Raw genomic sequence first — 115343 nt, 5'->3', positions numbered from 1 at the left:
GCAAATGACATTGAAATTCAAGAAATAGAAGATGTAATGAAAGTTGAATTACCAAATGTACATAAAGATTTATTGAAATATACAAATGGTTTTTCTATAGGTGGAGGATTAATAATTTATGGTACTGATGATATTATAGAACGAAATGAGACTTGGGAAGTAACAGAATATGCAAATGGTTATGTTGCTATTGGTGATGATGGTAGTGGCAATGTTTTTTTTATGTCGCAAGGTGCAGATGTACGAGAAGTAAGGGCTGTTGATTCTGGTGATATGAATCCAAATCATGCCACTGTAGTTACATTAGATTTTATTGATTGGGTAAATACGGGGTGTTTGAATCAAAAAATACAGAAAATAAAAGAAGAAATCCCTGATACGTGTAATATAGTGTTAATAGAAATTCCTAATGGAGGATTAAAAGATTTAGTAAAGATAAAAAGTGTACTAGCACTTGATATTTCAACAGGGGAACTATTAAAAGGATCGAAAAACCTTCCTTTTACATTAGTAAAAGGAGCTCCATATGGTAAAGCAAAAAAATTAATTGAAAAATTAGGATCTATTGGTTTAGCACTAAATACAATACCAATGGATAAAAATAATTAATGTTAAATATAATTTGAAATTCATTTTTAATTGCCTGATATTAATTTAATGATTTATTAAAAACGAACTAACATTTTAAAGGTTAGTTTGTTTTTTATTTTTTTACAAGAATTAAATAAGGAATGTGAATCCAAACAGTGTTACATGGAATAGGAAGAGATTTATTAGAAGGTAATTTACGATTAAATGAACCCAAGAAATAACTATATAAATGGTAATAATAAAGGAGAATATATATGAAGATTTGGCAATTAAAAAGCTCGACTGATGATTATGAAACCTTTCAATTATTGAACTATGAAGAGGATAAAAAATATTTTAAAACTAGTTTTAATTCTATGGTGAGTTTGTCAGATTCATGGATGTCTAAGTTTATTGAGGTAACAGATGAAGGAAAGTCAAGTGATTCTCCTATGTTTTGGGGAAAGTCTGGTGTACAAATAATTAGCGAAAAAGCCAAGGATGTTTTAGAACCTATAGTAGGAGATAATATTGAATTTTTACCATTAATTCATAAACAAACACACAAAAAATACTATGCTATGCATGTTTTAAAGGTGTTGGAAGCACTTGATACTAATAAAACAATCTTTGATAAGTTAAGTTCAGGTTTAATAATAGGATGTAAAAAATTTGTATTTATTTCTTATGTTGTTCAGGACGAACCAGTTTTTAAATTGAATATAAATGGGAAGGTGCATCCTAACTATCTTTTAGTATCAGATCAATTTAAAAATGCAATTTTAGAGAGTGAATTAAAAGGTTTTGAATTTACTGAAGTGTGGGATTCAGAAGAGCTTTCGTAAAGGAATTCTAACGTTATTAATGACCCAGATAAGTTTACGATAAAAATTCAAGTCCCCTTGTTATACGAAGTAGGGGACTATTGATCTTGCATTAACGAGCAGTAAGATTCCCACTTCAAAATTCGGCTAAAGCAAAGAAGTTAGGTAGGAAATCAACTGCTCGTAAAAGCCTGATTGGGGAAGATTAATAATTCGTGGAGGTGAACAAAACTTCCGATGAGAAATAATTATTATTCATGCACAAGCATCGAAGCATCATCATTAATCAATGTCCCTACATGTTCTCCTAAACATATTTTCTTCATTACTCCAGGCTCATCAAAGTTAAATACATGTGCCGGCAAATTGTAGTCCCGAGCAAGTAATAAAGCCGCTTGATCCATTACTTGTATGTTTTGCCTAACAACATCGTTATAGTTCAGTTTTTTATACATTTTCGCTGATTTATCATATTTTGGATCACTGGTAAAGACACCATCTACCCCTTGTTTTGCGACTAAAATGGCGTCACTATTCATTTCAATTGCTCTCTGTACACTTGGGTAATCTGTTGTAACGAATGGTTGCCCGTTACCACCACCGAATATGACAACATAACCGTTATCTAAATGATGTACTGCTCTGAGGCGAATATAAGGTTCGGCTACTGCATTAAATGGGATGGATGTCATAACGCGTACTTCTTTCTTTGTTTTACTTGTTAAAACGCCGCGTAGCATTAAGCTGTTAATTATTGTACCTAAAGTACCAATATTATCAGCTTCTACACGGTCAATTCCCCATTCCTCAGCTAGATGGCCTCTAAAAATGTTACCGCCGCCAATGACGATGGAGACCTCGATACCTAAATCAACAATCGATAAAATTTCATTTGCAATATGTTCTAATCGTTTGGAGTTAAAGCTATTTCCCGATTGATCGGCAAGTGCTCCGCCGCTTAATTTAATTAAGACACGTTTATATGGCTTCATAACAATTCCCCCTATATAGATTGCAATAAAAAAGGAACAAAGGCGAATGCCTTTGTTCCTTCGTAAGAAAATGAAATAGAAAAGAAATAGATATGATGAACTTCTTCACGTGATTTTTCATAACATCCACTCCTTTTCATCTCCATTTATTTTGAATACGTATATCTTTTAGATTATACGAAATAATCTGATGTTTTATCAAGGTTATTTTATTTCTTTTTTATAAAAAGTGTCAATGAATATTATAAGAAAAAAATTTGAATTTTTTGTGACAAACTTGTAGGTTTTTGTATGATTTTGTAGGTTCGCCTATATGATGTGTGAGTAAGCTTTTATAAATACTAAATGAAAGCGTTCGCATAAAGGGGATGAACATAAATGAAAAAATTCGGATTGGCAACACAAATTTTTGTCGCACTTGTTTTAGGGATTGTAGTAGGGGCAATCTTTTATGGCAATAAAACGGCGATTTCTTATATCACACCAGTTGGGGATATATTTATTCACTTAATTAAGATGATTGTAGTACCTATTGTTATTTCAGCATTAATTGTTGCGGTAGCTGGTGTAGGAGATATGAAAAAGCTTGGGAAACTGGGCGGTAAGACAATTCTTTATTTCGAGATCATTACGACGATTGCTATTTTAATGGGATTACTTGCAGCGAATATATTCCAACCAGGTACTGGCGTTGATATGAATAATTTACAGCAAAGTGATATTTCTTCTTATAAACAAACAGCAGATGCTACAGAGAAGAAAGGTTTTGCTGAAACGATTGTTCATATTGTACCGAAAAATATATTTGAGTCTATTACACAAGGTGACTTATTACCGATTATATTCTTCTCAGTACTATTCGGTTTAGGAGTTGCGGCAATTGGAGAAAAAGGAAAGCCTGTTTTTAACTTTTTTGAAGGTGTACTCGAAGCGATGTTTTGGGTTACAAATCAAGTTATGAAATTTGCACCATTTGGTGTATTCGCATTAATTGCGGTTACGGTTGCAAAATTTGGTGTGTCCACACTACTTCCTTTAGGAAAACTAGTGCTAGCTGTATACGTAACTGTTATACTATTCGTTGTGATTGTATTAGGTATTAATGCACGAATGGTAGGAGTAAACATTTTTACATTAATGAAAATTTTAAAAGAAGAACTTATTCTTTCATTTACGACAGCAAGTTCAGAAGCTGTTTTACCTAATATAATGAGAAAGATGGAAGAGTTCGGTTGTCCAAAGGCAGTTGCCTCTTTCGTAATTCCGACAGGTTATACATTTAACTTGACTGGGTCAGCTATTTATCAAGCGTTAGCGGCATTGTTTGTTGCACAAATGTACGGTATACACATGTCACTGACAGAGCAAATAACGTTATTATTCGTTCTCATGTTAACATCCAAAGGTATGGCGGGAGTTCCGGGGGCATCATTTGTTGTTGTATTAGCAACGTTAGGATCAATGGGCTTACCGCTAGAAGGCATCGCATTAATTGCGGGAATTGATCGTATTTTAGATATGATTCGCTCAGCTGTCAATGTATTAGGAAATGCATTAGCTGCCATTGTTATGTCGAAGTGGGAAGGCGAATTCGATGATGAGAAAGCAAAACAATATGTAGAAACAGTCAAACAAACAAAAGCAGCATAAGAAATCGTTAAGGAGTGAAAAGTCATGGCAACATTAACTGAAGTTAAAAATGGAGTACGAATTGAAAAAGATTTTTTAGGTGAAAAAGAAGTGCCAAATTATGCGTACTACGGTGTACAAACAATGCGTGCAGTAGAGAATTTCCCAATTACAGGATACAAAGTCCATGAAGGTTTAATTAAAGCGTTAGCAATTGTAAAAAAAGCGGCAGCACTTGCTAATGCAGATGTAGGAAGATTGGAATTGAAAAAGGGTGGTGCTATCGCAGAAGCATCACAAGAAATCCTTGAGGGGAAATGGCATAATCATTTCATCGTTGATCCAATTCAAGGCGGTGCAGGAACTTCAATGAATATGAACGCAAATGAAGTCATTGCCAATCGTGCCCTTGAATTATTAGGAATGGAAAAGGGAGACTATGATTATATTAGTCCGAACAGTCATGTAAATATGGCGCAATCAACAAACGATGCATTCCCAACAGCGATTCATATTGCAACATTAAATGCATTAGAAGGCTTATTACAAACGATGGGTTATATGCATGATGTATTTGAATTAAAAGCAGAACAGTTCGATCATGTTATTAAAATGGGTCGTACACATTTACAAGATGCTGTGCCAATTCGTCTTGGACAAGAATTTAAAGCATATTCTCGCGTACTTGAACGTGATATGAAACGTATCAAGCAATCACGCCAACATCTATATGAAGTAAATATGGGAGCAACTGCAGTTGGTACAGGCTTAAATGCGGATCCAGAATATATTGAAGCAGTTGTAAAACATTTAGCTACAATTAGCGAACTACCACTTGTTGGTGCAGAAGATTTAGTAGATGCAACTCAAAATACGGATGCGTACACTGAAGTATCTGCAGCACTTAAAGTATGTATGATGAACATGTCTAAAATTGCGAACGACCTTCGTCTAATGGCATCAGGTCCACGCGTTGGATTAGCGGAAATTATGCTACCAGCTCGTCAACCAGGTTCATCTATTATGCCAGGGAAAGTAAACCCTGTTATGCCAGAAGTAATTAATCAAATTGCGTTCCAAGTAATTGGTAACGACCATACAATTTGCCTTGCTTCAGAAGCAGGACAATTAGAATTAAATGTTATGGAACCAGTACTTGTTTTCAACTTACTTCAATCTATTAGCATTATGAATAACGGTTTCCGTGCCTTTACAGATAATTGCTTAAAAGGAATTGAAGCGAATGAAGATCGCTTAAAAGAGTACGTTGAGAAGAGTGTAGGAATTATTACAGCCGTGAACCCTCATATCGGTTATGAAGCAGCAGCTCGCGTTGCGAAAGAAGCAATTGCGACAGGGCAATCCGTTCGAGAACTATGTGTAAAAAATGGTGTATTGTCACAAGCAGAATTAGAGTTAATTCTAGATCCATTCGAAATGACACACCCAGGGATTGCAGGAGCAACTCTTTTAAAGAAAAATTAAAAGAAGAGGGGACAATCCCCTCTTTTTTGTTTACAATATAGAAATGTTATATATGAATAGAGGTAGGGATGTTATGAGTAAGTTTACAGTGGCTTCTAATGGTTCGTTAGAAACGACATTAAGAGGAGTAGAAGTATTATCAACACCACTTTTAAATAAAGGGGTAGCTTTCACGCAAGAAGAAAGAGAAGAATTAGGTTTAAAAGGGTTATTACCGCCAGCAGTTTTAACGCTAGATGAACAAGCTCGTAGAGCGTATGAGCAATTTTGTTCTCAGCCGGATGATTTATTAAAGAATGTATACTTAACAGCGTTACATGATCGAAATGAAGTATTATTTTATCGTATTTTAACAGAGCATTTACGTGAAATGTTACCAATCGTATATACACCTACTGTTGGTGTAGCAATTCAAAGATATAGCCATGAATATCGTAAACCACGCGGTGTTTATTTATCAGTTAACGATCCTTCGGGTATTGAAGAAGCGTTCTCAAATATCGGTGCAACAGCTGAAAATATTGACTTAGTCGTTGTAACAGATGGAGAAGGCATATTAGGAATTGGTGACTGGGGTGTTGGTGGTATTAACATTGCGATTGGAAAGCTAGCTGTTTATACGGCCGCAGTTGGAATCGATCCTAGTCGCGTGTTACCTGTAATTTTAGATGTAGGTACAAACCGTGAGGATCTATTAAACAATCCGTTTTATATTGGAAATCGCCATCCACGTGTAACTGGTGAAGATTACGATGAATTTATTGATACATTTGTACAAGCTGTAGGCAATAAGTTCCCGAAAGCACTTTTACATTGGGAGGACTTCAGTTCTCGTAATGCACGAAAAATTTTAGATAAATATCGTCATGATGTATGTACGTTTAATGATGACATTCAAGGTACAGGTGCAGTTTCACTTGCTGCAGTATTATCGGCAGTGAAAGCTTCTGGTGTACCTTTAAATGAACACCGAGTAGTTGTGTTTGGTGCGGGTACAGCTGGAATCGGTATCGCAGATCAAGTGAGAGATGCGCTGGTTCGCGTAGGATTATCAGAGCAAGAAGCACATGAGCGTTTCTGGTGTATTGACCGTAACGGGTTAATTACAGATGATATGGAAGATCTTCTTGATTTCCAAGTTCCATATGCAAGAAAAGAAGCTGAAGTGAAGGATTGGAAACAAAGTGATGCTATCGGACTTGCTGAAGTTGTGAAACATGTAAAACCGACAATTTTAATCGGTACATCAACTGTTGCTGGTGCATTCAAAGAAGAGATTATTAAAGAAATGGCTTCTCATGTAGAAAGACCAATTATTTTACCAATGTCGAATCCAACGCCACTTGCTGAAGCGAAACCAGTAGATTTAATCGAGTGGACAGAAGGAAGAGCGTTAGTTGCAACAGGAAGTCCGTTTGATCCAGTTACATACAATGGTGTAACGTATGTTATCGGGCAATCAAATAACGCACTTATTTTCCCAGGGCTAGGTCTTGGTACAATTGTTGTGCGTGCAAGCGTAATGACAGACGGTATGTTTGCAGCAGCAGCAGAAGCGGTTGCAAGTATGGTAGATACAAGTCAGCCGGGTGCACCTATCTTACCAGAAGTTGAAGAGTTACGTAATATCTCGGAAATGGTTGCAATTGAAGTAGCGAAAGTTGCAGTTGCAGAAGGTGTTGCTAGAGAGAACTTAAGTGATAACGATATCAAAATTGCAGTGAAAGAATCAATATGGAAGCCTGAGTATCGTCAAATAAAAGCGGTAGAAAAGGTTAGAATATAGAAAAAAAGCCCGTTTATTATAATAAGCGGGCTTTCCGTTTACATTTTTGAAAAAATACATAGGAAGTGGCATCTTTGAATTGGAATCAATTATGGAAGAAAGATATATCTCTTTTAATTATTTTAATGATTGTTGTCCCAATTGCTGGAGAGCTAAATTTTCATCCTTTCAACGATACGTTTCGTGTTAGCTTCGGGACACCGCTTTTCTTCTTTTTATTATTATTTTTAAGAAGAGTACCAGCGGCGGTTGCAGGTATTCTTGTTGGTATATCTGTAGTCTTATTCCGTGTATGTCTTGACTGGGTGTTGCAAGGGTCTTTTTATATGACAGAATCATTTTATTTGCGCTATCCTGTGTTCTTTTATTATTTTATTTATGGAAGTCTTTTTTCGCTTTGTAGGGTGAATAAGTTCCATCAGAAGCCAATTATAATTGGCTACCTTGGGATTACAATTGAAATTATTGCAAGTATGTCAGAACTTGCAATTTATCATATGGTAGTACTTGGTACAACGATAACAATTTCTGAAGTGAATAAGCTAATCATTATTGCTATTTTCCGTAGTTTCTTTGCGCTTGGTTTTTTAAATATGATGAATTTGTATGAAACGAAATTAAAAGAATCACAAGTTCGAAAAGAAAATGAAAATATGTTGATGCATCTTTCTAACTTATATGTGGAATCTGTTCATTTGAAAAAAACGTTACAAAATGCGGAGTTAATTACACAAGAAGCGTATCAATTATATCGGAATTTACAAGCGAACGATGATTCAAGTAGTAAAACAGCATTGAAAATAGCGGGAGAAGTGCACGAAATAAAAAAGGATAATCAAAGGATTTTTGCGGGATTATCTAAACTGTTATTAGATAAAAATGTAGCTGAGTATGTAGAAGGACATGAGCTTGCGGAAATGATTGTGAGAATAAATGAGAAGTACGCTGAAATGTTGGAAAAAGAAATACGTTTTTCTAAACATATTGAAGGTGAGCATGCAGAATATCATGTGTATACGGTCTTATCAATTTTTAATAATTTAGTTGCAAATGCGGTTGAAGCAATTGAGGGTAGTGGTGCTATCATTATTAAGTTATATAAACTTGATAAACGTATATTTTTTGAAGTAATTGACGATGGGCCTGGTATTGCGCAAAAATATAAAAAACTAGTATTTAAGCCAGGATTTACTTCAAAGTATGATCAAACGGGAACACCATCAACAGGAATTGGACTTTCTTACATAAACGAAATGGTAACAGAGCTCGGAGGAGAAGTAAGATTGGAAGACCTGGAAACTGGTGAAGGGTGTAAGTTTGTCGTTTGTTTACCGGAGTGTAGTTTAAAGCAGGAAGGGGAATAAAGTTGTTTTATTATATCGTAGATGATGATGAAGTTTTCCGATCCATGCTTTCACAAATCATTGAAGATGGCGATCTTGGGGAAGTAATTGGAGAATCGGAAGACGGAGCTTTTATTGAAGCAGATCAACTAAATTTTAAAAAAGTAGATATTTTATTTATTGATTTATTAATGCCCATGCGAGATGGGATTGAAACAGTTCGCCATATTGCATCCTCTTTTTCAGGGAAAATCATTATGATCTCTCAAGTGGAATCGAAACAGCTTATTGGTGAGGCGTATACACTTGGTGTTGAATATTATATTACAAAACCATTGAATAAAATTGAGGTTATATCTGTTGTACGTAAAGTAATGGAACGTATTCGTTTAGAGCGCTCTATACATGATATTCAAAAATCATTGAATAACGTTTTTAAGTGGGAACAGCCGCAAGTTCGAAATGAGCCAATGCAAGAAGGAAAAAGAATAGCAGATTCAGGACGCTATTTATTATCAGAACTCGGTATTGCGGGAGAGAATGGAAGTAAAGATTTACTTAGTATGCTGGAATATTTATATGGACAAGAAAAAGCACAAACATTTGAATTTGGATTTCCTGCGTTAAAAGATATTTTTCACCATATAACTATAAGGAAATTAGAGAATTTAGCTTCAGATACACATATAGATAAGGAGAGAAAAGCATCTGAACAAAGAGTACGTAGAGCGATTTATCAATCGTTAAATCACTTAGCTTCCCTTGGATTAACAGACTTTTCAAATCCGAAATTTGAAAGCTATGCTCCAAAGTTTTTTGATTTCACTGTAGTTAGAAAACGAATGACAGAAATGACGAAGGATGAAGTGGCAGCTTCTGGGCATATACGTATTAATACGAAGAAATTTATTCAAGTGTTGTATTTTGAGGCGAAACGGTTGATGGAGATAGAGTGAAAAAATACGATATAGGGTATGATTAGTAACAAACCAAATCTTACATAGATTTGGTTTGTTTTATGTCGAAAAGTATTTTTGGAATAAATGAACAATTTGTGAAAAATGCTATTGAATTTGATAATAGGAATAGATTAATATATTTATGAGTTTCCAATAAAATGAAAAGAAAGGAGTTAATAACGGAAACGTTTGTATTTGAAGAAAAGGAAAGGGGATAAGTAGTTGGGAGGAAAATATAAGCAGTTTAAAAGCGTGTTAACAATTTGTATAGTTGCTATTTTATGTTTACAGTTACCAGGTTTTTATGTAAAAGCAAATGGGGAAGAAACAATTAAAGAAGACAGAAAATTTGAAATCAAAAGCATACAAGAGGCTGGTAAGAGTAATAATCCGGACATTTCAGTATCTACATTAGATGATAATGTGAAAGCAGAACAGCTAGCGAAAAAACTCGTTGGCGATGGTGTGGAAATTCGAAATGTGAAATATAAAGGTGCAAATCAAGCAGCTGGAACAGTTCAAGCGAAGCAAAATATTTTTGGGATTGAAGAGGGAGTTATATTAAGTACAGGTAATGTGAAAGGAATTATAGGACCTAATAAGTATAAAAGTTATACACAGATTAATAATCAGCCCGGTGATAGTGATTTAGAGAAAATACTAGGGAATGGAATGAAGACATTTGATGCGAGTGTTTTAGAGTTTGAATTTAAGCCGTTGAAAGAAATAATGAACGTACAGTATGTGCTTGCTTCAGATGAGTATGAGGAATTTTCGAATTATAGTGATGCGCTAGGGGTGTTTATTAACGAGAGAAATATAGCTCTTGCAGATAGCTGGGCCCCAGTGTCAACTTCAACCATTAATAATTGGGTTAATAGAGATCATAACTATATTTCAAATACAAATGGTGCTAGAAATACGGAAATGGATGGAATGACTAAAGTATTAGATGCTAGGTCAAACGTAAAAGCTAACGATTGGAATAAGCTGAAATTAGTAATTGCGGATGGAAAAGATAATGGTGTAGATTCGAATGTGCTTATTAAGCCGTTTGCATTTGAAGATATACCCTCCCCAGTAGAGTATGATGATGTTGCTATGCAGAGGAGAGATGTAGTAGATATAAGTGCAGATAAATCAAAATTTATAGTGGGATTTGTAAGACATGGTAAAGGTAATAAGGAATTGAGTATAGACTGGAAAGTAACTCTTCCTAAAAATGCTACAAGTTCAGCAGAAGTGAAAAATCAAGGGAAGGTAGTTTTTGGGAAAGATGAGTTTGAGAAAACGATAGAAATAGAAGTAAATAAACAAGATCGTGATTTGCAATTTTCTTTTTCGGGAAAGAGAAATGACACAGCAAGTTGGCAACGTACAGTTGGTATATTTATGGATAGAATAATAATGACTCCTGAACGAGTTAAATTGAAATTTGGAGAAGAACAAGTTTATAAAGTTATAGCTAAATATAGAGATGAAACAGAAGAAGATATTACTGATAAAATTAAATTAGAAGCTAATAAACACGAAATTGTAGAAGTTAATTCGGGGAATAAAATAATAGGAAGACAAGCTGGTGTAACAAGTGTAACTGCACAGTATGGAAATATGTTTGGTTGGAGTACTGTAGAGGTTGAAAAAACATTAAAAGATATTGAATTAGAAAGAGATAATTATGTATTAGTGGATAAGGCTAAAGGGCAAATTTTAGTAAGGGGTGTATATGAAGGGGGATTAAAGGAAGAGATAAGAGGGGGATTAAATGTCACTAGTTCAAATGAAAAAGTGGTACGAATACTAGATTTGAGAACGTTTGAAGCAGTTGGTGAAGGCGAGGCAGTTCTTACAGTAGAGTATGGTGGATTTAAGAAAAATATTAATGTAACGGTGAAAAAATCGAATCGTAAATTGACGCAAATGCATTTCTATCCGGCCTACGAAAATCGTAGCCGAGTTATGACAGAAGGAAGTAAAACACAATTAACTCTTTTGGCGCGATATGATGATGGGTATGTAGAAGAGGTTACTAGGGTTGCTGAAATGGTGTCTGCAAATCCAGAAGTTGCTGGAATTGAATTTGAAAATGAAGAGATGTATTTAATTGGAAAAGGAGTGGGAGAAACAGTTATAAAAGTATCGTATAAAGATTTTAAATTTGAAGAGAAAATAAAAGTAGAAAAAAGAGTAGAAGAATTATTAATAAATAAAAATCAAATTAATTTAAAGGAAGGCGTTAAAGAGAAGATTGTTGTAAAAGCAAAATATAATGATGGTGAAAAGGATGTCACAGATCAAACAAACTTTTGGATAAATGATGGAGATATAGCTAGAATTGAGAACAATGGAGAGATTAGAGGACTCAAACAAGGGCAAGCCACCCTTGTAGCAAATTATAAAAATCATGAGGTGCGTGTTCCTATATATATTGAAAATGGCCTGAAAGATATTGAATTTGAGGAGTCAAATATAACGTTGCGTATTAACGGTATGAAAAAGATACAAGTAATAAGCGTTTATGAGGAGAATTATCGTTTCGTTAGTAATAAAGAAGCAACATTTTCTAGCAACAACGACAACGTGAAAGTCGATAAGTTTGGAAATATTGTAGCGCAAAAAGAAGGAGAATCTATTATTACAGTATCTGTAAGAGATATAAAAAAGGAAGTGAAAGTAAAAGTAGAGAATCCGCTCGTTGCATTACAAGTTGGTACGAAGAAAATTGCATTAAAAACGAAAGAAGTATATGAACTAAAAGTTACAGGTTTATATGAAGATGGTTCGCTGAAAGATGTTACGAAAAGTGTGAATTTTAAATCTTCTAATTCATCTGTTGTAGAAGTAGACGCTTCTGGGAAGTTGATAGCTCAAGATAAAAAAGGAACTGCAACTGTTACGATAACGAAAGATAAACAAAGTTTGAATATTCCTGTTGAAGTAACAGAGAAAGAGACTGGTTTATTACTAGAAGTACAAGATGGAAATGGACGCGGAATGGATAGTGTTAATGTTGTGTTAGAAGATTCGAAAGAAAATAAACAAAAGTTAATAACAGGTAGTAATGGTACTTTATCGTTAAAACCACAAGAAGGTGCTTATAAAGTATACGTTTATAAGAAAGGATATAAACCTGTTTCTGTAGACGTAGTTGTAAAGAATGATGAGCGGACGAAGCAGAAAGTCATACTAGAACCTTCACAGTTATTTGATGGGAAGATGAACGTAACACAAATGTCAAAAGAGGAAATAGAGAAGGCAGGTATTGATGTCAATCATCCGGATAATCGCCATGTGTATAAGTTTGAACTGCATTTGAAAATAGATAATGAGGATAAAAAAGTTGATTACATCATTAATAATGTAGGGAAGATTATACAAGGTAATTTAAATGTGTCGATTGGTAGTGGTGCAAGTGAGGTTAATGTGTACCCAGTTGTTATTCAAAATGAGCGTTTCCAAGAAAAAGAAGCTCCTCCTGCAGTTGGATATATGGTAGTTCCAGGAAAAGTAAGTTGGTTGAAAGAGTTCTTTAAAGTGGAAGTGATGATTCAAAGTTTTGCGGATGAGCCATTTGAATTAACAAATACAAATATATCGCTAAAGTTACCAGAAGGATTAAGTTTAGCTCCGATTTCCGAAAAACAAAGTGAAACAATCCATTTAGGAGCGATAGGTGGAAATGAGGTTAAGAAAGCTGAGTGGTATATTCGTGGAGATAAAAAAGGTGAATATCATTTAGGTGCTAATTTCTCATCTACATTATACCCGTTTGATGAGCCACTTTCTGCCGAGTTTAAAACAGCTAAGCCAATTGAAGTGTACGGGGAAGATGGAGTGAAGATGCATATTAAAGTAGATAAAAAAGCATATAAAGGTCTTCCATATGTAGTCAAGGTAGGAATTGAAAATAAATCGCCAAACGTTATTTATGATTTACATGTAGAGTTAAATGAAGCGGACAAGAAAAACTTTGTTTATACACCAGGAACAGAGTTGAAGCGAGTTGTTAATTCTATTCAATCAGGGGAAACGGTATGGCTTGATTATTTATTGTTACCTAAAATCTCAGGAGATTTAAATATGGGAAAATCATTCATTAAAAAGGTTGGAGACGGTATAAACATAGAAACTGTTCTTTCAACAATTGATGAATAATTCGATGCGGTTATCTTTATTTTATTTTGAATGCAAAAGGGGAATACGGGATGAAAAATTGGCTTAAAAAAGTAGCGCAATTGAGTATACTGTTTGTACTATTTATAACAGTGATATTTGATGGTGCAATAGCGTACGCTGCTAACGAGGTAAATAAAAAAACAAATCAGTTTAATAGTGCAGCTGAGAATACAAATGAGCTTGTATTCAAGGATGTACCACCTTCTTATTGGGCATATAAAGATATAAAGAGATTAAAAGAGTTAAAGATTGTATCTGGTAAGGGAGACGGGCTATTTGGTCCAGAAGATCGCTTAACGAGAGAACAATTTTTATCGATGGTCGTGCTACAGCAAGGCTATAAAATTGTAAAAGATCAAGAGACATTTAAAGATGTACCAAGAAGTAAATGGTCAAATCAATACATTGAAACAGCAATAAAAGAAGAGATTATTGATAAGAAAGAGTACGGAGATAACTTTAAGCCAGAGCAAGAAATCTCAAGGGAAGAAATGGCGATTGTGATCGCAAAGGTTTTAAAATTAAAAGAAGTAGATGAAGAAATAAAATTTGGAGATAAAGGTGAATTTACGAAAAATCCTAAATTGATAGCTGCATTAGTAAATGCAAAAATCATTTCAGGATATCCAGACGGAACGTTCAAACCGAAACAAACATTAACAAGATCGGAGTCGGCAGCAGTCATCGTTAAATTACTCGATTATGGATATGTATTTGATGATGTACCACCTTCCTACTGGGCGTATAAAGATATAAAAAGATTAAAAGAGTTGAAGATTGTATCTGGTAAAGGGAACGGGATTTTTGGTCCAGAAGATCGTTTAACGAGAGAACAGTTTTTAGCAATGATTGTGCTACAACAAGGCTATAAGGTTGTAAAAGACCAAGAGACGTTTAAAGATGTACCGAAAAGTAAGTGGTCAAATCAGTACGTCGAAACAGCGATAAAAGAAGGGATTATTGTAAAGAAAGAATATGGAGATAGCTTCAAACCAGAGCAAGAAATCCCAAGGGAAGAAATGGCGATTGTTATCGCGAAAGTGTTGAAGTTAAAAGAAGTAGATGAGGAAATAAAATTTGGAGATAAAGGTGAATTTACGAAAAATCCTAAATTGATAGCTGCATTAGTAAATGCAAGAATCATTTCGGGATATCCAGATGGAACGTTTAAACCGAAACAAACATTAACGAGGGCGGAATCGACAGCAGTCGTTAGTAAAGTTATTGATTTCAAGAAAGATGAGCCGACTACTGGGGATGGAGATACTGGTGGTGGTACGGGTAATGGAGGAGACAGTGAAAAAGCAAGTATCGTATACAAAAAGAACGTATATGAAGTGAAAGAACAATATAAAAACGACATAGTACAAACTCAAACAGATACTTTCACGTTCAAAAAGGAAGCAGCAAAATTAAAAGAGTTGAAAAATGATAACATTTTAATTTTGCCACCAATCCCAAATAATCCACTTGGGGTTGTTATTAAAATCATCTCTATAACGGATGGGAGTAATGGGGAGAAGGTTGTAAAAGCGGTGCAACCAGAGGCTAAAGAAGTAATTGAAAAAATAGATGTGAAGGAAAAAGTGTCAGTTACAAGAGACAATGCAGAGATTGTTTATTTAGCAGAAGGTGTAACATTGAAAAATAATCAATCTAAATTTTTAAATTCTATTGAGCGAAAAATCAATGAGGAGCAGAGAAGCAAGCAACCTTTATTGATTGCACCATATCAATTGCTGAAATCGCCAAGTGGTGAATATGATGTAGATAAAAAAGAATTTGCAATGGGATTTGATGTAAGTATTAAAGGTGAGGATCTTCAAGCTGAAGATGCTGAAGATGTGAAGAAAGAAGAAGGAAATAAAGGTGATTTGACTTTCGCTATAAAAGGTGAAATGAAAGTTAAAAATGTAGATTTTGATGTGGAATATAAAAACGCAACTAATTTAGATGATTTGAAATTTATTATTAAAAGTGACATTGAGCGGAATTTAAAGTTATCCGTAGATTATTCTAAATGTCTCGGTAATAAAAAGGCATGTGGAAACGAAAGTTTAGAAGATAAGTCTATTGATGAATGGAGAGAGATTATTAAAAAAAGAGGTATTTCTCTTAAGACATTCAAAAAATCTATGTTCGTTTTTCACGTGCAAAATCCGACTACTCCATATTTAGGATTGATGGTTGAAGGTTCGATAGTAGTAAAAGCAGACCTGTCATTAGGTGTAGAGATAGATGTTACACAGGTTGACTCATACCGAGCGGGTATTGAAAATGGTGGGATTGTAGATGAACATAAGAAGCTGGGACCTAACGTAAGCTATACTGGTGAAGCGAAGTTTAATGGGAAAGCTGGAGTCGAAGTAGAAGGTGGTTTGACACTTGCTAATTTAGTATTAATAGGGGCGAATTTTGAAGCTGGACTGAAATTAGATGCTGAGGCGAGGGCGTTTGCCGGAATAAAAGAAGTTGATTCAAATATATGGAAGGCTGATGGAGAGATTTGTGCAAGAGGTTCTCTTGATTACTATGTGCAAGCAGGCTTAAAGGCAAGTTTAATTCATTTTGATAGTATTTCTATTGAAAAGACATTATTAAATTTAGATGGGAATATAGGTAAATTAAAAAGTTGTGAAAAAGTAGATTTACAATCAGCACAAGATTATTTATTACTAGAAGAAGGAGAAGAGACAAATTTAAAATTAGTAAAAAGAGTTCTTGATGAAGAAGAGTTAAAAATGAAGGTAGCGGATTTATCTAAAAAGGAAGAAATACGAGTATCAAGTAAAAATACTGGTGTAGTAGAAGCAAAAAGAAAAGATGCAAATAATTTTTCAGTTCAGGTGAAACAAAACGTAAAAGAGGACCAAAAAGTAAATCTGTTATTTGAGTTAGTAGAGGGTGAAAAAGTACTGGCTGAAATAGAAGTTCCAGTTTATATCGTGAAGCCAACAAAGTTACAAGTAGATCCTGAAAAAACATTTGTAATGAAAAAGCAAAAAGAACAATTGCAAGTACGTTTGGCAATACCTGTGCCGGTAGAAGTAATGAAACAATACGAAACATTAGGATTACCGATTGAACCGTATCGCTATAAAAAAGTAACTCAACCGAACCTACTTACTTTCAAAAGTTCAAAAGATTTCGTTACCGTGAATGAACTTGGAGAAGTGACAGTAAAGGATGATGCAAAAATAGGAGATACGACTGATATTAATATCGCCTATAAAGGATTAACAGGTAAGGTGAGTGCTCAAGTTTCGGGAAGTGAAGAAGATAAGCAAGCACTATCAGGTTTATCTTTACCAAGTGCTCAGCAATTAATATTGGATGCGGAGCAGCACGCAAATAATATTTTACAAGCGGCAGTAAAATCGCCGGAAGAAGAAAAGTTTGAAGACTTACAAAAACAAATGAAAAAGTTTTATGAGCCGAAATTTACAGGGAAGCAGTTTGAAAAAGCTTATAAGTATAATAGACAGTGGATATTAAATCCGTATTATTTATATCCTGTAACGAATGTTTATAATACAGAGGCAATGAAAACATTCTCAAGAGTAAGTGAAACACCAACAACGTTAAGTGTGAAAGTAAGTGTACCAGTTCAAGGTGAGCAAGGCGAATCATTTACGTATACGTATGATTTAGTGAAAAAAGATGGATCTTGGTATTTAGATGACATCAATTAATTAAAAGACAAGCCCCTTTCGTGATATAGAGAAAGGGGCTTGTTTTTGTTTTTTGTATGTACGACTTTACTTACCGGAGTATACATGTACAATATTTATAGAGTGAAATGAGTGACGTGAGGGGTTGAACCATTGAGTTTCCATATAAATAAATCGATTATTAAAGAAGTATGCGGAGAGACCTCATATAAAAGAGGAGAAGCGTATTATAAAGCAAATAAAGTAATCGTGAATCATTATGATGAAAATAAAGAAATTTGCGAGGCGACGGTAAAAGGGAACGAAGATTTTCATGTTACAGTAGAAAAAGCTAAAAAAGGTGATGTGGTTGCGAAATGTAGTTGTCCGTCATTAGCGTCTTTTCAAACGTACTGCCAACATGTTGCCGCTGTACTTATACAAATAAATTATAATCAACAAACGGGTGGAATATTGCCCATTAATAGCGGAAGCGAACAATTAACAAGCGGGATGTTTCAATTGTTTGCAGAACAACCACTGAGGCCAAAAAGTAAACAACACCGTTTTGATACACGTGAAATACTTGATATTGAGTTTAATTGTACACCAGTAGTTACGAAAAATGGTGGGGCACTTCTTGGGGTTCAGTTGAAGATCGCCAAAACGTATTTCGTAAATCATATTAGAGAATTTCTTTCTAAAGTGGAGAAAAGAGAGGCTTTTAATTGTTCCAATGAATTTACATACACACCAGATGTACATAGCTTCAAGCAAGAAACGGATGCGATTATTCAGCAACTTATTAAAATGTATCATAACGAAAAAATGTATGAGGATACACTAGAAGTACACGCAAAACAAGATGATAGCATGATTTTAATACCGCCAGCTTCGTGGATGGATATGCTTTCTTTACTTTCTAAAACTGAGTGTGTGAGACTTAATCAAGATGGACAATCTTTTCACGGTTTACAAATTTCAAAAGGACTACTGCCTTTACATTTTGAGTTTAATAAAGGGAGTAACGGTGGGTTTACACTTTATATTGACGGCTTACAACAAGTAGAAGTAATGGATACGTATAGTTATGCTCTATTTGGAGGGAAACTGCATCAGTTGAATGCTGAGGATTGTAAGCGGCTTATCGAATTACAAAAAATGATGAATCGTTCTAGTAGTAACCAGTTGTATATTCCAGCAGATAAGATGGAACACTTTGTAGCAAAAGTTGTACCAGGATTAATGAAGCTTGGTACTGTGCGAATTGATGAAGTAATATCAAATCGTGTTGAAACGCCTTCGCTAAAAGCAAAATTATATTTAGATCGAGTGAAAAATCGTTTGTTAGCAGGTCTCGAATTTCATTATGGAAACGTCGTGATTAATCCGTTAGAAGAGGATGGGCAGCCATCTGTTTTTAATCGTGATGAGAAAAAGGAAAAAGAGATTTTAGACATTATGAGTGAAAGTGCCTTTGCAAAGACAGAAGGCGGTTATTTTATGCATAATGAAGAAGCTGAGTATAACTTTTTATATTACGTTGTTCCAACGTTAAAAGGTTTAGTTGATATTTATGCGACGACAGCAATCAAATTACGAATTCATAAAGGAGATACAGCTCCTCTTATAAGAGTTAGAAGGAAAGAGAGAATTGATTGGTTATCATTCCGCTTTGATATAAAGGGTATTCCGGAGGCAGAAATTAAAGGGGTATTAGTCGCTCTTGAGGAGAAACGAAAATATTATCGTTTAGCAAGTGGTGCTCTACTATCACTTGAGAGTAAAGAGTTTAATGATATTAATCAGTTTATAAAAGAATCTAGTATTCGAAAAGAATTTGTAAAGGGCGAAGAAATAGATGTCCCTCTTATTCGTAGTGTGAAATGGATGAATTCACTGCAAGAAGGAAACGTATTAAGTTTAGATGAGTCTGTTCAAGAATTGGTAGAGAACATTCAAAACCCTAAAAAGCTGAAGTTTGCGGTGCCAAGTGGCTTAGATGCGATAATGAGAGAGTATCAAACATACGGATTCCAGTGGATGAAAACACTTGCCTATTATCGTTTTGGTGGCATTTTAGCTGATGATATGGGACTTGGGAAAACGTTGCAAAGTATTGCTTTTATAGACTCTGTTTTGCCGGAAATTCGAGAGAAGAAACTGCCTATATTAGTTGTTTCTCCGTCTTCCCTTGTTTACAACTGGCTTAGCGAGTTAAAAAAATTCGCTCCACATATTAGAGCAGTTATTGCCGATGGAAATCAAGCAGAGCGCCGAAAAATTTTAAAAGATGTAACGAAATTTGATGTTGTCATTACGTCATATCCTTTACTACGAAGAGATATAAGATTATATGCAAGGCCATTTCATACGTTATTTCTTGATGAAGCACAAGCGTTTAAGAATCATACGACGCAAACTGCGAAGGCAGTAAAAACGATTCAAGCAGAGTACCGTTTTGGATTAACGGGAACACCTGTAGAGAATTCATTAGAAGAGCTATGGTCTATCTTCCACGTTGTCTTCCCAGAATTATTACCGGGAAGAAAAGAGTTCGGTGATTTAAGACGTGAAGATATTGCGAAGCGCGTAAAGCCTTTCGTGTTAAGAAGGTTAAAGGGTGATGTATTACACGAACTCCCAGAAAAAATAGAGCACTTACAATCATCAGAACTTTTACCGGACCAAAAAAGGCTCTATGCCGCTTATTTAGCAAAGTTAAGAGAAGAAACGTTAAAACATTTGGATAAAGATACGTTACGTAAAAATAAAATTCGGGTTTTAGCTGGTTTAACGAGACTACGGCAAATTTGTTGTCATCCAGCTTTGTTTGTTGATGACTATAAAGGTAGTTCAGCTAAATTTGATCAGCTGCTAGAAATTTTGGAGGAATGCAGAAGTACAGGGAAGAGAATTCTTATATTTTCTCAATTTACGAAGATGCTTTCAATAATCGGGCGAGAATTAAACCGTCAAGCAGTTCCATACTTTTATTTAGATGGGAGTACACCAGCGCAAGAACGTGTAGAGCTATGCAATCGTTTTAACGAAGGAGAAGGGGATTTATTTCTTATCTCGTTAAAAGCTGGTGGTACCGGTTTGAATTTAACAGGTGCAGATACGGTAATATTGTATGATTTATGGTGGAATCCAGCTGTTGAACAACAAGCAGCGGATAGAGCGTATCGAATGGGACAAAAAAATACAGTGCAAGTGATTAAGTTAGTAGCACATGGAACAATTGAAGAAAAAATGCACGAGTTACAAGAGAGTAAGAAAAATTTAATTGCTGAAATTATTGAGCCGGGGGAAGAAAAACTGTCTTCAATAACGGAGGAAGAAATTCGAGATATCCTTATGATTTAATATGGAAAAAAGCTATGCTTTCAAATTTATGAGAGCATAGCTTTTTTGTTGTAATAATTATATTTTGTTTTGAACAAAGTAAAGAAATAAAGCGAAATTTATTTTACTTCTTTGTACCTTTACTTTTGTATGGTTTTGCAGCTTTCTTTTTCGCACTTGATTGCCAACGGTTCCATCCTTTACTTCCTGTACCTTGTCCTACACCTTTTTTCGGTTTTGCTTTCGTTTTACTCATATGATCACTCCGTTATATAAAAAATCTTATTTGATAATAGCCAATGTTTTAGAAAAATACTATCGATAAATGACTATGCTTGCTTTAAATAAAAACAAACTGCTTGAATGCTATAGTATATCATGAAATTGCGAGTAAACTGAAAGGAATTATAAAGAAAATGAAAATAATAAGAAATACTGCGGATTCTATATTTCGAACAATCACACTAGTTGTTGTATATATGTTAGTTTCAATTAGTGAAATGTTTTTTGGATTGAAGAGACAAAGGAAATAAAAATGTTATATTAAGAACAATCGGTAAAGGCATAAAATAAAGAATTGAAAAATATTTTAAAACTTTTTGTTGACTTTATCGATTTTTTGTATAGAATAATCATTAATAAAATGTTTCAGAGATGTGACAATAAAACGACTATGAAAGGACGAGTAGTAGTAGGATGTAGTTTAAGCGAGTCAGGGACGGTGTGAGCCTGATACGAAGCCTATTATGAAGAACCTCCTGGAGTCGCTAACCGAAATCCTTTATAGGAAAGTAGACTTAGCCGGGAACTTCGCCGTTACAAGAAGAACAGTATCGAGATTTTTTAATCTCCGTACTGTATAAGTGAGCAACCTCTGTTGCTAATTTGGGTGGTACCGCGGAACCAAAGTCTTTCGTCCCAGTTTTTTGGGGAAGAAGGGCTTTTTTTGTTGGCTTCTTTCCACAACATCCAAACATTTTAGGAGGAAACCACCATGTATCAATCATTAATGACAGTAAGAGAGACTCAAATCGCAATTAAGGAAGTTAAAACATTTTTCGAGGATCAATTAGCAAAACGCCTTGAACTATTCCGCGTATCTGCACCATTATTCGTAACGAAAAAATCAGGATTAAACGATCACTTAAACGGTGTAGAACGTCCAATTGAGTTTGATATGTTACATTCAGGAGAAGAATTAGAAATTGTGCATTCACTAGCGAAGTGGAAAAGATTCGCATTACATGAATACGGATATGAAGCTGGTGAAGGTTTATATACAAACATGAACGCGATTCGTCGTGATGAAGAACTTGATGCAACACATTCCATTTATGTTGACCAATGGGATTGGGAAAAAATCGTTCAAAAAGAATGGCGTACTGTCGATTACTTACAAAAAACAGTACAAACAATTTATGGAATATTCAAAGAATTAGAAGATCACTTATTTGAAAAATATCCGTTCCTTGGAAAGTATTTACCAGAAGAAATTGTTTTCATTACTTCTCAAGAACTGGAAGATAAATATCCAGAATTAACACCGAAAGATCGTGAACATGCAATTGCGAAAGAACACGGTGCAGTCTTTATTATTGGAATTGGTGATGCACTCCGTTCAGGTGAAAAGCACGATGGACGCGCATCCGATTATGATGATTGGAAATTAAACGGTGACATTTTATTCTGGCACCCAGTACTACAAGCTTCATTCGAATTATCATCAATGGGAATTCGTGTTGATAGTAAAGCACTTGATGAGCAATTAACGAAAACTGGTGAAGACTTCAAACGTGAGTATGATTTCCATAAAGGTATTTTAGAAGACGTACTACCATTAACAATTGGTGGTGGTATCGGCCAATCAAGAATGTGTATGTACTTCTTACGTAAAGCACATATCGGTGAAGTTCAATCTTCTGTATGGCCTGACGATTTACGTGAAGCTTGCAAAAAAGAAAACATTCATTTGTTTTAATATAAGTGAGAGGGAGAGTAGCTGTGGAATAAGAGCTACTCTCCCTTTTTTACTTTGACGTGAAAAAAGTTATTTTGAATGAATATAGATCGTTTTTTCAAGGGAAAGAGCGAAAGAGTATATGTAATAAGAAATAAGAAGAGTCATTTATATTTCCTAGGAAAGGGTATAAAGAATAATTTAATTGTTTTATAATGATCTTCGGATATCGATAACAAGATAAAAAGCTGTCTGCATAGATTTTTAAAATTCTATGTGGACAGCTTTCTATTTATATAGGAAGGAAATAGATTAATATAATTTGTTGTAAGTTTTACTGGCGGAAATTAAATCATTTGCACTAAAGGCTCAATTTTCGCCATAAATGATTGATGGAGTGCTTCAACGCCATCTACTAAGTGAATACGGTCAATGACAACTGATACTTTAATTTCAGATGTACTTACCATTTTAATATGAATACCGCCTTCTTTTAAAGTAGTGAACATATTCGCAGCAACTCCCGGGTTAGATACCATACCAGATCCTACAATTGATACTTTCGCTAAATGATTTTCATGTTCTACAGATTCATAGTGAAGTGCCTCTTGATTTTGTTCTAACACTTCTAATGTTTCTCTTAAATCATTAGAATGAATCGAGAAGGAGAGGTGAACAGTTCCTTCATTTGTAATACTTTGAATAATAATATCTACATTAATATGTGCCGCTGCTAATGTAGAGAAAACTGTTGAAAGTGCACCTTGTTCTAATCCTTTAATTGTGACGCGTGTAATATTATCCTCAAATGCGATACCTTTAACGATTGATTGTTGTTCCATGTTACATTCTCCCCTTACAATTGTTCCGTTTTCTTGTTCCATGCTTGATCTTACTTCTAAAACGACATTATGATTTTTAGCAAATTCAACAGCGCGTGGGTGTAATACGCCAGCACCGAGATTTGCAAGCTCTAACATTTCGTCATAAGAAATTTCATCTAATTTATAAGCATCTTGTACAACTCGTGGATCAGTCGTATATACGCCTGACACATCCGTATAAATATCACATTTTTTTGCTTTTAGTGCCGCAGCTAATGCGACAGCAGTCGTATCGGAGCCACCGCGGCCAAGTGTGGTAATTTCATGTTCTTCACTTACTCCTTGGAAACCAGCTACTATAACAATCGTGCCATCAGCAAGATAGGATTGAATACGACCAGTATTAATGTCAGTAATCCGTGCACTACTATGTACAGATTCTGTCGTAATACCAGCCTGCCATCCTGTTAATGAAATTGCGTTATAACCTTTTGTTTGTAGTGCCATTGTTAATAATGAAATGGTTACTTGTTCTCCTGTAGATAGGAGCATATCCATTTCACGTTTACTTGGATTTTCAGTAATAGCGTTAGCAAGTGCTACAAGTTTATCCGTACTTTTTCCCATTGCTGAAACGACAGAGACAATACTATATCCTCGTTCATATTCTTCAATAATTAAATTTGCTACATGTTGAATGCGTTCGACGCTTCCGACAGAAGTACCGCCAAATTTTTGTACAATCGTTTCCATTACGAATTCCTTCTTTCGTCCATTTTTAAGAATAGGTTAGGACATATACAAATCCCAATATTCCTGTAGTTACCAGAGAGAAAAACAAAAAACACCATCTCAAATAAGTGAGGATGGTGCTGTTACAGGAAAAGGGAAACAGAAAACGGAGCTAATAAAAAAAACCGCCAAAAAAGGAATATCATAAAAATGATATCTCTTTTTTGTAGATAGCTCTTCATACGTACACGTCTGTACATATGACAGTTCTGTTTCTATTCGAAAACAGCCCCAATTGATAAATGCAGAGAAATTTATCAATTTCGGCAACACTTCCTTTCCTCTAAGATCATAGACATCTCTGTGTCTCCTTTAGAATACTTATAAGCGTTGCAACCTCTATCTCACGTTTTAGGCGAGAGTGTATGATTTATGAAGTTGTTGGTAACATTTGTTTTATAATAATTTAAATTTTTCAGGGAATCAAGTGTTTTTTGTATTTTTTTGAAATTCTATCTTTTTATTAAATTAGTTTGTGAAAAACGTAGCAAAATAAATTCGTTGCATGTACATTAAAAATATAGCGCATGGGAGGTGGAAGGATGGGCAAGAAAAAGCCTATTTATGTAGCAACAGAAATGAACACAAAAATGAAGAAATTATGGGAATATACGCAAGAGCCGGACCTGCATACAAAGTGGGATGCCCGTTTTACGGAAATCTCGTATTTGGAGAAAAAAGAGGGGGAGCCGCAGAAGTTTTTATATAAAACGAAGATTGGTTTCGGGCTTGAAATAGCCGGAGAAGGGGAATCGATAGGTGAAATAAGAAAAGAAACTGGAGAGCGCATTTCCTCTTTGAAATTTTGGACAGACAATAAGCTATCACTTATACAAATAGGACGAGGCTATTGGAAGTATACCCCGAATGGAGAACATATTCATTTTGAAACGCAATATGATTATGATACAAGGTTTGGTCGTATAGGGAATGTGATAGATTCATATATTTTTCGTCCGCTATTAGGTTGGGCAACTGCATGGAGTTTTGATGCTTTAAAATTATGGTTAGAAAAGGGACTTCATCCTAAGTTGCTAATTAGAAGAACGATGACGTATTGGCTCGTTTGCTGTTTAGTTGCTTTCGTATGGTTATATCAAGGGATTGTACCGAAATTGATTTTTACTCATTCAGAAGAAGTAAAGATGCTTTCTGCGCTAATCGGATCGAATGATAGTAGTATTTTTATACTTAAAATAGTTGGATTTTTAGAAATAATATGGGGTGTTATGTGGCTATTGCCATTTCAAAAACGAAAGTTGTTTATATTGCATATTGTTATGTTAATAGGCTTAACTATAGTGGCAGGAGTTACGAATATCACAAGTTTTACAGAGCCGTTTAATCCGATTACATTAAATTTTCTTCTAATAGGGTTATCGATTGTCGGTTATATGAATAGCACTAATTTGCCGAGTGCAAAAAATTGTAAGAGGACGAGAAAGGGATAAGTATATGGTTAATATTTATGAAAGATTATTAGGGGATTCTTATAAAAGGCTTCATCCAAAATTGCAGGAACGATATGCGATAACAAAGGGAAATAGCTTTATTGGGGAAGGGGAAATGGATGAAATTTATGGAGGATCTTTTTTCGTTAAATTAATATTAAAAATTACATCGAAGTTCCGTATGTTTTTCTCTGAGCGAGGGCAAAAAGTTCCGTTTGTGATACATAATACCGCTGAGCGAGATGGACAGGGGAAAGAATTTGTACGGTGGAATCGTACTTTTTATTTTCATAATAAGAAAAGATATTTTAACGCTGTTATGAAGTTGGATGAAGAGAATAATGAAATTGTAGATTATTTTGGCGAACCGCATATACTCGTTTCTACGTTAAATTTTTATATTGATGAAAAAGGCGGGATGCATATTTCTTCAAAGAAACAATGGTTTTTTATGTTTGGAAGAAAAATACCGTTACCTAGATTTTTATACGGAGAGGCAAAAATTGTAGAAAGTTATGATGAAACACTACAATGTTTTCGAATTCATGTACAAGTACGAAATCCGTTAATTGGTTCGTTATTTTCATATAAGGGAACATTTGTGGAAAGGGAATAAACGATATGAAAAATATACTATTTGGGCTTGTTTGTTATATTATATTTCTAATATACGAGTGGTCGAATATAAATCCTGTTGAAGCAATTATATTGTTATCTATCTTATTATTTATACCGATGTCATTTTGTATTATTGACAAAGAAACAAGAAATGGAACGTATTTATTATTTTATAAATTTGTATCGTTTTTATATCCAATTGCAGCAATCAGTGCAATGCTAGCTTTCGTAACAAATCACTATTTCTTTGCGCTACTTTGGTTTGCATATACAGGAATCGTTGCATTATTTGGTATAAGTAGATTGCTAGAAAGAGGATGGAAGCCGTTAGAGGAAGCAGCTATAGATAGTGCTTTTATTTATTTGTTTTTAGGTGGTTTTTGGTTTTTTGCTTCTGTAGCAAAATTCCCCATTATGCATTTTAGTTCTGACATAGTTTTACTCACAGCTGCACACTTTCATTACTCGGCATTTCTATTGCCGTTATCAGCTGGTTTACTTGGAAGGAAAAGAGAACGGGGAAGTAAGTTATATGACGCTATTATGTTTATCATCGTCATTTCTCCAATGACAGTTGCGATAGGAATTACGTATTCGAGGGTGTTTGAATTTTTTGCAGTGTTCATATATTTATGTGCCATATACGGATATGGAGTTTACGTGTGGAGAACGAAATTTAATGCTATAAGTGCAAAGATTCTCCTTACTCTTTCATCCAGTACACTTATGGTAACGATAATGTTTTCACTCATATATTCATACGGGAATTTCAAACAAGTAATGACGATTACAATTGCACAAATGGTTTGGATCCACGGTGTGGTAAATGGAATTGGAGTAGCGTTACCAGCTTTTCTCGGTTGGATGATTGAAAAGAGTACTCCGAATTATAAATATTACGGGAAACCAATGAGCAGGTTAAGAGGAAATGCGACAGTTGGTGAAGCATTTTTACATAACAGAAATTTAATAGATAACAAGGAATACAAAGGTTTAGTTGATAAAATGAATGATTTTCATAGTGAGGCATTTGACATGGCGAAGATTCCTTTAAGTATTATTCGTTTTTATGAAAATACAAAAGAGTATGAGTTACAATCGCATATTAAATGGACTCGTTGGTTTCGCCCGCTTGCATTTTGTTATGAGAAAATGAGTAAGCGTGTAGGACAAATACATTTAGGAATGGGCGGCAAGTGGGAAACTATGCATGGCTCTATCATTGGGGTAATAGATGAGAAGGATGGAAGAGAGAATGTAAGGGCTTGGCTAAGAAAAAATGAAGCAGGAGAATCTATTTTTGTAGCTCTTTACTCAAAACATACCCATGAGGATGAGAAATACATGAATATCGGATTACCTTTACCATATTCGAATATGACGGGGATTTTGAAATTATGTAATAAGAATAAAGATTTAATCATTACTAGTAAGTTGAGAAGAAATGGTAAGGGAGATGAGGGGATTTATTTACATACTCGTTTCTTTACAATACGTTTACCATTAGCAGAGACTTTTATTATTAAAGAGAGCACGGATCAAATATTAGAAGCTAATCATAGAATGTGGATATTTGGAGTTAAGTTTTTAGAAATTGATTATGAGATTAAGAAAATAGAGGAGAAGTAAGAAAAGCTTGGAGCGATTCCAAGCTTTTTTACGTATGCGTAATTGTCATCGCAACTTGTTTATCCAAGTCTCGGTCCCAAACACGTTGAATTTCAAACGTACCTTTTTCAAAAAATAATGGGAATCTCTCTTTAAACCAATCTTGCATAGGAAGATTTAGTGCTTCATCAATTGGTACCCATAATAATTCGCCTTCAGGAGGATTTAAAAGGAGTTCACCTTCAAATGAATCTGTCCAATAGTTAAATACCATATATCGAACATTTTCCTTAGGATTTACATATTCGTCTAACCCCTTGAAAATTAAATTAGAAACGTGGAGTCCGGTCTCCTCTTTCGATTCTCGTATAGCTGCTTGTAATATGCTTTCTGGGAAATCTACTTTTCCACCAGGAGCTATGTAGCCAGGAAAACCTCGATGGTCGGGGCGTTTTATAAGTAAAGCGTCATTATTTCGCTGGATCATACACATTGTATAGATGCGGTGCTCGATATTATGAGAATTTTGAGGCATAATAATGTATTCTCCTTTATCTTTTTTTGATAATTTTACCATAACATAATAGTTTCTTATAAAATTAAAAATAGAATATTATTAATTTTCGGTTATTCATTATAAAGTCTATAATCATTTGAAAAGAGGAGAGAGATATGCAAGGAGAAATACCAACAGAGAAAAATTTAGGTTATGTCGGTAAATTGTTATTGCCAGTTAAAGTGTCACCGCACTTTAAGTTTTTATGGATTGGGCAATTACTTTCGACTTTAGGTAGTTCGATAACGATGGTTATTCTGCCAGTCGTTGTGTATTCATTAACTGGTTCAACAGTTGTAATGGGAATGACTATGGCAATATACATGCTTCCTAATATTCTTGCGTTACCGTTTGCTGGATTAGTCGTGGATCGAATTGACCGGGTGAAATTGATGTTATTTACAGATATAATTCGCTGTATATTAATGCTCTTATTTGCACCACTTATATTTATGGACATTTTAACAATTCCACTTTTATATGTACTTGTTGCATTATATGGACTTATGGAAGGGATATTTCAGCCGGCATATTCAGCTGTAAGAGCGAAAGTATTTGTACCGGAAATTCGAAATGCAGCTAATGCATTAACGCAAATGAGTAATCAAGGAATACGATTAATTGGCCCAGCACTTGGTGGGTTAATAGTATCAGTTACATCTGCAGGGATAGGCTTCGGACTAGATGCAGCAACGTATTTGTTATCATTTTTATGTTTATTATTTTTAAAAGAAATTAAGTTTAAAAAAGTAAAACCCATTGAAAAGAGTAAGATCGATTACAAACAAGAGTTTATGGAAGGTATTTTAGTTTTAAAAAGTCATCCGTGGTTGTGGATTACCATTCTAGTCTTTTCTTTCGTTAATATTTGTTATGCAGGCGTTATCGTTGTATTAATTCCATGGTTGTTTAATGTTCATCATCATTTTGAAGCTTACGTGTATGGCTTAGGTATGGCTGCTTCTGGTGCTGGAGCTGTAATTGCAGCACTAATTTTTGGTGGGAGGCAGCGGTGGCATAAGAGAGGATTACTTGCGTATGGTGGTGTTTTAATTAGTGGAATGGCGTTATTAATTATGCCTTTCGTTTCTTGGGCACCCGCCTTAATTGGATTAATGGCAATTGAAGGATTCGGTATTATGATATTTGGGCTTATTTGGGAAACAAGTTTACAAGAGCTTGTACCAGAAGAAGCTTTTGGAAGAGTGGCAAGTCTTGATATGTTAGGCTCATTTGCTTTATTGCCATTAGGATATGTGATTGTAGGCTGGTTAGCTACTGTAATAGGTGGAAAGATAACAATTATAACGCTAGCTATTTTAGTACTCATAACAATTGGAATGGCATTGTCTGTACCAAGTATTCGGCGGTTCGATTGATTATGTAGGCTAAAAGGGGATATGGTATATGACTATAGAAAACCTAAACGATTTAGTAGTACATGAGTTGGGATGTAAATACGTTTTGGGAGAAAAGGTATTTGAAGCAAGGAATTTCACGGTGTATATTGCTACTCCTATAGAAAATAAAATGATATATAATCGACTCATCTTAATTAAGCATTTGTCTAATGAAGAGCCTTCCGTACATGTTTGGGACAAAAAAGTCTGTGTAGACGCTACAAAAATACATATTGCAAAAGAAGTGACAGAAGCAATTCAATCGGGTTTTGTAAATAAAGAGTAAGCCCTAATCAAATTAGGACTTACTCTTCATTAAACACAAATGTTTGCTTCATTTTTTTACTCTCATGTACTGGATGACCGTTGTAAGAGAAATTCTTTTCTTCCCAAGTAATGACAACTTTAAAATTATGGCTATTAAAGTCTAATGGGAATACCATGTAGTCAAAGCTTGTATGACTTTTTGAAACGTTGTTATTAGATGAAGTAGGATTAAAGGTAGCTTTAGATGTAGGTGTGTTATCAAGTATTTCCACCGATACATTTGCAACATCATTACCAATATTTTTTAAGAGTAAACTATACGTATCATATACACCTTGTTTTGGCTGCACGGCTTGCTTGTTTGAGTTATGAGATTTGTCAATTTCGATATACCACTGTTTAGACTTTGACGCAATTGGTAGTGATTGAAATGTGTATGCACTAGCTTGTATTGGTAGTGCTAAGCATATAAGCGTAAAGAGAGTTATTATTTTTCGTTTCATTTTGAAAAACCCCCATTCTTTAACAAAGTTATTTGTTATTATTCGCTCTGTTTGAGAAAATATACCATATAATGTAAGGGGGTAGGGGATGAGTCTCGGCTTAGGAATCATTATAGTATTCGCTACGGTTATACTTGGCACGTCTGCTTAATAGCTGGTATATACGCGATCCATATGTTGATACACATCAAATCTAGTCAGAGTGAATTGTAAGGGAGAACATTATATTGAAAGTACTAGTAAGCACGGGGAGTAGTATTTTTCTACAATTATTATTTTTGTATATATTTATTTCGGGTGTTTTATTGGAAGTTAATCCTTGGTATGCAGTAGTTGTATATATAATTGTAGCAATATTAAGTCTTTTCTTTGGGATATATTCGATTGTTCGTTCTGTAAGAAAAGGTTCGAATGCTATTTTTCTAACAATATCGGTTGGAGTTGTAACGTCGTTATTTGCAATATTAATTATCGGCTTTACAGTGTTTGCTTATTTTTTACCGGAAGCAGGTATTCCGCTGGTAATTAGTTTGTAGTATAAGTGGATGTGTCAAAAGATAAATGCTATTAAAGTGATATATTAAGGGGAATTAGATAAGGAAGCTGTGTAGAGGTTTTTCTGCACAGCATTTTTTGTGTCTAGCATTCAATTACATATGTTTGTTGGTAAGTGTATATGTCATCTTTGTATCGATTTATTAAACTAAAGATGGAGAGTCTCGCGTATGAATCAAAAGAATAATAATATGAAAAAATTACCAATAAATATGTTAAAATAACATTGTCATATAACAAGGGGGATTCGTTTGATGGAAAAAGAGCATCTTGCTAAAGTAGATTTAACGAAAAGAATTGAATCAAAATCTAAGTACAATAAGAAACTTGAAAAATATCAAATGCGCTTATTGGCACTACAGCAAATTTTAAAAGAAGAGAAAATAGCCGTTATGATGGTTATGGAAGGTTGGGATGCGGCAGGTAAAGGCGGAGCGATTAAGCGAGTGACTGAACATCTTGATCCACGTGGATTCCAAGTAAATCCAATTGGCGCGCCTGCTCCTCATGAAAAACGGTATCATTATTTGCAACGTTTTTGGCGGAAACTTCCTCAGTACGGGCAAATTACTATATTCGACCGTTCATGGTATGGGCGTGTATTAGTTGAACGTGTTGAAGGCTTTGCTACAAACGAAGAGTGGACGAGAGCGTATGATGAAATTAATGATTTCGAAAAACTATTAACAGATGATCATTACATAATAGGAAAGTTTTTCTATCATATTAGTAAAGATGAACAGTTAAAGAGATTTACAGAAAGAGAGAACAACCCTCTTAAAAGATGGAAAATTACAGACGAAGACTGGCGAAATCGTGAAAAGTGGGATGAGTATGTTGAAGCAACGGAAGAAATGTTTGAAAAAACAGATAAGCCGAATGCGAAATGGCATATTATTGCGAGTAATGATAAACTATACGCCCGTTTGAAAACATTAAAAGTGATTATTTCATTAATTGAGAATTACTTCTTAGAACATAATATAGAATTACCTTCTTATTATTATGAAATAAAAGAAGGTAAGAAAAAGGAAATTGAGTCTATGCAAGATGCAGGAGTCAAATAGTAAAAAGGTTTGTATAGGAAATATGAAGGGAAGCTGTCTTGTAATTTGGTAAAACCAAATTACAAGACAGCTTTTTAGTTGGAAGTATTTTATATATTTATATAAAGCGAGTGTACCAATTATTTTAGTTTGTGCTTTAGTAAGTTTGTTGTTTTGGGAAGGGGAAGCTTTAAGAAAGAGTAGTAGGGGAATTGTAAGGGGAATAGGCTAAATATGAATCGCATTTTAATTATGGAACATTAGCTGTCAAAAAAATTTATAGAGTTATTTTGGGAACTCCTCGGTAATGGGCGAAACGTAAACCGTGGAGTTCTTTATTTTGTGATTATAGGCATATGTATCACTGTCATTAAGTATTTGCTTTCATTCATTATCCGTCAAGATCAAGTTTTCGAAGTTTAGAAAGATAAACTGAATAATATTAATAAGTTGTATAATTGTTTTTTACATGTCATGAATGGGCACGTATCAAGTTCAAATAACGGATGCATAATATTATTTTCATAGGATTTTAAACATATTTTTCAAAGGGGTGTTCTTTAAATGTTTATAAAACCTATAAATTTAGCGATTCGATTTTTTCTAGAATTATGTGCTCTTACATCACTATGTTATTGGGGCTTTCAATTTTGGGAAAGTGTATATGTGAAATTTATTTTTGGCATTGGCTCACCACTACTTTTTGCGACAATATGGGGGATTTTCATTGCACCTAAAGCATCATTAAAACTGCCAGAACCATATAGGTTTATGTTGGAAATCATATTGTTTGCAGTTACCTCAGTTGCTCTATATGTTGTTGATCAAATAACCTTAGCTATTATTCTTGGAATGGTATTTATAATAAATCGCACTTTAATCATTATTTGGAAACAATAATTTTTTTGCTAAGTTTCTTCACGAAAGGAACTTAGCATTATTTAAGGTGTAGGAGTAACGAAATATGGATAAATTTAAGCGCTTTAAATTTTGGGATTTTGTTGTTTTATAGTACATTAACAAGAGATATTAGTTTCATAGGGAGGGTGAGGAAATGATAGATACAGCAGATGCTTTAATAAGTAAGCGTATGTATACAGAAGAAGAGCAACAAAAATTATACAAACGAACGTTAATAATCGTAAGTATTTCACAAATGTTTGGCGGGGCGGGATTAGCTGCTGGAATTACAGTAGGTGCACTTCTTGCACAGCAAATGCTTGGGACAGATGCATATGCGGGATTACCGGCTGCTATGTTTACAATGGGATCCGCTGTAGCGGCTTTCTTTGTTGGGAAGTTATCGCAAAAATATGGTCGCCGAATAGGACTTGCAACAGGGTTTATAGTAGGGGGACTAGGGGCTATTGGAGTTGTATTGGCTGCGTTAACAAATAATATTATTCTATTACTAGTCTCTTTACTCATATATGGTTCAGGTACAGCTACAAATTTACAAGCTCGTTATGCTGGTACCGATTTAGCGGATAAGAAGCAGCGAGCAACTGCTATTAGTATTACGATGGTTATGACGACTTTTGGTGCAGTTGCAGGACCGAACTTAGTAGGCGTAATGGGAGATTTTGCCCATTCAATTGGAATTCCTAACCTTGCAGGTCCGTTCATATTATCAGCAGCGGCATTTATACTTGCGGGCCTTGTCCTTTTTGTTATGCTTCGTCCAGATCCATTAATTATTGCTAACATAATAGAAACATATAAACAAGAACATACATATAAAGGGCAACCAGTAACAGAAGAAATGATAGAAAATAAACGTGGTGTTACTGTTGGAGCAATCGTAATGATACTTACTCAAATAGTGATGGTTGCGATTATGACGATGACTCCAGTTCACATGGGACACCACGGTCATGGATTAAGTGCAGTAGGTCTCGTGATTGGTTTTCATGTAGGTGCAATGTACCTTCCATCACTTGTTACAGGAATGTTAATTGATAAAATTGGCCGTACTAAGATGAGTATAGCTGGTGGGGTGATTTTACTTGCAGCGGGTGTCATAGCTGCGATAGCACCGAGTGATTCTTTACTATTATTAATTGTTGCTCTTTCTTTACTTGGATTAGGATGGAATCTCGGATTGATTAGTGGTACAGCACAAATTGTTGATTCCACAACTCCTTCTACACGCGCTAAAACACAAGGGAAAATAGATGTTTTTATTGCGTTAGCCGGAGCTTCAGGTGGAGCGATGTCAGGAATGGTAGTAGCTAATTCCAGTTATGCCGCATTATCATTAGCGGGAGGGGTGTTAGCATTATTGCTAATTCCTGTTGTGATATGGTCTCGGTTAGGTAAAAAAAATTCATGAAATTAAAAAGAGGTTCTAGTTATTTCCTAGAATCTCTTTTTAATTCGTTTAACTTAAACCCCACTCCACGATAAGCCCTAAATGCGTAAGTCCACCGCCAAAACCGTACAGTAAAAGTGTATCTCCATTATTTAAATTTCCTTCTTTTCTAAATCGTTATTAGACAATACTTGATTTGGAATATAAGTACCAATTGTAGTAATACGAGATTTAGAATGCATAGGAACATCTCCTGACATTTTTACAAGCTGATACTAATATAAGGTTGTAAAAATGTCAATAAAAACTTTTATTGTATGGAAACGATAATGTTTAATTCACTATGGAGGAATCTGGCGAATGACGTAAAAATAATATACAGAAAGCTGCTAAAATTGATAATGAAGGGGTCTGAGATTCTTGAAAAGAATCGTATATTTGTTGTCTCTTATTTTAATATGTAGCGTTACATCTTTTATTTTGCCAGAGAAGTCTTATGCATGTGATTGTGCGAAATTTACACCAGAAGATGCATTTCAAAATAATGATGTAGTTTTTGAGGGGAAAGTAATTGATGTTAGAAGTGAAGAGGGAGTTGGAACTAAAGTATTATTTGAAGTGAAGAAAATTTGGAAAGGGACAAGTTCTTCGCAAATTATCATTTATACAAGTTTTGGTAGCTGTACATTTCGTTTTGCAGAGGGGGGAGAGTATCTAGTCTTTTCTTCTTATACAGGGGAGAAAAAGTTAGGGACATCTATCTGCAGTGGAACGAAGCGATTAGATGATGCAAAGATGGAGAAACAGACTTTAAGTCATATTGCAAAAGAGTCAACTCCAACGAAGAAAGTGGATTTAAAAGGTGAGATGGTGAGCGGTTTAAGTTGGTGGCAAGTTGCTATCATTTCTATAAGTGTGTTACTGATAATTGCTGTTGTTATTTTTATTGTGAGAAGAACTCGCAAAAAATGACGATTAAAGTAAGAATATAAAGATTTTCTTTAGAGTGATATAGTCTGTTAAATCTTGTGAAAGCGAATTACTTATGCTACACTTTATATAACTTGAAATGAACGGAGGGGCTTCCTTTGATCTTAATCAGATTACGTCTCAACACTTTGTGCCAATAATTGAATAGCGCTCAAAGGCTCTGTCTGTGTACAGAGTGAACGGGATTGGTCTGCCTATTTTAAAGGAACCCTTTATTAAGCTTATATGTGAAAAAGAGGGAGGGACGAATACGCCCTCTTTTTGTTTTGCCTTTAAAAATAGAATGGGATAGTATAGGTGAACACTTGGTGTGAATACGTATATTATCTTAGGACTTTTTGACCATGTTATAGGACGAAAGCACTGCTTTCTTCTATTTCTTTGGTGAACCCTTATCCGTTTACGAAAGCACAGGCAGTGACCTGTGCTTTTTATTTACGTAATCGAAATGGAGGAATAAATATATGGAAGAATTATTACAAAGAGCAATATTAGTTGGAGTAAATTTAGGTAAGGAAGCTGATTTTGCATATTCGATGGAAGAGTTAGCGAATCTTACGGAAGCTTGTGATGTGGAAGTAATCGGTCAAGTGACGCAAAATTTACAACGAGTAAATCCGTCGCATTATATTGGAAAAGGGAAGATTGAAGAAGTAGCAGCGTATGTGAAAGAAGTAGATGCAAATATGGTCATCTTTAATGACGAATTATCTCCTTCACAAATTCGAAATTTAGAAGAGGATTTAGATTGTAAAGTAATTGATCGTACCATTTTAATTTTAGATATCTTTGCGCAACGTGCGAAAACGAAAGAAGCGCAGTTGCAAGTAGAAGTGGCCCATCTTCAGTACATGATGCCTCGTTTAATCGGTCTTCGTGAATCTTTAGGAAGACAAAGCGGGGGAGTTGGCACGAAAAATAAAGGTGTCGGTGAGAAGAAGTTGGAATTAGACCGTCGTAAAATTGAAGAACAAATTGCAGCTCTAAATAAAGAATTAGAGGCACTTGTTGCACAGCGCCAAACGCAGCGTAAACAACGTAAGAAAAATGAAATTCCAGTTGTGTCATTAGTAGGATATACGAATGCAGGTAAATCAACGATAATGAATACGATGCTTGAAATTTTTAACGGTACTGTAGAGAAACAAGTATTTGAAAAAGATATGTTATTTGCGACGTTAGAGACATCTGTACGAAATATTGATTTACCAGATAATAAATCATTTTTATTAACAGATACAGTTGGATTTGTAAGTAAATTACCGCATCATCTTGTGAAAGCATTCCGTTCAACGCTAGAGGAAGTGGCTGAAGCAGATTTACTCATTCACGTCGTAGATTACTCAAATCCCAATTATGAGCAATTAATTGATATTACAAATGAAACGTTAAAGAAAATTGGCGTGGAAAATATCCCGACGATTTATGCATATAACAAATCAGATTTGGTAGATGTTGAAATTCCGAAAGTGCAAGAAGATCGCGTTTATCTATCTGCGAAGAAACATGTTGGAATTGAAGAGCTTGTAGAAGTGGTTCGCTCACACATTTATAAAGAGTATACGAAGTGTGAAATGTTAATTCCGTATGATCAAGGACAGGTAGTTTCGTATTTCAACAATCATGCACACGTTTTATCTACGAGTTATGAAAACGAAGGTACGAAAATGGCACTAGAATGTAAGACGAGTGATTATGAGAAGTATAAGCGTTTTTCTATTTAATAAAAAAGGCGATCCTAATATGCTTTAGGGTCGTCTATTTTTTCATAGTTGCAAGCCTTCCTTTCGTCCTGCCTTAGTATAAAAGAAAATACAGAGAGTTCATATAAATAAATCCGACAAAGCATATAGAAAAAATATATTTTTTTACAAGTTGAATTTCTGGAAATAGAAACGAAACCAGTATAGAATAGAAATGTTTCAAAACTCGGAATTTATTACACTTACTGTAATAAATATATATTTTGTACAGGAAGGAGAGATTCGTATATGCAGGCAGTTTCACAAAAAAGTGCAGTGGAAACACCGACGATATATCGAATATTATTTGCGATTAGTTTCGGACATTTTTTGAATGATTCGATGCAAGCAGTTGTGCCAGCGTTGTTTCCTATTTTGGAAAAAACGATGAATTTATCCTACATGCAAGTAGGGTGGATAGCGTTCGCGTTAAATATGACGTCATCGATTATGCAGCCGGTTTTTGGTATGTATTCAGATAAGAAGCCGTCACCATTTTTATTACCACTCGGTATGTTTTCGAGCATGCTTGGGATGATTGGGCTCGCGTTTGCCCCGAATTTTATTATTGTTATTATTTCTGTTTTATTTATTGGATTAGGTTCCGCAGTCTTTCATCCAGAAGGTGCTCGGGTTGCTTATATGGCAGCAGGTGCCAAACGTGGTTTAGCACAAGCGATTTATCAAGTGGGAGGGAATACAGGGAATTCGCTAGCACCTATTTTTACAGCGCTCATTTTCGTTCCACTAGGTCAAATTGGTTCTCTAGGTTTTACTGCTTTCGCAGCGGTAGGGATTGTATTGTTACTTTTTGTTTCAAATTGGTATAAAAATGAATTAGCGACTGGTGCTGTAAGAAGGAAAAAGAGGGCTGCACTTGAGGCTGAAAATGCGATTGTAAGTACGCACATTAAATTTGTTATTATACTTCTTGTTTTTCTAACATTCGTGCGTTCTTGGTACGGTGCTGGTATCGGGAATTTCTATCAATTTTATTTAATAGAGCATTACGGTTTATCGATAAAAAATGCACAGTATTTCGTCTTTGCTTTTATGATTGCTGGTGTATTAGGTACTTTCTTTGGTGGTCCGCTAGCGGATCGATTCGGTAAGAAAAAGATCATTGTCTTTTCCATGCTCGGTTCAGCGCCGCTAGCACTATTGTTACCGCACGTTTCTCTTATGTGGGTTGTACCGTTATTTTTATGTATCGGATTTATTAGTTCTAGTAGTTTTAGTGTAATCGTTGTATATGCACAAGAACTTGTTCCAGGTAAAGTTGGAATGGTATCTGGATTAATTGTCGGCCTTGCGTTTGGCCTTGGAGCATTAGGTGCTGTAGTTCTTGGGAAGTTAGCTGATATGTATAGCCTTCAGTTCATTATGCTATTATGTAGTTGTTTACCATTAATTGGACTTACTTCATGGTTACTGCCAAGTGATAAGAAAACGATAGAATAGGGGATGCACTATGAAATTATGTGAAAACGTAACAGAATTAATAGGAGATACACCTGTCGTCCGGTTATCTAAATTTATTCCAGAAGACGCAGCGGATGTGTATGTGAAACTAGAAATGTTTAATCCATCACGCAGTGTGAAAGACCGTGCTGCTTATAATTTACTTCACGTTGCGGAGGAGAATGGTCTCATAAAACCAGGAGATACAATTATTGAACCGACGAGCGGGAATACAGGAATTGGTTTAGCGATGAATGCAGCTGCTAAAGGATATAAAGCTATTTTAATTATGCCAGACAATATGTCCAAAGAGCGTATTAATTTATTGAAGGCATACGGCGCAGAAGTAGTTTTAACACCGGCAGAACAAAGAATGCCAGGAGCAATTGCGAAGGCGGTAGAGTTACAAAAAGAAATTCCAAATAGTTTTATTCCGCAGCAATTTGAAAACCCAGCAAATCCGGATGTTCATCGTTATACGACTGCACTTGAAATTTATGAACAAATGGATGGAGAGCTTGATGCATTTGTAGCAACCGCAGGAACAGGTGGAACAATTACAGGGACCGGTGAAACGTTAAAAGAGAAACTACCAAACTTATATATTGCAGTAGTAGAACCGAAAGGATCACCAGTGTTATCTGGTGGTGTTCCAGGCCCTCATAAACTAGTCGGAACAAGTCCTGGTTTTATTCCAAAAAACTTAAATACAGAAGTGTATAACGAAATTATTCAAATTGCAGATGAAGAGGCATTAACTACAATGAGGAACTTAGCAAGACAAGAAGGATTACTAGTAGGGCCATCTTCAGGAGCTTCTGTTTACGCCGCAATTATGATAGCGAAGCGTCTAGGTGCTGGTAAAAAAGTTTTATGTATTGCACCTGATACAGGGGAACGTTATTTAAGTATGGGGCTATTTGAATAAAAGTGATAGAAGCACCTTAGTAGTAGGATGAAAATCCGCTATTAAGGTGTTTCTTTTAGAAAAATAGAGAATGGGTGAGTGGAGAGAATGACAATGAAACTATTGAAACCCACATATGAATATAGCGAACAAATTATGGAGTATCGGCAGGCATTTTTAAATTCAGGAGAACAACCGCACGGTAGTTGTTCTATACAAAATTTTGGTTCTCTTGATGAATGGTTTGAAAAAGTGAGTATACAAGAAGCCGGCGAAAACTTACCATTTAATCGAGTGCCGTCTAGTCAGTTTTTAAGTTTGGAGAAAGGGAAATTAATAGGTTTTGTGAATATTAGACATCGATTAAATCCAGAATTATTGCTGGAAAGCGGTCATATCGGTTATAGTGTGCATCCTAATAAACGTCGCCAAGGATATGCTACTAAACAACTTCAACTTTCATTGGCTGAAGCGCAAAAATTAGGATTGAAGAAAGTGTTAATAACTTGTGATAAATCTAATATTGGTTCTGCTAAAACGATTCAAAAGGTTGGCGGTGTGTTAGAAAATGAAGTAGTTTCTACTCATACTGGCGAAATTGTTCAGCGTTATTGGGTAGAAATATAATTTAGTAGGAATTTGAAAAGGTAATGTAATGCGGAATATTGAAATAGATAAATGAAAAGTAAGGGGAGTACTGCAGTTTTAGGGGGAAATGAAATGGGATTAAAAGAGAAAGCGATAAAAATGTCGGAGATTTATAGGCAAAACCCGAAAGTCGAAGCTATTATTTTAGCAGGATCTGTAGCTAGAAAGTTAGAAGATGAACATTCAGATATTGAATTACATATTTTATGGTCAGCACCGCCAGAGGATGAGGATCGTCAAGGACCTATTAACAATATTGGTGGAACGATTTTGTCATATCACCCTTACGAGGAAGAAGAATGGTCGGAAACATATTTGACGAAAGAAGGAATTAAACTAGAGATTAGTAATTTTTTAACAGTGACAGTAGAAAAGGTTATTTCAGAAGTTATAGAGCAGCATGATATAAATTATGAGAAACAATGTATTGTATCATCGGTTCATGATGGTGTGAGTTTGTATGGAGAAGTGAAAGTACATGCTCTAAAAGATAGAGTTGAAGCATATCCAGAAGAACTGGCGAAAAGGATGATTTCAGAAAACCTTTGGTTAAGCAATCGTTGGCATAATCGAGAGGCTCTTTTGAAACGAAAAGATTGGCTTATGCTTTATGATGTTATTTGTGAAGTACAAAGAAATATATTTGGGGTCTTGTTTGGAATGAACCGAATGTACGTGCATCATCCTGCATTTAAATGGATGCCAGATAATGTGGAACGAATGAGTATTAAACCTGAAAATCTATATGAGCGTATGGCAAATACGCTGATAGGGGAACCGGAGTATAGTGTACAGGAGTTAGAAGTGTTAATCGAAGAGGTATTACATTTAGTAGAACAATATGCTCCAAAATTAAATATTGCTGAACAACAAAAGCATATTCAATATGCGAAGTAAAAAGAAGAGATGTAACAACAAGTTACATCTCTTCTTTTTTATTTAACTAATTTCCCTAGTACAGGTAAACGTTGAATACGATCACCGAGAATATGTGAAGCAAGTCCACTCGTTAGTACGAATAAAAGATAAGCAAATCCTCCTGCTGAGGCGCATATAAACACAATAATCAGTGATTCTACATAAGATTGACCAGGGATAATCCAGCTTATAAATGTTCTTAATGCGATTACAACAGCAGACATTGCCGCGGAGTAAACCGTAATAAGAAATACTGTTTTTGCTGTTTCGCCAATGTTAAATTTCGCAAATTTAACGATGCAGTACAACATAATAATATTTGAAACGAGGTATCCAAGAATTGTTCCAAGCACAGCGCCATGTCCACCGAATAAGTGTAAAAGTGGTGTGTTCAACAGAATTTTAACGAGAATACCGACTGAGAATGCAATCATTGTTTTTCTTTGATAATCAATTCCTTGTAATATAGCTGCTGAAACGGTGAAAATCGCACTTAATATAGCAGACGGTGCAAATGAAATTAAATATTGTGATCCATCAAGTGCAATTTCAGGATTTACATAAACCATGCGGAATGCATCGTAAGCGATACTAGCTAGACCGAATGCTGCTGGGATAGTGAAGAATAATAATACTTGAAATATCTTTGAAATTTGTCCTTGTAATTCATCTAGCTTCCCGCTTGTAAATGATTTCGTAATAGCTGGAATTATCGTTAATGAGAATCCAGTTGCAAGTGAAGCCGGAATCATAATTAACTTTTGTGCATAGTTCGTTATATAAGCGAAAACGGCATTAGCGGTTTCTAAAGGCTCACCCATTGCTCTAAGGACATCAGCAACGGTATATTGATCTACTAACGTATAGAGAGGGATTGCAATGCCTACAAATACAATTGGAATTGCATAACGCAGTAATTCCATATAAATACTTCTTAACGGAATGTTTGATGATCTTGTTTTTAGCTCACCTTCAGGAGGTTTTAATCCATTATATTTTTTCCAGTACATCATTAAAATAGAGACGCTTGCAAGTGCCCCGATAACAGCACCAAACGTAGCAACTGCAACAGAAGAAGCTACTGAGCCTCCTAATAGTTTTGAGACGATAAAACTACCAACTAAAATGAAAACAACGCGCGCGATTTGTTCCACAACTTGAGATACAGCACTAGGTTTCATATGTTGAAAACCTTGGAAATAACCACGTGTAACACTCATAGCTGGTACGATAATAAGCGCGAAGCTTAATGCTCGCATTGTAAGTGTTACGTCGGCGATAAATTGTGGATCTGGCGTTTTCGAGCGAATGATAAATTGTGATATGTACGGTGCTCCAATAAATAAAGTTAAAAATCCTAAAAAGCCCATAAACAACATCAATTTTACGCTCGAGTTATACAATTTTTTACTTGTACTATAATCACCAAGCGCATTATGTTTTGCAACAAATTTTGAGACGGCAATTGGAATACCAGCTGTTGAAAAGCTTAATAAAATACCGTACCAAGAGTATGCATATCCGTATAAAGCGACCCCTTGCGTTCCAACTAATAATTGAAAGGGGAAAAAGTATATAAAACCTAAAATTCGTGAAATCATTGTTGCACCGCTTAATAAAGCAGTACCTTTTAAAACTTTTGAAGTAGACAAAATTCTTTCCTCCTACTCGTGCTGCCTTGCATTTATCGTATACTACTATAAACCTGTTAGAGAAGTTAATACAGTATAAACCATAAATGTTCTAATACTATTCATTTAAAAGTCATATTTTGAATTTTTAAATAGAATGTAATGCATAAAATTTCAAAATATAAGTTGACACTATTTTTAATGTATGATAAAAATGATAGTAATCAATTCGGAAAATAATATTTGAGCAATGAAAGGGTATAGTAGTGAAAATCTCCCTATTTCAGAGAGCTGATGGTTGGTGTGAATCAGTATATAGATTATTCATGAAGTTCGTCCTGGAGCATCTTTCATAAATCTCACATTGTGAGGAAATGAAAGACGGTAGTGCATACCGTTATCAAATAAAGTGGTGAAGATTTTTTTCACAACTAGGGTGGTACCGCGATATATATCGTCCCTACGTATTTACGTAGGGACGTTTTTTATTTAGGTCTTAACTTTGTTGTGTCTTCATAACTAGGGTGGTACCGCGATATTTTATCGTCCCTACGTATTTGCGTAGGGACGTTTTTATTTAGGGCTTACTTTTGTTGTATCTTCATAACTAGGGTGGTACCGCGATATTTTTTGTCGTCCCTACGTATTTACGTAGGGGCGTTTTTTATTAGGGAGGAAGTGAGTGTATTAGAAAAGAGTATTGATAGAACAATATAAATACTGAATTGTAAAATAGAAATAGAAAAAGAGAGGAGATAAAAAGATGAATTCACAGCAATGGACATCGAAATTAGGTTTCGTATTAGCTGCAGCAGGTTCAGCAATTGGTCTTGGGGCGATTTGGAAATTCCCGTATATGGCCGGAATCGGAGGAGGCGGAGCGTTCTTCCTTATTTTCATCGGTTTCACATTATTAATTGGTTTACCGCTATTATTAGCTGAATTCGTTATTGGAAGAAGTACACAAAAAGAGGCTGTTGATGCGTATAGAGAGATTGCTCCTAAAACGTTATGGCCGTGGTTAGGTAAATTAGGGATTGTAACATGTTTCATATTACTTTCTTTCTACAGTGTTGTAGGGGGCTGGATTTTATTATACTTATGGAATGCAATTACAGGTAGACTATGGGAAGGAAATGGAGCATACGAAGCTACGTTTGGTGAAATCATTTCCAATCCGTATTTAGCAGTTGGATCACAGCTATTATTCATCCTTATTACTATTTTTATCGTAAGTAAAGGTGTACAAAATGGTGTTGAAAAAGTAAATAAATATTTCATGCCAGCGCTATTCGTTTTATTCTTTGTATTAATTGTTCGTGCACTTACGTTAGACGGTGCTGAAGAAGGAGTTCGATTCTTCTTACAACCTGATTTCTCAAACGTAACATCAGAAATCATTTTATATGCAATGGGGCAATCGTTCTTCTCGCTATCTGTCGGTGTAGCCGTTATGGTAACGTATAGCTCATACTTACCGAAAGAAGAAAGTTTACCGCGTTCAGCATTTTCTATCGTAGCTTTAACACTTGTTATTACATTACTTGCAGGACTTGCAATTTTCCCAGTTGTGTTCGCATTTGGAATGGAACCATCTCAAGGACCAGGACTATTATTTATCGTATTGCCAGCTATTTTCAGTAAAATGGCGTTCGGAAAATTATTCTTCATCGTTTTCTTATTACTATTCTTCTTTGCTACTATTACATCAGCAATTTCGATGTTAGAAATTAGCGTTGCATCTTTAACAACAAAAGGTAAAAGCAAAGGGAAACGTGAAAAAATGGCTTTAATTGTTGGGTTGTTAATCTTTGTTGTTGGGGTACCATCAGCATTATCATTCGGTTTGTTAAGTGATGTGAAACCATTTGGGAAAACAATTTTTGATTTAGCAGACTATGCGGTTAGTAACATACTAATGCCACTTGGTGTTTTATTAGTTTCCATCTTTGTTCCGTTGAAAATGAAGAAAGATGTATTAATGAAAGAGCTTGGTGTAAGTAAAAATAAAGGCTATAAACTATTCGTATTATGGTTATTCTTACTTCGCTATATTGCACCAATTGCGATTATTATCGTATTCCTAAATGTACTTGGAATTATATAAAAAGAAAGGTAGCGTATCTTGGTATGATACGCTACCTTTTTATTTTTCTCTTTTTTGCAGTTCATTTACTGTTACGAATTGATACCCCTTTTTAGATAAAGAGTCTAAAATACCTTCAATGGTCTGCAGATTTTCATTAGATTTATCGTACATAGAGTGCAATAAAATGATAGAACCAGGTTTTATATTCTTATTGACGTAGTCAATTTTGTCAGTTGCAGATTTATAAAAAGTATCAGGTTCAAGATTCCATGTGATAGTTTCAATATTATTTTTGTTTAAATAGTATGGTAGTCCTATTAATTTCTTACCGTTGGGTGGCCTAAAATCAATTTCATCTGTATATCCTGTTTGACGGATTATCGAGTTCGTTTTTTCTATTTCTTCTTTAATAAAAGAAGGAGTTTTGAAAACCATTCTATTATGAGAATATGTATGGTTTCCAAGTTGGTGCCCTGATTGAACAATTGCTTTTCCTAATGGTAAATTGTTTTCTAATTCGTTTCCGATAACAAAGAAAGTAGCTTTCGCATTGTATTTATCTAGTAGTGGTAATATTTGTTTTACATTGTTAGTAGGACCATCATCAAAAGTTAAAGCAATCACTTTTTCATTTGTTTCTACGTGATTTGTTAGATCTCCAAATAATTGAAAGCTTCTTGCGTTCATCAATTTGTATGTTCCGAATAAAGCTGTAGTAATAATGAATATTGTAACTATTGTAATGATTATTCTCTTCTTCATAACGCAACCTCACTATACTTTTTGATTCGATTAAAAAGTATTATATCAAACTGTGTAACTTGTTGCTTCAAAAATTGTGAAGATGCAAGGAGAGGGAATTTATCATATAATAAAATGCAAAAGGTATATTAGGAGGTGTTTATGTGGCGATTACAATTCAATTGCCAGACACTGCAGCGTCTCATGCAAAGCCAAGTATGGAAATGGCGATACTTTGCGTGAGGTAGACAAGTAATATACAATCAATCGCCAAAATGAGCTCGTATCATTTTTTATATTTGGCTTTGCACCTTATTGAAATGAACCATAAAAAATAAGGGGCGAGCAGAAATGAAATACGTAAAGGCTAAGGCCGTTTTACCAGAAAGTTTAATTGCTGAAATTCAAAAGTATATACAAGGTGAAACAATTTACATTCCAAAACAAGAAACAAAACATTATAAATGGGGTACACGATCTGGCGGAAGAAAACAACTGGATGAAAGAAATAAAGCAATTAAAGACGCTTTTAAAAGTGGAATTGCAATTCATCAATTAGCAGAAGAATATTTTCTTTCCGGAGAAACGATTAAAAAGATTGTGTATTCTAAATAAACAAAAGTAAAAGAGTCTGATTCGAATATTATTTTGAATCAGACTCTTTTTACTTTGTATGTATTGAATATGGATGGGCATGATAATATCAAAAATGCAATGTCTATGTATTAAACAGAATACATAGAGTGCGGGTTAAAGCAGAAAGGTGAATAACTATGAATCATCTTGGACAAATAACGATAGAGCTTTTAGTTGGTTTTTTTGTTCTATTAATTGCTACAAAAATATTAGGGAAAACACAAATATCTCAGCTAACGCCCTTTGATTTTATTTCTGCTATCGTCCTTGGTGAGCTTGTTGGAAATTCAATATACGATCCTAAAATTAAAGTGTGGTCTATTTTATATTCAGTATTTGTTTGGGTGGTTTTAATTTACACAATAGAAGTGATAACCCAAAAAATAAGAGGAACAAGAAGGTTTTTTGAAGGATACCCTTCTATTATTATTCGCAATGGGTATATTGACCGAGAGCAATTAAGTGTAAATCATTTAGATATTAACCAATTGCAACAAATGCTTAGGCAACAAAAAGATATATTTTCAATCCGAGAAGTTGAGTATATGATATTGGAACCTAACGGAAACATAAGTGTATTGAAAAAAAGTAAATATGAATCTCCTACTATAAATGATTTAAGTTTAAAACATAACCCTGTATACTTACCTATTTCATTAATTAGTGATGGGAAAGTAGTTAAGGATAATTTGAGGGAAGCAGGATTTGATGAAGGATGGCTTTATAAACAAATAAAGCAAAAAGGGATTACTAAATTTGAGGACGTACTATATGCGGAATGGAAAACAGATGATGGATTCTTTTGTCAGGAGATGAATCGGTAGAAAATAACCGATGCAGTTATGTAATTTTTATTTCTAAGTTATCTTTTACATATCAAAAAACTTAATCATTGTATACAATAAAACTAGATCAACAATTTGTATGGAGTGATAAAGATGGAAGCTTTTATTAGAAGTGATCAATATAATTTTATAAAATCACAAGCTTATATTTTAGCAAATGGGCATGCGACGGCAAATGATAGAGGAGTAATTCAAGCGTTAAAATCACTTGCAATTGAAAAGATAATACATGTATTTGAGAATTTAACGGATGAACAGAAAGAGTTAATTGATACGGTATTAACAGTTCAAAATAGAGAAGATGCAGAATCGTTTTTAATGAAAATAAATCCGTATGTAATTCCGTTTCAGGAAGTTACAGCACAAACGTTAAAGAAATTATTTCCTAAGGCGAAAAAGTTAAAACTTCCTGATATGGAAGAACTGGATATGAAAGAATTATCTTATTTAAGCTGGATTGACAAGGGATCAAGCAGGAAATTTATTATAGCGAAAAATGATAAAAATAAGTTTGTTGGTCTGCAAGGAACATTTCAAAGTTTAAATAAAAAAAGCATTTGTTCATTATGTCATGGGCATGAAGAAGTAGGAATGTTTTTAGTTGAAATTAAAGGTGATGTACCAGGAACTTTCGTTAGAAAGGGAAACTATATTTGCAAAGATGGTGTAGCTTGTAATCATAATATGAAATCGCTTGATAAATTGAACGATTTTATTGAACGATTGAAGAAATAAAGAAGAAACCTCTAGTATTTAAACTGGAGGTTTTTATTTTTTGAAGAAGTAATAATAGGTTTCCTTTGAAGATGTAGATTAAAATTAAAGTTTGATAAAAATATATGTTTTGATACAGTTGCTTATTTTGAAGGAGGAAAAACATGAATTACATTTCACCGAAAGAAAAGGTATTAAAAGTGAAACGGTGGCCTAAAGATACGATAGCGGCGGGTCGTGGTCATACCGTTGCTCTTAAATCAGATGGCACGGTGGTAGCAGTGGGACGAAATAAAGAAGGTGAATGCAATGTAAGCGGCTGGCGTGATATTGAAGCGGTCGTGGTGGGGAATGTTCATATGGCGACGAACACAGGTAATGCTCATACAATCGGTCTTACAACTGACAGTACTGTGGTAGCTGTGGGTTGGAATAAGCATAACCAATGCGATGTAAACGACTGGAATAATATTGTAACAGTGGCGGCGGGGTGGCGGCGTACCATTGGTCTTAAATCGGATGGTACGGTGGTAGCAGTGGGGCGAAATAAAGAAGGTGAATGCAATGTAAGCGGCTGGCGTGATATTGTGGCGGTCGCAGCAGGCGACTGGCATACTATCGGCCTTAAATTGGACGGTACGGTGACGGCTGTAGGTAATAATCGGTATGACCAATGTAATGTCAGTGGCTGGAGGGATATTGTGGCGATAGCGGCAGGCTATCTTCATACAGTTGGTCTTAAATCAGACGGTATGGTGACGGCTGTGGGTAATAATAAACATGGCCAACGTGATGTAAGTGATTGGCGCGATATTGTGGCGATAGCGGCAGGGAGTAATCATACAATTGGTCTTAAATCTGACGGCATAGTGACGGCTGTGGGTAATAATAAACATGGTCAATGTGATGTAAGTGATTGGCGCGATATTGTAGCGATAGCGGCGGGTTGTGCCCATACAGTCGGTCTTAAATCAGACGGCACGGTGGTAGCAGTGGGTGATAACGAATATGGCCAATGCGATGTAGACAGCTGGCACGGTATCCGACTGCCCGATCCAAACATTTTGTCAATCTAAATATGTGTTGATGGGAATAAGAATGTTTAATTTCTAATAAATCGCGGGTAATATTATTTTATTTCAGGAGTAATTATGGAATAAGGTATGTAGAAAATAATTAAACTTAAATCTACTGAATAAGAAACCTTTTACAAAAAGGGGTTCTTATTCTTTTCCATAAAATGAGAGTTTACATGGCATTTTTGAACAGATGTTATTAATCGCGATTGGTCTTTTAATTGTATGGTACTTTTCTCAAAGATAAAAACGCATCGTACTTTTAAAAGAAAGCACGATGCGTTTTTATTATTATTTTTGCCAATTTTCTTTTATGAAATCTTCACGACCAGATTCTTTTTGCTCGGTAGCATATTTCTCTGGATTCTTTTTATAGAAATGTTGGTGGTATTCCTCTGCTTCATAAAAAGGTGCAGCTGAGCGAATTTCAGTCACAATAGGGTTTTTAAACATACCGCTTTCTGCTAGAGTTTGCTTCGATTTTTCTGCAAGCTCTTTTTGCGCTTCAGTATGATAAAAAATTGCTGTGCGGTAAGAGGGACCACGATCGAAAAATTGTCCGCCGTCATCAGTTGGATCAATTTGTGGCCAATATAAATCTAGTAATTTTTGATACGGGAAAATAGAAGGATCAAATGTAATTTGAACGACTTCTAAATGTCCCGATGTCCCTGATTTTACTTGTTCGTATGTTGGGTTTTCTATATGACCACCCGCATAGCCGGAAAGTACTTTATGAATACCAGGAAGTTCATCAAATGGCTTTACCATGCACCAAAAACAACCACCTGCGAAGGTTGCGAGTTCGTATGTTTTCTCTGACATTGCTGTAATCCTCCTAAATTTATATGTTTTATATAGTATTATATAAATTGTTTTATTGCGCAATAAAAAAGATTTGAAAATATATGTTTTTTATAAACAAGATCCTCCGCTCACATCAATCAATTGGCCAGTAACCCAGCGACTATCAGGGGAAGCGAGAAATGCAGCGGTATCGGCAATGTCTTCTACTTCACCTAATCGATTGAAAGCTGAAATGTTAGTAGCATACTGTTTCATCATTGGATCGCTTAAGAGTTCTGCGTTCATATCTGTTTTGATAAAGCCTGGAAGAATTGCATTCACCGTAATACCACGTGTGCCAAGCTGTTTTGCTAACGTAAAAGTCATTGTATTAATAGCGCCTTTCGTCATACTATAGGCAACGAAATCAGGTAAAGAAATACGAGTGGCAGCGGATGAAATATTAATAATTCGGCTATTGTCACGTAAACGAGATAGAGCTTGTTGGATGATGAAGAATGGTGCTTTTGCATTTACTGAAACGATTCTATCAAAAAATTGTTCAGTCGTTTCTTCAATAAAAGCACCAGGTCCAATTCCAGCGTTGTTTATTAAAATATCAAATTCCGTTCCACCAGTTCGCTTTTGCAATTCAGTATCTAAAGAATTATATAGGTTTTCTACACCGTGTAAAGATTCAAGATTTGCACCGATAGAAAAAGCTGATCCGCCATTTGATTGAATTTCATGAACAGTTTCTTCAGCATCTTCTTTTCGGTTACCATAATGAACAGCAACTAATGCACCATCGTTTGCTAAACGTTTTGCGATAGCACGTCCAATTCCTCGGCTTGCGCCAGTAACTAATGCTATTTTACCTTTTAACATAGTTCTCTCATCTCCTCATAAATTTTTTATATGTTTTTAAGTTGTTTTTCTTTATGTAGAAAAGCAAACATACTTAAGTAATATATGAGTACGTGTAAGAAGTTCATTCCAATTTTGTTTTGAGAAAAAATAAATAACTTTTTAGTATATGAATTGAGATTGAAAAATAAATTTTCAAAAAATATATTGACAATGAAAAGAAGAAAGTCCTATAATACGTTTAATAAATAAAAGTTAATTGAGAATTTTCTGACTTTATATTTTGTATATGCAAAGAAGAGGAAAGTAGATGATTATGATCGTTTCAGAGAGCTACTCCAAGGCTGCGAGAGTAGTAACCATCGAATCATTGAATATCACCTCGGAGCATCGCTTGCGAAAGGGAAACTGAGTAGAGGGCGGCGGCATCGTCTCCGGTAAAAGGACGGGGGTCTGGTTGGACCTACAGAGCTTATACTTCGTGAGAAGTGTAAGGAAGCTGAGTGGTAACGCGAAACTCTCGCCTCAGCAATCAAAGCTACTATTAAGTAGTAGTTGATTGCTGAGGTGAGAGTTTTTATTTTTAAAAAATAGATTAAGTAAGAGAAAAAATGTGTAAGAAGGGATTTGACAAGATGAGAAGTGACATGATTAAAAAAGGTTTTGATAAAGCTCCGCATCGTAGTTTATTAAAAGCAACTGGTTTAAAAGATGAAGATTTTGATAAACCATTCGTAGCAATTTGTAATTCTTTTATTGAAATTATTCCAGGTCATAAGCACTTAAATGAGTTTGGGAAACTCGTAAAAGAAGCAGTACGTGCAGCAGGCATGGTTCCATTTGAATTTAATACAATTGGAGTAGATGATGGGATTGCGATGGGCCATATCGGTATGCGTTATTCGCTTCCGAGTCGTGAAATTATTGCAGATTCAGTAGAAACGGTTGTAAATGCACACTGGTTTGACGGAATGATTTGTATTCCGAACTGTGACAAAATTACACCAGGTATGATGATGGCTGCACTTCGCATAAACATTCCAACTGTTTTTGTTTCAGGTGGACCGATGGCAGCTGGGAAAACATCTAAAGGGGAAGTTGTCGATTTAAGTTCTGTTTTTGAAGGGGTAGGAGCCTACCAATCTGGGAAAATTTCAGAAGAAGAATTAAAGGATATTGAAGATCATGGCTGTCCATCTTGTGGTTCTTGTTCCGGTATGTTTACAGCGAACTCTATGAACTGTTTATGTGAAGTGTTAGGCTTAGCTCTTCCTGGTAACGGGAGTATTTTAGCAATTGATCCAAGACGTGAGGAGTTAATTAAACAAGCAGCAGAAAAATTGAAAATTTTAATTGAAAGAGATATTAAACCACGCGACATTGTAACAGAAGAAGCAATTGATGATGCGTTTGCACTTGATATGGCGATGGGTGGATCAACGAATACAGTATTACACACGTTAGCACTCGCGCAAGAGGCGGGGTTAGATTACGATATGAACCGCATTGATGCAGTTTCAAGGCGTGTACCGCATTTATGTAAAGTAAGTCCAGCTTCTAATTGGCATATGGAAGATATCGATCGAGCAGGCGGGATTAGTGCAATTTTGAAAGAGATGAGCCGAAAAGAAGGGGTACTTCACCTTGATCGTATAACTGCTACTGGGCAAACGTTACGAGAAAATATCGCTCATGCAGAGATTCAAGATAAGGAAGTGATTCATTCTCTCGAAAATCCTCATAGTGAAGAAGGGGGATTACGTATATTAAAAGGAAACCTTGCGAAAGATGGAGCGGTTATTAAAAGCGGAGCAACCGAAGTAAAACGATTTGAAGGACCTTGCGTTATTTTTAATTCACAAGATGAGGCGCTTGCCGGCATTATGCTTGGGAAAGTTAAGAAAGGAGACGTAGTTGTCATTCGCTATGAGGGGCCAAGAGGCGGACCTGGTATGCCGGAAATGTTAGCACCAACATCAGCAATTGCTGGTATGGGATTAGGAGCTGATGTTGCACTTTTAACTGATGGTCGCTTCTCTGGTGCTTCACGTGGTATTTCAGTAGGGCACATTTCACCAGAAGCAGCTGCGGGAGGAACGATTGCACTTCTTGAAAAAGGAGATATTGTATGTATTGATGTTGAAGAACGCTTGTTAGAAGTAAGAGTTAGTGATGAAGAATTAGATAAACGTAAAAAAGAATGGAAACGACCGGAACCAAAAGTGAAAACTGGCTGGCTTGGACGTTATGCGCAGATGGTAACATCGGCGAATACAGGTGCAGTTCTAAAAATCCCAAATTTTGATTGAGCCAATTTAAAAGAGATAAGGATGATACGGAATGGTGCAAAAGGTAAAGGAGAGAGTGAAAATTGAAGATATCTTAATGGCTCATAATTGCATGAAAGATATCGTTATTAAAACACCGTTACAACGAGATTCAGTTTTATCTGAGAAATATGAATGTGATGTATACGTTAAGCGAGAAGATTTACAAGTTATTCGTTCTTTCAAAATTCGTGGTGCGTATAATTTAATTCAAAGTTTACCGAAAGAAAAGTTACAAAATGGTGTTGTTTGTGCAAGTGCTGGTAATCATGCACAAGGAGTGGCTTATACATGTAATTTATTGAAGATTCCGTCAAAAGTTTTCATGCCGACAACGACACCTAAGCAAAAAGTATCACAAGTTGAATTTTTCGGTGGTGATTTCGCAGAAATTGTATTAGTTGGTGATACATTTGATAGTGCTTTCCAAGAGGCGCAGCGCTATTGTGTGGAAAATAGGATGACATTTGTACATCCGTTCGATGATCCGTATGTCATTGCTGGTCAAGGAACAGTCGCTGTTGAAATTATGCATGATATGGAGAAACCAGTTGATTATATATTTACAGCAATTGGCGGTGGTGGATTAGCATCTGGTATTGGTACATATGTAAAGGGGGTTAGTCCTACTACAAAGGTTATTGGTGTAGAACCGATGGGAGCTGCATCTATGAAAGAAGCTTTTCTTCAAAATGAAAATGTTGCATTAGATAAGATTGATAGTTTTGTTGATGGAGCAGCTGTTAAGAAGGTAGGAAAGTTAACTTTTGAAACATGTAAAGATGTAATTGATGACATTGTTTTAGTACCGGAGGGAAAGGTTTGTACAACGATTTTAGAACTGTATAAGAAAAATGCGATTGTAGCAGAGCCGGCTGGAGCGCTTTCTATTGCGGCACTTGATCTATACAGAGATGAAATAAAGGGGAAAACAGTTGTATGTACGTTAAGTGGTGGGAATAATGATATTGATAGAATGCAAGAAATGAAAGAACGATCCCTTATTCATGAAGGATTAAAGCACTATTTCATCATTGAATTTCCTCAACGTTCAGGAGCACTACGAGAGTTTCTGGATAAAGGATTAGGACCGGAAGATGATATTACTCGCTTTGAGTATATTAAGAAACATAATAAAGAAAATGGTCCAGCTTTAGTGGGGGTAGAATTAAAACATAGGGAAGACTATGAAGCTTTAATTACTCGCTTTCAAGAAAATAACATTCAATTTGTGGAGCTTAATAAAACTCCTGTGCTGTTTGATTTACTTATTTAATAAAAGAAAAGAGTTAACATACAATTCTACTTGAAATAAAAAAGATAGATACAAGCGGCGGGAAATCCTGCTTGTTCTATCTTTTTTATTCTTTGAAAGTTAAACGAAATACGTTCCATATTTAAGAAGGATAAAGCTAGTTAACCAAAAAAGTATTGCAATACGAATGATTACGTACATTGTAAATTCAAAGGGAGAAAGTTTTCTCTCTCGCTTTATTTTTCTTAGAAGTCTAACCGAAAAAATGGAACATAAAAGCAGGATCGCTATAGATAGTTCATACACTTTTTCTAGCAGACTTATATTTTCTAACAAGTTTTTCAGCATATTCATCACCTTTTTGTAATGTATATCACAGAGAAATGGATCTCATGCTGTTTAGTTGCGTTTGTTTATTATTTTCCCAGTATCATCAATTTCTACATCAGTTGAAACCGTTTGTAAATATTGTAGAGCTTTTTTCTTTTCTTCTTCATTTACAGGGGAAACTTGGTTGTTGCGAATGATGTAAGGATTGAATGACATTTGGACATCCTTTCCTTTAAAGGTTAAAGTTAATACGCCAGTTTCGGCGCTTTTTCCATTCACATAACTTGGGAATAAAAAGTTTCCTAATGAGTAAGCGATAGGCACTTTATTATAATACTCAAACCCTTGTAACCAATGCGGGTGACTTCCAACAATCGCATCAGCACCCGCCTCTACCATTTTCGGAACATATTGTTTCTGGTATTCTATCGGGCGATTTGATTTTTCGACGCCCCAATGCATATAGACGATTACATAATCAGCATCTTTCTTTTGCTCTTGAATTGTTTTTGTTACAAGATCTAGATCATATCCGTTTGCAACGCCGGGTTTATTGTCACCAGCTACCCAATTAAAGTTAGGCATAAAGCGTACAAAGGAAAGAAATTTAAACTTTTTTCCTTTTACAGTTAGTTCACGAGCGGTATAAGCATCTTCAACATTTTTTCCGGCTCCAGTGTAAGGTAGTTTTAACTTTTCGACGTGAGAAATGGTGTCTAGTAGTCCATCTTGTCCATAATCAAGCGTATGGTTATTGCCAATGTTTACGATGTCATATCCGGTGTTTTTAATGGCTTGTAGTGTGGATGGATCACTTTTAATCCAAAATTGTTGCCCAGGTACTTTTTTTTCTCTCGTTGTAAATGCTGACTCTAAATTAACAAAAGAAATATCAGCTTTCGTTATTTCTTCTTTTACGTGTTGAAATGGGTAATCCGCCCCATTTTTTTCGATTACAGGACGTAATTGCCAATCGAACATTGTATCACCAGAGAAGGTGAGCGTAATTTCAGGATCTTCTAGTTTCTTTTCGCTTTTTGAAGCTGTTTTACTAGAATTGTTTTGCATATCGGGTTTGTCTTTCGCTTTTGAAATAAAAGTGTAATTGATTAATAAAACAATTGGTGTAATGAAAAAGGCTATTAAAATAAGTCGTTTTAATAAAGTTTTCATAGCTACCGTCCCTTTTGGTTTTGTCCCGCTTTGTTCAACTGATAAAAATCTATCACTGACTAAAGGTTCCCTGTATACCGTAATCGTGAACTTCCACAATGAATGTAGTGAAAATAACGTATAGATAGATTCATAGATGCTAAAAAAGCGGGTTTTTAGTAATGGAAATCACTTGTTAATATTCTCAATATTAAGTTAACATATAGGTAACCTTTAAAGCAATGTGTAATCCAGAATATAGTAATAAAGAATTCAGAGGATGGAGAATGTAATATGGTTATATTAGGAGCAGTTGTAAATGGGGTCTGCATTATAATTGGAACTTTGTTTGGTAAATTATTTAGTAATATTCCAGAAAGTATGAAAGGAACGATTATGCATGCAATTGGTTTAACGGTTGCTGTATTGGGGCTTCAAATGGCATTGAAGAGTGAAAGTTTTCTCGTTGTGATTTTAAGTTTAGTTATTGGTGCGGTAATTGGAGAATGGCTACAATTAGAAGAAAGATTAACACATTTAGGAGAATGGCTAGAAAATAAAGTTGGATCGAAAGGTAAAGGAAGTATATCAGAAGGTTTTGTAACAGCTACTCTAATTTTTGCAATTGGAGCGATGGGGATACTTGGCGCATTAGACAGTGGTATTAGAGGGAATCACGATGTTTTATTCACAAAAGCGATTATTGATGGATTCATTTCTATTATATTGACGACAACTCTTGGAATTGGAGTGGTATTTTCAGCAATTCCCGTTATTTTATATGAAGGTGCCATTGCAATTTTTGCAACACAAATTAATAGTTTTGTACCAGAGAAATTAATGAATCAATTTATAGTTGAAATGACAGCAACTGGTGGTATTATGATTTTTGCAATTGGATTAAACTTACTTGGATTCATTAAAATTAAAGTAGCAAATTTACTTCCAGGGATATTGGTAGTTGGAATAATTGTTTCTATTATATATGGTTACGGTTTGATATTTAGTTTTTAGGGGGAAGGGATGTAGATGGAGGAATTCCAATTTACAAAACGTGCATATAAAATATTGGAGATTGCAACGCGAGAGGCTGAGTGTAATAAAGGAATTATTCATCCAGTTCATCTATTTATAGGAGCTTGTAAGGAAGGTAATGGAGTTTGTGCGGAGTTACATATGTATTTATTTCACACGGTGGGTATGGATTTTTTAGCAAAAATATCGTTGCTCCAACAATATTATACAAATGAAATAGAATACATAAATGTTGGGGAGTTTAAAGTTTCAAATAAGACGATAGAAGTTTTAAAAGTAGCAAAGAAACGGATGGACCGTTTTCAGCAAGTATTAATAAATGAAGGGCATGTTTTATATGCACTGTTTCAAGTTGATACAGTTATTGAAAAGGTTATAAGTAAAAACGTGCAAAAAAAGGTATTGCAAATTACATCTGAGCCAAGAGACTTAACGGTCGCATTAAAAAGATTTAATCCTATTTATAATAATTTAAGCTGTAATATTAGAAGAGCGATCTTTTCTGATTTTGAAAAGTTAGCACGTTTTGTTAAGGATGAATTTGGTGAGCGTTGGTTAAAATCTTTAGATTATGGATTTCGGACATATAAAGAAGAGTTACCTATTTTTATTGCGGAGGAAGGAGGAGAAATTATTGGTTTCGCTTGTTACGATGTTGTGAGAGGAAAGAAAGGATTGTTTGGCCCGATGGGTACAGCGAAACATAATCGTGTGAACGGTGTTGGGAAGGAATTGTTACATCATTGTTTATATAGTATGAAGCAAGATAGATATGAATATGCAATTATTGGACAAGCAGGTCCGATTGAGTTTTACGAGAGAAGTTGTAATGCGAGTTTAATACAGATAGAGAATAATTAACCAACTTCATATAGGGGAGTTGGTTTTATTATGAAAGCGTTGTAGGAATGTAGTGATTTTTACTAGAAAATAACGGATTTTGTAGTAAATCTTACATGTAAAGCAAATTACTAAACTTTTTCTAGAAAACGGTGTAGAATGGGGAGCGAAAGAAAGAAGGTGTGAAAATGGCCAGCTGGAAACGAAATTTAATGATTTGTTGGCTAGGTTGTTTTACCACTGCAGCCGGTATGAGTTTAGTAATTCCTTTTTTATCTTTTTATATTGAGGAATTAGGGGTGACCGGCACTTCTAGTATTGCACAGTGGTCGGGACTTGCATTTGGTGTAACATTTTTAATGGGAGCGATTGTATCACCGATATGGGGAAAGCTCGGTGATATACATGGACGGAAATTGATGCTTATACGTGCTAGCCTTGGTATGGCGATAATTATGACGCTTATGGGGTTTGTGACAGACGTGTATCAACTAGTCGCACTTCGGTTTTTAATGGGAGCGGTATCTGGTTTCCTTTCTACAGCGATGACATTTATTGCTGCAGAAACTCCGCAAGAACATTCAGGTTGGGCAATTTCTACAATCTCAACTGGAGGCGTGAGCGGTTCATTACTTGGGCCGATACTCGGAGGTTATTTGTCAGAGTTAATCGGAATGCGCCATGTTTTTCTAGTTACAGGAGCTTTCTTATTCCTTTCCTTTCTTATCGTCTTTTTCTTCTTACATGAAGAGAAAAATTCTGCTAAAGCAAAAAAGGCACAGCCGAAAAAAGTATGGACGATGGTCCCTGCAAAACATTTAATAATAAGTTTATTTGTAGCAACGTTTATTATTCAGCTTGCAAATATGTCGATTCAACCTATTATTACGTTGTACGTAAAGCATTTGGCAGGACCAGGAACAGATCATATTGAAATGATTGCAGGTGCAGTCATGTCTGCGACAGGATTAGCAGTTATTTTAGCAGCTCCTAAGCTAGGAAGATTATCAGATCATATTGGACCTCAAAAAACGTTAGTTGTAGCGTTGTTTGCTGCAGGAATTATTTTTATCCCGCAAGCATTTGTAACCTCAGCTTGGCAACTATTAATTCTTCGCTTTTTATTAGGTATCGCACAAGCAGGACTATTACCTTCCGTACAAACTCTACTAAAACAACATACGCCAACCCATGTAACGGGACGAATATTTGGATATAATCAATCGTTTCAGTTTTTAGGAAATATGATTGGGCCAGTACTTGGTGGACAAATTGCAGCTCATGCGGGATTCCAATATGTTTTCTTCTCTACATCATCATTATTATTTATTGCATGTATTTGGGTTTATTTTCATAGTAAGAATGCAGAGGTATCAGAGAAACAACATTTGGAAGTTAGTTAATTAGGTGAATAAACAGTAAAAAGGATGAAGCAATATTTGCTCCATCCTTTTTCATTAAAACTGAAGACAAAGATAACTTAGCGTACCAAGCTCGTAGCTACGGTGAATGACTTTCCCTGTCTGTTCACCACTACCCATTGCGATAAATAAAGGAACAAAATGCTCTGCTCTTGGTACTGCTAATTGTGCATGAGGCGCATTTTTCTCCCAATTAAACAATGCATTTTTATCATTAGTCTGCATATGGTTAATAATCCAATCATCAAATTCAATTGCCCATTTTTCAGGTGTGGTTTGATTCCATTTCAATACCCGTAAATTATGAACAGTAACACCGCTACCGATTACTAAAATATCTTCTTGTCCAAGTCCTTTTAGTGCCTCTCCAATTTCAAATTGTTCTTTTGCAGGAAGGAATGGATTTACTGATATTTGTACGACAGGAATATTTGCTTCTGGATACATGCGATGCAGGAGTGTCCATGAACCATGATCTAAACCTCTCGTCATATTATGATGGACTGGAATGCCTTTGTTTTTAAATTTTGTTTCTAGCATAGACGCAATGCTAGAAGAGCCTTTCGCACGATATTTAATTTCGTATAACTCAGGAGGAAAACCTCCAAAGTCATAAATTGTTTCATATTCTTCATCTGAAGAGGAAATCGTTAATACTTCACTTTCCCAGTGAGCGGTAAAAATAACAATAGCTTTCGGTGTATATGTTTCCCCAAGTGTCTTTAAAAAGCGTGTATAGTCTGTATCTTGAATAGCAAGCATAGGTGATCCGTGTGCTAAAAATAATGATGGCATCATAATTGAAACCTCCTAAAAATATTATAATTACTTTATGTAAGTAACTATATAATTTTATTTATTGTTCGTCAACATAATAGTTTGAGAGCTAATCGGAAAAGTGCGGCATTTGTCATAATGAAAGCAATTGCATATAATACATAATAAGAATAATGAATGCATATTCATTATTTTAGAGATACATAATAGATTTGGAGGCTGTCGGAATGAGCATACAGGAAAATTTCGTTACGGCATTGGATAAATCGGAAATTTATTTGCGTAAATGGTTACCAGAAGGAAATCCGCGGGGGATTGTTCAAATTGCACATGGTATGACAGAACATGCAGGTGTTTATACAGAATGCATTGATGCTTTATTAGAAGCAGGGTATGGTGTTTATGCTCATGATCATAAAGGGCATGGGAAAACAGTAAAAAGAGAAGAGGACTATGGTCATTTCGAGCCGGATATAGGCTGGAATCAGGCTGTGTCTGATGTTATCTTTGTTTCGGAAATGATAAAAGAAGAGCAGGCATGTCCATTATTTTTACTTGGGCATAGTATGGGCTCTTTTTTATCAAGACGGGCTGTACAAATTAGAGGCGAATTATATGATGGATTTCTCATTTCAGGAACTGGTGGAAATCCAGGGCTTTTAGGAAGTATTGGTCATAAAGTAGCGACAATTGAGATGAAACTTCGCGGAAAGAAAACGAAAAGTCCGATGCTGAACTTCTTATCTTTCGGAAACTTCAACTCGCACTTTAAGCCAAATCGTACGAAATTTGATTGGTTATCTTCAGATATTAATCAAGTTGATAAATATATTGCGGATCCGTTATGTGGATTCATTTGTACGACGAGTTTTTATCGAGAATTGTTTCATGGAGTTCTAGAAGTAAATAAAATAGAAGAATACAAGAAGACACCAAAAAATCTTCCAATACATATATTCTCTGGTGATCGAGACCCTGTTGGGGATATGGGGAAAGGTGTAAATGAAGTGTATGAAAACTATAAAAAATGTGGTGTGAAAGATGTAACACTGCGTTTATATGAAAATGGTAGACATGAAATGTTCCATGAAGTGAATAGAGATGAAGTATTTAAAGATTTGATTTCATGGTTAGATGAGCATATTGTATAAGAAGAAACCTCACTTCATGCTGAAGTGAGGTTTTTTGAGAAATTGGAGGATTGATTATGAGTGAATTTGTAAATAAAGAATATGTAGAAATAGATTTTCAAGATGTTTGGATAAAAGAAGAGGAATTGAAAAATTGTACCTTCATAAAATGCCGTTTTAGAGGGGTAGATGCATCAGAAGTTTTTAGTCAAAATTGTAATTTCATAGAATGTGATTTTACTGGTACTCTTTTTAATGCCTCTATCCATCAAGGAACTACGTTTGCTAATTGTAGGTTTTTTGGTGCGAATTTATTTGTATCTAAGTTTGAAGAATGTAAAATGACTGGTTCGGATTTCGAAGAAGCAAATTTAGACGGAATAACAATTATATCAGGCGACTGGTCATATACGAATTTAAGGTTTGCGAACTTAAGTAAACAAATTTTAAAGGGTATTCGTTTAATTGAAGCTGACTTATATGAATGTAATTTAGAAAAAGCAGATTTACGTGAAGCAGATTTAACAGGTGCACAATTAGGTAAGGCAAAACTTAGCGGTGCAGATTTAAAAGGAGCTGTAGTTGATAGAATCGACTTTAAAAGTTTTGATTTGAAAAATGTGAAATTGGATATAGCGCAGGCGGTTGCAGTTGCGAGATGTTATGGTGCGAAGGTGAATTAAATCAGTTGTAACACGGTTCAATATATTGAACCGTGTTACAATTATTAATAATTTTAATAGTTATTCTCTATATAAGAAGCTATGTCATTAGCAAGAGTCGATGTTAATAGTGTAGATACATTACTTAAAATGATGATTGTAGCCTCTTTGTCAATTAACCGTAAATAAGAGGATGTAAAGCCGTTAATGCCGCCGTGATGGAATACAAGTTTACTATTTTCGCCTGCCATAGCGATGTTCCAGCCGTAACCATTTCCATAAGATCCTGCAGTAAACATGCGAGACGTCATACTATTTGAAAGCAAACGATTTTCTTTTATCGCTTGATCAAATATATATAAATCGTCGGCTGTAGAAAATAATCCACCAGCTGAATACGAGTTTGACATATGAATAAATGATGTGTTCTGTAAATCATGAATTGGATGTAACTCATACCCAGTTGCTTTATGTTTTTGAATGGTGTGATTCAGATCAACATCTGTGTTCATCATAGAGAGTGGATATAAAATCTTCTTTTTAAGAAATTCTTCATAAGAAATCCCATTTATAACTTCAATGATGTGTCCTAATATAATATAACCTGAATTCGAATAATTGAATTTTTCACCAGGGCTAGATTCAAAGGGACATGTAATAATCCATTGTATTAATTCATCCGGTGTTCGAGACTGGTAAGACTGTATTAAAAAGTTGTGTTGAGCAGTAATATTCCCAACACCAGCAGTATGACTTAATAGATGCTCAATCATAATTTGATTTCCTTTTGGGAAAGTTGGAATGAATTGATCCAATGTATCATGTAGCTGTAATTTTTTCTCTTCCACAAGCATTAAAATAGCAACTGCAGTGAAGATTTTAGTTATTGATCCGATACGAAACTTTGTTGTAGCTGTATTAGGTATGTCCCAATCGTAATTAGCTTTTCCAAATGACTGTTTATAAAGAGTTTGTTCTTTATGGGCTACTAAAATTGTACCATTGAATTTTTCGGTATTTTTATATAATAATGAATTGATATATGAGTTTAGCAAATTTCAGGCACTCCTTCAAATTTTGGAATATTAGTTACCTGAAATGTAATCCAACGGCATAAGCAATTCCCCCTAAATGAAATATTTTTTGGAATACTTTTCTATATTATAATGCAAGTTATAAAAGAAGCAAGTGGATTTCTAATCTATGAAAATTAAAGGTTTTTTGAATTACTTTCCGAATCACTTTAGTAGTTTACATATCGAAGGTGAGGAGAAAGAATCATGAAGGTAAGAGAAGCAGTAGTAAGTGAAGCAAATGAACTAAGTCAACTGGCACTACATTCAAAAGCTACTTGGGGTTATAGTGAAGAATTTATTTTAGCTTGTAAGGAAGAATTAACGATCTCAGAGGATTACATAAAAAATAATTTTGTATATGTTTTAGAAAATGATGATGCGAAGATTGGATTTTTCTCATTTTTACATAATGAAAATGCTCTCGATTTCCTATACATTTATCCTAGTTATAAAGGAAAAGGATACGGGAAAATACTTTGGAGGTTTGTAGTAGAGCAAGCAAATGAACTAGGATTGAAAAGTTTTACGATTGATAGTGATCCAAATGCGAAAGGATTTTACGTGAAAATGGGGGCAAAACTAATCGGTGAGACACCATCAACGGTTTTTAAAAATCGCCTTTTACCTCTTTTACAATATCGTGTGTAAAACTACCAATGTCAGGGGGAGCTGAGAATGGATAATAAAAAGACAAAACCAATATATGAAGCGTTAATAAAATCTTGGTCAATAGAAACGAGTTCTAAGTGGACGAGCGAAAACCCGGCAAAGGGACAATGTGGTGTAACGGCCCTTATTATTCAAGAATTATGCGGGGGAGAGATAAAAAAGACGAAAGTAGGAGAAGTGTGGCATTTTTACAATACAGTGGATGGGAAAAGGCATGATTTTACTTGGACTCAATTTCATGAAAAATTAAACTATATGGACGTGAAGTCGAGCCGTGAAGAAGCATTTGCAGATACAAATGACAAACAATATGACATTTTGAAGGAAAAGATAATGAAAGAATTAAAATTATCTTTTGACTCTTAATCTTTAATAAGTTACTATAATGGTGGTAACTTATTAAAGGGAACTTCATAGAGTTGAAAGGGGAAATACTTTTGAAAACAACTTATGTAAACGCTACAATTGTAACGATGAATGAACAAAATGAAGTGATAGAAAATGGATATATCATTGTAGAAAATGATCAAATTATAGATGTAAATAGCGGAGAAATCCCTTCTCATTATGAAGTGGATGAAGTAATTGACATGAAAGGAAAGTGGCTTTTACCTGGGCTTGTAAATACACATACACATGTTGTAATGAGTCTTTTGAGAGGTATTGGCGATGATATGTTATTACAGCCGTGGCTTGAGACGAGAATTTGGCCACTTGAAAGCCAGTTTACTCCAGAGCTTGCGGTTGCTAGTACGGAATTAGGATTACTTGAAATGGTGAAAAGTGGTACAACATCATTCTCTGATATGTTTAATCCAATTGGAGTAGATCAAGATGCAATTATGGAAACGGTGTCAAAAAGCGGAATGCGAGCTGCTGTTTCAAGAACTTTATTTAGCTTCGGAACGAAAGAAGATGAAAAGAAAGCAATTGAAGAAGCGGAGAAATATGTAAAGCGATATTATAAGGAAAGTGGTGTGTTAACTACGATGGTTGCACCGCATAGTCCATATACATGTTCCACAGAACTGTTAGAAGAGTGTGCACGTATTGCAGTAGAAAATCAAACTATGGTTCATATCCACCTTTCTGAAACAGAACGTGAAGTACGTGATATTGAAGCACAGTACGGAAAACGTCCAGTAGAATATGCGGCAAGTTGCGGATTGTTTAAACGTCCAACAGTTATTGCACATGGTGTGGTATTAAATGAAAATGAGCGTGCTTTCTTGGCAGAACATGATGTTCGGGTAGCTCATAATCCGAATAGTAATTTAAAACTAGGTTCTGGTATAGCGAATGTAAAAGCGATGCTAGAAGCAGGAATGAAAGTAGGGATTGCAACAGATAGTGTTGCATCTAACAACAATTTAGATATGTTTGAAGAAATGCGCATTGCAGCTTTATTACAAAAAGGTATTCATCAAGATGCAACAGCACTACCAGTTGAAACAGCTCTTACTCTTGCGACAAAAGGAGCTGCGGAAGTAATTGGCATGAAACAAACGGGATCGCTTGAGGTTGGAAAGTGTGCTGATTTTATTACGATTGATCCGTCTAATAAACCACATTTACAACCAGCAGATGAAGTATTATCACATCTTGTGTATGCAGCTAGTGGAAAAGATGTAAGTGATGTAATTATTAACGGAAAACGTGTCGTTTGGAACGGTGAATGTAAAACATTAGATGAAGAGCGTATTATATTTGAAGCAAGTCGTTATAAACGAGGTTTACAAAGATAGGTAATTACATGTCAGTTGAAAAAGCTATCCTTTTTTAAAAGGATAGCTTTTTTTCTTAAATGAATAAATATTCAATATAATGTTGCATCTTTCTGTTAGTATTTCTGCTATAATATATAACGTTTTATAATATTTTATTTTTAAGGAGAACAATTCATGAAGCGAAAAAAGAGCCATTTAATGGTAATGGCACTTGTTACATCTTTATTTTTAACTGCTTGTAATAATAAAGCGAATAAAAGTGATACAGAGGCTGAAAAACAAGTGTTAAATGTAACAGTATCAGAAGAAATTCCTTCACTTGATACTGCAAAAACGATGGATGGTACATCAGCACACGTTATGCAAAACATATTTGAAGGGTTGTACGTGCTAAATGATCAGGATCATCCTATTCCGGCAGTAGCAAAATCGTTTAAAAGAAGTGAAGATGGTAAAAAATATACATTTGATTTGCGTAAAGATGCAAAATGGTCAAATGGAGACAATGTAACAGCAAATGATTTTATGTTTGCGTGGAAACGTGCAGTTAATCCGCAAACGGCATCACAATATGCATACATGCTCTTTCATGTGAAAAATGCGAAAGAAATAAATAAGGGAACAATGCCACTTGATGAACTTGGGGTTAAAGTCATAAATGATTATAAATTAGAAGTTGAACTAGAACAGCCAATTCCGTATTTTTTACAGTTGTTAGCACTACCTATATACTTACCACAGCATGAATCATTTTTGAAAGAACAAGGAAAGAATTATGGATTGGAACCTAGTAACCTCATATATAATGGCCCATTTGTATTAGAAGAATGGAAGCATGAACAAGAATTTCAATTAAAGAAGAATGCTACATATTGGGATCAAAAGAAAGTGAAATTAGACGAAATAAACTTTCATATCGTAAAAGATACAATGACGGCTGTAAATTTATATGAAGCTGGTGATTTGGATCGAGTGCCTATTAACTCTCAATTTGTAGATAAGTATAAAGGGAATAAGGAATTACATATGTCGAGTGATCCAGGAATTGCTATGCTACGTTTTAATGAAAAAAATAACGCGTTAGCAAATAAGAAAGTACGTCAGTCTATCTCGTTAGCATTAAATAAAGATGATTTCGTTGCGCACTTTATTAATAACGGAGCAAAATCTGCAAGTGGACTTGTACCAGTTGGTCATATAAATGAAGAGACTGGAAAAGATTTTAGAAAAGAAAATGGAAACATTTCTCCATATGATCTGCAAAATGCGAAAAAGATTTGGGAAGAAGCGAAAAAAGAACTTGGAGTAGAACAAGTAAGCCTCGAGTTTTTAACGTTTGAACAAGATAACGCAAAACGAATGGCAGAATATATAAAAGGTGACTTAGAAAAGAATTTGCATGGATTAACGATACAAATTAAACAACAGCCATTTAAGCAAAAGTTACAGTTAGAACAAACAGGTGATTACGATATATCTATGGCAAATTGGGGACCTGACTATAAAGACCCAATTAGTTATTTAGAGCTATTTACGACGAGTAATCCGAATAATAAAATGAGTTACTCTAATTCCCGTTACGATGAATTAATAAAGAAAGCGAAAAATGATTTTGTACTAGATCCGGAGAAACGATGGGAGGCGTTGTTAGAAGCTGAGCAGGTCTTATTAGAAGATGCTGCTGTGGCACCGCTTTATCAAATTGGCTCAGCTTATGTACAAAAGGATTATGTAAAAGGGATTGAAAAGCATCAATTTGGTGGTGTTTATACTTATAAGAATGCTTATATCGCTAATGAATAAATACAAAAAACCTTACTTTTTAAAAGTAAGGTTTTTTTTAAGAGTACATGGAATAAGGAAATGCAGTACAAATCAGCATACAAGCATTCTCTTGCTGTAACTATGTTTGTTTTTAATTATATAAAAAAAATAATAGATTATATATTTTGTCATTGATATACTTAAAAGGTAATTGAGGTATTAAGATGAATTGATAGAGATGTTTGCGTGTAATTATTTGAGTATTATAAAAAATAGGGGAGCTTAAGTGTTGGATTGGAACGGGGCTTTTTCTATATGTATTAATTGGTATGTATAATACTTGGGGATATTAATTTGGAAATCTCGGGGGATCTTTTGAAGCTGGAAAAAGCAGATTCAAATTCCATGTACCATTTGGTCCTGGTGTAGGTTTATGGGGATTTGGTTTAGAAGTTAATGTTAAGGAATAAAGGGGATAATTAGTATGAATAAGAAAGTAAAAAGATTTAAATATTTTATGATTGTATTAGCCTGTATTGCAATTTTCGGTACAATTTTACCTAATGCATTAGATCCAAATGAAACATTAGCAGGTAAAATTTCAATTGCAACTTTCGGTACAATTGGGGCTTGTTTACTATTCTCTATTATGTATTTTATTGTAAAAAAAGCTATTTTAAGAGGTGGGAAATAAGATGGGACAAAATTTAGAGTTATAATTACTTCCAATAGGTTCTATTGTAATGTTTAAAGATTGGGAGCACCCATTAATGGTTTATGGAAGAAGACAGATGGATTTTGAAACAAAAAAACATAGGATTATGTATGTTGTTATTTTCCTCATGGTAATATTTCTTCGGAGTACAATTTCTTTTTGAATCATGAAGATATTTCTAGTGTGTTACATCTTGGTTTTATTAATGAAACAGAATTAGAGTTTCAAAAATTATTTTTAAAAAAATTGAAGAAAAGCAGTGATTCTTTTAAGCTGTTGGTGTTTTTGAAATAGTTAAAGAATGAATCTTAATTCATATACATAAAAAAGGGGAATTTCTATGAAATTACTACGTTTATTTATGATTCTCACTCTTGTTGTATTGTTAAGCGCATGCAATACAGCAACACAAGTCACAAAGGTTCAAAAAAATGGCGAAACGACTTTAAAAATTGGTTCCCTGCAAGGGTATTACGATGTGCAAACACTTAAAGCTGAAAAAGGAAATGTGGAAATTCCTTATGAAGCAGCCGTTGAAGAAGGTACGATTTTATTGCAAGTTACAAAAGATGATAAGGTTATTTATGAAGAAGAAGTCACTTCTCAAAAAGAAGGTTTGCTTTCTTTTGAAGCGCCAAAATCCGGATCATATGATTTAATTGTACGCGTGAAGGGTGAAAAAGAGAAAGCAAAAGAAATTCAAATACATACTAAGCTATGAAAAAATGGCAAGTGGAGTGCACCCGCTTGCCGTTTCTATTTTCAGTTGATTCTGTCACAACATATGTTTATCAATTTAAGAAGTGATCCGCTGAGTCCTGATGTTTATTCCGCCGAAATTCCTGATGAAGTTAAAATAAGAGATGAACAAAAGAATGTGTTACAAACTTGGCATGTTAGTAACGAAATTGATAACTCTCTTTTACATGATAAAAAGACTGGGTTTGATGCATTTGTATTTGAAAGAGATGTAGATGGTAAAAAGCAAGTAGTAGCACTCAGGGAGACATAAGGTGATGACCTTTTTGGAGAAGGTGTCCCAGACCTTACTACAGATATTAATTATATATGGGGGTAAATAAGTTGAAAAACATTGAAGTTCTAAATAAATACATTGAAGGGTTTTCTAATGCTCTCCCTACGTGGTTAAAGCATCTAATCGAGGCAGAGGAGATACATCAAAACTATGAGAATGTACAGGTACTTGGTGCATTAAAAACGGATGCGGTGTTGTACTATGTACACCGTACGCTGCAAGTATTAGATGGGTTGCCTTTAGACGAAGAAGCGTATTGCATTATTGAAAAGGTACTAACGTATAGTGAGCTTGCAAAGGTAGGCTCTTTAAAACAGAGGGAGCAATGGAAGAAAAACGGGATTAATCTATTGGTACATAACGAGGGTTCTGCTGATATCTTTAGTGATATTCAGTTTAGCGAACGTATAGAGACAAACTTAAACTCTACTGAGTATTTGTTTGTTCGAGATTTAATTAGAACACATGGATTAATCGGGCAGTATATCCGCGGAGAGGCGCGTTTGGACTCTCATGTTGATTTAATTAACACATATAAAGAAGCATACGGAGACGTTAGGTTAAAGGAGATTCTATACTATCTTAACCAATGTATTATTGAGGGCGTATCAAAATCCTTGTGGAGTGAAGTAAAGAACGATGTGAAGATTACAATTGATGGTCTATTTGATGGCTATGTGGAGCCATTTACTTCTCGCATACATAGACTCACACCAAAACATAAGGAGTCAGCATTTGAAAAAGATATAATTATGGGGAGCGAGAAGAGTGGCGTTCAAACCTTCTTATCTGATAAGGATTTATGGTATGTAGAACCGTCTATGCATGCTCTTAGCTTCGAGGATATTTGGACAGTTTTTGTTATGTTAAAGAACGAGATAGGCACTGGAAAGGTTCAGCATATCCATTTCGAGAAATTGATGCAGCAGTTGCACTATGATTTCAAAGGCGAGAAGAAGGACAACGTGTATCGTAAGCGGGTTATTGAGAAGTATCTACGGGAGTACCGTGAGAACGAGAAGCCGAATACAACGCATGTTTCTTTTGAGGCTAAAGTCGATGAAGATATGAAGACTGCGTATGTGTCGTTTCAGTTTTCTGCTGTAGGTGAGGCGTTAATTACCTTCTGTGTAGAGGCAGAGAAGATAGATATGATGCATGCTCGGGCAAATGTGCTGCTGTTTGATTTCTTCGGGTTACGTAAGGATGCGTATGATAGATTCCATAACGAAGAAGTGTATCTGGAGCATATGAATAGTTCGGCTGATGATAAACGAATTATTCTTGATTATATAAAGGGAGATACGGTTGTAGATGTCGGAGCCGGTGGTGGTGTCATGCTAGACATGATTGAAGAAGAGACCGAGGATAAACGAATCTACGGTATCGATATTTCCGAAAACGTGATTGATACGTTGAAAAAGAAGAAGCAGAACGAGGGTCGTTCTTGGGACGTCATTAAAGGGGATGCAATCAACTTAAGCAGCTCGTTTGATAAAGAATCGGTTGATACGATTGTATATTCTTCTATCCTTCATGAGCTGTTCTCTTATATCGAGTATGAAGGTAAGAAATTCAATCATGAAGTAATTAAAAAGGGTCTGCAGAGTGCCTACGAGGTGTTAAAACCAGGAGGTCGTATTATCATTCGTGATGGCATCATGACAGAAGATAAAAGGTTAATGCGTGTGATTCGTTTTAAAGATGCGGGCGGAATGAAGTTCTTAGAGCAGTATGTCCATGAATTTAAGGGGCGTATAATCCAGTATGAGGTACTTGCAGACAATACAATCAAAATGCCTGTTAACGATGCGATGGAGTTCTTATATACGTATACCTGGGGCGAGGATTCCTTCGTTCATGAGGTGCAGGAGCAGTTTGGAATCTTTACACCAAACGACTATAAGGATTTCGTAAAGGGTATCTTTGGAGATAAATTAAACATCATTCAAGCTATGAACTATTTGCAGGATGGATATACAAATCATCTAAACGAGAAAGTTGAGTTTACAGATGAGTCTGGGAATTCAGTTGCGCTACCGGATAGTACGTTCTTTATGGTTTTAGAAAAGAGGCAAGCTGACTAACGTAAGTGAGATTCTTACTACCGAAGGCGAAGTCCATTTTTGGTATTGCTGACGTGCAATATTGCGGTGTGCCATCACTAGTATTTTGGAAAAACCCATGCTAAAAGCATGCAGGATTTTATAGAGTTTTTCGGCTAATCCAGTAACAAACGAGAACCCACACTATGATAGGAATGTATAAAAAATTGCAGGGATTGATAGAAAGAGAAAGAGGTAGATTCTTTATGAGAGTAGGGATCTGCTTTTTCCTTGCTACCGATAAGTGGAGTTATGTAAACCTCGCATATATAGAATATACATTATTTTTTACTTATCTAACGGAACCGTTTTGTTAAGGGAAACTTGTTATAATATTCTCAATTGGAAAGTGCAATTTATGGGAGGATAGACTACAATGCCTGAACCGAATATGAAAATAAAAAGAATATGGGAAGATACCGATTTTTTTGAATTGAATTTTGGTTTTACTGGATTTTATGGCACTGCGAACATTAATATATATACCACCAATGAAGAACTTGAAGTTTTAAAAGAGGGAATAATCAAGCTTTCCACTTTTAAACTACATGAGTTTCAATGGGTTTCAGGTGAGGATATAGACAATGTAACTCATTTCTTATCTATGAGATTCTTCTTACATGACAAAAGAGGAATTGTAGGTATTGAGGTAGTAGCTGACAATAAGCAATCAAAACCTTATTGGATGCGTTCAAATCTGTTTATTCTTACGGAACTTAATCAAATTGATGATTTTATAAAAAAAATAGAGCAGTTAATTAGTGAGGAAATTACTGAGTTGGAAGGCATAATTCCAGTCGGATAGTGATAATTTTTTGTAGTTGAAGTTTTCCAAATAATAAGTTACATTTTTAAAGTTCAAGCAACTTTATGACATTACAAAAAGGGGAGAAATATTGTTATTATGCAAAAAATGAAATGGAAGAACTATGTATGTTATTTTGTAATTCTTATGCTTCTTGTAACAGCAGTAACAGTCAAACCAGCTATCTCTAAAGCTGAGGAATCTGATGTTAATATTACATTGTTGGGTACTGCAGATATTCATGGTAGATTTATGCCTTGGGATTATGCGCTTGATGGTGCAAATATGAGTGGAAGTTTAACGCAGCTTTATACGGTTATACAGAAGGTACGTCAAGAAAATCCAAATACCATATTAGTAGATGCCGGGGACACAATTCAAGGAAACTCAGTAGAATTATTCAATGATAAGCCACAATCGCCAATGATGGTAGCGATGAATGCAATGGGATATGATGCTTGGGCATTTGGAAATCATGAATTCAACTTTGGATTAGATACATTGAAAAAAGTTAGTGAGCAATATAAAGGAAAGACGTTAGCAGGAAATATTTACAAGGAAAATGGAGAGCGTTTTCTTCCTGCATATACGATTGTTGAAAGGGATGGAATTAAAGTCGGGATTATTGGCATGAATACACCAATGATTAGTGATTTTGAAAAAGGGACAGATCATTTGGATGGTTTAGTGGTGAAAAATCCAGTAGAAGAGACAAAAAAGGCAATTAAAGAATTAGAAGGTAAAGTAGATGTAATGGTAGGAGTTATGCATATGGGTCTCGAAAATGAGAATGGCATCCCTGGTACTGGGGTTCAAGATATTGCGAATGCTTGCCCGGAACTTAGCGCTATTTTTGCAGCTCATATGCATAAACTTGTAAAAAAAGAAGTTGTAAATGGCGTAATTATTACAGAACCAGATAAATATGGAACACATATCTCACGTATTGACCTTACTTTTACAAAGCAAGATGGAAAGCTGGTTTTAAAAGATAAAACTGCTACCGCTATACCTGTAAAAAATGCTGATGGAACAACAGTATTATCTGATCCTACACTTGAAGAAACACTAACACCTTTTCACGAGTATGCGAGAGGAGATGCAAATGTTGTAGTCGCTCAATTAAAGGGTAGGAACCTTGTTCCTGAAAATGAAATAAAGGGTATTCCAAGTGTGCAGATTCAAGAGACACCTTTATCAGATTTCTTTCATGAAGTCATGCTTTACTACAGCAAAGCAGATGTAGTAGCCCATCAAATTGATAATGATTATGCCCGTTTGGATATAGGTCCTATTAAGAAAAAAGATATTGCGTACAATTACCAATATGCCTTGGGAGAAATTACAGTATATAAGATAACTGGAAAAGATTTAAAAGACTATATGGAATGGGCAGCAGGATATTTTAACTCATCTCGTGCCGGAGATGTAACAGTTAGTTTTGATAAAAACCGCCGTGCTTCTAAATACAGTACGAACGATTTCTTTGGAGGCGTAAAATACGAAATTGATTTAACAAAACCATATGGAAGTAGAATTACAAATTTACGCTCTGTTCGTACAAATAAACCAATCAAAATGGGCGATGTTATGACGCTGGGAATGAATGCATATAGAATGGAGGCCCTTCAGGCAAAAGGGGGAGCTTTAGAGGGGCGTAAGTTTGAACAAATTTGGTCATCTAAACAAGAGAATGCATTCGGAGAAACAGGTGGAACCATTCGTAACCTTGCTATTACATATTTAAAAGAGGTAAAGAACGGTGTATACACGCCAAAAGTTATGCATAATTGGAAAATTACTGGTATAGATACACATTCTTCAGAGCATAAGGCTGTAGTTGATCTTGTAAATAAAGGGATTTTAGAAATTCCAAAAACAGAAGATGGAAAATATACAAATATAGCATCTATAAATACTAAAGATTCAATTACAAAAGAGGAGATTGTAGCACTCTCACAAAAAGCTAATATTAATCCGAATCAGTTTAATCATGTAAAAACAAAAGGTGAATTTTACAAAAAACTTAATAGGAGTATTAAAAAAATATAAGAAAAATTGTTCTCCAAAACATTACGCGAAGCTATCTAGGAAATGTCTAAACAGCCGGACATAAAGGGGGCTTTAATCGAAATTCCCATTTGAATTTTAGATTATCATTTACTAATTAAGATCTTCAACAAACGGGCGCGATCTTTTCCTCTTTTTTATCACTGTTGACACATGAAAAGATTTTCTCCACAGTGTGTAAAAAACCCTTACTTTTAAAAGTAAGGGTTTTTTACACATAAATTCTATTAAACCGATTTTAATAAAGAATAAATATTCGTGTCATATGGAATATCATCTTGATACATATAATTTTTTAGTAACCCTTCTTTTTCAAATCCTAATTTTAATAGCACTTTATTTGAAGCTTCATTTTCAAGAAAGACAATTGCCCCAATTCGTTTCAAATGAATTGTATGGAAGCCGTATGATATAACTTCAGATACCGCCTCAGTAGCATATCCTTTTCCCCAATGTTCAGGGAGAAAGGCATAACTTATATTGGCTCGTTTATGTTCAGAAGACCAATCGTGAAAACCAATTGTTCCAATGAGCCCTTTCTTGTTTTTTAATTCGATTCCCCATTTTATGCCGTTTCTTGCATTGTAACTCAACTTGAAATTATTAATAATTTGCTTTACTTGATCAACATTCTGTAATGGTTTTTGACCATAATAGCGCAGTACATCGGTGTTAGAAAAGCATTGTAGTATACTTGGTGCGTCTTTTTCGGTAAGTTCTCGCAAAATGAGTCGGTCGGTTTTTAATATAGGAAACATGCATTCACTCCTGTTCATATGAAACTAAAATGTATTTGTTATTATATAATTTAATCTGAAAATAAAGATTATTCAAGATGTAAGGGTCAGATTGTTTTGAAATAGATTACAGAATGTATTTTGAATAGAAATTGGGATGTGGAAGAATCAAAAGGCTTGTTAAAAATACTTTGTGGCATTAATACAAATCATATAAAGAAAAAAGGGATTCCATTTTCATTGGAATCCCTTTTTCATTAACCTACAAATGTTTGATACAGTAAGAAAATATTTAAAACGATAACGAGTGCAGCGATTATCCAAGCGATAAATGTTGTAATACGATGGTTAACTAATGCACCCATAATCTTTTTACTACTAGTAAACATAATAAGTGGTACTAATGCAAAGGCAATACCGAATGATAAGACAACTTGGCTCATAACGAGAGCGTAAGTTGGATTTACACCTAAAGCGATAATAACAAGCGGTGGAATCATTGTTATAAATCGGCGTAAGTATAACGGAATATGCATGCGAATGAATCCTTGCATGATAATATCACCGGACATTGTACCGACAGAAGAGCTAGATAATCCGGCTGATAAGAGTCCAATTCCAAATAAAGCAGCGGATACAGGACCGACTAAATTACTAAATTGATTGAAAGCAACATCAAGATCTTCAACATGTAGACCATTTTTAAAGAATAGTGCAGCAGCAACAATTAGCATACTTGCGTTAATAGCTCCAGCGATAACCATCGCAATAATAATGTCAATGAATTCGAAGCGGAAAATCTTTTTCTTTTGTTCATCATTTGTTCCGACTACGCGGCGCTGCGTTAAGGCTGAATGTAAATAAATTGCGTGCGGCATTACTGTCGCGCCTAAAATTCCAGCTGCTAATAAGATGCTATCCACACCTTGGAATTTTGGAGTAAATAGTCCTGAAAGAAGAGGGCTTAATTCCGGTTTTGCGTAAAAGACTTGGATACCAAAAGCGATAACAACGATAAAAATCATCCCTGTAATAATAGCTTCTAATGGACGAAAGCCTCTGCGTTGAAATTCAAGAATAATAAATGATCCAACCGCTGTAATTAAAGCAGCTGGTAACATCTGAATTCCAAATAGTAAGTATAAGCCGAGTGCTGCCCCGATAAATTCAGCTAAATCTGTAGCCATAATAACGAGTTCCCCTTGTATCCATAAACCGATGGAAACTGGTTTGGGGAAGTTTTCGCGAGCTACTTCAGGAAGGTTTCTTCCAGTAGCGATTCCTAATTTAGCTGATAAAGTTTGGATTAATACAGCCATTAAATTAGAAGCGAGTATTACCCAAAGTAATAAATACCCATATTGGGATCCAGCAGCAATATTCGTTGCAAAATTCCCAGGATCAATATAAGCAACTGATGCGATAAAAGCAGGGCCTAAGAATGGTAACAGTCTTTTAAATCCTTTTGTTTGTCCACTTAACGCTAAATGAGCGGATTGAACTGTTGTACTTTGAGAAGGGACTTGTTCATCTTTTGATATATTTTTATTCATAGTAGTGTTCACCTTATTCTTACTCATTATTTCAATACATTTAGATATGTTATGTGATGATTTTATTTGAACATAAAAGTTTCCTTAATGCAAATTATATGACTGTGTGCAATGAATGGTGTGACGATGCAAAAACATTTTGGGAGTTTATGGTTGTTGAATAAGGGAGAAGATAATAAATTATAGGGTTGTTTTTGAAATTTATGTGAACATACAGCCTATATTACAGCATATTAATTGATGGAAATGGAATTGTATGATATATAATATATTGGGATTACAACCTAACCGTAGTGTTTTGTTCTGTAATCTTGTTTTTATTTCTGTTAACTTATAGAAAAAATTGTAAATAGAAGAAAATAGGCTAAGTACAATTTTGTATATATTTTCTTATTATATATGTTTTGATATGAACGTTAACTTATACATGATTTTAAAATTTAGATAGGTGGTAGAACTACATTGGCAACTACAAAACCATATAGAGTATTACTATATTACATGTACACAACAATTGAAAATCCAGAAGAATTTGCTGAACAGCATTTAGAATTTTGTAAATCACTTGAGTTAAAAGGAAGAATTCTTGTAGCGACAGAAGGAATTAATGGAACTTGTTCTGGAACTGTTGAGCAAACAGAGAAATACATGGAAGTAATGAACAATGATCCACGTTTTGCTGGAATCGTTTTTAAAATTGATGAGGCGGATGAGCATGCATTTAAGAAAATGCACGTACGTCCTCGCCCAGAGTTAGTTACACTTCGCTTGGAAGACGACATTAACCCAAAAGAAATGACTGGGAAATATTTAGAACCAACAGAATTCTATGAGGCAATGAAACAAGAAAATACAGTTATCATTGATGCACGAAATGATTATGAGTTTGATTTAGGACACTTTAAAGGTGCGATCAAACCAGATATTGAATCATTCCGTGAATTACCAGATTGGATTAGAGAAAACAAAGAAACACTTGAAGGTAAAAAGATTTTAACGTACTGTACAGGTGGAATTCGCTGTGAGAAATTCTCTGGTTGGTTAGTTCGAGAAGGCCATGAAGATGTAAGTCAGCTTCACGGCGGAATTGTAACGTACGGAAAAGACCCAGAGGTACAGGGTGAACTTTGGGATGGTCAATGTTACGTATTTGATGAGCGTATCGCTGTACCAGTAAACCAAAAAGAACATGTTATCGTTGGTAAAGATCATTTTACAGGTGAACCTTGTGAGCGCTATGTAAACTGTGCAAATCCAGAATGTAACAAGAAAATTTTATGTTCTGAAGAAAGTGAAGCAAAACATTTACGTGCATGTTCTCATGAATGTCGTGTACACCCACGTAATCGTTATATCGTGCAACACGAATTAACAGAAGAGCAAGTAGCTGCTACATTAGAAAAAATCGAAGCAGGGAAGTAAGCAGAATTAGCTAAATAAAAAAACAGATGGTAGCATCGTGCTGCCATCTGTTTTTTTATTTACTTTGTATCTTCTTTCTCTTTAACAGCAGATAATACAGTTTGTTTTACCCATGCTTTTCTTCTTCTATGCTGTATAGCCCATTGGTATAAACCTTGTGCACCTAAAATGAGGGAAATGACTATACCGCTAATCGCTATTAAAAGAGCAAAATATTCAAGGGGTGAAGATATATGATTTGAATCAGTGTTTTTTAAAAGGTCAATCATCGTAAACCCTAACATTTGGCCCACCACAGAGTAGAGGGTTAAAATTAATAATAAAAGACTATCTTTTTTAGAGGCGACATTCTCTTGATATTTAAACAAACTATCAAGATTTTGCTTGGCATTCGTATATAGTATTTCAATGTTAAAAAGTTTTCTTAAGCGGAAGAAAATATCTTCACTTTGTGATTGAGATACTAATTCTAAAGAAAAATAGTTAGCTGTAAACGAATTGATAGAGTAAATTAACTTCTCTATCTCATTTGTATCTTGTTCAATATTTAGTTCAGCATAGGCGTTTGCCATCTTTAATAAAACAACTTTATGAAATAAATTTAATAATAAAGCGTAATAAAACTCCCCGTACATTTGACTAGCAAGTTTAGTGACTGCTTGTTCACCTTCATTTGTAATACATGTAAAAATATGTTCTTCCATAATAAAGTAACGGTTAGGAGCCCATCTTTGATAAGAATGTTTTGTTAAATAATCGTGAATATAAGGAACATTATTTGCACTAATATATGGCTTACCATCATCTGATAATCCGGAAAGACTGGAAGCTCGATATACATCAACTACATGAAGGTCTGACTCTTTGTTTATGGATAATAAAGTTTGTACATACATTCGTTGATCTTCAAAGAATGGAAATGTTTGAAAGTAAGAACTCCGCAATCTCTTTTTCTCAAAGAAGTCTGTTAAGCCATGAAATAAATCGCCGAATATAAGTTTTTCTACTTGTGAATATTTTTTTTCATCACATTCAATACAAATAGTCTCAGTTGTATCATTTCTAGTTTCAAGTACACGGAATCGAGAAGCGAATTCGATTGCTTCTGATAATGTCATGTTTGGAGCGGTTTTGACTTCTGTTCGAATTGTTAAGAAGCCAAGCTCATAAGGACAAAGTGTTACATCAATAGAATGTATCTTGAATGGAACGGAAATAAGATTTGTTGTTAAATGTCCATTTAAATTAAGGTCTTTAGAATAGCGCTGTAATCCTTTTTGATGTTCTGAATGAGGAAAGAGAATTTTATTTGTAAATGAAAGATAATATGCTTCCATATTTCGATGTGAAACTTGAAACTTCCCGTAATATGTATTTTCATCTTCAAGATGATCGAGTCGAAAAGGACGGAAATTATTTTTTTGTAAGAAAGGGAACATATTTTGTTCATATCCAGTTTTAAACGAAAACGGGAATATAAATTGAAATATAGCTGTTGTTACATCTTTTTCTTCGATTGTTTGTATTGCCTCCATCTACATTGTGTCCTTTCCATATAAGCTATAGAAACAACATGCCCAATTTTCCTATTAAATAACCTCTCGTTTTCACTAGTTTAAGAATGAAAATTCAGCTTATTTAATAGGAGACATGTATAATATTATGTATACTAAAACTAGTGTGATTGTTTTATGAAAAGGGGGATGTAGTATGCGCATTTTAGTATTAGGAGCTGGTGGCGTCGGCGGATTTTTTGGTGGCCGATTAGTAGAAAAGGGAGAAGATGTTACATTTCTCGTTCGCAGCAAAAGAAAACAGCAATTAGAGGAAAAAGGACTTGTTATTCGTAGTGTTAATGGAGATTTTTCCTTTCAACCGAAACTGATAACGAAAGAAGATAGAACCGCTCCGTTTGATGTAATATTATTCTCAACAAAAGCGTATCACCTAAACGAGGCAATAACAGATTTGAAATCATTTGTAGGTGAAAATACAGTCATAATTCCATTGTTAAATGGTATCTCTCATTTATCACTATTACAAAAGGAATTCGGTGAAGAAAAAGTAATGGGCGGTTTATGCTTTATTGAGACGACGTTAAACGATCAAGGAGAAATTGTACAAACTAGTGCTGCAAACAGACTTGTATTTGGGGAAATTAAACCTCAAGATTCAGAGAGAATAAAGCGTATTTCTAAAGCATTTGCAGATACGAAAGCTAGTTTTGTTTTAAGTGAAAATATTACGCAAGATATGTGGCATAAATATTTATTTATCACTGTAATGTCAGGTGTGACAACATTAATGCGTGCACCAATAGGACCGATTCGTGAGAGTGAAGGTGGACGTGATTTTATCCGAAACTTATTTGAGGAATCTGTGCAAATTATGAGGGCATTGGGGGCTCCGGTTAAAGATAATATTATTGAGGACCATATGAAAACGATTGATAAAATTTCTTATGATATGAAGTCATCTATGCAGCGTGATATGGAAAAAGGCTCACTCATCGAAGGGGAACATTTACAAGGATACTTACTGTATGTAGCAGAACAATTTTCTATAGAAGCACCTTCATTAGGTGCTGTATATCAAAATTTGAAAGTGTATGAGGAAACGACCTTTAATAAATCCATAATATAATTAGATGTATGAAATAATAAAAAAGATAGCAATATATAAGTGTATTGCTATCTTTTTTATTTGAGTATGACAAATTATTTGTTTCTTTTAATTCTTTCTGTCAAATTTATTTCCTGTTCGCGTTTACCATATAACTGATTAATTTCAGTTGCTACTGCATCTAAATATGAGTCAGAAAAAAGCGGTTTCTTCTTTTTAGACATACGGGTCTCCTTTAAGGTTTTTTAGTATTCATTATGTATATTTATCGGCGGATTATGCGCAATCATTTAAAATTTTTTATTTTTAAAAATTTTTGTTTACATTTTAAAAATAAAGGAGTATTATAATCCACAGTTTCAATTTTCTAAATCGCTTAAACCGCATGGTGCGGGGGACCCGTTTTAATGAATTAGTGCATAATTCAATGGGGTGAATCCTTGAAAAAGGTAGGGCTACTCAAAGGCCCGAATCCGACAGCTAACCTCGTAAGCGTTATATTGAGAAGGAAGGTGGAGCTTGTGCGACAAAAAATATAATGTCTACAAGTCTATTTCTTGACGGCTTGTAGACATTTTTTGTTTTCTAAAAAAGTTTATGGGCTGAAACAAGCAGAAAAGTTCGTACAAAATTATTGGAGAGTGGACAGCAGTGGTTTCATCTATTAAAAGATTTTTAATTGGAAGACCGTTAAAATCAACTGAGTTAGGGGAGCAAAAGCTCAATAAAACGAAGGCGCTAGCAATTTTGTCTTCTGACGCATTGTCATCGGTTGCATATGGTCCAGAACAAATATTAATTGCTTTAGCAGGACTTGGAGCAATAGCTTATTGGTATTCCATTCCGATAGCTGTTGGGGTATTAGTATTATTGACAGCTCTTATTTTATCTTATCGTCAAATTATTTTTGCTTACCCTCATGGTGGGGGCGCATATGTTGTATCAAAAGAAAACTTAGGGATGAATCCAGGCTTAATAGCTGGTGGATCTTTATTAGTCGATTATATTTTAACTGTTGCAGTAAGTGTATCTGCAGGTACAGATGCGCTCACATCTGCTTTTCCTAGCTTACATGCACATAATGTAATCATTGCGATTATATTTGTCATATTGATTACTATCTTAAATTTAAGGGGCGTAACGGAATCAGCTTCTGTTTTAGCATATCCGGTTTATTTATTCGTTTTAGCATTATTTATATTAATTGGTGTAGGAATATATAATATTTTAACTGGGCACGTTTCACCTACTTTACATGCGCCAATTGGAACACCAGTTGCGGGAATTAGTTTGTTTTTACTGTTAAGAGCATTCGCATCAGGTAGTTCTGCATTAACAGGTGTTGAAGCAATTTCTAATGCAATTCCAAACTTTAAAGATCCTGCCCCAAACAATGCAGCAAAAACATTGCTTGCGATGGGGGCGTTACTTGCTGTTTTATTCACAGGAATTGTCTTTTTAGCATATTATTACGGAGTTACACCGAGTAAGGAAGTAACAGTCGTATCTCAAATAGCTGAACAAACATTTGGACGTAATTTCATGTACTATTTCATACAAGGTACAACAGCTTTAATATTAATTCTTGCTGCTAACACAGGTTATTCTGCATTTCCGTTATTAGCAGTTAATCTTGCAAAAGATAAGTTTATACCGAGAATGTTTACAATTAGAGGAGACCGCCTAGGTTATTCAAACGGTATTATTATACTTGGGATTTCTTCGATTATTTTAATTGTAGCTTTTCAGGGGAAAACAGAACACTTGATTCCGCTATATGCAGTAGGGGTATTTATTCCGTTTACACTTTCTCAAACTGGAATGGTACTAAAATGGCTTCGTGAAAAGCCTGAAGGATGGATTTTACGTTTAACGATTAATTTAATTGGTGCAGTTATTAGTTTTATCGTAATGAGTATGTTCTTTTTAACTAAGTTCGCACAAGTTTGGTCAATCCTTATTTTCTTACCTTTCATTATCTTCTTGTTCCATCGAATTAAGAAGCATTATGATGCAGTGGGCGATCAATTAAGTTTAAAAACTTGTGAACGGATTGTTCCGATTGAGGGGAATGTAATTGTCGTTCCTGTAGCTGGTATGACTCATGTAGTAGAAAATTCACTGAACTATGCTAAAGCTCTTTCTGCAGATCAAGTTATCGCTGTGTATGTTGCTTTTGACAGAGAAGAGGAAAAGAAATTTGAAGAGAAATGGGAGAAGTGGCAACCTGAAGTAAGGCTTGTTACATTACATTCTCATTATAGAAGTATTATTCAGCCGCTAACAAAATTTATTGATACAGTACAATATAAGGCGAGTGAATCAAATTACCGAGTTACGGTCGTTATACCACAGTTTATTCCGAAAAAAGGTTGGCATAACATTCTTCATAATCAGTCTAGTTTACTCATTCGTGCGTATTTACTCTATAAAAGAAATGTTGTTATTACGACAGTACCGTATCATTTGAAAAAGTAAGGAAATTTTTTAAGGATAACTTCACGAAAGTGAAGTTATCCTTTTTTGTGCATATACTATGCATAATTGCATACGGGTTCAAAAGATATATTAATATAACATTATCAGTTATGAGTAAGCAGTGTTTTTTGTTGTGATATATGGATATTTTAATTGAGAAAGTTAATCGGATTTTATTTTGGAATAAAGACATGAGTTCTTGAAAATAAAGGGAATGAAAATACTTCTTTACGATGGATTAATAGCTGTGTTTAAATGACCTTACAGTACAAAACTTACATGAAAACAAAACGAAATTTCATACTTTCGTACGTTAATTAGTTTAAAATGAATAATATTTTTATGTAATATATTCACTGTATGAATGTGGAAATTGCGATAAAATAGAACACTTATACAATATTATTCATACTAAGCACATATGAAAAGTTATGGAATGTTTTATAACAATAAGTAAGTACTGTAGCAATAAAATTTGAGAGAGGTGGTTAGTACATGAATCACGGTGAGAACGTTCTCGGTTTTTAACCATCTCAAATAATGTGCAAGAAAATAGAATAATAAAATGCGATAGTAATAGTTGCTAATACATAGGAGGAGTTAAAGTGAAAAAGACTTTAATTACAGGGTTATTGGTTACAGCAGTATCTACGAGTTGCTTCGTTCCTGTAAGCGCTTACGCTAAGGAGGGGCAAACAGAAGTGAAAACAGTATATGCGCAAAATGTAATTGCTCCAAATACATTATCCAATTCAATTAGGATGCTAGGATCACAGTCACCGCTTATACAAGCATACGGATTAGTTATTTTGCAACAGCCAGACATTAAGGTAAATGCGATGAGTAGTTTGACGAATCATCAAAAATTTGCAAAGGCGAATGTACGAGAGTGGATTGATGAGTATAATCCGAAGCTAATCGACTTAAATCAAGAGATGATGAGATATAGTACTAGATTTAATAGCTATTATAGTAAGCTCTATGAACTTGCAGGAAAAGTAAATGAAGATGAACAGGCAAAAGCAGATTTCACAAGCGCATATGGAAAATTACAATTGCAAGTACAAAGCATCCAAGAGAGTATGGAGCAAGATTTATTAGAGTTAAATCGATTTAAATCGGTATTAGACAAAGATAGTAACAACTTATCAATTAAAGCTGATGAGGCAATAAAAACACTTCAAGGATCAAGTGGAGATATTGTGAAATTAAGAGAAGATATTAAAAGAATTCAAGGGGAAATTCAAGCTGAACTAACTATTATTTTGAATAGACCTCAAGAAATTATTAAAGGTTCTATTAATATCGGTAAACAAGTATTTACAATCACAAATCAAACTGCACAAACGAAAACAATCGATTTTGTTTCTATTGGTACTTTAAGTAATGAAATTGTAAATGCTGCAGATAGTCAAACGAGGGAAGCAGCTCTGCGTATTCAGCAAAAGCAAAAAGAGCTATTACCACTTATTCAAAAGTTATCACAAACTGAATCAGAGGCGACTCAAATTACATTCGTTGAAGATCAAGTAAGTAGCTTTACAGAACTAATTGATCGCCAAATCGCAACTTTAGAAACGTTATTAACAGATTGGAAAGTTTTAAATAATAATATGATCCAAATTCAAACAAATATTGAAGAAGGCACGTATACAGACAATAGTTTACTTCAAAAACATTTCAATCAACTCAAAAAAGTAAGTGATGAAATGAATAAGCAAACGAATCAATTTGAAGATTACGTTACAAACATTGAAGTACATTAAACAGAAAAATAAGTAACGATATAGGGAGAGAAGAGAAATGACGAAAAAACCTTATAAAGTAATGGCTCTATCAGCACTTATGGCAGTATTTGCAGCAGGGAACATTATGCCGGCTCATACTTATGCAGCTGAAAGTACAGTGAAACAAGCTCCAGTTCATGCGGTAGCAAAAGCTTATAATGACTATGAAGAATATTCATTAGGACCAGAAGGCCTGAAAGATGCAATGGAAAGAACAGGTTCAAACGCTTTAGTAATGGATCTGTACGCTTTAACAATTATTAAACAAGGTAATGTTAACTTTGGTAATGTATCGTCAGTTGATGCAGCATTAAAAGGAAAAGTGATTCAGCATCAAGATACAGCTAGAGGAAATGCGAAACAATGGTTAGATGTAATGAAGCCACAGCTTATTTCAACGAATCAAAATATCATTAACTACAATACGAAGTTCCAAAACTATTATGATACTTTAGTTGCCGCGGTAGATACAAAGGATAAAGCAACTCTTACGAAAGGTCTAACTAGATTATCAAGTAGTATTAATGAAAATAAAGCGCAAGTAGATCAGTTAGTAGAAGACTTGAAGAAATTCCGAAATAAAATGACTACAGATACTCAAAATTTCAAGGGAGATGCAAATCAAATTACATCTATCTTAGCTAGTCAAGATGCTGGAATTCCGCTTCTGCAAAATCAAATTACAACGTATAATGAAGCAATTAGTAAATATAATGCAATTATTATCGGCTCATCTGTTGCGACAGCTTTAGGACCAATTGCAATTATCGGTGGTGCAGTTGTTATTGCTACGGGAGCAGGAACGCCGTTAGGAATCGCACTAATTGCAGGTGGTGCAGCAGCTGTAGGTGGTGGAACAGCTGGAATCGTATTAGCGAAGAAAGAGCTTGATAATGCACAAGCTGAAATTCAAAAAATAACTGGACAAGTTACAACTGCCCAATTAGAAGTGGCGGGACTAACGAACATTAAAACGCAAACTGAGTATTTAACAAATACAATTGACACTGCAATTACAGCGTTGCAAAACATTTCAAATCAATGGTACACAATGGGATCAAAATACAATTCTTTACTTCAAAATGTAGATTCTATTAGTCCAAACGATCTTGTTTTCATTAAAGAAGATTTAAACATTGCGAAAGATAGCTGGAAAAACATTAAAGACTATGCAGAAAAGATTTATGCTGAGGATATTAAAGTAGTAGATACGAAAAAAGCATAATAACAATTAAACTGTTATAGCATTACGTATAGATAAAATATTTATCAAATAATAGAGAGCTCCTGTTCAGTAGTGAGCAGGAGCTTTTTTTACCTCTAACGTTTCATATCCTCATAAAAAGAATAGGTGATAAGTATGCGTAATAATTTCTATAAAAAATGTCTTTTAACGATAATGATTGCTGGAGTCGCAACGAGTAATGCGTTTCCTTTACATCCTCTTGCAGCAGAACAAAACGTAAAAACATTACAAGAAAATGCGAAAAACTATTCTCTCGGACCAGCAGGGTTCCAAGATGTAATGGCGCAAACGACATCGAGCATATTCGCAATGGATTCATATGCAAAATTAATTCAAAATCAGCAAGAGACTGATTTGAGTAAAATAAGTTCAATTAATGGTGAGTTTAAAGGGAATATGGTTCAGCATCAAAGAGATGCAAAAATTAACGCGGCTTATTGGTTAAATAATATGAAACCTCAAATTATGAAAACGGATCAAAATATTATTGATTATAATAATACTTTTCAAACGTACTATAATGACATGCTATTAGCTATCGATCAAAAAGATAGTGGTAAATTAAAAGCGGATTTAGAAAAGTTGTATGCGGATATTTTAAAGAATCAAAATGAGGTAGATGTATTATTAGGAGATTTAAAAGCTTTTCGCGATAGAATGGCGAAAGATACAAATAGTTTTAAAGAGGATACAAATCAATTAACCTCGATTTTGGCGAGTACGAATGCTGGTATTCCAGCTCTAGAGCAACAAATAAATACATATAATGATTCAATCAAAAAGAGTAATGATATGGTCATTGCTGGTGGTGTACTTTGCGTAGCGCTAATAACATGTCTTGCTGGCGGGCCGATGATTGCAATTGCGAAAAAAGATATTGCAAATGCCGAAAGAGAAATAGCCAATTTAAAGGATAGAATTTCAGGAGCGCAAGCAGAAGTGGCAATTTTAACAGATGTGAAAAATAAAACAACAAATATGACAGAGACGATTGATGCAGCAATTACGGCACTGCAAAATATATCAAATCAATGGTATACGGTAGGTGCGAAATATAATAATTTACTACAAAACGTAAAAGGAATCAGTCCAGAAGAATTTACGTTTATAAAAGAAGATTTAAATACGGCGAAAGATAGCTGGAAGGATGTAAAGGATTATACAGAAAAATTACATGAAGGTGTGACGAAATAAACAGTGGACTAGTTCTGCTGTTTATTTTTTCATCCCGTTTTTTGTGGAGAGCCGAGCATGTAATTTTACCCATAAGTTTGCCGTGTGTTTTATCAATGTAGCTTTGGGATAATGTTTGGTCAAATTGATACTAATAACCTCGATAAACTCCTGATCACGCTTTTTATATTTAATGTTTTAAGGGAAAAAGCTATACTATAAGCAAAACTAAAAATTGGAAAGGAAATACTAAAACATGGAAAATTATTTATTATTTATCCTTACAGCAATCCTAATCATAATAATGCCTGGTCCCGGTTTTGCCTTAGTTACAAAAAACACTATCTCGCATGGTAGAAATGGTGGGATAAGGACCGTCTTAGGAACGGTATCTGGAATGATGATTCATACAATAATGGCTACACTAGGACTCTCTGCTATCCTAATGAAATTTGCTATGCTATTTACATTAATAAAATATGCTGGGGCTTTTTATTTAATTTACTTAGCTGTAAAGTCAATTAAAAGTGCCTTTTCTAAAAAAGAAGATATGTCAGGTTCAGTGGAAATGAACTCTAAGGATATTGGTACGATTAAAAGTTTTAGACAAGGATTTACCACGGCAATCTTAAATCCGAAAACGGCTGTATTTTTCCTAAGTTTTCTACCCCAATTTATTGTGAGCAATCAAAGTCATCTCTTCCAATTTCTGTTGTTAGGACTCACATTTACGACTTTGACAGCAATATGGTATTTACTTTATATCTCACTAATACGTCAATTAAGAACTTTTTTACGAAAAGAAAAAGTGAACCGTACAATAGAGGGGATTACTGGTACAGTATTATTAGCATTTGGAGTTAGGTTATTTTTCCAAAAATAAATATGTATATGAAAAGAGAAATAATCAATGGTGGTTATTTCTCTTATTTACTTATTCTAAAACTACCATTATAGATTTCTAGAGGTGAGATGATTTTTTGTTGGGTATTTATGTTACTATCACTGTAAAAATTGTGAAGAAATGTACTTAAACTAACGGGGCAGGATAGTTGAATAAGAATAAAAATATTTTTAAAAGTTAAATTTATTGAATATCATAAAATATTTATAATTAAACTTTTTTCTAAATCAACACTCGATGGCGATGTGGTGTTACCTCAAATATAATTATTTTATTTGAAGGTCTCATTTTAATTTTTTCAAATCTTTTCATAGGTTGATATACAAAGACGTGTAGTGATAAACCTATAACTGCAGTAATGTTTAAAATAATACTTATAATCATTAAAGACCATTCTATAACTGGAGAAAAATATCCGTTCGTACTTAATGTAGAAGAACTTACATCTAGTATCAAAATAAATTAGTAAAGGTAAGTTTTTAACCAATTTGAATCCCACTTTTAAGGGTAATATCTTTATATTATTATATCGCAAAATAAATTATATAATTAATTATAAGATAGTTATCTATGAGAATTTAACTTGTTTTTTCGTTTTGGGGTGTTAAAAAATTCTTAAGTTGATGGGTATGGGATAGCACAACATGCCTATGAACTTAAGAACAGAAACTTACGCTTGAACATAATATCAAATTTAGATGAGCAAAGCTATTTCAAGTGAATAGAATCAACTATTTAAGAATACATAAAATATATACATACAAGCTTAGTCTGATCACTACATCATTAGTGAAAGTAGGATTCTATAGATTTTGGAGGAAGAGATATGCAAAAAAAGGTTCTCCTGTTTACAGATTTGGGGATTGATGATGCGTTTGCTATACTGTACACCTTTTTTCGTAAAGACATTCAACTTGTAGGAATTGTAGCCGATTATGGAAATGTATCCAGAGAAAATGTAATAAGAAATATTAACTATTTGAAGTACATTGCGGGAAGAGAAGAGATACCTGTATTCCTTGGTGCTTCTGTACCGTTGACAGGTATATTGATTCAGTATTTCCCTGAGGTACATGGAAAAGTCGGATTAGGACCTATCATTCCTCCTGAAATTTCATATCCAGTTTATCCTTTAAATGATATTTATCAAATTATAGAATCAAATTTAGAAGATCTTACAATTATCAATTTAGGAAGACTTTCTTCGCTAGCTACGACTTTTGTGTTGAATTTAGAAACAATGAGAAACGTAAGAGAATGCATTTGCATGGGTGGAGCTTTTTTCTATCCAGGTAACGTAACTGCTGTGGCTGAAGCTAACTTTTACTCAGACCCTTATGCAGCAAACTTAATTCTGCAGCATGCAAAGAACTTGACAATTATTCCTTTAAATGTGACTCAACATGCGATTGTTACACCCGAAATGGTCCAGCAAATTGATGCATTTCATCGGAATACACAGGACCTTGCAGGACTCATCATCAAACCTATGTTAGACTATTATTATAAATTTTACTCCAAGTCTAATCCTGGTATAAGTGGAAGCCCTATGCATGATTTTGTAACAGTGTGGTATTTGCTGAATCAAGAGGCTGTTGGCCTTTCAAGAGTACCCGTTAAAGTAATTCCTGATCAAGGAGAAGGATTTGGTCAAAGTATTGCAGACTTTCGTTTTGCTACTAATCCAGGCTATAAAACGCATAATGTAGCTTTTCAGCTTGATTATGAAAGATTCAAGAAGGATATTATGGAAACGTTTTTAAAGAAGAGAGTGTAACAGACTTTATTAACTTCAGATAATAGGGATTATGTGAATGAAATGCCACTTCACTTAACGTACAGGAATTCGGCTTTTTTAGGTTAAAATTCGCTTAGCATATAAAACTTCCAAGATGTTGGCTGTATCCCATCACTATCAAGCTAACAAAACAAAATCCCCCTAAAATGAAAAAATCCGCTGACTTCTCAAAGTAATTAACTGTAGTGAAAGAAAATTTTTATTTTGGGGGGCACATTAAAACTTTAGCTTGATGGCCATGGGGTCTCGCCACATCGCTATCAAGCTAAGCTTATGCAAAGTCAATTTTAGGCGAGATTGTTTCTTTTTTCTAAAGGGCAAGTGTAGGTGATTGAAAGATTTGCATACGAAATAAACCCTAACGGGTTTCACTTTTTTGAATTAAGCGGCTTGATTATCAGACAGGGTACAATTGTAAACGACACCTAATATATCAAAGACCGTTTTTTTCTCATATCGATGAGATTTCCGCCCGTTTTGCTGTAGGAGATTGAACAGGCGAAGTAACACCTTTGATAGCTCTTGGGTGTTTTTTTGTATAGTTTGGAATAGAAGAAGAAAATAGTCTTTAATCATATATATGGCTTTATACTCACTAAGCTCTCGTTTTTTCTTCATGAGGAGCAATTGGCGCATTTGAAACATGATAGAAGAACAGAGTAGAATGGCAATCAATTGACCATATAAATGGCACTCCAATCGTTCTGGTTTTATCTTTTTACAATGATGAATTTGAAAGAATGACTTCCACGTTTTAAATAAAATTTCGATTTGCCAACGCAAAGAATACCAGTCATGTACCTGTCCCATCGGGACAATATCTGTAGGGGTGTTTGTCATATATACATTGATACCACTGAGTCGTTTACTACGAGGAGAATACTTCATTCCTTTCTTTTTTTCTCTTACAGCTTGATCTTGTAATCGTTTTTGTTGCTGTTGTTTTGTTAATCGATGAACAATTACACGAGCTGGCACTTTATCAATCATACCTACATAAGCATCAGCTATTTCACATGTTTGTCCTGGTTGAAGAGAGTTCATTACCGTCTCCATATCTACCTGTATATACTCTGTACCTCTCTTAATTCTTCCATCTTGAAAATAATCAGGGTTAGGATTTTTTTGATAAATACGTGTATTCGACTTGATACGAGAGATATAGTAGGCCTCTTTATCTTGTATATATTGAAGGTCTTTTAAATGAAAATAACCTAAATCTCGGATACATAAATCATTTGCCGTCACAGTTGGGGCACACAGAGAGCCGTAAGTGCGATCATGTTGTTTACCTGGACCTGTATGAATATGTAGGAACATACTCAAGTTGAATTTTTATCCCAGCTGTATGGCTGCATCCTCCTGCACCTGGATAAACCGATGAAAATACATCCGGGAGTTGAAATGCAGTTGAATCTAAAATACGAATACGCTTGAAAACAGAAGTGTATGGAGAAGAAATCGGCATAGATGCGGCCAATTTTTTGCTTAGTAGTTCGGCTAGTAGGTATTGTAAAAGTTGGACGGCCGCCTTATTAAACCGTTGATTCAGTCCCTCAGGACTGATGAGTACTTCTGTTGATGCTTCCAAACAGCTAGATAATTGAGTTAAAGAAGTTGTAGCGATATTTTGGCTCATCCATACACATAAAGCGACTAAATCTTTTGCTTGGTATTTACTGGTTCGCTGTACAAAACCAACATCTCTAGCAAGATCCCGTAAGGTATTTGGAGATAAAAAACTTTGAATCTCCTGAGCAAATAGGTGTAACTCGTTAGATACAGAAATAGACATAAAAAACGCCATCCTTTCCTACGATTCTATAGAAAGAATAGCGTATTTTTTCATTTAAAGTATTATATTATGATGACATTTTATTCAACCGTTCCTGAGATTGAATATTGGTTCTAACAAACAGTCCAGTGTATAAGAGGAATGTCCCCATTATTGCAATGATACCAATGTAAACGGACATCATCGTAGGAACCAAAAATGCACCAATGATAATAGTCATTCTTGCAGTTAGATCCGCACCAATATATGCTAGACCTGCAAAAGCTGAATACGATCCTCTTTTATCAGCCGGAATCATATTAGCTTGTTCTGCATTTCTGATTGGGGAGTAGACAAGTTCACCAACAGTGGCAATAAAATTAAAAATAATCAGTACGTACCAAGTGTTTGCAGATGTTACTGTCACATAGCCTACACCATATAGCACAAGACCTAAAAGTAACGCTTTTTTTCCACTTAGACGATCTGTAAATTTATTTACAATAAACGTTAAACATACTACTAAAAGCATATTTTGTATGTTAAGAATACTTAGCATCCTCACTCCTACTATTTCAAAGTTCCCAATGCTTATTGGATTGAATGTTTCTGAAAGTCGTACACCAATATAACTGTTTAAAGAAAACTCTGCCGCAAATATGAAGGTAGACCCTATTACAACTCTTAAAAATGCTCTATCTTGAATAGCAACTTTATAGTTTTGAATTAGATCAAGTACTATATTTCCATTCCTTTTTTCTAAGTACTCTTTAACTTCTGCAACTAGCCAAATTTTATAAGCAATTGGTAATGTAGCAGAAACAAAAGTCAGTAATATAAACAACTCTTTTTGGTGATTAATGTATAAAAAACCACCTAATGCTGCACCAATTGCCATAGAAAGATTCATAAGCCAATAGTCAATTGTATAAACAGCCTTTCGATTTTCTGGTGTAGTTGAGTCTATGATAATAGCTTGCATGGATGGGCGCCCAAGACTGCTAGATATTATAAAACCTACATAAGCAATTGCAAATAACCAAATCATCTTATCTGTAGGATATAAGCTTAAAGTCATGAATAAAAACATCAAAGTACTAGAAAAAGAAGTTAACAATAAGATTTTCTTTCGTTGAAAGCGATCTGAAATGTAACCTCCAATTAAATTTGAAAAAAAACTCAAAATAACCGTTAAGATTAAAAATAACCCGGCCCATACTTTATTTATTTCTTGAGCAAAAAACAATGCCATGAAAGGCATTACTGCTGATGTAACAGCACGATTAAAAAACGATGTAATTAAGCGTACTTTTATATTTTGCTCAAAGTCTTTCCAATTCATCGTATCTCCTCCTTTTGTCTAATGTTATATTAAACTAGACTTATCAAACTAAAAATGGACATATCCAGAAAAACATGTCCACTTATAAAAGGAGATAGGAAAATGGATAAAAATTTACTGAATCTATGGCAATCATTTTCTTCAGGAAATATAAAAATACAAGACCTAGCAGATTTTTTTAATTTAAGTACAAAGCAAACAGTACGTTACTTACATAAATGGATGGATGAAGATTGGCTGACTTTCACTTCTGGAAAAGGCAGAGGAAATTCCTCCTCTCTTCAATGGTTGAAAAATATAGAACAAATCTATGAGTCACAAGTAATGGAAATTATGGATCAACAGCCTGTTGAAAAAAGCAGTAAATATTTACTATATAATTGGTCTCCAAACAGTAAACTACGCTTGATGACTAAGTTTCATTCAAAATTTGGCTATATACATAATTCGGATGATAAATTAATTATTCCTAGAAGAAAGCCCTTTTTAACAACACACCCGCTCGAGGCTGCCGATGTACATAGTGCACATATTGTCGCGAACGTTTTCAATCGACTTGTTTATATGGATGAAAAGGGGAACATATTCCCTGAAATAGCTCACAGTTGGGATTTAACTCAATCTAAGCTTAGACTATATTTAAAAAAGTCTATAAAATTTCATGATGGATCCATCTTAACAGCGGCTGACGTGAAACTATGTCTCTCAAAACTACGTAGTCATAAATACTATAAAGACTTATGGGCACCCATAGAAAAAATAGAGATTGTATCACCATTAATTATTGATATACATTATCCAGATAGTTGTAGTTATTGTTTACAAATGTTATGCATGATAAATACAAGCATTTATAAAGAAAATAACGGCCAAATCATAGGAACCGGTGGTTTTTATATAGGAGAGAATAACCAGGAGAAAACATCATTGATAGCATTTCATGATTATTTTCAAGAAAGACCTTTGCTAGATACAGTAGAATTCATTCAGGTCCCTCTAGAATTTGATACTATTTATCAATCTTCCAAACACCATAAAAGTAATTCTACCTTTCAAGTAGAAAGGAATTCAGGTTTCGGTGTTATAATTATGAATGCTTGGCGTAATTCGTCAATTCAACACATAGATGTTCGTAATTACTTACATTCTATTATCGCTAACAATATGAATCATATTCATGAATATGATTCTCAAAAAATCCCAAATATTAAAAGCTGTTTGAAAGACATAGATCATCAAGTCAATATTTCAAAAAGAAAACGTCCCGAATTTAAAGAACCACTTATTATAAAAGCTACTCAGTATACAGAAGCGACAACAAAATGGTTAATGAATATCTTAGAAAAAGAAAATATACCTTTTCAAGTTAAATGGGTTCCATTTGAAAACTATCTTAGGGATGAAAAACTTAATGAACAAGTCGATCTCTTTATTCATGGTGAAGTATTCGAGATGAATCAAGAGATATCATTTTATTATTTTTTAACAGCTAGATATTCACCATTGGCTAAGGTTTTAAAAACAAATAAATCACTAAAAAAACACCTTTCTAAATACAAACATACACATTTTGAGGAGTGGGCTTCATTAAATAAGAATCTTGAAAAAGAACTGATAGAATCCTCTATTATGATTCCCTTATACTATGATACACGTCAAATTCCTTTTTCATCAGATTTAACGAATATTAAGATGAAATATTTTGGATATGTGGATTTTTCTCAACTTTGGATAAGACCTTTAATTTAAAATTCACAGGAAACCTAATTCACTTGTAATAATTATCACCCTATTTAATTTCCCTGATGCCAAAGGTAAATTTTTTAGGAGTACGCATACATCGCTATCAGGTCAACTAAACTGGTATCTTAGAGTCATCAACTTAAACAATAACTAACACTATCTCCATGTTGTCAATATTTTGAAGGACTCACAAAACAAAATTATTATCTCTCCACAGTTATCTATGAGAAGTTAGCTCGTTTTTTCGTTTTTGGGAACCATCAATTTCTAAGCTTGATGACGATGTGGCGAGACTCCTTAATATAACACCAATTATCAGTAGTCGTATCTAGAAACCTAAAAAAGTCCCTTTAGATCTTCTAAAGGGACTTTTCACTCATATAATCCTATCTATAGTTAAACAAATAAGATTGAATAAATTTAATTTTTCTTGTTTTATCTAATAAATTGTTTAGGCATTTCTTTAACGTGCTTATCATCATCACGCCAATCATAGGTTTCTTTCTGTGAAATATCTAAAGTTTGATCTCCAATTCTAACAATATTCTTATTTACCCATTCAATATATGGATCCGTATCTGGATAGTTCCAATATATATTTTTTTCTGAATCTGTATCAAGGTTAACTAATTCACCCCTAACAGCATCCGCACTTAATGATCCTGCATTATGAAAATAAGTCTTAATGAGATATTTTCCATCTGGAGATTTCACTGTTCGAATTAATTCACCTTTTGGAACACCTTGCAAACTAAAAAATTCCCAATATCCAAATCCAATTATAATTACTAACATAGTAAGTATAGTTATTAATACTTTTCTTTTTGTTTTTTTAATTTCACCTTTTGTATTTATAATACTCACTCATTCATTCAACTCCAGTCCATAGAATGTAAACCATATTATACCATTAAATAAATGGTATAATATATCAAAAAATAAAAATCCTACCTTAATAGTTTTTATAAAAAGGGCATATTTCACATAATTCTCGTTATCAGTAGTTAATAATGAATAGAATTTTCATTCTGGGGGGTACTTTAAAATTTTAGCTTGATGGGTATGGGGTCTCGCCAGCAAAATGTGAATTTCGCACGCTAAGGAATTTCTATGTTAAAAAACTTGGTTTTACCGTACGTTAAGGAAGTTCCATAAACAATATTTAATGTTTGTTATTGAAGGGTTTTGTTATCGTTACTACAGAAAGAACAAAAAGAATGAATTGAATATGAATCGATTTATCTCGCTATTTGCGGGCAGTAAGACTCCCACCTCAAAATTTGGGGAATGCGGGGGATTTAGGTGGGAGATCAACTGCCCGTAAAAGCCCGATTGGTGAGGGCTAATAATCAGTGGGGGATGGACACCCCCCCACTGATTAAAGTTTCACTTTATCTGCTTCAAGATCATCTGTATTGAGTTTATGAAGCTACACAATAAAGTTTTATTGTATATACTAAGTGCAGTAGAAGTTTAGGTGGATAAAATTCGGTAGTCGAAATTTCTTGCATAAAGCTGTATAATGCTTGTAACGAAAGGGAAATACAGGAAAGGGTTTGTAATAAGTTACTATGGAAAAAGATAAACAACAGTTAAGCGTTGAAGTTGCAAGATTATATTATCAATCAGATTATAGTCAGCAAGAAATTGCTAACAAATTAAATATTTCAAGACCGACGATCTCTAGATTATTAAAGTACGCAAAAGAAAAAGGATTTGTTCAAATTAGCATAGCCGATCCGTTTGCTGATTTAGATAACGTTGGGAATTTACTTAAAGAAAAGTACAACCTGTTAGAAGCGCATGTCGTATTTTCTCCAGTACCAGAATATGCAACGATTACGGAGTATATTAGTAAGTATGCTGCTGAGTATATGGAAAAGACAGTGAAAACTGGTGATATCGTTGGTGTAAGCTGGGGAATGACGATGTATGAAATCGCTAGAAAAATCGTGCCGCAACATGTGAAAGGTGTAGAGGTTGTCCAATTAAAAGGTGGCATTAGTCACTCAAGTGTAAATACATATGCGAATGAGACGATTGCTTTATTTGCAGATGCTTTTCAAACGACGCCAAGAAATCTACCCCTTCCAGTTATATTTGATAATGCAGTGACAAAAGAATTAGTGGAGCAAGATAGACATATTCATCACATTATCGAAATGGGAAAACAAGCGAATATTGCAGTTTTCACTGTTGGAACAGTGCGAGACGAAGCGCTATTATTCCGATTAGGATATTTCGATAAGGATGAAACGAACATTTTGAAAAAACAATCGGTCGGTGACATTTGTTCACGTTTCTTTGATGGAGACGGAAATATTAGTAGCGAAGAAATTAATAAGCGTACAATTGGAATTGAGTTAGAGGAACTTAAATTAAAGAAACGTTCTATTTTAGTTGCAGGTGGTAATAGAAAAGTAAAAGCAATTGATGGTGCGTTACGTGGCGGGTATGCAAATGTATTAATTATCGATCAGCATACGGCGAAAGAATTGTTACATTATCAAAAAGATTAGAAATAAAAGGCTTTCTCAAAATATTAATTTTGAGAAAGCCTTTTATTTTGTTATGTATAAATGATAGGAGTCCTTCTTGGAACACAAACTTCCTTTTTAAAAATAATTATGGATATTGAGATACATACTACCAGTGTTAACATAAAAGTTTTGATTTCAACTTGTGATGTATATGAATTGTTTCACAGCTAGAATGCACCGTATCTACTACAAGAAATTCCCTTTTGTAAAAGAGTGAACAAAATTTCAAAAGTGTATTTACATTTGTTCAACTAAGAGTTAGAATGAAGTTGTTAAAAGATATGAGGAGTGAAGATAATGAACATTGCAAAGTTAATTGACCATACAATTTTAAAACCAAATTCTACTAAAGAAGATGTTATGAAAGTAATCGAAGAGGCAAAGCAATACAAATTTGCTTCAGTTTGTATTAATCCTACATGGGTAAAGCTAGCTGCTGAAGAATTAGCTGGACATGATGTAGACGTTTGTACTGTAATCGGTTTCCCATTAGGAGCAAGCACTACTGAAACAAAAGCATTCGAAACAAAAGATGCTATCGCAAAAGGTGCAACTGAAGTTGATATGGTAATCAACGTAGGTGCTTTAAAAGATGGCGACAATGAGTTCGTTGAGAAAGATATTTATGAAGTAGTACAAGCAGCAAAAGGAAAAGCTCTTGTAAAAGTAATCATTGAAACTTGCCTTCTAACAGATGAAGAAAAAGTTCGTGCTTGTGAATTATCAGTAAAAGCTGGTGCTGATTTCGTAAAAACTTCAACTGGATTCTCAACTGGCGGAGCAACTGCAGAAGATATCGCATTAATGCGTAAAACAGTTGGACCAAACGTTGGTGTAAAAGCATCTGGCGGCGTTCGTACACGTGAAGATGCAGACAAAATGGTAGAGGCTGGAGCTTCTCGCGTTGGAGCAAGTGCTAGTGTTGCAATCGTATTAAATGATGCAAAAGGTGCTACAGATAACTACTAATCAATAATGAAGTAAAGGGCAATAGATACACATTTAAAGTAAAGTGTATCTATTGCTTTAACAATTGAAAAAGATGTAAGCGGATACGAATGGGAGGAGACGGCTTATGAAATACTTAATCGGTGTTTTAGGCCTCGTATTGATTTTAGGTATCGCTTGGCTTGCTAGTAATGATAGAAAGAAAGTCAAATATCGCCCAATCATAACGATGGTTATATTACAATTCATTTTGGGGTTTTTATTATTAAATACAAGTGTAGGGAATATATTAATTAGCGGAATAGCAGATGGTTTTGGAGAATTATTAAAATATGCCGCTGATGGTGTGAATTTCGTATTTGGTGGATTAGTAAATCAAAAAGAGTTTTCATTCTTTTTAAGTGTATTAATGCCAATCGTATTTATATCAGCTTTAATAGGTATTTTACAACACATTAAAGTATTACCTATTATTGTGAAATCTATCGGTCTAGTATTAAGTAAAGTAAATGGAATGGGGAAATTAGAATCATATAACGCTGTTGCTTCTGCGATTTTAGGGCAATCTGAAGTGTTTATTTCAGTTAAGAAACAACTAGGATTATTGCCAGAAAAGAGAATGTATACATTATGTGCATCTGCAATGTCTACCGTTTCTATGTCTATCGTTGGATCGTACATGGTGTTATTAAAACCGCAATATGTTGTAACCGCTTTAGTGCTTAACTTATTCGGTGGCTTCATTATTGCTTCTATTATTAACCCGTATGAAGTTACAGAAGAAGAGGATATGTTAGAAGTACAAGAAGAAGAGAAAAAGACCTTCTTTGAAGTATTAGGGGAATACATTATAGATGGGTTTAAAGTTGCGATTACAGTAGCAGCTATGTTAATTGGTTTCGTTGCTCTTATTGCATTCATTAATGCAGTATTTAAAGGTGTAATCGGTATCTCATTCCAAGAAATTCTTGGTTATGTATTTGCACCATTTGCATTTATTATGGGTGTACCTTGGCATGAAGCAGTTAATGCCGGAAATATTATGGCAACAAAATTAGTATCGAATGAATTTGTCGCTATGACAGATTTAGCACAAGGAAACTTTAATTTCTCAGCTAGAACGACAGCGATTATATCTGTATTCTTAGTATCGTTTGCAAACTTCTCTTCAATTGGGATTATTGCAGGGGCAGTTAAGAGCTTAAATGAAAAACAAGGGAATGTAGTCGCAAGATTTGGTTTGAAATTACTTTTTGGTGCAACATTAGTAAGTTTCTTATCAGCAACAATCGTTGGCTTATTATTTTAACAGATTCATATAATATAAAAAGGAATGGTGATTGTAATGAGAATGGTAGATATTATTGCGAAAAAACGTGATGGAAAAGAATTAACGACTGAAGAAATTAATTTCTTTATTAATGGATATACAGATGGAAGTATTCCGGATTATCAAGCGAGTGCACTTGCAATGGCAATCTTCTTCCAAGATATGACGGATCGTGAACGCGCAGACTTAACAATGGCAATGGTTGAATCTGGAGAAACAATCGACTTATCAGCAATTGAAGGCATTAAAGTAGATAAGCATTCAACTGGCGGTGTTGGTGATACAACAACATTAGTATTAGGACCATTAGTTGCTGCTTTAGATGTACCAGTAGCAAAAATGTCTGGTCGTGGTTTAGGACATACGGGCGGGACAATTGATAAATTAGAAGCAGTGGAAGGATTCCACGTTGAAATTACGAAAGAGCAATTCATTGATATTGTAAACCGTGATAAAGTGGCTGTTATCGGACAAACAGGAAACTTAACACCTGCTGATAAAAAAATCTATGCACTTCGTGATGTAACAGGAACAGTAAACTCGATTCCTCTAATCGCAAGTTCAATTATGAGTAAAAAAATTGCAGCTGGTGCTGATGCGATCGTACTTGATGTGAAAACAGGTGCTGGTGCATTTATGAAAACAGAAGAAGATGCAAAAGAATTAGCTCATGCAATGGTACGTATCGGAAATAATGTTGGACGTCAAACGATGGCAGTAATTTCAGATATGTCACAACCTCTTGGTTTTGCGATTGGTAACGCTCTAGAAGTGAAGGAAGCAATTGATACTTTAAAAGGTGAAGGTCCAGAAGATTTAACAGAATTAGTACTTGTATTAGGTAGCCAAATGGTTGTACTTGCGAAAAAAGCAAATACATTAGAAGAAGCTCGTGAAATGCTAATTGAAGTTATGAAAAACGGAAAAGCAACTGAGAAATTTAAAGAGTTCTTAAGCAATCAAGGCGGAGACAGCTCGATTGTAGACAATCCAGAAAAAATGCCACAAGCGAAGTATGTAATTGATGTACCTGCAAAAACTTCAGGTGTTATTTCAAACATTGTTGCAGATGAAATCGGTATCGCAGCTATGTTACTTGGTGCAGGTCGTGCAACGAAGGAAGATGAAATTGATTTAGCTGTAGGTTTAATGTTACGTAAAAAAGTTGGCGACGCAGTAAAAGAAGGTGAGCCATTCGTAACGATTTACGCAAATCGTGAAAATGTAGAAGATGTAAAAGCAAAAATTTATGAAAATATTTCTATCTCTGAAACAGCAGTGGCTCCTAAATTGGTTCATACAGTTATTACTGACTAATCATAATTACATTTACTTTGAGGGGGAAATAATATGGATAAGAAAAAATATATTGAAGAAGCAAATAAGATGTTATCAAAAGCGTATATTCCGTATTCAAAATTTCCTGTTGGGGCAGCGTTAGTTACGAAAGAAGGTAAAATCTATACTGGTTGTAATATAGAAAATGCTTCTTACGGTTTATGTAACTGTGCAGAAAGAACGGCAATCTTTAAAGCAGTATCAGAAGGTGAGCGCGACTTTAGTTACTTAGTCATTACAGGCGAAACGGACGGACCGATTTCACCATGTGGTGCATGTAGACAAGTTATTGCTGAATTTTGTAATCCGAAAATGCCAGTTTTACTAACGAATGTAAAAGGCGATGAAAAAGAAGTGACTGTAGAGCAGTTACTTCCTGGTGCCTTCTCAATTGAAGATTTAAAATAAGTTAGAAGGCCATTCCACAATTAATAGTTGTGGAATGGCCTTTTTATTTTCAAGAAATAAAAAACCAAACTAACAATGTAATACTCTGTTCATATTCCGTTCATAAACTTTGCGTAAAATGATTGCAGTGAATATGGAAAGTGACGATATTAATTGTCGTTCTACAGCAGGAGGAATATAATGAAGAAATTATATAATGCAGCATTCATTTACTTAATTATTGGTTTATTATCAGGTGTATTTGCTAGAGAGTATACAAAAGCGCAAGGAATTAAAGGATCCACTATGTTGCAATTAGTGCATACACACGTATTAGTGCTCGGCTTCATATTCTTTTTGGTTGCATTAGCTTTATTTAAAGTGTTTCAAGTACAAGAAACAAAAAGCTTTCGCGCGTGGTTTATTGTTTATAATGCAGGATTAATTTTTACTATCGCTACAATGGTATTTAGAGGTATTTTACAAGTAAATGGAACAGATTTTAACGGTTTAAGCCATATGGCTGGATTAGCTCATGTCATTATAAGTGTCGGGCTTGTTTGGTTTATGATTTTGCTCAAAAAGTCTTTTAAATAGATAGGGGTGGAGAGTATGAGTTTAGCACTTTTATCAAGTATCGTAGCAGTTTGTATGGCCGTTGGAGTAATGTTTCTTCGATTTAAGTCAGCGAAAAAACCGGTAACGAAAAAGAAAATTATATTACCGCCAATCTTTATGAGTACTGGCGCATCGATGTACTTCTTACCAGAGTTTCGATTAACATCGTTAGAAATAGTAGAGGCAATTAGTATAGGACTTATTTTCTCTATATTTCTTATTAAAACATCTAAGTTCGAAATAAAAGGTGAAGACATATATATGAAACCGTCAAAAGCGTTCATATTTATTTTAGTTGGATTATTAGCTGTACGAGTAGGACTTAAATCATATTTAAGTCAATCGATTGATTTAGCACAATTAAGCGGGATGTTTTTCTTACTTGCCTTTGCGATGATCGTATCGTGGAGAATTGCTATGTATCGCTCGTATACTAAATTAGAAAAGACAATAAAAAGAGCTGGAATTTCTATATAGGAATTTCAGCTCTTTTTATGTTTTATTGAAATTCTTTAGTGCGGAGCTCATTCGCTAAATTTCAAACGGTCTTGAGCATGCTGTAAAGCAAGTGGAGTAACATTTTCTCCGCTAGAATCTACAATTGTTGTATTTAGTAAAATGGAATCTAAACTTCCGCGAAATTCTTTCGTATAGCTTTTTCTTAGTGTTTGTTGCTCTTGTTTTTCTGCACTATTTAATCCTAAAGTTTTTTCTTTTTTTGCTAATTCATTAATACGGAATAAAATGTTTTTCATTTCTTTCACCTCTAATATTTTATTTTAAATTAGTAACTTACTAATTTATAGTAATTGTAACCTATCTTTTATAAGGTGTCAATGCCTGTAAAAAATCAACTCTTTATACTGTATATAAAATAGTATGGAGAAACTAAGTAGATAAGTAATACTTGAAATATGGATTTTTTGTATACAATACCTAAGTAGGGTATACGAAGGTTCTTTGTATTGACCGCATTTATACAAGCATAATGAAAAGAGATAATAAAAGGAGTATGTAATAATGGATTCAGTAATTTCAAGGAAAGAGACAATTATTTCATATAGCATTGCAATTCTATTTATTTTAGCAATGGTCGCAGCTGGTGTACTATTAGATGATCCAGAAGTAATTTTGCCGGAAATAGCTGCGATGGCAATAGCTTTATGGGCATATCGTGAGCCGGGATGGCTAAGACAACCAGAAAAAATCTTTATTGTGCCGTCAATAACAGCTGTTATTGGTTTTGCAGTGAATCAAATGGATATTTCCTATATAGGAAAAGTTAGCTTAACACTTATATTAATGATGCTGTTTTTACGTGTTATACAATCAAATTTAGCACCATCTATTGCGACTGGTTTGTTACCATTATTGACACTCCCACCCCTAAAGGGGCTAGCTGACTAACGTCAGTGGGATTCTTGCTACCAAAGGCGAAGTCCATTTCTGGTATCGCTGACGTGCAAGATTGCGGTGTGCCATCACCACTCCCACAACAGACCATATAGGTTCGTGGGCTACGGTACTGTGACCATACCGTACAGATTGTTCGTTCTCAAATGTTTTTACGTCTTTTGCATGACTATGAATAAAGTATACCATGTTTTGCTATGCAAAAACGATGCTTTCATCCCACGTCTAAAGACGGACTAAAGTCCTGCGTGGGCTTTCACGTATCGTAAATTCTGTAACAAATGCGACTGAATGGTCATTTGTTATTTCTGTCTTCATTTTGACATTCATATTGATGCTAGGTGTTCTTATATTTAAACTGAATAACGGTCTTGAGAGAAAAGTGAAAATACAATATAAATATATGGTTTTATTTTTAATACTAAATTTCGTATGGATAAGTATATGTTGGATCACTGGTTATGAACAATTAGCGGTTATTCCGCCAATATTAGTTGTTGTGTATGAATCGCTTCAAAAGCCGATGTACAATGAAAAAATGGCATGTAAACAAATACTAGTATTAACTCTATCGGCAACTGTTGGAACTTTATTGTACTTAGCAATCGATTCATGGATTGTAGTTATTTTATTAAATATGATATTGATGCTTATTTTGTTAAAAATTGTTGGGATACGTATTCCAGCAGCTTATGCATTTCCCTTACTTCCACTCGTATTTCCTGATGAAATGATAAAAATGTTACCCATAGGTTCATTGCGGGGGTATTCTTATTTGGGGCAGTACTACTGTATAAAAAGTGGGAGATGAAGCAAAAGGGAATGCAAATGTAGAGAAGAAAATACAATCCTTAGTTAGCATAATAAATAGACACCCGCGGGTGTCTATTTTCATTAAATGAAATTTAGCTTAATTCATTTAAGTAATTAACAAGTTCTGTTGTTTTAGAAAAGAATGGTGAATGATCAGCTTCCAAAGTAATTATTTTCGCGCAAGGAGTTTCTGTATTCATTCGGCGCTGAAAATCAATTGGAATCGCTCTATCTAGAGTTGTTTCAATATAAATGCGATCTATAGTTCCGAAGTTTTCTTCAGAAATTTTTAGCTCTTGTTGAAACGGTCCTAGTGGCTGAGGACGCATTTGTTTGAAAGAAGATTCTTTAATAGCTGCATTTTCTGTAGCATTTAAAAATGTTTGTTCAGTCAACTCTGGTATAAGTTCTGCAGTCATGTCATTCTCATTAATTGAGAATTGTGGACCAGCTTCACCATCTAATTTACTACTAAGACTTTCTCCGTTTTGTGGTAAGAATGCGCAAAGATATACTAATTTATCGATTTTATTTGGTATAAGTTCAGCTGTTTGCGTGATCACAATTCCACCCATACTATGTCCAACAAGAATAACTTTTTCATTTTGTTGATCTATAGTAGCTGTTACTGCATTAACATAAGAATCTAGCGTTATATTTTGTGATGGAGTCATATCTTTTCCACTTCCAGGTAAGTCTAGTGTAACAACTGTATGTCCGAAAGCCTCTAGTTGAGGTTTTACTAATTCCCATGCCCATTCACCTTGCCATGCTCCATGTACTAAAACGTAAGTACTCATTTAATCAACACTCCTCTAATGTTTATATGCCTTATTTTTTCGTAATATTGATGATGTATACTTAGTGTATAGGAAGTGGTTTGATAAATATAATGAAGGTTATTTATAGATGATATAAATATCTTTTATATAAGGAGAACAGAATGAACGTTTTTGATTTTAAAGTTTTTAAAAATGTGGCTCGGTTGAACAGCATTAGTTTAGCAGCGAAAGAATTACATATGACACAGCCGGCTATAACTCATATCATAAACAAATTAGAGAAACGATATGCTTTAACTTTATTTGATCGCTCTAGACAAGGAACGATGTTAACTGAAAATGGAAAGGAATTTTTAGTTTGTGTAGATCGACTTCTAATGGAGTATGAAAACCTTGAAGAAACAGTTTTACAATTAAAAAATAGAAGCTTGTATAAGATTGTACTAGCTACGTATCCTTCCGTTACTGTATATTGTTTGGCGGAGTGTATCCAACTAGGTAATATTGATCAAAGTCAGTACGTGCTTGCAGTTCGAGAAGGAAGCTATCAAGAAGTGTTAGATTGGCTGTCTTCTGGAAGTGCAGATTTTTCTATTTCTATAAAAGAAAATTTAATACCAGGATTTCATTATGAATTTATTGGTGAAGATCCTTATGTTATGGTTTCTTCAAAGACTATTCCACCTAACCTTACTATTAAAGAGTTGAAAAATTATCCTTTTATTATGCCGCTTTCTGGTTGTAAAGAAGTACTTGAACCATATTTGATGAAAAATGAAATAGTAGTTAATAAAGTGATGGAGTCAGAGTCAATTAGTTCAGCATTAGCACTTACTTTACAAGTTAAAGGAATAACAATCGTTCCATTATCAGGACTTCATAAACAAATTATTCATGACTTTATCGTGCAACCGATAGAAATTAAAATCTCGCGACAACTTATTATGCAATGGTCACCTAAAAAAGAGAATGATCCGCTGTTTCTGGCGTTTGTTACGAATTTACTAGCTCAACTACAGCAAAAGAAAAAATGAATAAAATGATACAAAAGGTAAGCTCATTTCACTGAAGCTTACCTTTTGTATGTATTACCAATATAGAACAGTATCATAAAGTCCGATTAAAATGAGAAGTACACCAGCTATACGCTGAATGCTTTTTCCTATTTTTCGGCTCTTTTTGAGTAATGCCCCATTTAATCCAAGATAGGAGATGATGAACATTAGTACAACGATAGGCAGAGCAGTTCCTATCGAAAAGAATTTCGGAAACAAGTACCCATAATTATATGATAAAGATAAAGGGATTAACGTTCCGAAAAATAGCACAAACATAGTCGGACAGAAAGCTAACGAAAAGAAGAATCCAAGCAAAAATGAGCTGACTTCACTTTGTTTTCGTATAAATTTGATAGGGAAGATGGTAGAGAAGAAATTTCTTCCTGTTATAATACCTGATAATATTAGACCCATTAAAATTAATAAAGGTCCGATCAGTTTGCGTAGCCATGGGACATATAAAGTTAATATTTGTTGAATCTCTTTTCCTAACACCCATACTAATAGTCCAAGTATCGTAAAAGCTATTAATTTTCCTAAAATGAATAACAGTATATGTTTCCAGGCATGTCCCTTTTGTAAAGATTGATTGCCATAAAGTGAAACTTTAATCAGTGGGGGTTTTGTTCATCCCCCACTGATTATTAGTTGAACCAATCGGGCATTTACGGGCAGTTGATCTCCCGCCTAACTTCTTTGTCCTATCCGAATTTTGAGGTGGGAGTTTTACTGCCCGTTAATGCGGGATAAAGTGTAATAGCGCTAATGTTTCTTGTTAATTGGCAAGGAGCAAGGGTACCTACTATGCCTAATAAAAACGCAAATAAAAGAGGTATTGATTTCGTAGCATTCGCGACATCCATTAAAGGAGACATGAGTTGATAACTCCATTCACTAATTGTTGAAAACACGTTATATTCACCTTTCTAACTAGTTATATTGTAATGATCCCTCTTTAGTAATCTGTTTCCACGTTTTACCGCCATCCGTAGAAAGGAATACATTCGCTTTCATTGTAGCAAATACCATTTCAGATGAATTTTGAGGGTTTTGTGAAATATACATGATGGTATCCTTAGAATCTAAAGATGGAATTTGTATATTTGTTTCTTCATTTGTAGCAATTGATTTTTTCGTTATCATTTGCTCATTTTGCTTATTGATAGAGGTATAAATAACATCTTCATTACTTAATGTAACTGCTGTCGATTCAACTGATTTAGAAAATAGTTCAAATGTATTTCCATAATCCGTAGATAAATACACGCCATCTTTAGCACTTACCGCGACTACACTAGATTGATCGGGATGTGCTGAAAAGGAGTGGATAGTACTTGAAAGCCCCTTTAACTTACTATTTTTCCATTCTTGTCCGTTGTCCGTACTGAAATAAAAACCTTGTTGTAATTTAGAATTAGGACGTTCGTTGTATAAATAAATCGCTTCCGTATTATATCCGACAGCAAGGTTATGAAAATCAGATTCTCCATAGAATGCTAGCTTTTCAAGGTTATTGCCACCATCCGAACTTTTCATTAATCCTAAAGGGTTTTTAAAATTTGCACCTGGTTCAGGATGCCCGCTGGCAAAAAATCCATTTTTCGTTGCTTGAAAGCCCATATAATCGTGTAGCTGTGTAGCAGTTTCAAACCATTTGCCATTTTGATAAACCTTTATACCACTATGAGTTGCGATAGAAATCCCTGGCATATTTCCTGCATAGCCAATTCCATGAATGTGCGCGATTTTTCCGGATGTAATTTCTTTATAGAAGTTTTGCGGAATCGTATTTGCTGTTTCTTTATTTTTTGGCTGAGATTGAACAGTTTCTGTTTTTGCTGGTTGTGTTTCCACATTGCCAGAACATCCTGTAATTATTAATAAAGAAGTAATTGCTAACCCTGTTACTACATAATGTTTCAAATTTGTAGACTCCTTTCCTGTATATGAGATTTTAAGTATATGGAATAAATGTCAAGAAATTATGGAGTGATATGCATAATTGAGAGTGAAAAGGAATAGTTGTGGAGACTTTATACCGCATATGTGCCTAGTAATGAAAGTTTTACTTTCTATATGAACACTATTAATTGACGAAAAATTGTAACAATAATAGAATGAATTGTATTGGATAATTAGTTTTTCAATCATACATAGAACGCAAGGGGGATTATTATGAAGTCAACATTTTTTGCTCAAAATAGAGAAAGATTAGTGAAAACATTACCAGATGAATCAATTACTATTTTATTTGCTGGACAGGCACCTCATATGTCAGCTGATGCACATTATAAATTTGTGCCGAATCGTAATTTTTACTATGTAACGGGAATTGATGAGCCGAATGTTATTTTCATGTTAAAAAAGTTTGGAAATAGTGTAGAAGAGACTCTTTTCATTGAAAAATCAGATCCAGTGCTTGAAAAGTGGGTTGGAAAAACAGTTTCTAAAGAAGAAGCAGAGAAATTATCAGGTATAAAGAAAGTTGTGTATTTAGATAGCTTTGAAAAGACGATGACGAATACGCTTTTCGTGGAAAATGTGAAACATGTGAATTTAGACTTGGAACTTCGTGAGTGGAACGGTACTGAGACGAAAACATTAGCGTTTGCTAAACATGTAAGAGAACAGTACCCGCACATAACAATTGGGAATGTATACCCAAACATTTGTGAATTACGAGTGTTTAAAACAGAGGAAGAAATTGAAATCATTAAAGAAGCGATAGCTGTTACTAAAGAGGGCATTTATAACGTGCTAAAGCATGCAAAAACAGATTTGATGGAATATGAATTAGAGGCTCAGTTTGATTTCACATTGAAGTCATCTGGCATTAAGCATCATGCGTTCAATACAATTTTGGCAAGTGGGAAAAATGCTACAGTTCTTCATTATGAAGACAATGATGCACAAATTCAAAATGGTGATTTAGTACTGCTAGATTTAGGCGCTCAAAAAGACTACTATAACGCTGATATTAGTTATACATTCCCGGCAAATGGAACATTCTCTAGTCGTCAAAAACAAATGTATAATATTGTATTAAAAGCATTGAAAGAAACAACGGAACTGATTAAGCCCGGAGTAAAGTTTGCTGCATTAAATGAGCATACAAAAAAGGTACTGGCAGAAGAGTGTAAAGAAATTGGTTTAATTCAAGAAAATGAAGAGTTATCAAAATACTATTATCATGGTGTTAGCCATTTCCTTGGTTTAGATACGCATGATGTAGGAACATATAAAGATAGAGTGTTAGAAGAAGGTATGGTAATAACAATTGAACCTGGTCTTTATATTGAAGAAGAATCAATTGGAATTCGTATTGAAGATGACATTCTTGTAACGAAAGACGGACATGAAAACTTGTCAAAAGATATCATTAGAGAAGTTGAAGAGATTGAAGAATTTATGAGTAAACATAATGTGAATGTAGAAGAAGATGAAGTTGTTACGAAATAATAATTAGTAGAGGCGCTCAATTTTGGGCGTCTTTTTATTGTAAACTTTGATATTTTCTCGAAAATCATCTTCTGTTTATAAATCTGCCTATGTTCCCAACCCAAACATTCCTAATAAGCCAGAATAATATGAAGCAGTTATCCTATGGATAGCTGCTTATTCATTTTCATTGCAAGAGTCAATGTATATGTTGATCATGCCCGGGTGAAGGTGGGGGAGTATGATCTGGGAATGTCACGAATACGGCAACGATAATTACCACACTAATTGATAGTAATAACAAAAAACGCCGTTGAATAAAAGTAGAAAAGGTGTCTGATAAAAGTTGAATCATACATGACATAGTTATTGTTATAGTAAGTAAAAGACTAATAAACAGTATACTATGAGCTTGTTGAGCGTTTAACATTTCTGTAATCATTGCTCCCATCATACTTGCCATTAATCCAGAAAACATTCCTTCTAAAGCAGTAAATAGGTGAAAACGTAGACCGACTAAAAAACCGATAAAACCACTAATCAAAATAGCAAGCAAAGTAGAATATAGTAATTCTCCTTTAAAAAGAATCCCTAAATAAAAACCTATACTTAATCCCGTACTCATACTAAAAGACATAATAAATACCATATACTCCATTAGGGTACCCTTGCGTTTAGGAATATATGATGTAATAAGAATCGAGATACAACAAAGTGTTAAGGCGGTTAATGTGTAAGCGAACATTATGATACCTCCCTGTCCTATCATTCATTTCATCATATGTTCATATGGAGAGTACTTATGCTAATATATATCTGCAAATTATCTGCACAATTTATTAGAGGTGAGTTCAATATAATGTTCAAATAGTGATGTGTTCTTTTAGTAGGTGAGGATCTATAAAAAGCATTACAAGCATATTAGTTACAGAGGGAAAAAGTATTATTACTTTGAGAGAAATATATATAGTAAAAATGAATGGAAAGGATGTTCCACTTTTGAACATCTTTTTTGTGAATAAAAAGGAGTTAGGATAGTAAGCAAGATAATGAAACAGAGCTTAATTATTTGTTTTTCGAACGATAATAAGGTGGTCGTAAGTTAAAACAATGTTGTATTCAGAGTTATTGCAAAGTTCATTTACAGCTTTGATAACTCCTGGAAACTGCTCGGTATAATCGTGAAATAGAATGAGCCCACCATTTACAACACGTGATACATAATGTGTGATGTCGTGTTTCACACTAGAATATTCATGATTACCATCAATAAATAATGCAGCAATAGATTTAGGACAATCATCGTAAGCTTGTGTACTAAACTTTCTTATTGGAATAACGAAATCTTGTAGTCCGTGATAATTTATGTTGAACTGAAATGAAGGGTAATAACAATCAAGGAATGGATCAATAGCGTAGATTGGACGTTTTCTATTACTCAATAGAGAACTTCCCAGAGCTAAGGCAATTGTACTTTTTCCTTTATAGGAACCGATTTCAACTATATCTCCGTCTAAGTGATCTAGCGTTGAAGGTAAGTGTAATAGAGCAAATTGCTCATGCGGCGATAACCAGCCTTCGGTATGCTCTATAATTGCTAATAAGTCGTGTATACTTACTAAACTTTTCATATTATCATCATCCTTCTCAAGTTTATTATAGCTTATGTTAGTAGAAAAAAAGTGATATGGTTGTAGAGTTTAAATTTCGTACAATTGAATTCACATTTATATGGTTTTAATTATAGGAGAAATAATATGTGAGTATCTCTATTGTGAACACATAAAGAATAAGCGTATAATATTATAGTTATCACATTACTGGGAGTAATCCGCGAATGATAAATAAGATTGTTGTTTTATCATCGCTTCTAAACATATAGACAATGAAAGTAACACTGGAATACAGATAGGGAGTTATAAAATGAAATTAATTATTGCCGAGAAACCAGATCAAGGTTTGGCTCTTGTTTCACAGTTTAAATATCGCCGGAAAGATGGGTATTTAGAAGTAGAAGCAAATGAGTTATTTCCAAATGGAGCGTACTGTACATGGGCAATTGGTCATTTGACGCAGTTATGTAATCCAGAACATTATCATGCAGAGTGGAAAAAATGGTCACTTAATACGTTACCAATGATTCCAGAACGTTTTCAATTTGAAGTAACAAAGTCAAAGTATAAGCAATTTAATGTAGTGAAACAGCTGTTACATAATCCTCAGGTAACAGAAATTATTCACGCGGGCGATGCTGGGCGTGAAGGGGAACTGATCGTACGAAACATTATTAATCTTTGCAACGTGCAAAAGCCAATGAAGCGTCTTTGGATTTCATCTTTGACGAAACAAGCTATTTATCAAGGATTTAAAAACTTACTAGATGAAGCAGATACGATTAATACGTATTACGAAGCATATACAAGATCTTGCGCTGACTGGGTCGTTGGTATGAATGCATCGCGTGTCTTTAGCATTTTGCTAAAGAAAAAGGGAATGAACGATGTATTTTCCGCTGGTCGTGTACAAACGCCAACATTAGCACTCATTGTAAAGCGTGAAAAAGAAATAGAGAACTTTAAGTCAGAGCCGTTTTGGGAAGTGTTCGCAACCTTTAATATAGAAGGAAAGAAGTATGAGGGGAAATGGGAGAAAGATAATGAGTCCCGCTTAAATGATCCTGATTTGGCAAATAAAATTGCAGCGTTTTGTCAAAACAAACCGGCTGTAGTAAAAGAAATGAAAACGGAGCGTAAAGAGTTTCAGCCGCCGTTTTTATTTAATTTATCAGCGCTGCAAGCGACAGCGAATAAAGCCTTTAAATTTTCACCAAAAAAGACACTTGATATAACGCAAGCACTATATCAAAAAGGGATTGTCTCTTACCCTCGTTCGGATTCTAACTATGTTACACAAGGAGAGGCAGCGACGTTCCCTGATATTTTACAGAAATTAAGTCAGTTTGATGAATATAAAGGTTTATTACCAGCACCAATTGAATCGATTATGAACAATAAGCGTTATGTGAATGAAAAGAAAGTTACAGATCATTATGCAATTATACCGACAGAGCAAGTTACAAATCCAAGCAAACTATCAGGTGATGAGAAGAAAATTTACGATATGATCGTAAGAAGACTTATTGCAGCGCATTATGAAGTAGCAATCTTTGATTACACAACGATTACAACTCTTGTAGACGAACGTGCTGAGTTCATTTCGAAAGGAAAACAGCAAATTCAAGAAGGTTGGCGTAAAGTTATTTTCCAAGACGATAAAGATGACGAAACAATTCTTCCAATTGTCGCAGAAGGTGAACAAGGAAAAGTTGTAAAGGTGAAAGTGAAAGAGGGAAAAACACAGCCACCGAAACGTTATACAGAAGGACAACTTATTACGTTAATGAAGACGGCCGGTAAGTATTTAGAGAATGAAGAGCTGGAGAAAGTATTGAAGAAAACAGAAGGTTTAGGTACTGAGGCCACTCGTGCTGGTATTATTACGATGCTGAAAGACCGTAAATATATAGATGTGCAGAAAAACCAAGTGTACGCAACAGATAAAGGGAAAGTATTAATTACAGCAATCGGTGATAAAATACTGGCTTCACCAGAAATGACAGCAAAATGGGAGCAACGCCTTGCGGAAATTGGTGAAGGCACAGCTTCACCAGCGACATTTATGGAACAAACGAAAAAACTATCAGCTAAAATTATTGAAGATGCGGTAGAAATGTCAGAGAAATGGGATTTCACTGGATTACATGTTGAATCGATTGAACGAAAAGGATCGAAATTTACAACAGGTAAAAAGGTAGGGAACTGTAAAAAATGTGATGGCGATGTTATCGACAAGTCCACGTTTTACGGTTGTTCCAACTACAACACAACACAGTGTGACTTTACCATTTCGAAGAAGATATTAAGCAAAGCCATTTCGCAAAAAAACATGACGAAGCTATTAAAAGGTGAGAAGACCGATTTAATTAAAGGCTTTAAAAAAGGCGAGAAAACGTTTGATGCGAAGTTAGAGTGGAAAGATAATAAGATTAATTTTGTGTTTGAGAATTAAGTGGTTTTAACATATAAAAAAGCTCTTTCACGAGTAAAAGTTTCTGTAACAGGTTAGGTTTGAAAAAATTATTGATAGAAAAGAAAAAGCATGACAATTTTATGTCATGCTTTTTTATTTTATAATTACAGAGTTTTGTATACTAGCACTAAAATTTATTTGAAATAATTGTTTGAAAAGATGGTATGAAATAGTGTTAAGTAGCAATAAAGTTATTTAATTTACAATAAAGTCTTTTAAAATATAAAAAAGTTGTTTAAAGATCCTTCTTTAACTAAACGGCAGGTTAGTTTTAATACAATGTTTGTTTTAGCATTTAACCAAAGTGATAGAAGGTCAAAGAAAAGGTAGTAATAAAGAAGTGCCATTCCTAATGTGGACTGACACTTGGTAAGATGCAAAATTCATTATTTGATTTCGGCTGAGGAATTTGATTCATCTATTTTTCCTGTACTTTATTATGATTCCTTAGGCAGCCTTCTCTGTTTTAAATACCCATTGTTGGAGAGTTGGTTGATAATACGGTATCATCCACCCTAAAATTTTGCCGATAAAATAGGCGGCAATTAGTGTGCCGATTCCGATTGAGCCTAATGATTGAATGAAAACTATACAGATTGCACCAGCCACACAAATGTTTATTAAATCGCTCAAAATTTTTGCTTTACCGAATTTTAAATTGAATTTTTCACTAATTGCATAAGTTAACGCATCATACGGCATTAATGGCAGTTTCGCTGTTGTATAGCCCATTAAACCGACCGCTATAACAAATAAACTAACAATCAAATATACACTTCGAGCAAGGAGAGTTTCAGGTGCAGGGAAAAGTTGTACAAGGAAGAGTGTTGCATCCATGAAAAACCCAAATAAAAACGAAATAATGAATTGACTCACAAATTCATTTAACTCCATTCGTTTACTTAATATCACTTGAATAATAATGTATAAAACATTTGCAAGCGCCATTGTCACACCAACCGATAAACCAATCGTTAGCGTACTTGCATATGCTAATGATGACACAGGCGATACACCAAATCCTGCTTGAATCGACATGCTAATGCCAATCGACATAAAAAATAACCCGAGCACGTATAAGATGATACGCTTCAAGGTTCTGTTCCAATGATTCATAGTATCTCTCACTTTCTAGTTAATATTATCAATATAAAGACTATAGCTATAGAATTAAATATAACGTCAAATTCGACATATGAAAAATATATATATGATAAACTAATCATATCAAAAAACATATGACGGAGAGATACAATGGATTTCAGGCAATTATATTACTTTAAAGAAATTGTGAAACAAGGAAGCATTTCTAAAGCAGCAGAAGTGCTCCATATCGCGCAGCCCCCACTTAGCCAATTATTAAAAAAGCTTGAAACTGATCTTGGCACAACTTTAATTCATCGATATCGTCAAAAATGGGAGCTTACAGCAACAGGTGAAATACTATACCAATATGCCAATCAAATGTTAATACAAATTCAAGATGTAAAGCAGCAAATTCAAGAAATTGAACAAGGTATAGGAGGAACAGTAAGTATCGGTGTATCATCTGCATGTTCGAATATGCTCATTGACTATGTTAGTACGTTTAGAACACAATACCCTAATGTTAAAATAAATATAGTAACTGGAAATTCAGAAGAATTATTAAAAAGACTAGAACAAAGAGAAATTGATGTTGCCTTACTTTTAAGATTGGGCAATAGTGAACAATATGAGATGAAAATATTAAAAAAACAACCAACCGCTGTGATTATTCCATCAAGTTGGGCAACATCGTTTTCATCACAGCATGTGACGATTGAACAGATTGCCCAGTTCCCATTCATTATGCTAGGAGCAATGGAAGGACTCTCCTTCAATGAAGACCTTTTCAAAGTGTTTGATGAACATCAAGTCAAGCCAAATATCATTATCGAGTGTAAAGATATAAGGATGGTTGTAGCACTTGTTAGTAGAGGACTAGGATTATCCGTTATTCCAAGAATGGATTACACATCATCATTTTTAGAACATACAACGCTTTTTGAATTGAAACAATTTGATTTTCATTTAGAGCCTGTAATAGTAAAATTAAAAGACCAAAGAATTTCCAAAGTAGCATCTCAATTTTGGGAAATGGTTGATTAGGAGATATGAACAAAGCAAAAATAGCCTTCAATCAAGTAATATAGACATCTTACGAAAAATTGAGCCGGGATAAAAAAATTCTTTACTTGAGGAAGTTTCAAAACTGACTGTAGCTATATAAATAAAAGATAAAAAAGTTCTTTACTAATTTGAAAAACGCAGTAATTATACTACTTATTAGTAAAGAACTTTTTATACAAGGACATAAGTGGTTTCAACATATAAAAAAGCTCTTTCCCGAGTGAAATGTTCTATATTAGGTTTGAAAATATAGATAGAAAAA

Annotated in this window: 93 protein-coding genes, 10 pseudogenes, 2 riboswitches and 3 other annotated features (1 of these 108 running past the window's edge); of the genes and pseudogenes, 73 read left to right on the top strand and 30 right to left on the bottom strand. The window is 34.5% G+C overall.

The window, feature by feature from the left end:
- Window positions 1–609, top strand: partial view of an SMI1/KNR4 family protein gene (locus JTF23_RS00500; RefSeq protein WP_204207863.1) — the 3' portion only. It extends 45 nt beyond the left edge of the window; only the last 609 of its 654 coding nucleotides appear in the window; its start codon lies beyond the left edge, outside the window; the stop codon is at window positions 607–609.
- Window positions 610–845: 236 nt separating this feature from the next.
- Entirely contained in the window at window positions 846–1415 is a 570-nt protein-coding gene (locus JTF23_RS00495; protein WP_199709081.1) for an imm11 family protein, read from the top strand.
- Between the two features lie 230 nt (window positions 1416–1645).
- Here the strand turns inward: JTF23_RS00495 and pyrH are convergent, their stop codons facing one another.
- Window positions 1646–2386, bottom strand: a complete 741-nt coding sequence (pyrH, locus tag JTF23_RS00490) for a UMP kinase (RefSeq protein ID WP_002158406.1) — start codon at window positions 2384–2386, stop codon at window positions 1646–1648.
- Window positions 2387–2764: 378 nt separating this feature from the next.
- On the opposite strand from pyrH, the gene JTF23_RS00485 reads away from it, so the two are divergent.
- The 8 genes from JTF23_RS00485 to JTF23_RS00450 all read left to right on the top strand — a co-directional run bounded on the left by JTF23_RS00485 (window position 2765) and on the right by JTF23_RS00450 (window position 20783).
- A complete protein-coding gene (locus JTF23_RS00485; RefSeq protein ID WP_002158405.1) occupies window positions 2765–4036 on the top strand; it encodes a cation:dicarboxylate symporter family transporter in 1272 nt (423 codons plus the stop codon).
- Between the two features lie 24 nt (window positions 4037–4060).
- A complete protein-coding gene (gene aspA, locus JTF23_RS00480; protein WP_002158404.1) occupies window positions 4061–5500 on the top strand; it encodes an aspartate ammonia-lyase in 1440 nt (479 codons plus the stop codon).
- 73 nt (window positions 5501–5573) lie between these two features.
- On the top strand, window positions 5574–7286 hold the full coding sequence (gene malS / locus JTF23_RS00475) for an oxaloacetate-decarboxylating malate dehydrogenase (protein ID WP_078173226.1): 1713 nt from the start codon (window positions 5574–5576) through the stop codon (window positions 7284–7286).
- Between the two features lie 65 nt (window positions 7287–7351).
- The gene (locus JTF23_RS00470; RefSeq protein WP_080025017.1) at window positions 7352–8650 is read left to right on the top strand and encodes a sensor histidine kinase; all 1299 of its coding nucleotides are present in this window, start codon (window positions 7352–7354) and stop codon (window positions 8648–8650) included.
- A 2-nt stretch (window positions 8651–8652) separates the two neighbouring features.
- A complete protein-coding gene (locus JTF23_RS00465; RefSeq protein ID WP_204207862.1) occupies window positions 8653–9585 on the top strand; it encodes a response regulator in 933 nt (310 codons plus the stop codon).
- A gap of 225 nt (window positions 9586–9810) precedes the next feature.
- The gene (locus JTF23_RS00460) at window positions 9811–13743 is read left to right on the top strand and encodes a choice-of-anchor L domain-containing protein (RefSeq protein WP_204207861.1); all 3933 of its coding nucleotides are present in this window, start codon (window positions 9811–9813) and stop codon (window positions 13741–13743) included.
- 50 nt (window positions 13744–13793) lie between these two features.
- The gene (locus tag JTF23_RS00455; protein WP_204207860.1) at window positions 13794–17456 is read left to right on the top strand and encodes an S-layer homology domain-containing protein; all 3663 of its coding nucleotides are present in this window, start codon (window positions 13794–13796) and stop codon (window positions 17454–17456) included.
- A 132-nt stretch (window positions 17457–17588) separates the two neighbouring features.
- Window positions 17589–20783 carry a DEAD/DEAH box helicase gene (locus tag JTF23_RS00450; RefSeq protein WP_204207859.1) on the top strand — a complete coding sequence of 1065 codons (3195 nt, stop codon included), beginning with the start codon at window positions 17589–17591 and terminating at the stop codon, window positions 20781–20783.
- Between the two features lie 103 nt (window positions 20784–20886).
- On the opposite strand, the gene JTF23_RS00445 is transcribed toward JTF23_RS00450, so the two are convergent.
- On the bottom strand, window positions 20887–21018 hold the full coding sequence (locus JTF23_RS00445; RefSeq protein WP_000047589.1) for a DUF3934 family protein: 132 nt from the start codon (window positions 21016–21018) through the stop codon (window positions 20887–20889).
- A 408-nt stretch (window positions 21019–21426) separates the two neighbouring features.
- Window positions 21427–21686: a binding site (T-box leader), on the top strand.
- Between the two features lie 70 nt (window positions 21687–21756).
- Here JTF23_RS00445 and asnA point away from each other — a divergent pair.
- Both asnA and JTF23_RS00435 read left to right on the top strand, forming a co-directional pair.
- Entirely contained in the window at window positions 21757–22740 is a 984-nt protein-coding gene (asnA, locus tag JTF23_RS00440; protein WP_016104478.1) for an aspartate--ammonia ligase, read from the top strand.
- Window positions 22741–22787: 47 nt separating this feature from the next.
- Window positions 22788–22877 (top strand): annotated as a pseudogene (locus JTF23_RS00435) (helix-turn-helix domain-containing protein); the annotation flags it as partial.
- A gap of 189 nt (window positions 22878–23066) precedes the next feature.
- Here JTF23_RS00435 and JTF23_RS00430 read toward each other — a convergent pair.
- Window positions 23067–24296 (bottom strand): aspartate kinase, encoded by a 1230-nt coding sequence (locus JTF23_RS00430; protein ID WP_204207858.1) that lies wholly within the window; start codon window positions 24294–24296, stop codon window positions 23067–23069.
- Window positions 24297–24498: 202 nt separating this feature from the next.
- Window positions 24499–24685, bottom strand: a riboswitch (Lysine riboswitch).
- Window positions 24686–24877: 192 nt separating this feature from the next.
- Between JTF23_RS00430 and JTF23_RS00425 the strand changes: the two genes are divergently transcribed.
- From JTF23_RS00425 to JTF23_RS00415, 3 genes are read left to right on the top strand one after another with little or no spacing between them, the layout of a single operon-like run.
- Entirely contained in the window at window positions 24878–25786 is a 909-nt protein-coding gene (locus tag JTF23_RS00425) for a DoxX-like family protein (RefSeq protein ID WP_204207857.1), read from the top strand.
- Between the two features lie 4 nt (window positions 25787–25790).
- Window positions 25791–26402, top strand: coding sequence for a DUF4166 domain-containing protein (locus tag JTF23_RS00420; RefSeq protein ID WP_078173120.1), 612 nt, complete (start codon window positions 25791–25793; stop codon window positions 26400–26402).
- Between the two features lie 5 nt (window positions 26403–26407).
- Window positions 26408–28033, top strand: a complete 1626-nt coding sequence (locus JTF23_RS00415) for a YndJ family protein (RefSeq protein ID WP_204207856.1) — start codon at window positions 26408–26410, stop codon at window positions 28031–28033.
- A gap of 28 nt (window positions 28034–28061) precedes the next feature.
- On the opposite strand, the gene JTF23_RS00410 is transcribed toward JTF23_RS00415, so the two are convergent.
- Window positions 28062–28547: an 8-oxo-dGTP diphosphatase gene (locus JTF23_RS00410; RefSeq protein ID WP_002148930.1), complete on the bottom strand. Its 486-nt coding sequence runs from the start codon at window positions 28545–28547 to the stop codon at window positions 28062–28064.
- A 137-nt stretch (window positions 28548–28684) separates the two neighbouring features.
- Here JTF23_RS00410 and JTF23_RS00405 point away from each other — a divergent pair, with 137 nt between their 5' ends.
- Together JTF23_RS00405 and JTF23_RS00400 are read left to right on the top strand one after the other, a co-directional pair.
- Window positions 28685–29947, top strand: a complete 1263-nt coding sequence (locus JTF23_RS00405; RefSeq protein WP_204207855.1) for an MFS transporter — start codon at window positions 28685–28687, stop codon at window positions 29945–29947.
- A gap of 28 nt (window positions 29948–29975) precedes the next feature.
- Window positions 29976–30254 (top strand): hypothetical protein, encoded by a 279-nt coding sequence (locus JTF23_RS00400; protein WP_204207854.1) that lies wholly within the window; start codon window positions 29976–29978, stop codon window positions 30252–30254.
- 19 nt (window positions 30255–30273) lie between these two features.
- Here JTF23_RS00400 and JTF23_RS00395 read toward each other — a convergent pair whose 3' ends face one another.
- Window positions 30274–30738 carry a hypothetical protein gene (locus tag JTF23_RS00395; RefSeq protein WP_002168672.1) on the bottom strand — a complete coding sequence of 155 codons (465 nt, stop codon included), beginning with the start codon at window positions 30736–30738 and terminating at the stop codon, window positions 30274–30276.
- A gap of 227 nt (window positions 30739–30965) precedes the next feature.
- On the opposite strand from JTF23_RS00395, the gene JTF23_RS00390 reads away from it, so the two are divergent.
- The 4 genes from JTF23_RS00390 (at window position 30966) to JTF23_RS00375 (ending at window position 34671) form a co-directional block, all read left to right on the top strand.
- Window positions 30966–31274: an alpha/beta hydrolase gene (locus JTF23_RS00390; RefSeq protein WP_204207853.1), complete on the top strand. Its 309-nt coding sequence runs from the start codon at window positions 30966–30968 to the stop codon at window positions 31272–31274.
- A gap of 273 nt (window positions 31275–31547) precedes the next feature.
- On the top strand, window positions 31548–32360 hold the full coding sequence (locus tag JTF23_RS00385) for a polyphosphate kinase 2 family protein (protein WP_204207852.1): 813 nt from the start codon (window positions 31548–31550) through the stop codon (window positions 32358–32360).
- Window positions 32361–32903: 543 nt separating this feature from the next.
- Window positions 32904–33239, top strand: a complete 336-nt coding sequence (locus JTF23_RS00380; protein WP_204207851.1) for a YrdB family protein — start codon at window positions 32904–32906, stop codon at window positions 33237–33239.
- Between the two features lie 154 nt (window positions 33240–33393).
- On the top strand, window positions 33394–34671 hold the full coding sequence (locus JTF23_RS00375; protein ID WP_204207850.1) for an MFS transporter: 1278 nt from the start codon (window positions 33394–33396) through the stop codon (window positions 34669–34671).
- Between the two features lie 48 nt (window positions 34672–34719).
- Here JTF23_RS00375 and JTF23_RS00370 read toward each other — a convergent pair.
- Together JTF23_RS00370 and JTF23_RS00365 are read right to left on the bottom strand one after the other, a co-directional pair.
- Window positions 34720–34821: pseudogene (locus JTF23_RS00370) on the bottom strand (3-oxoacyl-[acyl-carrier-protein] synthase III C-terminal domain-containing protein); the annotation flags it as partial.
- Window positions 34815–34892: pseudogene (locus JTF23_RS00365) on the bottom strand (3-oxoacyl-ACP synthase); the annotation flags it as partial. The pseudogenes JTF23_RS00370 and JTF23_RS00365, both read right to left, overlap by 7 nt.
- Window positions 34893–35070: 178 nt before the next feature.
- On the opposite strand from JTF23_RS00365, the gene JTF23_RS00360 reads away from it, so the two are divergent.
- The 6 genes from JTF23_RS00360 (at window position 35071) to JTF23_RS00335 (ending at window position 41295) form a co-directional block, all read left to right on the top strand.
- The gene (locus tag JTF23_RS00360) at window positions 35071–35622 is read left to right on the top strand and encodes a cobalamin biosynthesis protein CbiN (protein WP_199660773.1); all 552 of its coding nucleotides are present in this window, start codon (window positions 35071–35073) and stop codon (window positions 35620–35622) included.
- 482 nt (window positions 35623–36104) lie between these two features.
- Window positions 36105–37364 (top strand): GTPase HflX, encoded by a 1260-nt coding sequence (gene hflX, locus JTF23_RS00355; protein WP_016104493.1) that lies wholly within the window; start codon window positions 36105–36107, stop codon window positions 37362–37364.
- A 267-nt stretch (window positions 37365–37631) separates the two neighbouring features.
- Window positions 37632–38843, top strand: coding sequence for an MFS transporter (locus JTF23_RS00350; RefSeq protein ID WP_016104494.1), 1212 nt, complete (start codon window positions 37632–37634; stop codon window positions 38841–38843).
- A 10-nt stretch (window positions 38844–38853) separates the two neighbouring features.
- Complete coding sequence (gene cysK, locus JTF23_RS00345; RefSeq protein WP_088098933.1) at window positions 38854–39771, top strand: cysteine synthase A; 918 nt, start codon at window positions 38854–38856, stop codon at window positions 39769–39771.
- 93 nt (window positions 39772–39864) lie between these two features.
- Window positions 39865–40377, top strand: coding sequence for a GNAT family N-acetyltransferase (locus JTF23_RS00340; protein WP_307839131.1), 513 nt, complete (start codon window positions 39865–39867; stop codon window positions 40375–40377).
- A gap of 93 nt (window positions 40378–40470) precedes the next feature.
- On the top strand, window positions 40471–41295 hold the full coding sequence (locus JTF23_RS00335; protein WP_016104497.1) for a DUF4037 domain-containing protein: 825 nt from the start codon (window positions 40471–40473) through the stop codon (window positions 41293–41295).
- A gap of 38 nt (window positions 41296–41333) precedes the next feature.
- Here JTF23_RS00335 and JTF23_RS00330 read toward each other — a convergent pair whose 3' ends face one another.
- The gene (locus JTF23_RS00330) at window positions 41334–42968 is read right to left on the bottom strand and encodes a putative polysaccharide biosynthesis protein (RefSeq protein ID WP_016104498.1); all 1635 of its coding nucleotides are present in this window, start codon (window positions 42966–42968) and stop codon (window positions 41334–41336) included.
- A gap of 220 nt (window positions 42969–43188) precedes the next feature.
- Window positions 43189–43412: a binding site (T-box leader), on the top strand.
- Window positions 43413–43710: 298 nt separating this feature from the next.
- Between JTF23_RS00330 and JTF23_RS00325 the strand changes: the two genes are divergently transcribed.
- On the top strand, window positions 43711–45054 hold the full coding sequence (locus JTF23_RS00325) for a sodium-dependent transporter (protein WP_016104499.1): 1344 nt from the start codon (window positions 43711–43713) through the stop codon (window positions 45052–45054).
- 39 nt (window positions 45055–45093) lie between these two features.
- On the opposite strand, the gene JTF23_RS00320 is transcribed toward JTF23_RS00325, so the two are convergent.
- The gene (locus JTF23_RS00320; protein ID WP_204207848.1) at window positions 45094–45798 is read right to left on the bottom strand and encodes a polysaccharide deacetylase family protein; all 705 of its coding nucleotides are present in this window, start codon (window positions 45796–45798) and stop codon (window positions 45094–45096) included.
- Window positions 45799–46128: 330 nt separating this feature from the next.
- On the opposite strand from JTF23_RS00320, the gene JTF23_RS00315 reads away from it, so the two are divergent.
- The 4 genes from JTF23_RS00315 (at window position 46129) to JTF23_RS00300 (ending at window position 49048) form a co-directional block, all read left to right on the top strand.
- Window positions 46129–46392 carry a CD3324 family protein gene (locus JTF23_RS00315; RefSeq protein ID WP_000878314.1) on the top strand — a complete coding sequence of 88 codons (264 nt, stop codon included), beginning with the start codon at window positions 46129–46131 and terminating at the stop codon, window positions 46390–46392.
- Between the two features lie 158 nt (window positions 46393–46550).
- Window positions 46551–47237 (top strand): DUF421 domain-containing protein, encoded by a 687-nt coding sequence (locus JTF23_RS00310; RefSeq protein WP_204207847.1) that lies wholly within the window; start codon window positions 46551–46553, stop codon window positions 47235–47237.
- A 114-nt stretch (window positions 47238–47351) separates the two neighbouring features.
- The gene (locus tag JTF23_RS00305) at window positions 47352–47993 is read left to right on the top strand and encodes a FusB/FusC family EF-G-binding protein (protein WP_204207846.1); all 642 of its coding nucleotides are present in this window, start codon (window positions 47352–47354) and stop codon (window positions 47991–47993) included.
- A 143-nt stretch (window positions 47994–48136) separates the two neighbouring features.
- Window positions 48137–49048: an RCC1 domain-containing protein gene (locus JTF23_RS00300; protein ID WP_204207845.1), complete on the top strand. Its 912-nt coding sequence runs from the start codon at window positions 48137–48139 to the stop codon at window positions 49046–49048.
- Window positions 49049–49339: 291 nt separating this feature from the next.
- On the opposite strand, the gene msrA is transcribed toward JTF23_RS00300, so the two are convergent.
- Window positions 49340–49873 carry a peptide-methionine (S)-S-oxide reductase MsrA gene (gene msrA / locus JTF23_RS00295; protein WP_204207844.1) on the bottom strand — a complete coding sequence of 178 codons (534 nt, stop codon included), beginning with the start codon at window positions 49871–49873 and terminating at the stop codon, window positions 49340–49342.
- Window positions 49874–49963: 90 nt separating this feature from the next.
- Window positions 49964–50722: an SDR family oxidoreductase gene (locus JTF23_RS00290; RefSeq protein WP_204207843.1), complete on the bottom strand. Its 759-nt coding sequence runs from the start codon at window positions 50720–50722 to the stop codon at window positions 49964–49966.
- Between the two features lie 264 nt (window positions 50723–50986).
- Window positions 50987–51232 (top strand) — a binding site (T-box leader).
- A gap of 104 nt (window positions 51233–51336) precedes the next feature.
- Here JTF23_RS00290 and ilvD point away from each other — a divergent pair.
- Complete coding sequence (ilvD, locus tag JTF23_RS00285) at window positions 51337–53010, top strand: dihydroxy-acid dehydratase (protein WP_204207842.1); 1674 nt, start codon at window positions 51337–51339, stop codon at window positions 53008–53010.
- Between the two features lie 31 nt (window positions 53011–53041).
- Window positions 53042–54304 (top strand): threonine ammonia-lyase IlvA, encoded by a 1263-nt coding sequence (ilvA, locus tag JTF23_RS00280; protein WP_070170009.1) that lies wholly within the window; start codon window positions 53042–53044, stop codon window positions 54302–54304.
- Window positions 54305–54403: 99 nt separating this feature from the next.
- Here the strand turns inward: ilvA and JTF23_RS00275 are convergent, their stop codons facing one another.
- Together JTF23_RS00275 and JTF23_RS00270 are read right to left on the bottom strand one after the other, a co-directional pair.
- Window positions 54404–54631 carry a hypothetical protein gene (locus JTF23_RS00275; RefSeq protein ID WP_078181019.1) on the bottom strand — a complete coding sequence of 76 codons (228 nt, stop codon included), beginning with the start codon at window positions 54629–54631 and terminating at the stop codon, window positions 54404–54406.
- Between the two features lie 51 nt (window positions 54632–54682).
- On the bottom strand, window positions 54683–55786 hold the full coding sequence (locus JTF23_RS00270; RefSeq protein ID WP_002202432.1) for a CapA family protein: 1104 nt from the start codon (window positions 55784–55786) through the stop codon (window positions 54683–54685).
- Between the two features lie 273 nt (window positions 55787–56059).
- Here JTF23_RS00270 and JTF23_RS00265 point away from each other — a divergent pair, with 273 nt between their 5' ends.
- From JTF23_RS00265 to JTF23_RS00255, 3 genes are all read left to right on the top strand, one after another.
- Window positions 56060–56779 (top strand): DUF554 domain-containing protein, encoded by a 720-nt coding sequence (locus JTF23_RS00265; protein ID WP_088078304.1) that lies wholly within the window; start codon window positions 56060–56062, stop codon window positions 56777–56779.
- 15 nt (window positions 56780–56794) lie between these two features.
- Window positions 56795–57661 (top strand): GNAT family N-acetyltransferase, encoded by an 867-nt coding sequence (locus tag JTF23_RS00260; protein WP_204207841.1) that lies wholly within the window; start codon window positions 56795–56797, stop codon window positions 57659–57661.
- Between the two features lie 167 nt (window positions 57662–57828).
- Window positions 57829–59043 (top strand): multidrug efflux MFS transporter, encoded by a 1215-nt coding sequence (locus tag JTF23_RS00255; RefSeq protein WP_088078306.1) that lies wholly within the window; start codon window positions 57829–57831, stop codon window positions 59041–59043.
- Window positions 59044–59097: 54 nt separating this feature from the next.
- Here the strand turns inward: JTF23_RS00255 and JTF23_RS00250 are convergent, their stop codons facing one another.
- Window positions 59098–59859, bottom strand: a complete 762-nt coding sequence (locus JTF23_RS00250) for a DODA-type extradiol aromatic ring-opening family dioxygenase (RefSeq protein ID WP_204207840.1) — start codon at window positions 59857–59859, stop codon at window positions 59098–59100.
- 206 nt (window positions 59860–60065) lie between these two features.
- On the opposite strand from JTF23_RS00250, the gene JTF23_RS00245 reads away from it, so the two are divergent.
- Both JTF23_RS00245 and JTF23_RS00240 read left to right on the top strand, forming a co-directional pair.
- Window positions 60066–60989, top strand: coding sequence for an alpha/beta fold hydrolase (locus JTF23_RS00245; protein ID WP_204207839.1), 924 nt, complete (start codon window positions 60066–60068; stop codon window positions 60987–60989).
- A 56-nt stretch (window positions 60990–61045) separates the two neighbouring features.
- A complete protein-coding gene (locus tag JTF23_RS00240; protein WP_204207838.1) occupies window positions 61046–61651 on the top strand; it encodes a pentapeptide repeat-containing protein in 606 nt (201 codons plus the stop codon).
- 53 nt (window positions 61652–61704) lie between these two features.
- On the opposite strand, the gene JTF23_RS00235 is transcribed toward JTF23_RS00240, so the two are convergent.
- Window positions 61705–62685 carry a serine hydrolase domain-containing protein gene (locus tag JTF23_RS00235; RefSeq protein WP_204207837.1) on the bottom strand — a complete coding sequence of 327 codons (981 nt, stop codon included), beginning with the start codon at window positions 62683–62685 and terminating at the stop codon, window positions 61705–61707.
- Window positions 62686–62910: 225 nt separating this feature from the next.
- On the opposite strand from JTF23_RS00235, the gene JTF23_RS00230 reads away from it, so the two are divergent.
- From JTF23_RS00230 to JTF23_RS00185, 12 genes and pseudogenes are all read left to right on the top strand, one after another.
- On the top strand, window positions 62911–63354 hold the full coding sequence (locus JTF23_RS00230) for a GNAT family N-acetyltransferase (protein WP_078181026.1): 444 nt from the start codon (window positions 62911–62913) through the stop codon (window positions 63352–63354).
- Window positions 63355–63381: 27 nt separating this feature from the next.
- The gene (locus tag JTF23_RS00225) at window positions 63382–63741 is read left to right on the top strand and encodes a YunG family protein (protein ID WP_002158353.1); all 360 of its coding nucleotides are present in this window, start codon (window positions 63382–63384) and stop codon (window positions 63739–63741) included.
- 53 nt (window positions 63742–63794) lie between these two features.
- Entirely contained in the window at window positions 63795–65120 is a 1326-nt protein-coding gene (locus JTF23_RS00220; protein ID WP_204207836.1) for a bifunctional S-methyl-5'-thioadenosine deaminase/S-adenosylhomocysteine deaminase, read from the top strand.
- 156 nt (window positions 65121–65276) lie between these two features.
- On the top strand, window positions 65277–66905 hold the full coding sequence (locus tag JTF23_RS00215; RefSeq protein WP_204207835.1) for a peptide ABC transporter substrate-binding protein: 1629 nt from the start codon (window positions 65277–65279) through the stop codon (window positions 66903–66905).
- A 317-nt stretch (window positions 66906–67222) separates the two neighbouring features.
- A pseudogene (locus JTF23_RS28175) lies at window positions 67223–67336 on the top strand (WXG100 family type VII secretion target); the annotation flags it as partial.
- A gap of 14 nt (window positions 67337–67350) precedes the next feature.
- Entirely contained in the window at window positions 67351–67560 is a 210-nt protein-coding gene (locus JTF23_RS00210; RefSeq protein ID WP_204207834.1) for a hypothetical protein, read from the top strand.
- A 49-nt stretch (window positions 67561–67609) separates the two neighbouring features.
- Window positions 67610–67875: pseudogene (locus JTF23_RS00205) on the top strand (DUF4176 domain-containing protein).
- A 46-nt stretch (window positions 67876–67921) separates the two neighbouring features.
- On the top strand, window positions 67922–68302 hold the full coding sequence (locus tag JTF23_RS00200) for a BA_1872 family lipoprotein (protein WP_000771818.1): 381 nt from the start codon (window positions 67922–67924) through the stop codon (window positions 68300–68302).
- Between the two features lie 156 nt (window positions 68303–68458).
- Window positions 68459–68593, top strand: coding sequence for a hypothetical protein (locus JTF23_RS28075; RefSeq protein WP_307839130.1), 135 nt, complete (start codon window positions 68459–68461; stop codon window positions 68591–68593).
- 56 nt (window positions 68594–68649) lie between these two features.
- Window positions 68650–70704 (top strand): class I SAM-dependent methyltransferase, encoded by a 2055-nt coding sequence (locus JTF23_RS00195; protein WP_204207833.1) that lies wholly within the window; start codon window positions 68650–68652, stop codon window positions 70702–70704.
- Window positions 70705–71098: 394 nt separating this feature from the next.
- Window positions 71099–71527 (top strand): hypothetical protein, encoded by a 429-nt coding sequence (locus JTF23_RS00190; RefSeq protein WP_204207832.1) that lies wholly within the window; start codon window positions 71099–71101, stop codon window positions 71525–71527.
- 99 nt (window positions 71528–71626) lie between these two features.
- Window positions 71627–73579, top strand: coding sequence for a bifunctional metallophosphatase/5'-nucleotidase (locus JTF23_RS00185; RefSeq protein ID WP_204207831.1), 1953 nt, complete (start codon window positions 71627–71629; stop codon window positions 73577–73579).
- A gap of 245 nt (window positions 73580–73824) precedes the next feature.
- On the opposite strand, the gene JTF23_RS00180 is transcribed toward JTF23_RS00185, so the two are convergent.
- Window positions 73825–74355, bottom strand: coding sequence for a GNAT family N-acetyltransferase (locus JTF23_RS00180; RefSeq protein WP_204207830.1), 531 nt, complete (start codon window positions 74353–74355; stop codon window positions 73825–73827).
- Window positions 74356–74591: 236 nt separating this feature from the next.
- Entirely contained in the window at window positions 74592–75887 is a 1296-nt protein-coding gene (locus JTF23_RS00175; RefSeq protein ID WP_204207829.1) for an Nramp family divalent metal transporter, read from the bottom strand.
- A 462-nt stretch (window positions 75888–76349) separates the two neighbouring features.
- Between JTF23_RS00175 and trhO the strand changes: the two genes are divergently transcribed.
- Window positions 76350–77309 carry an oxygen-dependent tRNA uridine(34) hydroxylase TrhO gene (gene trhO / locus JTF23_RS00170; protein ID WP_002158338.1) on the top strand — a complete coding sequence of 320 codons (960 nt, stop codon included), beginning with the start codon at window positions 76350–76352 and terminating at the stop codon, window positions 77307–77309.
- Window positions 77310–77368: 59 nt separating this feature from the next.
- Here the strand turns inward: trhO and JTF23_RS00165 are convergent, their stop codons facing one another.
- Window positions 77369–78844: a hypothetical protein gene (locus JTF23_RS00165; RefSeq protein WP_204207828.1), complete on the bottom strand. Its 1476-nt coding sequence runs from the start codon at window positions 78842–78844 to the stop codon at window positions 77369–77371.
- A 175-nt stretch (window positions 78845–79019) separates the two neighbouring features.
- Here JTF23_RS00165 and panE point away from each other — a divergent pair, with 175 nt between their 5' ends.
- Window positions 79020–79952 carry a 2-dehydropantoate 2-reductase gene (gene panE / locus JTF23_RS00160; protein WP_204207827.1) on the top strand — a complete coding sequence of 311 codons (933 nt, stop codon included), beginning with the start codon at window positions 79020–79022 and terminating at the stop codon, window positions 79950–79952.
- 74 nt (window positions 79953–80026) lie between these two features.
- Here panE and JTF23_RS28070 read toward each other — a convergent pair whose 3' ends face one another.
- Window positions 80027–80155 (bottom strand): hypothetical protein, encoded by a 129-nt coding sequence (locus JTF23_RS28070; protein ID WP_286674613.1) that lies wholly within the window; start codon window positions 80153–80155, stop codon window positions 80027–80029.
- A gap of 139 nt (window positions 80156–80294) precedes the next feature.
- Window positions 80295–80441: riboswitch (cyclic di-AMP (ydaO/yuaA leader) on the top strand.
- Between the two features lie 141 nt (window positions 80442–80582).
- Here JTF23_RS28070 and JTF23_RS00155 point away from each other — a divergent pair.
- The 5 genes from JTF23_RS00155 (at window position 80583) to JTF23_RS00135 (ending at window position 87498) form a co-directional block, all read left to right on the top strand.
- On the top strand, window positions 80583–82409 hold the full coding sequence (locus tag JTF23_RS00155) for an APC family permease (RefSeq protein WP_204207826.1): 1827 nt from the start codon (window positions 80583–80585) through the stop codon (window positions 82407–82409).
- A gap of 605 nt (window positions 82410–83014) precedes the next feature.
- Window positions 83015–84175 carry a non-hemolytic enterotoxin NHE subunit A gene (nheA, locus tag JTF23_RS00150; protein ID WP_204207825.1) on the top strand — a complete coding sequence of 387 codons (1161 nt, stop codon included), beginning with the start codon at window positions 83015–83017 and terminating at the stop codon, window positions 84173–84175.
- A gap of 37 nt (window positions 84176–84212) precedes the next feature.
- Entirely contained in the window at window positions 84213–85421 is a 1209-nt protein-coding gene (gene nheB / locus JTF23_RS00145) for a non-hemolytic enterotoxin NHE subunit B (protein WP_002200902.1), read from the top strand.
- Between the two features lie 135 nt (window positions 85422–85556).
- Entirely contained in the window at window positions 85557–86636 is a 1080-nt protein-coding gene (nheC, locus tag JTF23_RS00140; protein ID WP_204207824.1) for a non-hemolytic enterotoxin subunit C, read from the top strand.
- A gap of 235 nt (window positions 86637–86871) precedes the next feature.
- Window positions 86872–87498: a LysE family translocator gene (locus tag JTF23_RS00135; protein ID WP_002202409.1), complete on the top strand. Its 627-nt coding sequence runs from the start codon at window positions 86872–86874 to the stop codon at window positions 87496–87498.
- Window positions 87499–87741: 243 nt separating this feature from the next.
- Here JTF23_RS00135 and JTF23_RS00130 read toward each other — a convergent pair.
- A pseudogene (locus JTF23_RS00130) lies at window positions 87742–88006 on the bottom strand (hypothetical protein).
- Between the two features lie 339 nt (window positions 88007–88345).
- On the opposite strand from JTF23_RS00130, the gene JTF23_RS00125 reads away from it, so the two are divergent.
- The gene (locus JTF23_RS00125; RefSeq protein ID WP_204207823.1) at window positions 88346–89296 is read left to right on the top strand and encodes a nucleoside hydrolase; all 951 of its coding nucleotides are present in this window, start codon (window positions 88346–88348) and stop codon (window positions 89294–89296) included.
- 402 nt (window positions 89297–89698) lie between these two features.
- On the opposite strand, the pseudogene JTF23_RS00120 reads toward JTF23_RS00125, so the two are convergent.
- Both JTF23_RS00120 and JTF23_RS00115 read right to left on the bottom strand, forming a co-directional pair.
- A pseudogene (locus JTF23_RS00120) lies at window positions 89699–91112 on the bottom strand (IS4 family transposase).
- A gap of 67 nt (window positions 91113–91179) precedes the next feature.
- Window positions 91180–92433, bottom strand: a complete 1254-nt coding sequence (locus tag JTF23_RS00115; protein ID WP_002166653.1) for an MDR family MFS transporter — start codon at window positions 92431–92433, stop codon at window positions 91180–91182.
- A 102-nt stretch (window positions 92434–92535) separates the two neighbouring features.
- Here JTF23_RS00115 and JTF23_RS00110 point away from each other — a divergent pair, with 102 nt between their 5' ends.
- Window positions 92536–94182 carry an ABC transporter substrate-binding protein gene (locus tag JTF23_RS00110; protein WP_002166652.1) on the top strand — a complete coding sequence of 549 codons (1647 nt, stop codon included), beginning with the start codon at window positions 92536–92538 and terminating at the stop codon, window positions 94180–94182.
- A gap of 429 nt (window positions 94183–94611) precedes the next feature.
- Here the strand turns inward: JTF23_RS00110 and JTF23_RS00105 are convergent, their stop codons facing one another.
- On the bottom strand, window positions 94612–95040 hold the full coding sequence (locus JTF23_RS00105; protein WP_002166651.1) for a DUF5412 domain-containing protein: 429 nt from the start codon (window positions 95038–95040) through the stop codon (window positions 94612–94614).
- A gap of 707 nt (window positions 95041–95747) precedes the next feature.
- Here JTF23_RS00105 and JTF23_RS00100 point away from each other — a divergent pair.
- The 7 genes from JTF23_RS00100 (at window position 95748) to JTF23_RS00070 (ending at window position 101814) form a co-directional block, all read left to right on the top strand.
- Window positions 95748–96695, top strand: coding sequence for a DNA-binding transcriptional repressor DeoR (locus JTF23_RS00100; protein ID WP_204207822.1), 948 nt, complete (start codon window positions 95748–95750; stop codon window positions 96693–96695).
- A 318-nt stretch (window positions 96696–97013) separates the two neighbouring features.
- Entirely contained in the window at window positions 97014–97685 is a 672-nt protein-coding gene (gene deoC, locus JTF23_RS00095; RefSeq protein WP_002012110.1) for a deoxyribose-phosphate aldolase, read from the top strand.
- A gap of 106 nt (window positions 97686–97791) precedes the next feature.
- The gene (locus JTF23_RS00090; protein ID WP_002158326.1) at window positions 97792–98973 is read left to right on the top strand and encodes a NupC/NupG family nucleoside CNT transporter; all 1182 of its coding nucleotides are present in this window, start codon (window positions 97792–97794) and stop codon (window positions 98971–98973) included.
- 36 nt (window positions 98974–99009) lie between these two features.
- Complete coding sequence (locus JTF23_RS00085; RefSeq protein ID WP_002158325.1) at window positions 99010–100311, top strand: pyrimidine-nucleoside phosphorylase; 1302 nt, start codon at window positions 99010–99012, stop codon at window positions 100309–100311.
- A gap of 33 nt (window positions 100312–100344) precedes the next feature.
- On the top strand, window positions 100345–100740 hold the full coding sequence (locus JTF23_RS00080) for a cytidine deaminase (protein WP_002158324.1): 396 nt from the start codon (window positions 100345–100347) through the stop codon (window positions 100738–100740).
- Between the two features lie 180 nt (window positions 100741–100920).
- Complete coding sequence (locus JTF23_RS00075; RefSeq protein WP_016094279.1) at window positions 100921–101316, top strand: DUF2871 domain-containing protein; 396 nt, start codon at window positions 100921–100923, stop codon at window positions 101314–101316.
- Window positions 101317–101331: 15 nt separating this feature from the next.
- Window positions 101332–101814, top strand: coding sequence for a CcdC family protein (locus JTF23_RS00070; RefSeq protein WP_002202406.1), 483 nt, complete (start codon window positions 101332–101334; stop codon window positions 101812–101814).
- 47 nt (window positions 101815–101861) lie between these two features.
- Here JTF23_RS00070 and JTF23_RS00065 read toward each other — a convergent pair whose 3' ends face one another.
- Window positions 101862–102092: a DUF896 domain-containing protein gene (locus tag JTF23_RS00065; RefSeq protein ID WP_204207821.1), complete on the bottom strand. Its 231-nt coding sequence runs from the start codon at window positions 102090–102092 to the stop codon at window positions 101862–101864.
- A 265-nt stretch (window positions 102093–102357) separates the two neighbouring features.
- Here JTF23_RS00065 and JTF23_RS00060 point away from each other — a divergent pair.
- Both JTF23_RS00060 and JTF23_RS27645 read left to right on the top strand, forming a co-directional pair.
- A pseudogene (locus JTF23_RS00060) lies at window positions 102358–102708 on the top strand (hypothetical protein); the annotation flags it as partial.
- A 316-nt stretch (window positions 102709–103024) separates the two neighbouring features.
- Window positions 103025–103584 (top strand): annotated as a pseudogene (locus JTF23_RS27645) (hypothetical protein); the annotation flags it as partial.
- 71 nt (window positions 103585–103655) lie between these two features.
- Here JTF23_RS27645 and JTF23_RS00050 read toward each other — a convergent pair.
- Complete coding sequence (locus JTF23_RS00050; protein ID WP_204207820.1) at window positions 103656–104363, bottom strand: alpha/beta fold hydrolase; 708 nt, start codon at window positions 104361–104363, stop codon at window positions 103656–103658.
- A 143-nt stretch (window positions 104364–104506) separates the two neighbouring features.
- Between JTF23_RS00050 and JTF23_RS00045 the strand changes: the two genes are divergently transcribed.
- A complete protein-coding gene (locus JTF23_RS00045; RefSeq protein WP_204207819.1) occupies window positions 104507–105379 on the top strand; it encodes a LysR family transcriptional regulator in 873 nt (290 codons plus the stop codon).
- Window positions 105380–105433: 54 nt separating this feature from the next.
- On the opposite strand, the pseudogene JTF23_RS00040 reads toward JTF23_RS00045, so the two are convergent.
- Both JTF23_RS00040 and JTF23_RS00035 read right to left on the bottom strand, forming a co-directional pair.
- Window positions 105434–106314, bottom strand: a pseudogene (locus JTF23_RS00040) (urease accessory protein UreH domain-containing protein).
- Window positions 106315–106333: 19 nt separating this feature from the next.
- A complete protein-coding gene (locus JTF23_RS00035) occupies window positions 106334–107326 on the bottom strand; it encodes a F510_1955 family glycosylhydrolase (protein ID WP_204207818.1) in 993 nt (330 codons plus the stop codon).
- 252 nt (window positions 107327–107578) lie between these two features.
- Here JTF23_RS00035 and JTF23_RS00030 point away from each other — a divergent pair, with 252 nt between their 5' ends.
- The gene (locus JTF23_RS00030) at window positions 107579–108862 is read left to right on the top strand and encodes an aminopeptidase P family protein (RefSeq protein ID WP_204207817.1); all 1284 of its coding nucleotides are present in this window, start codon (window positions 107579–107581) and stop codon (window positions 108860–108862) included.
- Window positions 108863–109040: 178 nt separating this feature from the next.
- Here the strand turns inward: JTF23_RS00030 and JTF23_RS00025 are convergent, their stop codons facing one another.
- Both JTF23_RS00025 and JTF23_RS00020 read right to left on the bottom strand, forming a co-directional pair.
- On the bottom strand, window positions 109041–109586 hold the full coding sequence (locus JTF23_RS00025; RefSeq protein WP_078173160.1) for a hypothetical protein: 546 nt from the start codon (window positions 109584–109586) through the stop codon (window positions 109041–109043).
- 316 nt (window positions 109587–109902) lie between these two features.
- Window positions 109903–110472 carry a class I SAM-dependent methyltransferase gene (locus JTF23_RS00020; RefSeq protein WP_204207816.1) on the bottom strand — a complete coding sequence of 190 codons (570 nt, stop codon included), beginning with the start codon at window positions 110470–110472 and terminating at the stop codon, window positions 109903–109905.
- A 292-nt stretch (window positions 110473–110764) separates the two neighbouring features.
- Here JTF23_RS00020 and topB point away from each other — a divergent pair, with 292 nt between their 5' ends.
- Window positions 110765–112909 (top strand): DNA topoisomerase III, encoded by a 2145-nt coding sequence (topB, locus tag JTF23_RS00015; RefSeq protein ID WP_002200885.1) that lies wholly within the window; start codon window positions 110765–110767, stop codon window positions 112907–112909.
- 468 nt (window positions 112910–113377) lie between these two features.
- On the opposite strand, the gene JTF23_RS00010 is transcribed toward topB, so the two are convergent.
- Window positions 113378–114046, bottom strand: coding sequence for a YczE/YyaS/YitT family protein (locus JTF23_RS00010; protein ID WP_002200884.1), 669 nt, complete (start codon window positions 114044–114046; stop codon window positions 113378–113380).
- 138 nt (window positions 114047–114184) lie between these two features.
- On the opposite strand from JTF23_RS00010, the gene JTF23_RS00005 reads away from it, so the two are divergent.
- Window positions 114185–115060, top strand: coding sequence for a LysR family transcriptional regulator (locus JTF23_RS00005; RefSeq protein ID WP_002148786.1), 876 nt, complete (start codon window positions 114185–114187; stop codon window positions 115058–115060).
- Window positions 115061–115343 lie beyond the last annotated feature (283 nt).

Origin of the sequence: Bacillus sp. RIT 809 (assembly GCF_016892495.1) — a bacterium.
GTDB lineage: Bacteria > Bacillota > Bacilli > Bacillales > Bacillaceae_G > Bacillus_A > Bacillus_A cereus_U.
This window is presented reverse-complemented; position numbering and strand designations above follow the sequence as displayed.

Coding starts and splice junctions, on each gene's coding strand:
- JTF23_RS00085 (WP_002158325.1), top strand. CDS start 99,010: ATGAGAATGGTAGATATTATTGCGAAAAAACGTGATGGAAAAGAATTA.
- JTF23_RS00245 (WP_204207839.1), top strand. CDS start 60,066: ATGAGCATACAGGAAAATTTCGTTACGGCATTGGATAAATCGGAAATT.
- JTF23_RS00005 (WP_002148786.1), top strand. CDS start 114,185: ATGGATTTCAGGCAATTATATTACTTTAAAGAAATTGTGAAACAAGGA.
- JTF23_RS00215 (WP_204207835.1), top strand. CDS start 65,277: ATGAAGCGAAAAAAGAGCCATTTAATGGTAATGGCACTTGTTACATCT.
- JTF23_RS00080 (WP_002158324.1), top strand. CDS start 100,345: ATGGATAAGAAAAAATATATTGAAGAAGCAAATAAGATGTTATCAAAA.
- JTF23_RS00065 (WP_204207821.1), bottom strand. CDS start 102,092: ATGAAAAACATTTTATTCCGTATTAATGAATTAGCAAAAAAAGAAAAA.
- JTF23_RS00045 (WP_204207819.1), top strand. CDS start 104,507: ATGAACGTTTTTGATTTTAAAGTTTTTAAAAATGTGGCTCGGTTGAAC.
- JTF23_RS00030 (WP_204207817.1), top strand. CDS start 107,579: ATGAAGTCAACATTTTTTGCTCAAAATAGAGAAAGATTAGTGAAAACA.
- JTF23_RS00495 (WP_199709081.1), top strand. CDS start 846: ATGAAGATTTGGCAATTAAAAAGCTCGACTGATGATTATGAAACCTTT.
- JTF23_RS00455 (WP_204207860.1), top strand. CDS start 13,794: ATGAAAAATTGGCTTAAAAAAGTAGCGCAATTGAGTATACTGTTTGTA.
- JTF23_RS00195 (WP_204207833.1), top strand. CDS start 68,650: ATGGGGGTAAATAAGTTGAAAAACATTGAAGTTCTAAATAAATACATT.
- ilvA (WP_070170009.1), top strand. CDS start 53,042: ATGGTGCAAAAGGTAAAGGAGAGAGTGAAAATTGAAGATATCTTAATG.
- JTF23_RS28070 (WP_286674613.1), bottom strand. CDS start 80,155: ATGTCTAAAAAGAAGAAACCGCTTTTTTCTGACTCATATTTAGATGCA.
- asnA (WP_016104478.1), top strand. CDS start 21,757: ATGTATCAATCATTAATGACAGTAAGAGAGACTCAAATCGCAATTAAG.
- JTF23_RS00180 (WP_204207830.1), bottom strand. CDS start 74,355: ATGTTTCCTATATTAAAAACCGACCGACTCATTTTGCGAGAACTTACC.
- JTF23_RS00075 (WP_016094279.1), top strand. CDS start 100,921: ATGAAGAAATTATATAATGCAGCATTCATTTACTTAATTATTGGTTTA.
- JTF23_RS00410 (WP_002148930.1), bottom strand. CDS start 28,547: ATGCCTCAAAATTCTCATAATATCGAGCACCGCATCTATACAATGTGT.
- cysK (WP_088098933.1), top strand. CDS start 38,854: ATGAAATTATGTGAAAACGTAACAGAATTAATAGGAGATACACCTGTC.
- panE (WP_204207827.1), top strand. CDS start 79,020: ATGCGCATTTTAGTATTAGGAGCTGGTGGCGTCGGCGGATTTTTTGGT.
- JTF23_RS00405 (WP_204207855.1), top strand. CDS start 28,685: ATGCAAGGAGAAATACCAACAGAGAAAAATTTAGGTTATGTCGGTAAA.
- JTF23_RS00325 (WP_016104499.1), top strand. CDS start 43,711: ATGAATTCACAGCAATGGACATCGAAATTAGGTTTCGTATTAGCTGCA.
- ilvD (WP_204207842.1), top strand. CDS start 51,337: ATGAGAAGTGACATGATTAAAAAAGGTTTTGATAAAGCTCCGCATCGT.
- JTF23_RS00420 (WP_078173120.1), top strand. CDS start 25,791: ATGGTTAATATTTATGAAAGATTATTAGGGGATTCTTATAAAAGGCTT.
- JTF23_RS00415 (WP_204207856.1), top strand. CDS start 26,408: ATGAAAAATATACTATTTGGGCTTGTTTGTTATATTATATTTCTAATA.
- JTF23_RS00010 (WP_002200884.1), bottom strand. CDS start 114,046: ATGAATCATTGGAACAGAACCTTGAAGCGTATCATCTTATACGTGCTC.
- JTF23_RS00185 (WP_204207831.1), top strand. CDS start 71,627: ATGCAAAAAATGAAATGGAAGAACTATGTATGTTATTTTGTAATTCTT.
- nheB (WP_002200902.1), top strand. CDS start 84,213: ATGACGAAAAAACCTTATAAAGTAATGGCTCTATCAGCACTTATGGCA.
- pyrH (WP_002158406.1), bottom strand. CDS start 2,386: ATGAAGCCATATAAACGTGTCTTAATTAAATTAAGCGGCGGAGCACTT.
- JTF23_RS00290 (WP_204207843.1), bottom strand. CDS start 50,722: ATGTTAAAAGGTAAAATAGCATTAGTTACTGGCGCAAGCCGAGGAATT.
- JTF23_RS00230 (WP_078181026.1), top strand. CDS start 62,911: ATGAAGGTAAGAGAAGCAGTAGTAAGTGAAGCAAATGAACTAAGTCAA.
- JTF23_RS00115 (WP_002166653.1), bottom strand. CDS start 92,433: ATGAATTGGAAAGACTTTGAGCAAAATATAAAAGTACGCTTAATTACA.
- aspA (WP_002158404.1), top strand. CDS start 4,061: ATGGCAACATTAACTGAAGTTAAAAATGGAGTACGAATTGAAAAAGAT.
- JTF23_RS00275 (WP_078181019.1), bottom strand. CDS start 54,631: ATGCTGAAAAACTTGTTAGAAAATATAAGTCTGCTAGAAAAAGTGTAT.
- JTF23_RS00240 (WP_204207838.1), top strand. CDS start 61,046: ATGAGTGAATTTGTAAATAAAGAATATGTAGAAATAGATTTTCAAGAT.
- JTF23_RS00020 (WP_204207816.1), bottom strand. CDS start 110,472: ATGAAAAGTTTAGTAAGTATACACGACTTATTAGCAATTATAGAGCAT.
- JTF23_RS00250 (WP_204207840.1), bottom strand. CDS start 59,859: ATGATGCCATCATTATTTTTAGCACACGGATCACCTATGCTTGCTATT.
- JTF23_RS00310 (WP_204207847.1), top strand. CDS start 46,551: ATGAATCATCTTGGACAAATAACGATAGAGCTTTTAGTTGGTTTTTTT.
- JTF23_RS00135 (WP_002202409.1), top strand. CDS start 86,872: ATGGAAAATTATTTATTATTTATCCTTACAGCAATCCTAATCATAATA.
- JTF23_RS00340 (WP_307839131.1), top strand. CDS start 39,865: ATGAAACTATTGAAACCCACATATGAATATAGCGAACAAATTATGGAG.
- JTF23_RS00485 (WP_002158405.1), top strand. CDS start 2,765: ATGAAAAAATTCGGATTGGCAACACAAATTTTTGTCGCACTTGTTTTA.
- topB (WP_002200885.1), top strand. CDS start 110,765: ATGAAATTAATTATTGCCGAGAAACCAGATCAAGGTTTGGCTCTTGTT.
- JTF23_RS00425 (WP_204207857.1), top strand. CDS start 24,878: ATGGGCAAGAAAAAGCCTATTTATGTAGCAACAGAAATGAACACAAAA.
- JTF23_RS00315 (WP_000878314.1), top strand. CDS start 46,129: ATGAAATACGTAAAGGCTAAGGCCGTTTTACCAGAAAGTTTAATTGCT.
- deoC (WP_002012110.1), top strand. CDS start 97,014: ATGAACATTGCAAAGTTAATTGACCATACAATTTTAAAACCAAATTCT.
- msrA (WP_204207844.1), bottom strand. CDS start 49,873: ATGTCAGAGAAAACATACGAACTCGCAACCTTCGCAGGTGGTTGTTTT.
- JTF23_RS00255 (WP_088078306.1), top strand. CDS start 57,829: ATGGCCAGCTGGAAACGAAATTTAATGATTTGTTGGCTAGGTTGTTTT.
- JTF23_RS00265 (WP_088078304.1), top strand. CDS start 56,060: ATGGTTATATTAGGAGCAGTTGTAAATGGGGTCTGCATTATAATTGGA.
- JTF23_RS00200 (WP_000771818.1), top strand. CDS start 67,922: ATGAAATTACTACGTTTATTTATGATTCTCACTCTTGTTGTATTGTTA.
- JTF23_RS00375 (WP_204207850.1), top strand. CDS start 33,394: ATGATAGATACAGCAGATGCTTTAATAAGTAAGCGTATGTATACAGAA.
- JTF23_RS00090 (WP_002158326.1), top strand. CDS start 97,792: ATGAAATACTTAATCGGTGTTTTAGGCCTCGTATTGATTTTAGGTATC.
- JTF23_RS00305 (WP_204207846.1), top strand. CDS start 47,352: ATGGAAGCTTTTATTAGAAGTGATCAATATAATTTTATAAAATCACAA.
- JTF23_RS00385 (WP_204207852.1), top strand. CDS start 31,548: ATGGAAAAAGAGCATCTTGCTAAAGTAGATTTAACGAAAAGAATTGAA.
- JTF23_RS00025 (WP_078173160.1), bottom strand. CDS start 109,586: ATGTTCGCTTACACATTAACCGCCTTAACACTTTGTTGTATCTCGATT.
- JTF23_RS00125 (WP_204207823.1), top strand. CDS start 88,346: ATGCAAAAAAAGGTTCTCCTGTTTACAGATTTGGGGATTGATGATGCG.
- JTF23_RS00400 (WP_204207854.1), top strand. CDS start 29,976: ATGACTATAGAAAACCTAAACGATTTAGTAGTACATGAGTTGGGATGT.
- JTF23_RS00395 (WP_002168672.1), bottom strand. CDS start 30,738: ATGAAACGAAAAATAATAACTCTCTTTACGCTTATATGCTTAGCACTA.
- JTF23_RS00110 (WP_002166652.1), top strand. CDS start 92,536: ATGGATAAAAATTTACTGAATCTATGGCAATCATTTTCTTCAGGAAAT.
- JTF23_RS00335 (WP_016104497.1), top strand. CDS start 40,471: ATGGGATTAAAAGAGAAAGCGATAAAAATGTCGGAGATTTATAGGCAA.
- JTF23_RS00190 (WP_204207832.1), top strand. CDS start 71,099: ATGCCTGAACCGAATATGAAAATAAAAAGAATATGGGAAGATACCGAT.
- JTF23_RS00380 (WP_204207851.1), top strand. CDS start 32,904: ATGTTTATAAAACCTATAAATTTAGCGATTCGATTTTTTCTAGAATTA.
- JTF23_RS00175 (WP_204207829.1), bottom strand. CDS start 75,887: ATGAATAAAAATATATCAAAAGATGAACAAGTCCCTTCTCAAAGTACA.
- JTF23_RS00320 (WP_204207848.1), bottom strand. CDS start 45,798: ATGAAGAAGAGAATAATCATTACAATAGTTACAATATTCATTATTACT.
- JTF23_RS00445 (WP_000047589.1), bottom strand. CDS start 21,018: ATGAGTAAAACGAAAGCAAAACCGAAAAAAGGTGTAGGACAAGGTACA.
- malS (WP_078173226.1), top strand. CDS start 5,574: ATGAGTAAGTTTACAGTGGCTTCTAATGGTTCGTTAGAAACGACATTA.
- JTF23_RS00225 (WP_002158353.1), top strand. CDS start 63,382: ATGGATAATAAAAAGACAAAACCAATATATGAAGCGTTAATAAAATCT.
- JTF23_RS00050 (WP_204207820.1), bottom strand. CDS start 104,363: ATGAGTACTTACGTTTTAGTACATGGAGCATGGCAAGGTGAATGGGCA.
- JTF23_RS00070 (WP_002202406.1), top strand. CDS start 101,332: ATGAGTTTAGCACTTTTATCAAGTATCGTAGCAGTTTGTATGGCCGTT.
- JTF23_RS00430 (WP_204207858.1), bottom strand. CDS start 24,296: ATGGAAACGATTGTACAAAAATTTGGCGGTACTTCTGTCGGAAGCGTC.
- nheC (WP_204207824.1), top strand. CDS start 85,557: ATGCGTAATAATTTCTATAAAAAATGTCTTTTAACGATAATGATTGCT.
- JTF23_RS00350 (WP_016104494.1), top strand. CDS start 37,632: ATGCAGGCAGTTTCACAAAAAAGTGCAGTGGAAACACCGACGATATAT.
- JTF23_RS00210 (WP_204207834.1), top strand. CDS start 67,351: ATGAATAAGAAAGTAAAAAGATTTAAATATTTTATGATTGTATTAGCC.
- hflX (WP_016104493.1), top strand. CDS start 36,105: ATGGAAGAATTATTACAAAGAGCAATATTAGTTGGAGTAAATTTAGGT.
- JTF23_RS00100 (WP_204207822.1), top strand. CDS start 95,748: ATGGAAAAAGATAAACAACAGTTAAGCGTTGAAGTTGCAAGATTATAT.
- JTF23_RS00300 (WP_204207845.1), top strand. CDS start 48,137: ATGAATTACATTTCACCGAAAGAAAAGGTATTAAAAGTGAAACGGTGG.
- JTF23_RS00260 (WP_204207841.1), top strand. CDS start 56,795: ATGGAGGAATTCCAATTTACAAAACGTGCATATAAAATATTGGAGATT.
- JTF23_RS00165 (WP_204207828.1), bottom strand. CDS start 78,844: ATGGAGGCAATACAAACAATCGAAGAAAAAGATGTAACAACAGCTATA.
- JTF23_RS00270 (WP_002202432.1), bottom strand. CDS start 55,786: ATGAAAACTTTATTAAAACGACTTATTTTAATAGCCTTTTTCATTACA.